Genomic DNA, 87,821 nt, shown 5'->3' with positions numbered 1-87,821 from the left:
GTCTTGCCATACGGCCGATACGGTTGGTGATGGTATTGGGTGAGACCTTCAGAAGGCGGGCAATATCCCTGATTCCCGAGGAGGTAATGAGGTGGGAGAAGATCTGCCGGTAGGGAAGCTTTTTCTTAACAAAAATATCGAGGCTGAAGGTCTGGGAGGAGAAGCCCGTGCCGCAGTGAAGGCACTGGAAGCGCTGGATTCTGCCGGAAAGGCGGGAGTGATAGCTGCCGTTTCTCACGTACCAGGCTGGAGATCTCGGGGGCAGATGGTGGTGTCTGCACTCACTATTTGGACAGAAGGGGGGATGGAACATGGTGACAACTCCTTTTTATAAATGTTTCTACCGGTAAATACCAGCAGAACAAGGAGTTTGCTTCAGATCATCCCCACGGTTCGGGACACTAAAAAAGAAATTGACATACGTCATTGGGGCCTTCAATAATATCACAGATACCATTCCGATGTATTTTAAGGATATCCGGAATGGTATTTTTATATATCATATGGAGGGTAGTGATTTTGAGTGGACCGGGATGTAGTAAAATCTTTTTGTATTCTCTATTGAGTGTTTTAGTCTCTTCTTTTTTCGTTTATGGAGAGAGTATTTCGTATTCCGGTGGAGGTTTCAGTATCGCTCCGCCGCCCCTGGGCTACACGGGATATTACGGTACCGAGAGTCCGAAACGGCACAGGGTAGATGTGGCATACCAGTACTACGATCTGGAGGTATCAGAGGTCCAGGGAGGTTCCGTTTATGCAAACTCCAGGATACTCGGCGGTTCCTGGGGCTCCTTCTCACTGCAGTACGGCGGGTTCTATCTCTTCGGAACAGACAAGGGTGCTGATAACGGAGCTGATGTGGACATGACTGTTTCGGGATTCAACATTGTTCCCAGCGCAGAACTGGTTCTCTATCGTTCTTCAAAAGAAGTGCGGAAGGGCTTTATGCTTACCTCTTTTTTCGGGATGGACGGGGGATTTCAGTTTTTTACCCAGGATTTCAGTGATGGAGAGTCATCCTACTACAGCAGATTTGCAGGCCCTCTCGGTGGAGTCCAGGCCCATATCCCCGCAGGAAGCGCCTTGATTTCCCCCTTTTTTACCATGAAAAAGCTGTGGGGTGAATCTGTCCATGATGATATAGAGTATGATTTTGATTTTACTATGCTGGGTTATGGCTTTGATATCGTCTGGAGCGGCCTTTCTCTTAGCGGCATTATACAGCCAATGGTGGAAAACGACAGTACGATATACACTATCTCTCTTGGATTTGCACTCTGAGAGCTTTTGTTGAAGTTCATGTAAGGGTATAAAAAAAGGGCTGCCGGTTTGCAGCCCCTTTTTATTACTGATGAATCAGTATGTTACGGAATCCAGTCGGCAACTACGTCCTCGTTCTCGTTCATCCATGCCCGGGCAGCCTCGAGGGTGTCCAGGTTTGATTCATTGATGTAGACCATAAGAGAACCAAGTTCGCTGTTGGTCATGGACATATTACCGAGGAACTGGGCCAGCTCAGGCTTGTCCTCGGCTATGTTCTTGCGGCCGAAAATATGGATATTTCCCACACCCCAGACCTGGTCTTTGTCCTGCTCCAGGAAGGCAAGGTCCCAGTAGCCGAACATGGAGTGGGGCTTCCACCCGGTAACGACAATCCATTCCTTGTTGGCGATTGCGTCCTTGAGGGATGCCATCATCGCAGGTCCGGAAGAGGGCAGCAGTTTGTAACCGGCGTCGGTGAGACCGTAGGCGGGCATTACCTCTTCTTCCGTGGTAATCATTACACCGGCGCCGGCATCGATACCGGTAATGGTCTTGTCCAGCTTTTCCTGTGCTTCCGGTTTCAGAAGATCAGAGATGCTGGATATTCCGGCGTCAGCCATATACTTGGGTATTACCAGACCGCTCTCGGTGCCTTCAAACACGTGTCCCAGATCAACTATCTGATTGGAGTACTTCTCGATGTAGGATTTGTGCAGAACCGGCAGCCAGGTTTCCATAAAAGCGTCTTTGTCGCCCTGGGCGATGGCCGCATAACCGGGGGCTACGTCGGCAGCGGTGATCGTTACCTCGTATCCCATCTTGTCTTCAAGAACTGCCTGGGCAAGGTGTGTGTAGGCTACGCCCTCTTCCCAGTTAACATAAACCAGGTCGGCGGTCTTCTGTGCGCCGGCAGTCTCGCCTTCACCGTTGGCAAAGGTAAAAGTCGCGGCAAGCATAAGCATCATGAGTACAGTAAAAATACGTTGCATAAAACTCCTCCTGTAGAGTTGTAATCAATAATATCCCCGGTGGTCGCGGTGGTGCCGAAACCGCCGGAGTAACATCCTGTTATTTGCTCGGGGGTCCCTGTTTTTTCTGGGTGGATTCTCCCAGGGCCTGGGTTACCCGGTCGAGAAAGATTGCCAGAATAACGATGGAAATACCGCTTTCGAATCCCAGGTCAATCTTCAGCTGGGTGATTCCCTTCAGTACCTCGTTTCCAAGTCCGCCGGCTCCGATCATACCGGAGATTACGACCATGGAGAGGGCCAGCATGATGGTCTGATTGACCCCGGCCATGATTGTGGGCAGTGCCACGGGCAGTTCGGCTTTAAAGAGCATCTGTGATGATGTGGCTCCGAAGGAACGACAGGCCTCTTTTATCTCTGTGGGAACCTGCCGGATTCCAAGGTTTGTCAACCGCACTGCCGGGGGCAGGGAGAAAATCAGTGTGGCCACGATTCCCGGAACGGGACCCAGGCGGAAAAAGAGTACCGCCGGGATCAGGTAGACAAAGGCCGGCAGGGTCTGCATGAAGTCAAGGATGGGCCGTGTTACCCGCTCTACCATATCGTTCTTGCTGGCCCAGATTCCCAGGGGGATACCGATGGCCATGGATATTATTACCGCGGTAATAACCAGCCCAAGAGTGTCCATGGTGGCGCTCCAGAGTCCCATGATATAGATCAGTAGAAACCCGATTATCGTGAATATTCCAACCCAGCGCTTGGCCATCCACCAGGCAAGAGCTCCGAAGATGGCGATCATGACCAGCGGATGCGGAAAGGTAAGAAGGGTATTCAGTCCGCTGAGTACAGTCCGGATAACCAGGGAAATTGCATCGAAGACCCCGTCCATATTTTCCGTGAGCCAGTTGATGACGGCTTCGAAGGCGCCGCCGATATTAAATATTTCTCTCAGATTGTTCATTATGCGTTCTCCCGTGTTTCAGCATCTTCTTCCTGGCCGTTCAGTTCGCTTAAACGGGTCGGGGCGGCTTCATCGTCGATGCCTATGGTAACCTCCGCCAGAATCGCGCCGCGGTCAACAACCCCGTGAAAGACGTTATTCTCATCAATTACTGCGATGGGATAAGTTGTCGTTACCGCGGTTCCGAGAAGATCGGATATGGCAGTGTCGGGATAAGTGGTATAGATATTGTCCTGAATAATCGGGGTCAGATCTTTCTGCCCCTTTTTTGCCGCTTTTGCCGCGTCGTCGATGGTTACAAGGCCCATCAGTTTCCGATCACTGTCGGTTACAAAAATCGCGTTCAGGCGGTTCTTTTCCATGATGCGTGTGGCAGTCGCCGGGCCGTCCGCGGGGTAGCTGACCGTGGCATGACTTTTCATGATGGACGAAGTGGTGATCACCTTGGTCCGGTCGACATTCTGAACAAACTCTTTTACGTAATCGTCGGCGGGGCTGGAGAGGATTTCCTCGGGAGTTCCGATCTGTCGTACCCGTCCTTCGGGACCCAGTATTACTATCCGGTCGCCGAGTTTGAGGGCTTCATCCAGGTCGTGGGTAATAAAGATGATGGTTTTGTGCATCTTTGCCTGAAGTTCCAGCAGTTCGTCCTGCATCTGGGTTCTGATCAGTGGATCAAGGGCGCTGAAGGCCTCATCCATTAAAAGGATTTCCGGATCATTCGCCAGGGCCCTGGCAAGACCGACTCGCTGCTGCATGCCTCCTGAAAGCTGCGCGGGCTTGCTGTATTCAAAACCCTTCAGGCCGACGAGTTCTATGGCCTTCATTGCCTTTTTCTGCCGTTCGTCCTTGTCCATGCCGCCGATTTCAAGGCCGAATTCAACGTTGTTGATAACGCTTCTGTGGGGCAGCAGTCCGAAATGCTGAAAGACCATGGACATTTTATAGCGCCGGGTTTCCCGGAGCTTTTCCTTGTCCATTTTCATGATGTCCTGTCCGTCCAGGATGATTTCGCCCCTGGTGGGTTCGATAAGACGATTCAGGCAGCGGATCATGGTTGATTTGCCGCTTCCGGAAAGACCCATAACGACAAAGGTTTCCCGTTTTTCGATGTCAAAGCTTGCACCGTTTATTGCGACGGTGCATCCGGTACGCTTGAGTATTTCTGGTTTGGACTTCCCCTGTTCAAGGAGGGGAAAAACCCGTTTCGGGTTTGGTCCGAAAACCTTGTAAAGGTTTCTGACGGAAATTAATGCCATGTATATTGTTCTCCTTAATTGAACACAGTATTCATATCACAAATTCTTTGCATCCTAGGCAAATAACTGCTTAGAATACTAATAAAATTCTCTGCAAAAGTCCAATAGTATTGAAGTTTGTTACTCTTGTAGCAGGAATAATTCAGCTTTAAAGCCTTTGAATTATTCAATATTATTTTGTATACTATAGATAAAGATAAATTTCAAGTCCGATACTAACTTTCAAGTGATCCTGTGTATAATCGAGTTAGTGTTCGGCTTGTCAAAAGGCAAATTATAGATATACTTCGTATAATAAAGACAGAATGAGATGGCACGCAAACGAGATATTAGTGAAGAAGTGCTGGTTACAATACGTCAGATTGTCCGCGCTATTGATCTTCACTCAAAAAAACTGGCGAAAACGTATGGTTTAACCGGACCCCAGCTGATCGTCCTTCAGGAAATTGCCGATCGCGATGTCCTGACGACGGGGGACTTGGCAAAGAACATTTCTCTGAGCCATGCGACAGTAACGAGTATTGTCGACAGGCTGGTTGCACGGGGACTGGTCCAGCGAATCCGGGGTATACAGGATAAACGCAAGATGTATCTTCGCCTGACTGAGGACGGTCTTGACCGGGTAAGGAACAAACCGTCCATGCTCCAGGATAACTTTATCAAAGCCTTCAACAGCCTGAACAGCTGGGAGCAGACACTTCTTCTCTCTTCCATGCAGAGAATTGCCGCCATGATGAACGCAGACGGCCTCAAAACCGATTCATTCCTGATCAGTCACCCCGCTTCATTTACCGAAGAGGAGTTGGAAGAGTATTACAAGAAGGAGTAGCATGAGCAGTCTCCATGGCGATCTTGAGCTCCTTTTTGAACGGACTATTCCATTCAGATTCCTTCCCCTGGCTGAACGTCAGAAACTCGCCGGCAATATGGACCGGCGTGTCTATGTTCAGGGAGAGACAGTCCTTGCCCACGGAATCAGCCTGTATCCTGAGTTCTTCTTCGTTCAAAGCGGCAGTGTAGGGGTCTATGATCCAAGGCTGCCGGATCTGCGCAACAATCTGATACCCGCGGGCAGTTATTTCGGCGAGCGGGGGGTCCTGTTCAAGGAAGCCTACCGATTTGATTTTATCGCCGAAGAGGAGACAATCTGTTATGCTGTTCCGGCTCAGGTGTTCCTGGGGATTCTGCGATCCTCCCGGGCCTTTGCCCAGGCCCTGGGGAGCATTCTCCTGGATAAGCAGGGGATTTTTGCGGAGTTCAGCAGTTTTTCCGCAGAAATCATGCGGGCTGTCAACCGGGGATTCCTTGATATCCGCGGATTACTCCGACACTATCGGGAACTCGAGCCGGCCCTTCATCCTCTGCTCCGTTCTCATGAGATTGATTTCGGAGCGCTGTTATACGCAGTCCGGCGGCTGCCTGAGAATGTAACGAGGAATCATACCTATCTGCTGACGGACGATTTGCCCACCGAGTTTTCCGAGCCCGAGCTGTTTTTTACCGCCATCGAATCAAAGGCCAGGCGGAGGGATATCTGGGAGATGCTTCCGGGTAAGAGCATGGTACTGCTTCGCTCCGGCATGTCCGATATGGTGGATATTATTACCCTGTTGTGTCTCTATGCTGTTGAGGCGGTGAAGATACGCAGCCGTCTTCATGATCCTTTTTCCATACGCCTGGTGGAAGAGGGAAAGCTGCAGCAGCATCAGAATCCTGAAAAAACTGCAGAATTAGAGAGCTCCCTGCTGGAACAGCTGGATTTCTCACCCCCTGAGATAGAGGGACTGAAATCGGTGTGGCCCCGGGCGGTTCTCCCCCGGCTCAGCGAAATCGTCCGTCACAGGGAGAGCATCAATATCGATTTCCGGCGGCATGTACCGACCTTTCACCGCCATCGGTCCCAGGCTTGGACGCATCAGGTAGCAGACGCTGCAAAAAGACTGCTGGGTTTTGAGCCGGCGGATCTGCCTGAGGATGTTCCTGTTTACATTATCAGCTCCAACGATCACTCCGTGGCCAACTGTCTGAATCCTGATCCCCGGCGTTACGGGGACCAGATTCTCCAGTGGGGCAAGGAGATCCGCCATCCCTATACAGAGAATCCCTGGGAGAACACCGAGGACCTTATCTACGCCATGGGACCTGATTTCTGGCGAGCCCACCCCGGACTGGAACGCTGCAACGAGCTGGAGTGCGGGCTTCTCCGTTTAAGCGATACCGCCTCCACGGGAATCCAGGTACAGCTGGTAAATATTGCGGCCCTGAAACTGGACGCCCTGGACAGGAGCATACCCAGACCCGGGAGTCCCGGCACCGGCCTGATAATAAACATTGACTACGCCTTCGGCGAGCAGGCGGAGGATATAATACGGAACCTGATTCTGCTTTTCGGGCGTAACCTCGCGGGAATCAACGTTCTCGGCAAGGCTGGTGCCCTTGTAGGGCGGAGGGGTGATATCCTGATTCCCGATGCCTTTATCGAGCAGGCTTCCGACAGGTTTTACCCCTTAAGCGGAGCACAGCCCGGTACGGCGGAGCGTCTGGCCAGGCTCGTCCCCGGACGGGATGTTCACTCCGGTCCGATTCTCACGGTTGCGGGAACCCTCATGCAGAACCGCCGAATGCTCTATTTTTATCGTCATATATGGGGCTGCATCGGTCTCGAGATGGAGGGAACCTTCTATTACCGGCAGCTTCTGGAGGCCGGAGAGCTTGGTGTTATTCCGAGGGAGGTACCAATCCGATTCCTCTATTATGTTTCCGATCTTCCCCTGGCTCACAGGGATTCCCTTAGCGTCCGTCTGCATCCGTCGATGGGTATTCCCCCTCTGTATGGAATAACCAGAGAAATCCTGACATCTATTCTCTCCTAGTATTTATTATTGATTTTCAACAGAAGATATGGAATAACTAAAGTACAGGCATATAACGGAGCGGAAACATGAAGAAGATCCTCATTATAGAAGAGTCGCCTCTTTTCCGGGATTATCTGGGCAGAAAGCTGGCGGAGTATGACATCGAGGTTGTTCATGGAGTTAACGGCCTCGACGGGATGCTCAAGATACGAAGCGAGATTCCCGACCTGATCATCATGGATTATTTCCTGACTCGTAAAAGTGCCCTGGAGGTTCTTCAGGAGAAGCTGCGGAACCCGAATACAAAAAATGTTCCGGTTATAATGATGGCCACGAAACTGGGAAGCAAGCATATCATGGAGCTGGCGAAATTCGGGGTAAGGAAGGTTTTTACCAAGCCCCTGAAGCTGGATGCCCTGCTCAATACCCTGTCCGGACTTCTGGGAATATCTGTAACCATCGATCCTACTCCGTCCATTATCGAGGCCCATTTCAATGAAGAGATCCTCTTTATCGAGGTGGCCCAGGGGCTGAATACGGAGAAGATCGTTCTTCTGAAATACAAAATAAAGGAACTCATGTCCCTCTATTCCGTGCCTGTGCCCAAGGTCCTGCTCATGCTTGCGGGAATCGAACTTGGCGATCATTTCCGGGAGAAGCTGGACCTTCTGTTCAGGACGGTTCTGGAGGAGGCTCAGGAGAATCCCCAGCTGATCAAGGTCCTCAGCTCGTCGGAAAAAATATCCGACTTCCTTCGAAACAGCAAAGACTATGCCTCAATAGGTGTAACCGACAGCCTGGAAAAGGCCATGGATGATCTTATCGGGCTGAAGCCGGATACCTTTGCTCATGATGAAATCGCCAGAGAGCGAATCCTGAGCAGTTCGGCTCCCACCGGTGAAGGCCAGGAGAGCATTACCATGCGCTTTGAGGGTGAGAATTCAATTACCAAAGCCATGGGTGCCCTGCGGGGGAATGCCCTGGTGGCTGCTGTGGATGACGACATGGTTATCAGGACCCTTATCAGTACGGTTTTTCAGAGTGCGGGCTGGACAATAGATCAGTACGAGGACGGGAAGGCCTTTGTCGATTCCCTGGGGGAGAAAAATTACGATCTGGTCTTCCTGGATCTGATGATGCCGAATATGAACGGTTTCCAGGTGCTGCAGGAGCTGAAAACACGGGGGCAGGAAATCCCTGTAATTATTTTCTCGGCCCTCTCAAAGAAGGAGACGGTTCTGAAGGCCCAGGAGTATGGAGTCCGGACATATCTGCGCAAGCCTCTGAAGCCCGAGACCCTGCTGCAGAAGGCGGCAGAGGTTCTGGGGGCGACCTTTTAGGTCCCCTGAACTGGAGAGATGGGGTGACTCCTTCGATCTGTCAGGCTGTATTCGATAATGTTTCCGTGGGGCTGGCTCTTCTTTCCCGGGATCTCCGGGTGCTGGAAGCGAACAGGGTTTTCCTGTCCATGCTCGGCCGTCCCGGCATTGACAATGATCTGTATCTCACGGAGATTGTTGTTCCCGAAGACAAGGAACTGTTAAAAAAGAGCTTTGAAGCCTTTCTCCAGGATTCCGGCGGGAATCGCAGTATCGATTTACGCTACGATCGTTCAGGATTCGGGGTAGGCTGGTGCAGTATTCAATGGGCGCTTATACCCCATCCGGACCGGAAGGGAAGCTTTCCCATGGCCGTAATATCCGAGGTCTCAAAGGAGAAAGAGGCTGCCCTGCGCCTCCAGCTTGAAAGCGCCGAAGCGCGAAAGGCTGCTCAGATCAAGTCTGATTTTCTTGCCAACATGAGTCACGAAATCAGGACTCCCATCCACACCATCACCGGCATGTCCGAGCTGCTGCTGGATACCTCCCTGGATGAAGAACAGCAGGAGTATGCCACGCAGGTCCAGTATTCCGCGGATGTTCTTCAGGGTCTGATCAACGATATCCTGGATTTTTCCAAGATTGAAGCGGGGCACCTTAAGCTTGAATCCATCGATTTCAATCTGCACGACCTGGTGGAAGATTCAGTCAAGCTGGTTTCCATGGAGGCCCATAAAAAGGGACTGGAGGTGGCGGTTTTCTTTGAACAGAATGTGCCCTATCTTCTTACCGGCGATCCCGTCCGCCTGCGTCAGATTATCGTCAATCTCTTCAACAACGCCGTCAAGTTTACTCATCAGGGAGAAATTATTGTCAGTGTTTCCCTTATGGAGGAGAATGACCAGGAGGCGACTCTGCTTTTTCAGGTAAAGGACACCGGGATAGGGATTCCCGAAGACAAGCGGGACAGGCTGTTCAAGGTCTTCAGTCAGGTCGATTCCTCCACTACCCGAAAATACGGGGGGACCGGTCTGGGGCTTTCCATTTCCCGAAATCTCGTTTCCATGATGGGAGGGGAGATAAGTGTGGAGAGCGAAGAGGGGCGGGGGTCGATTTTCCGTTTTACCTGTATTCTGGCAAAACAGGAGGAAGAGAGTCTCTATCGCAACCTTACGGGGGAATTTTTCGAGGGAATCCGTGCCCTGGTCTGCGACGACAGTATGAGTTCCCGGGAGATTCTCTGCAGTTACCTGAAGGGTTGGGGCTGTCTGGTGGAGGAGGTTGGCAGCGGCGAGGAAGGTCTGGCTCTGCTTCGGCAGCGCCAGGTGGAGAAACGGCCCTTTTCCATCGCCCTGGTCGACCAGATCATGCCCGGGATGGACGGCTGGCAGCTTGCCAGCGAGATAAACTCCGACAAACAGATCAATACCACCAAGCTTGTTCTTATGAGCCCCGCCGGCAAGAGCGGTGAAGAGGCCAAGATGAAGCTCCTGAAGTGGTTTGACGGCTATCTGAACAAGCCTATCAAAAAGAACCAGCTTTTTGAGCTTCTCTTCAGGATTGTGAATGAGGAAGTGGAACTGGAGTCCATCGAATCCCTGGAACTCGCGGAAGAGCTCGAGTCGGCCCTTACCGTGGAAAAAGGAAAGATCCTGGTAGCCGAGGACCATGAGGTTAATCAGATCCTTTTCCGGACGATTCTGGAGAACGATGGTTATACCGTCAGTGTCGCTTCCAACGGAAAGGAGGCGGTGGCCTTCGCGGAGCAGGATTCCTTTGACCTGATTTTCATGGATGTGCAGATGCCTGAGATGAACGGTTATGAGGCAACCAGAGAAATCCGCAAAGCCGGGATAGAAACACCCATCATCGCCGTTACCGCTTCGGCGATCAAAGGCGAGCAGGAAAAGTGTTTTGAAGCCGGTATGGATGATTTCCTGACCAAACCTTTTAAAAAGAATGATCTTATGCCTGTGCTGGACAAATGGGCCATGGGCAGCATGGTTGCCCGGAAAGACCGCAGTCCCGGGACGAGGGAAGAGCAGAAAGAGCGTATCGAGATCGATCAGGAAGTATTTTCCTTCGACGAAGCGGTTTCCACTTTTATGGGGCAGACCGAGGTTGTCATCAAGGTCCTGGAGGGTTTTCTGCCCAAGGTGGAGCGTCAGATTTCCCAGATCAAAAGCGACTTGAAGACGGAAAACTTTGAACAGATCTCGGCGGATGCCCATTCCATCAAGGGGAGTTCCTGGAATCTTATGGCAAAAAGGCTGGGGAACAGGGCCTTTGAACTTGAAAAGGCCGCGAAAGAGAATAAAAGCGATGCCTGTGCACTGAATGTCATGGGCCTCGAGGATGCCTTTGCCGAGTTCAGGGAAGCGGCGGAACAGATTCTGGTCCGTTATTCCGAATAGTCGAATTCGATGTATGAGAATCCCCGGGGTTCCGCAAGCCGCCGGATAAACTCCTCTCCCCGCTGGCGGGCCCGGCGGATGAGTTCCTTTTCATCGGTAAAAGAGTCGATCCGCAGGGTAATATATTCGGTGAGACGCTTCCAGTTTTCCGGGCTGATCTCGAGCCCCGGATAGGGATACCGTCCGGTGGCCGGGTCCTGGACAATAATCTCGGTTATCTCCGGTTCCGGCAGGCGAATCACCAGGCGGGACTCGTTCCACAGAAGGTTCTCCTCCAGGGGAAAGCCCTCAAGCTCAAAACCGGCCCTGGCAACCAGGGTAACAACCGCGAAGCCCGGATCCCGGGACAGGAGATCAATCCCGATACTTTCGCAGAAACGGTAAAATTCGAGAAGCTCCTGTTCTTTCGGATCCGGTTCCCCCACCTCGGCGGCATGGAATACCTGCCACCAGTCGGGGTCGGGGGGCATAAAGTCGTAGGGGAATACCGTTTTATGAACCAGTTCGACGGTATTCAGGCGATATACCCCTCGGACCTCCGTGAGCAGGGTTTCCCGGGCATGTACCCGTGATCTTTTGACCAGGGAAAGGTCCCAGTCGAAGGGATCAAAGCGGTAAAACAGGAAGGCCCCTCCGGCAAGGATGAGTGCCAGAAGCAGGAGGAATATCAGGCGGCGAATTCTCTTCATGCTCCTTCCTCCCCGGGATCGACGGTGATAAAGCGGATTTCCCGGTATCCGGCTCCCGAGAGAATACCCCGAATCAGGGTTCGGGCGTTTTCCTCTGCCTTGTCCAGAATCCCCCGGCTTATGGCATCGTCCCGTACAGACTCTTTGCTCAATTCGATCTCATCGTAGTATTCGGTATGGGTAATCGATCCGCCGCGTTCCAGCAGAAAGAACTGCTCGATACTCTCCTCGTCGGCGTCAATAAGAAGGATTTCCGCCGGTGGAAGGAGAATGTCGATCCTTCTCGTACCGGCGGGTCGCAGTTGAAAGCCCCTGTCCAGGCGAATTCCCGCCTGGACCCTCATGTCGACGGCGAATAGAAGCCGTTGATCCAGGGTTCTGAAACCAAGAAAGCTGTTCTCCTTTCCCAGGTATATTACCTCCCGGTAGATGTGCTCATAGGATGGTATCTCCAGAACTGACCGGATCTGCTGCCGTATGGGGGATAGTCTTTGTTCAGAATCGACACTGCATCCGGAAAAGAGAGCAGCTATGCCGATGAGAAGGCAGATACGCAGGAACTCTGTACTGGGGCGCGACATTTTTTACCTCGCGATACATGGACTTTTTCCGCCCCCCGGAGCCGGCCGGATTCTACACGGGAATTCCGGCGAAACTCCGGTCTATCTCCCGCCGCAGTTCTCCGTATTCCCGGGTAACGGGAAACTCGGGGTACTCGGCGATTATATTCTCCGGAGGCCGAAACAGCACGCCCGCGTGGGCGGAGGAGAGCATGCTGATATCGTTGTATGAGTCTCCGGATGCGATAATGCGCATGTTCAGGGAACGCAGGGCTTCGACGGCTTTGCGTTTACCGTCCTGCTGTCGCAGGCGATAACCGGTAATGCGGTGAGCATCGTCCACTTCCAGGGTGTTGCAGAAGAGGGTCGGCCAGCGGAGCTGCCGCATAAGCGGTGAGGCAAACTGGTCAAAGGTGTCGGAGAGGATTATTACCTGGTATTCGCTCCTCAACTCTTCCAGGAAGTCTCCTGCCCCGGGTAGAGGACTCATGGAGGAGATTACCTCCTGGATGTCCTTCAGGGTAAGGCTGTGCTCATCGAGAATTCCGAGACGTTTTTTCATCAGGACATCGTAATCGGGAATATCGCGGGTTGTAAGGCGGAGCTCTTCGATTCCGGTTTTCTCTGCCACGTTGATCCAAATTTCCGGTACCAGGACCCCTTCCAGGTCCAGACACACAACTCGCATACTGACTCCTCTTATATGGTCGCCGTCGGCTTGAAGCCTCCGTCTCCCGCGGTTCTCGTCGACTGTTAACGGGTACATCATTATTATCAGGAGCGGGGTGTTTTGGCAAGTAAAGGAAAAGGGCCGGCGAAGGGCTCGCACCCCCTTCGCCGGCGAATATTCTGCAAAGGCGATTGAGCCCTTCAGGAGCCAGTTTTAAAAAAGGCAGGAAAAACTGAGTTCAATAAAATCCCTTTCGTCGAAATGGCCGAAGTTGCCGCCTTCGTCGCCACCGAAAATGGAGGCAGCAAGGGAGAATTCCAGTTCGTCGTGGAAAAGTGCTTTTATGGAGGGTTTGAGAAGGTAATCCCGGTCCTCCAGACCCAGGATAAATTTCAGTTCAGGTTCAACGGTATTCCTGTTCCAGGAGTCCCTGATGCAGAGGATAAGCATGTTTTCGGTGGTCGGGCTATTGATCTGAACGTCCTGTGGGGATTCTATGGCATCGCTGTTCAGAAGCAGGGTTCCCGTTTCCTGAATGTTGATATTGATCCGTGAGACCGGCAGATTGCAGTCAAAGCCTCCAACCCAGCGGAATTCGCTGTTCCGGACCTCCGGGTCATCCCCCTGGTAATCCCCGGTGGCGTACCAGCCGGCTTCGGCCCGCAGAGTCAGTTCTCCGGCGACGGCTGTCCCGTGAATGCCCACCATGTTGACCTGGTCGTAACTCAAGCTTTCATCGGCGATATTGACCGTCGGCTGACGGTAGTAGCCCAGGTAGTAGATACCCCCCAGGTCAAAGGAACCGATGCTTTCGGTATAGCGGAATGCAAAGCTGCTGTGGGAAAAATCCGCGGTTTCTTCTTCCGACAGAGTGGAAATGCCGTAGAAGGTCATTGCTTCCTGAACTTCTGCTACATCCCGGGGGACCCATGTCCCTTCCCAGGGGATTGTGTCCGGGGTAAAGACCGGCAGGTAGACCAGCTCAAGCAGGCCATCCTTGGCGGGGATGTTCAACTTGATCATTGCTTCCGCCTCCTTGCGCTCCGCGTAGTCGGGGTTGATAAAATCGCTGTAATCCATGGGGGTAAGGATATCTACCGCATGGACCTTGTCTCCGGGGCCCCAGATTGGTTTCATGTATCCGATCTCCAGGTCAAAGTATCGGGCGTAATATCGCAGGTAGGCCTCATCGATTCGGCCCTGAGCCTGCTTTTCTCCGGGGATCTGTTCAACCCGGCCGCTGACCCGGATATCAGTCTTTTTTCCACGAAAATCCAGATCGAGACGAAGTTCAGGAACGCTGAGAAGTTCTTCTCCGTCGCCGAAACCGTCATCATTGACGGCATAACGGGTACTCAGTTCGAGTCTTCCGCCGATTTCCAGGGGTGATGAGGCTGGTACCGTCTGATCTTCCTTCTCAAAAAAGGAGCCGTCGTTAAAGCCTTCTTCTTCAGCGTGAAGCCCTGCTCCAAAGACAGCAGTAAGTATCACCAGAAGAATCCACTGTTGTTTCATGTATTGTCCTCCTATTCGGTCCTGCCTGTTTCCAGGTAGCGGGTGGTGAATCGCCGGGGATTTACCGGTTTGTCGAGTTCTATCCGCTGCTGTACGAGCCGGGTCCCCCGACCGGTTCGTGTGTTTTTCATCAGCACCGACAGGGGGGTCCAGTAGCTGTCCACGATTTCCAGCTTTTCCACGGTGAATATCTTCTCTATCTCTTCATCCTCTCCAAAGAGCTCCATCCGCAGAGTCCGCATGATTTCCCGGTCCCTGGTAATCCAGCGGAGAACCCTGCTGTACTGGCTTTCCGTCCCTGCTTTGGGGAGGGATTCAACGATCCAGCATGCATAGCCCAGGGCTTCGCCGTCCCCCAGTCGGGTATAGCTGTAGTCGTCAATCTCCCTGCTTTTCAGATCATCGTAGCTGAACTCCGTCCCCATGAAGGAGTCTCCTCCTTCGGATGCGGATATTCGCCGTACCTTCCTCAGGGCGGGAAGATAGATCCACTGGTCATCATCACGGTCCTCGTTCTCCTTGACCAGGAACCTGGTGTCCCGGACAGAGGCAGGGGTGTGAAAGACAATAACCCTGTGCTTCCTTCCGGTTGTATCCAGGGCGCTCCACTCTTCGAATACGCGCTCCTTAAGCGATCCGTCAGCTTCGATTATGTTCATTTTTACCAGGGCATGGCTGGTATCAGGCTCGTTTGCAGCGTCCAGCCATTCCATTATCTCACGCCCGGTCTGGGCGTTTGCAGCGGCAGCAGAGAGGAACAGAATACTCGCCAGAAAAAAGATTTTCCTGCTCATTACGTATCCTCCTTTTGATTGGTCAGGTGAGGTCCTGGACTCCTTGCCATGCCTGCAGGCTTGAAGGTATTGAGGAGTCCGGGAACCACGGTCAGTGAGGCAACGGCGGATGTAATCATGGTAAGGGAAATCAGAATCCCCAGGTACATGAGGGGATTGAAACGGGAGAAACCCAGTACCAGGAAGCCCGCCGCTACAGACAGGGCATTATAGATGATGGCTTTTCCGCTGGTCCGGAGAGCCGATGCGGTAACCTGGGATACATCCTCCGTTACCAGGCGGGCCTGGCGGTAGGCGGACAGAAAATGGATGGTGTAGTCAATACCGATCCCGATGGCAACGCTTCCCACCATGGAGGTCGCGATGTCCAGTTTTATACCGCTTATCCCCATCACTCCAAAGTTTATCAGCACGGTCAGTCCCAGGGGGACTGCGCCGATAAGTCCGACCGCCAGGGAACGGTGGTTCAGTGAAACGATAATGAAAACAGCTGCCAGGGATAGCAGGATACTCTGAATCGCAGCCCCGGTAACAAGATCACTCACCGCCTTCTCTGCAAGGGCGATTCCGGCATACCCGACGGAGTACCCGGGGGGGAAGTTCTTTGACACAAAGGTTTCGATTGCCTGCAGTAGTTCCTTTGTAAAGATATTTCCCGGTGTTGAGAGGCTGACGGCCATGCGGGCGGTCCGGGGTTCCAGGCCGTCGTCGGCGAAGGAGTCCAGGCTCCCGGAGTAGAGCAGCAGGTACTGGCTTATCAGATTCCTGAGATCCTCAGGGCTTTCCAGTCCGTAACGCAGCGGATCGGCGGGGATCTCGTCCCAGGCAAGGCCGTCGCGGTTGGTAAGGACTCCGGTAAGGCGGATCAGTTCGGAGGTTCCAATCTCCATGGTATCGGCCCCGGCGCAGGCCTGGAACAGAAGTTCCGCCGCCGCGGTATATGGGTCCGCTGCAGCGGTGTTGGCCTGTTTCGTTTCCTGGATCTCCGGACCGGTACTCCAGGCGGCGGCTTCCGCCCAGGGGTCATGCTCCGTGCCGCTTTTCGGATCGTTCCGTGAGAAGGCGGATTCCGACCATTCCTCGCTTTCACTCCAGCTGCTGTCTGCAGCCGGAATGTTTTCGGAGCCCAGTTTCCCCGGTTCGTCAACGTGCATGACCTGGTTCATTCGCCGAATGAAATCGGAGAAGGAGACGACCTTCGCAACCTGTGAATAGTTCTTTTCCAGCCAGGCGGCGAGTTTATCCATGGCGGCGAGTATCCGGGGCTCCGCCATGTCGCCGGGCTTTTCCCCTGAGATGATGATGTCGAAGCTTTTGGTCCCCACGAACTTTTCCCGGATAAAACGGTCGGAAATCCTTATGTGGGTGGAATCCTTGAAGTATTCCACCAGGGCGTTATCCACAATCAGCTGTGCGGCGCCCCAGGCGGCACCGAGGCTTACGAGGAGAGCAATAACGAGTACGGCGGTTTTCCCCTTCGTGGTATTAGCGAGCAGCTTCTCCAGAAGGGTTCTCATGAAGACCCCTCCGCTGCCTGTGCCCGGACGCCTCTTCTGATATGGTCGCCGCCTCAGGAGCAGGACAGACGGCAGAAAGAGCAGGGCGGTAATCAGGGCGATTACGACCCCCAGGGCGGTAAAAATGCCGAAGCTGCGCATGGGAACAATTTGACTGACTCCCAGGGAACCGAAGCCGATGATTGTGGTTATTCCTGCGAGGGCGACAGGCTGCCCCACGTGGCGCAACGTTCTGAAGACTATCTCCCTCTGCTCCTCCTTCGGATCGGCTTCGTCGAAATAGCGGCTCATCAGGTGAATTCCGTAGGCCGATCCCACAGCCAGCATCAGTACCGGGATGACCGTGCCGAGTATCGACAGGGGGATATGCAGCAGCGCCATGACACCGATAATCCAGACAGTGCTGATGCTCACGGTAATCATCGGGAGCAGAACCCCCAGGAGGCGGCGGAAGGTAAGACTCAGGACAAGCAGAAGCACAATCAGCACGAAGGGAACCAGGGTTTTCAGGTCACTGCGCATATTATTGCTGACAAGGACGGTGAGGGCTGGTGTTCCGGCAACATGGAAACGATAGGGGGTCTCGGCGTACGTATCGGTTATATTCAGGATTTCCCGATAGATGGTCTCCTGTTCCTCCGGACTGAGCTCAGTTGAATAGCGGACCCCGATCTGGGTTGCGCTGTAATCCCGGGAGATCAGGAGACCATGATAGATCTTCCAGGAGATCAGCTTCTCTTTGAGGGCCGCCGCGTCCTCCGGGGTATAGGGCCCCTCCCCGGGGATCAGGGCTTCAACGACCATTCCTCCCCGGGTTCCTCGAATGTAGTCAGTGGAGAAGAGGGACTTCACCTCCTCCACGCCGGGAATTTCTTCCATACGGCGGGTTATATCCCGCAGGATTCCAAGGGCTTCGGGCTGCAGGATGCTGTCCTCCGGGGCTTCCATAGCCACATCGATCAGCATGACTCCGCCGAAGAGCTCCTGCTGTTCCTTCACCGCGAGCCTGGCGGGGTTGTCCTCGGGCAGAAAGTTCAGTACCTCGTTATCGAATCTCAGATCCGGAAGCTGCAGGCTAAAGAACAGGGTTATTCCGAGAAACAGCAGTATGTTGATCATGGGGTAGCGATAAAGCAGTTTCATAAAGGTTTACCCTTCCAGCGGGATGACCGGTTTCAGGACTGAATCCGTGAGAAGATCCCTGCCTTTGGGGGTCAGTATTCCTTCCAGGGTTATCTTTACACTGTCCTTGAGTACCTGGACCCGGGATACAGCGCTCTCTTCCCGGTGTTTTTGCGAGGTAACTCCTTCCACAATATTCTGAAAAACCTGAGCAAGGCGCTGTCGGGGAATCGAAACGGCTATAATCCCCTCCTCTTCCGCCTGCTGGATAAGCTTGGTAATGACGTCCAGGGTGGACTCTCTGAGAAGTACGATGGGACGGGAATCAAGGCCCTCGTGGTATCGGTTCAGGTCCTTGAAGAAAGCGGAATCCTTCATGCCGATCTCATGATAAGCGTGTTCCAGAATACGGTTGAGCTTTTCCGGAAAAGGAATGGAAAGGTCGTCGGTAATCCGCTCCATCTCGGAGCTGATACGTTCTACCATGGTCTCGATCATCGAGTTGAAAAGAGTCTCTTTGCTGGCGAAATGGTTATAAATAGTTTTCTTGCTGATTCCAAGACGCTCAGAAATCTCTTCCATTCTGACCTTGGCGTAACCGAAACGGGTAAAGAGCTCGGCGGCTCCCTGGATGATCCTGTTTTTCATACCCTGGGACATAATTTACACTAATTATACAGTATAAGTGTAAAAATGCAACTAATGCCTCGGTATTTTTACCACAAAGCAGGTTCCTCCTGAGGTTTCTATCTCTATGGACCCATCCAGTCTGGATACGTGCTGCTTCAGCAGAAAGAGTCCGTAGCCTCGTTTTCCCGATTCCTCCTTGGTGGTATAGCCTTTGGTGAAGATCAGGTCATGGTACTTCTTCGGGATTCCCGGTCCGGTATCCCGAACCCCGATCAGTATAGAATCTGTCCCGTGCTTCAGGAGAACCGTGATTTTCTTCACTGAGGCTTTATCCGTTTTAAGGGCGTCTATGGCGTTTTGAATGAGGTTTCCTATGATTATTACAAAGGAATCCACATTTTCCGTATGTATCCTGGGAAAAGAGCTTTCTGGATCAATTGTGCATTCAATGTGGTTCTCCCCCGCCTCTTTTATTTTCGCCAGCAGCAGTCCGGAGATAGCCGGCGATCCGATCCTGTTCCTCAGGAAGTCGAAGAGTTCCTGCTGCTTTGTCATGGTGGCGGTAATGTAACTGGCGGCTTCCTTAAAACGGTGCAGCTGAATCAGGCCGGATATTACATGGAGCTTGTTCAGGTGTTCGTGGTGCTGGGCCCGCAGGGCGTTTATGTAACTTTTTACTTCTGTAAGTTCCTCGGCCAGTTTCCTGATTTCGCTCATATCGCGGTAGGAGGCGACAGCCCCTATTGTTTCTCCCCTGGATATCATCGGTTTACGGCTGCAGAGGACGATTCGACCGTTTATGGTCTCCTCCTGATCGATGAGGGGGATTCCGGATTTCATAATCTCCGGAAGCCGTGTCTCCGGGAACAGTTCCTGCAGCGGTTTTCCGATACAATCGCCGTCCAGGGATAACAGTCGTTTTGCGTTTTCATTCAACTCGATTATAGTGCGCTCTCTGTCAATGGCGATGATTCCCTCGTTTATGCTGGAAAGAAGAATATCCCTTTCCTCCATAAGGGCGGCAATCTCGTAGGGTTCCAGTCCGAAGATGGTTTTCTTGATATTCCTGGACAACAGGATTGCACCGATCAGTCCTATAACAAGGGTTCCGAGGGTCAGCAGGTTCAGTACCGCCGTATATTTTCGCTGCTGGTTTTTTATATCCGTCAGCAGCTTGCCCACGGAGACCACCCCAATCTGCCCGTCTTCCGAGAGGATGGGTACAAAGCTCCTGAGGGAAATCCCCAGAGTGCCCTTTGCTGTGGAGGTATACCGTTTTCCCCGGATGGCTTCCTGTTCATCACCGCCCACAAAATGCTTGCCGATTCTGTCGGGTTCCGGATGGGAATAACGGATGGACTCCATGTTCATGACGACGATAAAACTCACACCCGTCATCTCCTGCAGGTTTTTTGTTACAGGCTGGATTGTGGATGAAGGGTCCGCCTCAGAAAAAGCTTCGATAATCCTGGGGTCCCGGGAGACTGTATCCGCGATGGTGAGGGTCTGCCTCTTTCCTTCGTTGATTATATGCTGCTCAATCTGCTTGTTAAAGGTGATTATTTCGATGCCCAGGGCAAAGAGGAGCAGCACGGCGATGAACAGAAAGATTCTGGCCTGCAGGGAAAATACCTGTTTCATGCTGAAAAACCTCCACAGCCTATCACGGTTTTCTCCCGAGTGCCATGGAACGGTGACGAGACCGCGGTTTTTCTTTCTTGACTGGTCAAGTTTTCTCTCCTATCATGTCTTGCAGCGACAGAGAACGGATATCGGTAACGGAGGTATTGTATCACTGTCAGGGATGATGTGCGGGGGCGCATATGAAAAGCATCAGAACGATGATAGTAGAGGATGATTTTAAAGTTGCCGAGATCAACAAAGAATTTGCTGAAGAGGTTAGCGGCTTCAGTGTTGAGAAGATTGCCAAAGATGCCGCAGAGGCGCTGACCTATCTGGAAAACAATCCGATAGATCTGATTATTCTCGATATTTATCTTCCCGATATGCATGGGACCGAACTCCTGAAGATGGTTCGAAAACATGAATACGCCGCGGACATCATTCTTATTACTGCAGCCCATGATGCGGAAACAGTTGAATGCTCCATGCGATACGGCATCTTCGATTATATCGTAAAACCCTTTGCCTTTACCCGCTTCAGGGACGCCCTTGAACAATACCGGGACTACAAGGATTCCCTGAATGAGAACAGGCATTACAACCAGGAAAAAATCAATGAATTTGTTGCCTATAATCAGCATCCCGATTCCATGGAAAAACTGCCCAAGGGTATAACGCGATATACCCTGGACAGAATAATTGAGGCCCTTGATTCGTTACATACATCCTTTACCATCGAGGATGTAATAAGCCGGGTCTCCCTTTCGAAGATCACCGTCCGGAGGTATCTTGAATACCTCCACGAAAGAGGCCTGGTTTCCAAGGATTTCGAATACCGGAAGGTCGGCCGTCCTCTGGTGGTGTATTCAAGTCAGAGATAGCTTCACAGTTTCATTCCAGTCTTGCCAGGGCCCATTCGAAGGCCTCCTGAAGCATTTCCTGGGGCGGCTGCTGAATATATCCGCCGTCGATCATCATTCTGGTCAGCTCCCGGGCTTCCTTGATGTCCCTTTCAGCCGCCGCGTAGATCTCCTCCCGGGTCAGGCTCAGACGAGCGAGTCCTTCTTTCATTGCCTGGAGGGCGACATCCGCGGCCTCGTAGGGAAACACCCCGGTCTCGTCCATGGTGGCGATTATATTGTCCGGGCCGATTCCCCGTTTCTCGGCGAAGCTTGCCAGGGATTCGGCTGCCGCGATGGTCATGCCGTCGGAGATCTTTCCGGCCCGTACAAGGAGAGCCCCTTTCAGTATCCCCGGGAAACCGACGGAATTGTTTACCTGGTTGGGAAAATCTCCCCTGCCGGTGGCGACGATAAAGGCTCCCGCTTCTTTGGCTGCGTAGGGATAAATCTCCGGCACAGGGTTTGCACAGGCGAACACGATCGATTTCGGGGCCATGGAACTGATCCATTCGGGCTTGACCGTATCAGGACCGGGCTTTGAAAGAGCGATAAGTACATCCGCTCCCTTGATTGCTTCTTCTACTGTGGGGATTTTTTTGGGGTTGGTTTTGAGGCAGAGGTCCCATTTTCGGTAGAAACGGGAATCAGCCCGGATGTCCTCCCGTCCGGCGTGGAGGGAGCCCTTGGAATCGAAGATGATCATATTCTCCGGGTTCCCTCCGGCTTTGATTATGATGCGGGCAATGGTGGCGTTGGAGGCCCCTGCGCCCAGCATCACGATCCTGACCTCTTCCATCTTTTTTTCCGCCACCTTCAGGGCATTGATAAGTCCCGCCAGGGTGACGCAGGCTGTTCCCTGGGCGTCGTCGTGCCAGACAGGTATCTCACACTCCTCCCTGAGGGTGTCCAGCACCTTGTAGCAGTTGGGCTGGGAGATGTCTTCCAGGTTGACGGCACCGAAGGAGGGTTGCAGACGTTTTACAAACTCGATTATGGCGTCAGGATCGTGTTCACCCTGCTCGTTACGGCTGTCCATGCAGACCGCGGTGGCGTCGATTCCGCCGAGATACTTCATCAGAAAGGCCTTGCCTTCCATGACCCCCAAACCTCCCGGGGGTGTACAGTTACCGTCCCCCAGGACCCGGGTCGAGTCACTGACTACCGCCACCAGGTTGCCGCGGTTGGAGAGTTCCCAGGAGGATTGATTGTTGTCCCGGATGGTGGTTGAGATCTGCGACACCCCGGGGGTGTACCAGACGTTGAACCAGTTGAAGCCGAAGACCCCCGCCTTGGGCAGAGTCTGCATTTTCCCCCCGTAAAAGCGGTGGGAAGACTCCGCCAGTTTTTTGAGGAAGAGGGTCTTGGCAGCCGCGGTTTGCGCCTGGTCCAGGGTTTCGGAAAAAAGTTCATCAAGATTATCAAGGCTTAAAGAAATCTCTTTCATCTGTATGTCCTTTTATAAGCTGGTTAATAAATCAGGCAGGAAGGTGATGATATCAGGCACCATGGTAAGGATGATCAGGCACACAAGAAGTCCCGCCAGATAGGGAAATACTGCGCGCATGACCCGCTCCAGGGGAACCTTGGTGATGGCGCTGGCTACAAAGAGGTCCAGTCCCACGGGAGGGGTAATACAGCCGATCGCCAGGTTGACTACCATCAGAACCCCGAAGAAGAGGGGATCGATACCGAGTTGCAGTGCTACAGGCAGGAAGATAGGGGTAAGGATGATGACAGCCGCAGAGGCGTTGACCAGGGTCCCGATGACCAGCAGAAGAACGTTCATGGCCATCAGAAATATCACCGGTGATTCCGTGACGGAGACGATAAAATGGCCCAGGCGGTGGGGAATCTCCATGTTGGTGAGCAGCCAGCCGAACATCTTGGCCGCCCCCACGATGAACATGATAAGGGTGGTGCTTATCACCGCGTCGAACAGGATCCCGGGAAAATCCTTCAGCTTGAGTTCCTTGTAGATGAACATGCCGACGACAATTCCGTAAACCGCGGCAACCGCGGCGGCTTCGGTGGGAGTGAAGATTCCGCCGTAAATTCCGCCGATGATGATGACCGGCGTCATAAGGGCAAAGAAGGAGTCTTTAAAGGAAACGATCACCTGTTTCGGAGAGAATTTTCCCTCCGGCTGCAGTCCCTTCTTTTTTGCCAGGAAGAAACTGATCAGACACATGCTTATGCCCATCAGGATTCCCGGGGCAAATCCTCCGACAAAGAGATCGCCGATGGAGGTTCCCGCAATTACCCCGTATACAACCAGGGTGATGGAGGGGGGGATGACGATGCCGACGGTACCGCCTGAAGCGACGACGCCGGTTGCCCATTCGCGGTCGTAGCCCTTCTTTTCCATCTCATCCACCATGGTGGACCCGATGGCGGCGGTGGTGGCCGCGGAAGAGCCGGATATGGCGGCGAAGAACATGCCCGCCACGGCTACGACCTGTGCCAGTCCTCCGGTAAGCCATCCAACCAGGGCTGAGGCAAAGTTTACCAGCCGTTTTGTTACCCCTCCGGCGGACATGAATGCCCCGGCGAGCATGAAAAAGGGCACCGCCATAAAGGAGAAGGAGTCGATTCCCCCGTACATCTGCTGCGGAATCAGTACCAGGGGAAGGTCAAGAAAGCCGACCAGGACTATCGCCGCCGAAAGGGCCAGGGAGAAGGCGACGGGTACCCCCAGAAAGGTCAGCACGAGAAACGATCCGAGTAATAGAATTTCCATCATCAGGCCTCCTTTCCGCGGGTTTTCCTGTTTTCTGCAAACAGGACCAGGGAATCCCTTGTCAGATAGAGCAGCATCAGCACCCCGCTGACAGGAATAATTGCATAGACGATTCCCATGGGCAGGTTGAGTGCCGGTGCGGTCTGGAACATCATGGTCCTGGTCATCTTTGATCCCTGCCCGATGAGCAGAAGAATGAATACGAGACTCGCGAGTTTTATGAAGATTTGCAGATAAAAGCCGGTCCGTTTTCCGGAAAGCATGTCCGGAAGAAGCTGAACCGCCATGTGTCCCTTGTCCCCGATAATCAGGGCGGAACCGATAAAGACAACCCAGACAAAGAGAAACCTCGACAGTTCTTCAGACCAGTCAAAGGTGTAGCCGAAGATGTAGCGGGATATGACCTGGAAAAAAATGATTACCAGCATCAGGGCAATGGCGGCTATGGAGATGAAATATAAAATTTTTCTCAGGGCGAAGAATAATCTTTCCATTGTATTTCCTGTAAAGAGTCCCGGGACCCGGCAAAGGGTCCCGGGAGGAGTGGAGTGGTATGCTTATTTGATTGCCTGGACGGCATCGATATTTGCCTGTCCCACCATTTCTGCAAACTCGGCATAAACCGGATTCGTGGCTTCAACGAAGGGTTGACGGTCAACTTCGGTTACCTTCATTTTGCCGGTGGCGATAATTTTGTCCCAGAATTCGTTGTCCTGGTCGGTGGAAAGCTGGCGCTGCCAGGAAATGGCTTCTTTGGCGGATTCAAGAATGATATCCCGGGCCTGAGCAGGAAGTTTCTTCCAGGTAACCATGGAAATCAGAACGGGCTCCGGAGCATAGGCGTGGGCAGTTTTTGAGGCATACTGTTGTACCTCAAAGAAACGGCTCGTCCAGATGTGGGCGCTCGGGTTTTCCTGGCCGTCAACAACGCCCTGCTGCATGGCGGAATAGAGTTCGCCGAAGGCCATGGGAGTCGGGGACGCTCCGAGAGATTTCATCATGGCAATGTAGATCTTGTTGGTCATGACCCGGATCTTGAGTCCTTTCATATCGGCGGGGGAGGTGACCTCCCGACGGTCATTAGTCAGGTGGCGGATGCCGTTTTCCATGTATCCCAGAAGCTTGATTCCGTTTTTCTCAAGCTCCTCACCCAGTTCCATTCCGACGGTATCGAGGGATTCGTATGCATGGTCCCGGTCCCTGAAGAGGAAGGGCAGGTCAAAGAGAGAAATCTGAGGCTGGAACTGACCCAGGACGGCGGTTCCCACAAGGGCCATATCGATGGAGCCGTAGGTTATTCCTTCTATCAGCTCTTTTTGACCCCCAAGCTGTGAGGAGGGAAATACCTTGACCTGGATCATCCCTCCGGATTTCTCTGAAGCAAGTCTGGCAAACTCCTCAGCCCCCTTGGCATAGGGATGGGAAGGATCGGCGATGTGCCCCAGTTTGATTACGATTTCTTCGGTTATTTCTCCCGAAGCACTGCCGGATTCCTGATTTCCTTCCGCTGTCAATGTAAAAACGAGTCCCAACAGAAGAAGAGCAGTGATACTTAGTCGTGCAAAGATTTTCATACAAGCCTCCTTGGATTGATTGAATCAATGCTCTCACGCCGGGGAGGGGCCGTAAATAAATTGTACATATCCATGGTTTATTTCTTTTAGTTCTTTCTTTATCATGAGACAGGACGATTTCTGCATTTCAGTAGGAGAAACGGACCATGAAATATGTATTGTTTGCCTTTAACGGGGACCCGATCTGTTTTGTTCATGTAATGCTCAACGCTTTTGATATGCGTGAAAAGGGGCATGAGGTAAAAGTAGTTCTGGAAGGCAGCGCCGTCACAATCCCTAAGGCCATGGCGGAACCGGGGGCGGCCTTTGCACCCTTGTGGGAAAATCTGAAGGGTTCCGGAATGATCGATGTGGTCTGCAGGGCCTGTTCGGCCAAGCTGGGGGTAAGCGCTGAAGTGGAGGCCCAGGGACTGCCCCTGGGAGGCGACATGAAGGGGCATCCCTCCATGAGCGCCTATATTGACCAGGGGTATACGCTTATTACCTTTTAGTCCAGGTTCCTGGCTTTTATCCGCTCCAGGGCCCACAGGGTATATTTGCGCACCCGCTTGTCGGGATCATTCTCCAGGTCGGAGAGTATCTCGGCTCCTTCAGGGGTGTTCAGATACTCGAGGGCTTTGGTAACCTCAACCCGGACGTCCTCGTCGGGGTCCCGGGCGGCGAGGACGATACCTCTGAAGGCTGCTCTGGTCCCGATACGGGCCAGAAGGGCGGCCGCTTCCCGTCGTTCCTTCGGGTCCCGTTTGGCCAGTCGCCGGATTATGCTTTCCACCCAGCCGGTTTCCTCAAGGATGTTGTAAATAAGGGGCAGAAGAGAGGGAATGTCCTCATCCAGCAGGCTTACCAGGGATTCCTCCCCCCTGCTGCGCATCCGTTTAAAGGCTTCGCTCATGGCTTCCCTGATTTTAGGTTCCGCGTCCTTGAAAACCTCGATCATGCGGGTAAGACTGCGGGCGTCGTGTTTTTCCGCCAGGGCCCGAATGACCTCATCCTTCAGTTCTCCGGTCATGTCCCTCAGCTTTTCCACCAGAACATCAACGCTGCCCCGGGTCTCCGAGAAACTGAGCCCTGCGATGGCGGCTTTCTTGACGGTGGATACCTCGTTTTCGTCGAAGAGGAGTTCCTTGAGGCGGTCCAGAACAGTTTCAGTACCGTGGGAGCCGAGGGCCCTGGCGACCTGTACCCTGACCCGTTCCACCGGATCCCGGAGCATCTCCACGGTACTGTTCAGGGCTCGCTGTTCCTGGTAATCGTGGAGTGCCCAGACAGCAGCGATGCGAACCTCAGGGTCCGCATCCTTGAGGGCCTTACGGATGGGGGCTACAAACTCCTTGATGCCGGTGGCCGGCAGGGCGGCAATAAGGGAGGCCCGGACATGGGCGTCATCGCTTTCCAGGATGCCTTCAACCCGCTTGTTGAAAAGGTCTCCGCTGAAATCGGCGAGGATGGTGGTAAAATAACGTGCTTCATCAAGGGGCAGAATTGCGAGGTTTTCCAGAACGTGCTGGAGACAGTATGGTTTCTTCAGCTGGGCCAGGAGCTTAAGGGCATCGATACGCACCTGATGGGGATATTCCTCCCGTTCCGCTTTGAGAATGGCGATTATCTCCCCCTGGTAAAAGCACTCGTCAAATCGCAGCAGGGTTTCCCGTACAAGATCCCGCTCCGGTACATCGGGATCCTTCAGCATTCTGACAAGGAGCGGGGCAACAAGAAAGTCTCCGCTTTCCGGGAGGGAGGGGAGGATTCGATTCAGAAAGGCGGTCTTGTGGGACTGCCTCTCCAGTTCCTCGCATATCAGCTGAACTGCATCGCAGGTTCCCCGCAGTTTGATTGCTTTCAAGGTTTCTTCGTAAAGTCTTTTTTTATCGGAATGAGTTTTTTCCTCATCGCTGAAGGAAAACACTGCCCTGGCGAGACTGTTGATCAGTTCTCTGGATCCTGTTTTCTGAAGCAGCCGTGCGGCGATCAGCAGGGTCGCCGGGTTGCTGTTCGAAGATACAGCCTTCATGAATCCGGTAATACCGACTTCCGCTGCCTTGGTAAGAAGTTTGAAATTTCGGTCCAGCAGCTCCCGGTCTCCCAGATCAACCTGCTGGAAGAGGCGGTCCAGTGTACCCAGGCGGCTCAGAAAGAACGCTGCACTCAGGCGAAGTTCTTTGTTGTCATTGTCCAGAAAGGAGAGGGCGGTGTTTTCGTCCTGGGCGAATTCCGGATTCATCAGGTCGAGGACATGAAAGGCCTGGACTTCGCTGAGTTTTTTTACGTCCAGCACTTCCCGATCCGCAAAGTCCAGGTTGATTCTCTCCTTCGCAGCCCGGCGGACCTCGAATACCGGATCTCCGGTGAAAAGGCTTTTCAGGGCTTCGAAGAATTTATCCTCCCTGTCGGTCTTCAGCTCGGTGGCCACCGTACGCCGTACCAGGGCATGGGTATCATGCAGACAGTCCCAGACCGCCCGCTGTGAACGCTCGTCATCGTGATGCAGAAGGATCTTGACCGCGAAATAACGGGAGGCCCACTCGGGATCCCCGGTCATCTCACGGATGTGGGAGATGTATTCCCCGAAGATCTCCAGCGCCTTGCGGCCGTCGAAATCCTCACCTTTTCCGGAAAGGGCTATACGGCGCATGGCCAGCAGATCCCCGCTCTCCTTGAGCCAGTCCGTCAGATATCTGGTTTTCCGTGGTTTGTCGAGAACTGCCAGAAACACGTAAAAGAGCCCCTCTTCAGGGATAAATTTGAGCACCCGCCGGATGTCCGATACCCGCTTGCGGCGCCGAACAAGCTCTACCCAGATCCTGCTAATCCCAAGGTTTTTCAGCAGTCCGTCCCCGTACTTATCCGCTCCGGCTTCGATCATCCGGGAACGCCGGATGAGAGCCCCGGTATCGTATTTTTCCAGCACCAGGTGCCGGGCAGCCTCTTCATCAACGGCTGCCTTTTCCAGCCTTCTTTTGAAGATGGAACGACTGATAAAGCTCCAGATCAAAGCCGCAATTATTCCTGCAACAAGAAGCGCATCGACGATATAGATCCATAGCGGCAGTGAGCCAAGGAGTCCTGGTATATTCATGCATATCCCCCTAGTATAAAACGATGATCCCGACGCATCGGTCTCAACGGAAATCGGTCACATTGTATATCTGAATAGGTTTCACTTTACCCTTGACCCGGACGGGCTCCCGCTTTTCGACTTTGAATTTTCCATCGATCAGCTCAAGGGTTTCCTGGGTAATTATAATCTCGTCTGCCCCGGCGACTCCCTCCAGGCGGGCCGCCAGGTTCACCGTGTCTCCGATAACCGTGTAGTCCATTCGCTGGCTGCTGCCGAGGTTCCCCGCCACCAGAGGGCCTGTGTTCATGCCGATGGCGAGACGCAGGTCCTTTGCCTCACCGGTAAAGAACCGCCGCTTTTTGTCTTTAACCATATGCTGGAGCTCCACCGCGGTGGAAACAGCGTTAACCGCATCCTGTTCCTCTGAAAAGAGGGGAACGCCCCAGGCCGCCATAATGCAGTCGCCGATAAACTTGTCGATATAGCCCCGGTTTTTCAGAACAACCTCGACGGCCTCGGAGAAGAATCCGTTCAGCAGTTCGATAATATAAGCAGGTTCCTTGCCTTCGGAAAAGGCAGTGTAGCCCACGATGTCGGCAAAGAAAAGGGTCGCCCGCTTCTGGTCTCCCCCGGGTTTGATAAGGTCCGGGGTATCCATCAGCTGCTGCACCAGATCGTTGGACATGTAGCGGGCGAACATGTCCTTGATTACCCGCCGCTCTTCCTTGGCGACTTCCATGTTCTCCTTCAGTTCCCGTTCCCGGCTCTGGTCGGTGAACAGCAGGGTAAGCCCTTCGTGTCGTCCCCGCTTGCCCTTCAGGGGTGACAGGTTCAGGGAGAAATCTATCTCTTTCTCATTTCCCTTGAAAATACCTTCGATTCCAAGGACCTCGTTTCCGCTTTCCTGGGTTTTTTCCAGGGCATTGATGACCTTTTTCCCTATCCGTTTGTGAAAGAAATCGCTGATACGGCGTCCAATGTCTTCCCGGGAAAGATTCATACGCTCCGCCGCGGCCTGGTTGAAATAATGGATAGCTCCGGATTCATCCGTGGTAATCAGAAGGTTCGTCATGGAAGAGAAGATATTCTCCTGGTAGCGTTCCATCTCCTCGATTCGCTGCAGGTATTCCCGGGTCTCCTGAAGCAGCCGGGCGTTATGCAGCATGCCTCCGGCGAGCCGGGTAAAGGACTCTACGAAGGCAAAGCGTATCCGGCTGTAAAAGCCGGTGCTGCGGGAGTTGATAAAGAGTATCCCGATTTTTTCCCTGGCCGTCTTTATGGGAATCGCCATTCCGCTTTTCATTTCGTCATGGAGAAGGACCCCGAGGAATGGACTCGGTTTACGTTCCAGCAGAACCACCGCCTCACCGCAGTCTCCTATGAAATCGACGATCTCGTTGCCGGCATTCAGGGATTTGGGAATTTCGTAGCGGCCCCGTTTGTATCCGAGACGCAGTCTGCTTTTTGCGTTTGCGGGATTCTCGTAGACATAAAAGGCAGACAGGTCGGACTGGGTAACGTCCTGGGCCTGCTCCACCAGGCGCGATATCAGGGGGCGGAACTGGAACTCCTCGGACATCAGCATGCTGGTCCGAACGAGTTGCGTAAGAGCCTCTTCCTGAGTTGTCAGCATAGTCCTGTCTCCGTGTAATTCAGCTGATTTCAGTATATAGGAGCGCATAAGGATAATCTACTGAAAAAATATGTATAAAAATATGGGGACAGGCACCGATGCATATTCCCCGGAGGACAAAATTTGACTCTCTGCTCCTGTCTAGTACCTTTTAAAGATGAAGTCAGAAGCAAACCCGAAAAACCACGGAACGAAAAAGAATCATTCCCACACTGATCACCACAGAATGATGATACGGGATTTCCGGCGACGTTTTTACTGGACTCTTGTACTGTCGGTCCCGGTCCTCGGGCTTTCAGAGCTCATTCAGGGCTGGCTGGGATTCAGTTTCAGCTTTCCCGGTGCGGATTACCTTGTCTTTCTGCTTTCCACGGCCATATTTCTGTATGGCGGATGGCCCTTCCTGAAAGGCCTTGCAGATGAGCTCGGGAACAGGAATCCCGGCATGATGACCCTCATCGGCCTGGCCATATCGGTTGCATATCTGTACAGCGCCGCAGTGAGCTTTGGTCTGGAAGGGACACCCTTCTACTGGGAGCTTGCCACCCTGATCGCCATCATGCTGGCCGGACACTGGATCGAGATGTCATCGGTGCTGAGTGCATCTTCGGCCCTGGAGGAACTGGCCCAGCTGATGCCCTCCGAGGCTCACAGGAAAAATGGAAATAATGTTGAGGACATTCCTCTGGAAGAGGTCGAAAAGGGAGATATCCTGCTGATTAAACCGGGAGAGAAGATTCCTTCCGACGGGATCGTCTCCAGCGGAAAGAGCTATCTTGATGAATCCATGCTGACGGGTGAGTCAAAACCCGTTGATAAGGGGGAAGGCGATGAGGTTATCGGCGGTTCCGTCAACGGAGACGGTTCTCTGGAGATCAGGGTCGAGAGTTCCGGTGAAGATAACTATCTGAACCAGGTAATCGACATGGTCCGGAAAGCCCAGGCCGACAAATCCAGAACGCAGGCCCTTTCGGACAAAGCGGCCTTCTGGTTGACCCTTATCGCGATCAGTGCCGGGATTATCACCCTCAGTGCCTGGCTCATTGCGGGCCGGGATCTCCAGTTTTCCATTGCGCGGATGGCTACCGTGATGGTTATTACCTGTCCCCACGCCCTGGGCCTGGCCATACCTCTTGTAGTGGCGGTCTCCACTTCGAAGTCGGCACAGAACGGACTGCTGATCCGGAACCGGACCGCTTTTGAAAATGCCCGCAGGATTACCACTGTTGTTTTTGATAAAACCGGGACCCTGACAAAAGGAAATTTCGAGGTCAGTGAGGTGAGCACCTTTGCCGATGGGTATGACGAAGATCGTGTCGTTTCCATGGCTGCGGGCCTTGAGGGGCACTCGGAACATCCCATTGGAAAGGGGATCGTCCATGAGGCCGAAAGGCGTAAACTGAAAATACCCGAGGTTGAAGATTTTGAAGCCATCAAGGGAAAAGGGGTACGGGGAAGCCTTGAAGGGAAAAATGTGATGCTCCTCAGCCCGGGTGCCCTGTCGGAAATGGATATTGAAGTCCCGGGAGGAACTGACAAGGGGGCGGAAACCAGGGTATTTCTGCTTGTAGACAAGGTACTGACCGGTTCCATTGCCCTTGCGGATACCATCCGTCCGGAGTCCTACAAGGCTGTACAACAGCTTCAGTCCCGGGGGATCAAGTGCTGGATACTGACAGGGGACAATGAGCAGACAGCCGCCGCAGTGGCGGATGAACTGGGAGTTGACGGATACTTTGCCCAGGTTCTGCCGGACCAGAAGCAGGAGAAGATACGGGAGCTTCAGGAAGAGGGGGAGTATGTGGCCATGACCGGCGACGGTGTCAACGATTCTCCCGCCCTGGCCCAGGCCCAGATAGGGATTGCAGTCGGATCGGGTACCGATGTGGCGGCGGCCACGGCGGATATAATCCTGGTCAATTCAAATCCCCTGGATGTTTCGGCCCTGATCCTCTTTGGCAGGGCAACCCACAGAAAGATGGTTCAGAATCTCATATGGGCCACGGGGTACAATGTTGTGGCGATACCCCTTGCCGGGGGTGTCCTTTTTCCCCTGGGGATTATCATGTCTCCGGAGGTGGGGGCTATTCTGATGTCCCTGTCTACGGTAATTGTGGCGATCAACGCAAAACTGCTCAGTGTACCGAAGGAAAAACTGGTTGACGGATAAGATTCCGAACCTCGATAATAGGGAGTACAGCCTATATCTCCAGGACAGGAGCCTGATACCATGAAATTACTGACCAATTCTGCTGAAGATCTGCAAACCATACGAAAAATCTGCTCGATTCTGGACTATTCCGGGGCCCTGGTGCCGAATGCCACCGCCGGGATGGTCCGCAAAGCCTGCGAAGAAGCACAACGGATGAAGTACGCTGCGGTTCCCGTTTTCCCCGCCTACATCCCCATGGTGGCGGAGGAGCTGAAGGGAACCGGGATCGCTCCCCAGGTGGTGGTGGGCTTTCCCTCCGGTGGAGCCAGGACCAGCGTCAAGGTAAAGGAGGCTGAGCAGGGAATCGTCGACGGAGCCGGGGAGATCGACATGGTAATCAACATCGGTTTTCTGGTGGACGGCGAATACAAGAAGGCGGAAGAGGATATCCGGGCCGTTGTGGATGTAGCGAAATCCGCGGATGTAACGGTAAAGGTTATTATAGAAACAGGATTTCTCTCGGATATCGACAAGATTGAAGCGGTGGAAGTCATATGCAATGCGGGAGCCGATTTTGTAAAGACCTGTACCGGTTTTGCCGAAGGCAAAGCAACCGTCCACGATATTTCTCTGCTCCATCAGCGCGCAAAGGGCCGGATCAAGGTTAAAGCCTCGGGGGGTGTCTGGACCCTGGAGGATGCGGCGGCCTTCATCGAGGCCGGAGCTGAACGGGTTGCGGGACGCTACAGCATAACCCATCAGCTGGAAATGCTGGGGATCGACAGGCTCTAGATCTATATCCGGGGTCCGCCCCTTGACGCGGGAGTTCTTTTCCGGGTATAAACGCTTTCAATTATGGAAGCACGGAAGAAACATCTACATAAGTTTCCGGACTTTTGGGCCGAGGGTCCTCGGAGATAGCTTTCCTGTCGTTTGTCACGAACGGCGGGAAAGCTTTTTTTTTGCCCACACCTCAAGAAGTGTTTCCATGAATCGGTCCAGAAAAAACCATTATTCCAAGGAGTCGTCATGTCCAAACCTGTTTACGATGTTGAACAGCGTCCGCCCTTAAGCCGCTGGATTCCCCTGAGTTTCCAGCACGTCTTTGCCATGTTCAGTGCAACGGTGCTGGTACCCCTGCTTACCGGATTGAATCCGGCTGTGGCCCTGTTCACCTCGGGTATCGGAACCCTGCTGTACATTGTAATAACCCGCGGCAAGGTCCCAACGTATCTGGGGTCTTCTTTCGCCTATATCGCGCCCCTGATTGCCGTCAGCGCTTCCTACGGGGTCGAGTATGCCCTGGGCGCTGGATTCTGCGTCGGACTCTTCTACCTGCTGGTGGCCTTCATCATCCGTCAGGCGGGGACTGGCTGGCTGGACAGGATGCTTCCTCCCGTGGTTATCGGCAGTGTCATCATCGTAATCGGACTCAAGCTGGCACCCACCGCCATGAACATGGCCATGTACCCCTTTGCAGACCCCTCCCAGGGATACAACGGCGGCTTCGCGCTTATCGCGGCTGTGACCCTGGGTATAGCGATTGTCTCCATGATCGTGCTCAAAGGGTTTTTCACGGTAATCCCGATCCTGATCGGAATCGCCGGGGGCTATCTGTTTACGCTGATCATGGGGAGTTTTCTGCCGGCCTTCAGTCTGATAGATTTTACCCCCGTGGCAGAAGCCTCCTGGTTCGGTTTTGCGAAACTCGTTCTTCCAAAGTTCAGCATTGTTCCCATCGTGACCTTCCTGCTGGTCTCCATGGCCACCATAGCCGAACACCTGGGAGATACCATGGTGCTGAGCAAGGTTGTGGGCAGGGATTTCTACAAGAATCCGGGGATCCACCGGACGCTGGCCGGCGACGGAGCGGCAACTGCCCTGGCATCCCTTTTCGGGGGACCGCCGAATACAACCTACGGTGAGAATATCGGCGCCATGGCAATCAGCCGGGTTTATTCGGTATGGGTCATCGGCGGTGCTGCGGTGATCGCGGTTCTGCTTTCCTTTATTCAGAAGGTGGGTGCCCTTATTCAGACTATTCCGACCCCCGTTATGGGAGGAATCAGTATGATGCTTTTCGGGATTATCGCCTCTGCAGGTATCCGCACCGTCGTTGAGAGCGGCGTTGACTATACCTGCAAACGGAACCTGACCATTACCTCGGTAATCCTGGTAATCGGCATCGGCGGCGGAAAGATCTTCTTCCCCATCACCGAAGGACTCAATTTTGAACTCGCCGATGTTGCTCTGGCTACCTTTGTGGGAATTGTTCTGAACCTGATCCTGCCCCCTTCACTGAACCAGGTTGATGAAGAACAGCACGTGGTGGACGAAGCCGAAAGCCTGCCGGAAGTGTAGCACAGACAAAACAGAAACAAAGATGGGGAGGATGGACAGGATAGGGAAGGCAACCGAGGCACCGGGGATGCAGAGGAATTATAGAATAATCTCTGTGTTCTCTGAGTCTCCGTAGTTCCATTCCTTTCCTAAGATCCTATCCTTCCCGTCCTGTCTATCTGTGTTCCAAAAAATCTCCGTGCCTCCGTGGCGAATCTTGCCGATCATCCCTTGCTATCTGCCTCAATCATAGGCCAGTCGAAGGGGCTCGTCCGCAAGTACGTGCTTGATACGTTCCTTCCATGCATTGCCTTTCCAGGTCCCCAGTTTTTCATGGGTGGTAAAATAGTTCTGAGGAATCGGATGTGTACCGATTACCACCTCTAATCCGTATTTCGCAGGGATGAAATTGCAAAACGATTCGATACGCGGACAGGGGGGATACCCCACTACGAGTCCGGTGGCCAGATGGATGACTTCAGCACCATTCTTTTTCATCTCAGCCGGAGCATATTCAACGTTACCCCCGGGACACCCTCCGCAGGTTGTGATTCCCACAAGTTCAATTTCATCATTCTTGTAAAGAGAGAAGCCGCCTTCCCGGTTGCGCATGGCCCGGAGGCATTTTCCCCCTGCACAGGTATGGTATCTATGACAAATTATGATTCCTATCTTTTTCATTTTTCTATCTCCTTTATCGCATAGTATTTCACCCGGAATTAATGTCGTCCAGTGTCAGATACAAGTCGACATGGAGTACCGGATGGGAATCTGAAACAAAGATGGGGAGGATGGACAGGATAGGGAAGGCCACTGATGAACATTGAGGGACTGTGAAACAAAAATGAGAAGGATGAGCAGGAAGTATATTCCAGCAGATACGAATCGACGACTGCCAGAGATTATGGTACACTAATTAATATAATTCTAATTTGTACTGTGAGATAGAATAGAGTTAAGGGAGTACCTGCAAAAGTGCCCAAATCAAATTCGACCCGTCCCTGGGGACCAGACAATCCGCACCCGCTCTCGACGATGAAGACCGAGCTGGTCTGGGAAGGCAAGTACGACGAGTTCGGCAACCGCCGGGAGGTTGACGTTGCCGGCAGCTCCATGCCGATGCAGAAGATCGAGACGATCGACCAGCCCCGGAGTGAAGCGGCTTCTAAGGGCGGCGAGTTTCTCCTGGACTTCGAGAAGACCACAAGCCGTAATGACGACTTTCGGAGCCGGCTGATTTGGGGTGACAACAAGCTCGTCATGGCGAGTCTGCTGAAGGAGTTTCGGGGACGCATTGACCTAATCTACATCGATCCGCCGTTTGATGTAGGGGCGGACTTCACGATGAACGTGCCGATCGGAGACGGGAAAGAAACATTGGGCAAGGACCAATCGACCTTGGAGATGGTTGCGTATCGAGACACTTGGGGAAAGGGAACGGATAGCTACGTTCAGATGATGTATGAGCGGCTCACTCTTGCACGTGAACTCCTCTGTGATAGCGGTAGCATCTACGTCCACCTTGGATGGCAGGCAGTTGGGTATATCAGGCCTATTCTCGAAGAGGTCTTCGGAAGGGCTTCGTTTAGGAACGAGATTATCTGGAAGAGAAAGACGGGCCGCGGCCAGACAAACAAGGTACCCACCGAGTTTGGAACTCAGACCGATTCCATACTCTTTTTCACGAAATCGAGCACCAACACATTCATAACTCCGCTGAAACCATTGAAACAGTCCTACGTTGACAAGTTCTATCGATTCACGGATGAGAATGGGCGACGTTATCGGATAGCAGATTTGTCGAGTCCGAGCTATCGGCCAAACCTCAAGTATGAATACAAAGGGTACCAACCGCCGGAGAAGGGCTGGGCGATTTCGCGAACAAAGATGGAGGAGTGGGATAAGGAAGGTCGTCTTCAATTCCCTGCAAACAAGAGTGGCAGAATCCAGCGCAGACGTTTCCTGGACGAGAACGAAGGAGAAGCGGTTCAGAATCTTTGGGATGACATCGGCATCGTGCCTCCTCAGTCAGATGAGCGATTGGGATTCGCTACGCAAAAACCAGAGCAACTACTTGAGAGAATAGTGACTGCAAGTAGCAATGAAGGAGCCCTCGTCGCTGATTTCTTCTGCGGGAGCGGTACCACCGGAGCCGTTGCAGAGAAGCTCGGTCGCCGCTGGATAATGGCCGACTTGGGACGGTATGCCATCCATACCTCCCGCAAGCGCATGATCGACGTGCAACGGGAGCTTGCAGATCAGCAGAAGCCGTACCGAGCTTTCGATGTCTACAACCTCGGACGTTATGAACGACAGTGGTGGCAGGCGGAGTATCTGGAGGGAGCCGACGAAGAGCACCGGAAGATCGTGCTGGAATTCTTCCGGGCCGAGATCCTTGGCTCTAGGAACCGGCCGTCACCGCTGATCCATGGACGGAAAGGTACTGCCCTATGCCACGTGGATCAAATCGACTCGATCTTCACTCGCGACGAAGCCGAACAGGTTGCCGTCGCTACCGCACAAGCTGGGGCTTCCGAGTGTTACTGCCTCTCCTGGGAGTTTGAGATGGATCTCAGACTCACGGTCAATGCCCTGGAGAAGAAGCATGGAGTCCGGCTAAAACTCATCCAAATCCCAAGGGAGATCATGGAACGGAATCGTACTGCCCCGCCGCCGTGGTTGGAGGTCGCCGTCCTGGAGGCAGAGCCCGTGGTGAAGCAGAGTGCTTCCGGAACTACGGTGGACGTGAAACTTACCAACTTCATGCCGTCCCTGGCTGAGGTTCCGACCAAGGAGCTTGAGGCCATCAGGGAGCGCGCGGTGAAAAGCGGGTTCGACTTCATCGACTTCTGGGCTGTCGACTTCGACTGGGATCCGAGCCGTCCCTTCAACCATCACTGGCAGGACTACCGGACCCGGAAGGACAGGTCGCTGAGTACGGTCAGTAAGGCAGAGCATCAATACGAGAAGCCGGGAACGTACACGATCTGCGTGAAGGTTGTGGACACCTTTGGATGTGATACCAGTATCACTGTCGACGTTGCGGTATGAGGGTGTGAGAAGTGGCTGAATCAACGAATGCCGGGATCAATCTTGGAGCCATCGAACCACTCTATGAGCCGTGGGAAGAGCCCAACTCTCATCGTGTAGCGGCAAGGAAGCAGGCTGGGCAATCTGAAATCAAGACAGGTCGTCGCAGGTCTTCGATCTCCATCGTTCAGAGTCTACGACGTGAGGTGAGCGAATGGCGGGAGAACTACTACCCTGGAGCCAGTGATACGACCCGCCAGCTCTTCGGGTACTGGTTTCAGCGCGCCCACCGGCAGACCACGCCTGCTGGGGAAGAGTATGATTTCCGCTACTACTTCTGCCAGCGGGAAGCCATCGAGACCCTCGTCTATTTGGCCGAGATCCACAACAGCCCGACATTGAGCGGACTTTATGAGAAGTTTGGAACAGATCAGCAGAAGGAAGCCGCTTACGGTATTGCCCCTGACGAGGATCTGTGGCCACGGTACGCGGAGAAGATCGCTACCGGTGCCGGAAAGACCAAGATTATGAGCCTGGCGGTTGTGTGGAGCTATTTTCACAACCTCCGAGAATCCTACTCGAACGCCGCGAAGCATTTCGTGATCATCGCTCCAAACCTCACCGTGTACGAGCGTCTGCGGGAAGATTTCGGTGACGGCAAGATCTTCGAGACCGACCCTCTCATTCCCCCGGAATGGAAGGGCGACTGGAACATGAGCGTTGTGCTCCAGGACGAAGCTGCTCCGGACAGTATCGGCGGGACGATCTACCTGACGAATATTCATCGCCTCTACGACAACAGCAAGAAGAAGGGCAAGAAGCAGGCAGAGTTCCACTCCTTCATGGGTCCTACGGTTCAGAAGGCGAAGGTATTTAACTCCGGTGCAGAGCTCCGGGAGCGTATTGCTGGTAAGCGTACGATTATGGTCCTCAACGACGAGGCTCACCACGTCTGGGACCCCGGTTCGGCCTGGAGCGAGGCAATCGCCTACCTTCACACTTCCATCGAGCAATCCGGTGGCACCGGTATCTTTGCACAGATCGATCTGAGCGCCACGCCCAAAGACAACAAGGGCCAGCTCTTCAAGCACATCATCTGTGACACGCCCCTGGGAGAAGCCGTTGATTCCGGTATCGTCAAGACGCCGATCATTGGACGGACCAGCCAGGCACTCAATGAAGGCGCATCAGACAATGCAGCCTACCGATACGACACTCATCTACGCCTCGGCTACGGTCGATGGCAGAAGAGCAAAGAAGAATGGGAGCAAAGCGGTAAGAAGCCATTGCTCTTCGTGATGTGTTCCGATACGACGGAAGCCGACCAGATCGCGCAACGGCTCAACACCGACCCCACCTTTGAAGAGCTCAACGGTCGTACGATCAACCTTCACACAAACCTCAAGGGCAAGCTGAAGAAGAAGGGGCGTGGAGACAGCGCCTACTACGTCTTTGAGGAATCCGAGAAGGACATCAGTGACGACGATCTCAATGAGCTTCGCAAACTCAGCCGAGAGCTCGATCAGAACTCAAGCCCCTATCGCTGCATCGTGTCTGTCCTGATGCTTCGTGAAGGATGGGACGTCAGAAACGTTACCACGATCGTTCCGTTGAGGCCGTACAGTTCCAAGGCCAACATCCTTCCTGAACAGACAATGGGGCGCGGTCTGCGTCGAATGACGCCTCCGGGAAGCTCCGGCGCACACGAGATGCTGACGATCGTCGATCATCCCAAGTTCACCTCCCTCTATCGGCAGGAGCTTCAGCAGGAAGGGCTGTTCATCGACGAGGTCGACGCCGAGAAGGTTCCTCGCACCACCGTTTCGATCTTTCCGGATGTCGATAACCCGGATAAGGACCTGGATGAGTTGGAACTCGAGGTTCCAAGCCTGGCACCCGGCTATCGGACCGTTGCCGACGTCTCCGGTCTGTCCAAGAAGGATATCGAGCAGGAGTGGTTGAAGTCGAAGTACACGAAGCTACCCCTTGGAAGTGTTACGTCAACGGAGTTGGAGTACGAGGGACGACAACTCCTTACCAATGAAGTCGTCGAACGGATGAAGCTTCACCTCCCGCTCCTAAGCAATGGTGCCGGAGCAATTTCCTACTACACCCGTGAGCTCGAAGAAGTCTGCCGGGTCCGGGGCTTGCACAAGCAACTGGCACCCCTGCTTCAGCACTTTTTCGAATCAGTGCTGTTCGACAATCCGACAAGCATCTTTGATCAGGAGCTCGCCAACCGGATCGGCGATTCCGACGTTGCCGAGCATGTCAGGGCTGTGTTCGTACCTCTTATCCGATCCCGGATCACGAAGCGGCAGGAACGGTCGCATCTGCCGGATGCCATGAAGCTCTCGGAGTGGAAGCCCTATCAGGTCACTCACAGTGAGAAGCATCCGACAATCCAGGCGGACCGCACGCCATTCAACCTCGTTCCCTGCAACCGCAGCCTCGAGCTCGGCTTTGCTCAGTTTACGGATACCCAGGCAACGGATGTCGCCGCTTTCGCCAAGAATGCCGGTCCCCAGTGCCTCCGGATCGACTACATTGCGGGATCCGGGATGCTGGCCTTCTACACTCCGGACTTCATCGTCCGCACCAAGGTTGGAACGTACTTTCTCGTTGAGACCAAAGGCAGGGAAGACCGGGATGTACCCCGCAAAGCCCGAGCTGCGGTAGCCTGGTGCGAGTCCGCTTCTCAGATTGGTACCAAATGGCAGTACCTCTACATACAGGAGGGGGTCTACAAACGCTCAACGGCTACAGAGATATCAGCCCTTGCACGTGCGTGCGAACCGAGCCTCCAGTCCCTCCTGGACGAAGAACGGATGCCCGACTTGCCGCTTTTCGCACAGGCGCAACCCTACGACGAGGAAGAGGAGGAAACCCTGAAGTGGGTCGCCGAAGAAACCCTCCAGTATCTTCCTGACCGGTACAAGGATGCCGTCGTCCAGGCAGGACAACTGGCCGAGTTCCTCGCCAACAAGAAATCGAAGAGCTACGCTCCGGCGTTCACCGCTCTTCTTGGCCCCATAGACGACGTATGCACCCGAGTGGTACAGAAACAGCTGGAGCCTCTCCTGCCACGATCCGTGGAGGATCAAAAGCGGTGGTTTACTCCGAAGCTACCTCCGGACCTTGAACACGGAGAACAGAAACGGATCGAACAGCTTGGATACAACCTCAAACGGACTATTGTCTTCGGGAACGGCCTCTCCCCGACGGGATTACTTCGGAACTGTCTGCAGTTTGCCTTGGAAGATACGTTGGAGATCGGAGGAGTCTTTTCGGCTGTGAGAAAGGTGTTCGACTTCAACGGTGCTAAGCATATGCTCCAGGCAGTGAGCCGGGTTAATGATTTTAGGAACCATTATATTGCTCACCAGGACGAAGAGCTGTCGGACTTGGAAAAAGCAGTCGCCGAACTCCAACATTGGATGGACACTATTCTATTACTGAGCAAAGCTTTGAAATCCTGATTCCCAGGATTAAGTTAATCGTTATCGGGGTCGGAATCAAAAAGATTTGTCTTCATTACGATGCGCATAGCTTCAAGCCTGCTATGAGTACCAATTTTTGAATAAATTACACTCACAAGGTTCTTAACACTTTGCTCCGCTAAAAACAGACGGTCAGCAATTTCTTTATTGTTCAAACCTTTTGATAAGAGAACAAGTACTTCCCTTTCTCTGTGGCTGAGGTCTTTTAGTTCATCGGGTAATTTTTCGCTATTCTTTTCATGTTCTTCTTTAATATGACTAGAAGAAATTATCCGAATGATTTTAGATGCTACTGAAGCAGAAATTAAGACCGACCCTTCTTTAACTGCTCGAATTGATGCAATTACCTCACTTGGCGGAATATCTTTCAAAAGATAGCCGACTGCCCCACAGGAAAGAGCTTCGCAAACATATTCATCATCATCGAAAGTTGTTAACATCATTACCTGGATATCCGGAAATCTTTCATGTATAATCCTGGTTGCTTTTACCCCGTCCAACGAAGGCATACGCACATCCATGAGAATAACATCAGGTCGAAAATGCTCGGCCATGGTTATTGCTTCATTTCCGTCACTAGCTATTCCAACTATGGATATATCATCTGCTCTCGTTTCAATTACTGCCTTCAGACTCTCAACAAAAAGTAACTGATCGTCGACCATCAATACCCGAATAGAATCCATCACGATATTGCACCCCTAATAGTTTGATTAACAATTTAATTAAAGCGGAATTTCTGCAAATAACTGGAAACCATCGAATACGTACCGCGCTTCTACCTTACCGTGTAATTTCTCTGCTCGTTCCTTCATTCCTGCAATGCCAATTCCTTCAATTATCTCCCCTGTGTCTCCTATTCCATTATCGCGGACATGGATATATAAAATCTTTTGTTCGGTCATCCAAAAATAAATTGAGATTCTGGTTGCCTTACCATGCTTAAATGCATTTGTTAGCCCTTCCTGAATCATTCTATACAAAAAACTATTTACCTCGTCTGGTAGTACTAATGGTATATTTCCATATTCGATTGAAACCTCAACACCTGTTACTTTCTCAAAGATTGTAATAAGTTTATTAATCGCCTTTTGTCCAGAAATTTGTTCTTGCTCATTTATTCGAAGCTCACGAAGAGCACGCCGAGTTTCCTGCAGACTCATCTGAGCCTGGGTTCTTGTGATTTCTATAAGAGATGAGAGCTTTTCAGAATCTTGTGGAGTAATATCTGAAGCTGCTTCCATCATCATTATTATATTTGTAAGGGAATATCCAATTGTATCATGGATTTCCCGTGAGATTCTTTTTCGTTCATTTTCAATGGATTGAAAACCGATTGCCGCTGCATAATCTTGAAAATCGATATTTACATTTGTCAATTTATGGATGTTATTTTCCAGTTGTTTAATCGTCTGCATTTCTCGCACTGCTATCGATTGATACATGTGGAGAAGAGTTGTTAAAGAGGAGGTAAAAAGACTAAAGAAACAAAAGGCAATCAAATCCGTTGCTGATGGCGTAAAAAAGTTTGATGACCAGATAGGTTCGGAAGGTCGGCTTATTACGAATACTCCTATAAAGATTACAGAAAGAAAGAATCCTGAAAAGCCTTTTAGTTTGAAATTTGACTCACTAATAAGAACGAACATTAACACAGTCGCAATCTGTAGGTCGTCACTTTCAGGGTAACTAATGAGCAAAAGTATTGCGTATTCCAATAAGAGTATACAGATTATGCCGACTGAGTTTTTTGTCCGGTATAGAATCATAGACAAACCGCAATCGATGATGAGTAATACTAGTACCTGTTGAACCCAGTATTTTGGTAATAGTATTATTCGTGGACTGAATAGAAAAAGTAAAGCAGCTACGGAATAGCCTAATAACGCGGTTAGACAAATGACTTTTTCCGCTGAAAAAGCACTCTTCACATCAATATTTATAACACGGAACAACATAAAAGTAACTTATTTTCTTGCGTAGGTACTTAAGTACTCTATGGATTAGTACCAATTGCGTACTTTGGTACAATTGTGAATCCAGAATTTTGGGTTTATTCTTCTAACAGTGCAGTTCTTAACTATGAGAATTGTAAAAAAAATTGTTCGGGAGGCATACATGAGGAAAAAACTCAGAACTGTGGCTGTAATAATAATTATTACGATTGCCATTGGGAACGTCTGGGCTGGCGGGGGACAGGAAGCTACTGCGGATGGAAAGACAGAGATCAGATGGATGCAGTGGAAAACAACAGAAGTTGGTCAAGAGGTTATGGATGAGCTTAAAGCAGAATTTGAGAAAGCCAATCCAGACTTCACTCTGACCCTTGTCGATCATCCTTTTAATGGTTTTCATGACAAGGTTGTTACATTAGCGCAGGCGCAACAGTTACCGGAAGTTATCCTTGTTCAGGTAGACTGGGTTGGAGAATTTGCACAGTCCAAGATCATAACTACTCTAGACCCTCTTGTCGCTGAAGAACCGGCCAATTTTCTTGATCAGTATTATGATGCGTTTAAGATGCAGGTTGAGGGTAAACGATATTCTCTACCTCTGCATGCAGGTTGTGTAGCCCTATACTATAATACGGATATTTTTGCACGGGAGGGGATCAGTCAGCCCCCGAAAAGTTGGGCTGAACTGACGGAAATAGCTAAAAAGGTTACAAAACCAGAAAAGAACCAGTATGCGTTCACCGGAACTCTTGCAACAGAACCTCCTACGAATATGACGTATGATATCTACCCTCTCATGTTTCAAGCTGGGGCAAAGATCGTCGATGAAAACAATAAGCCAGTATTTAATAGTGACGCTGGTGTAAAAGCTCTTGAGTTTTATAAGGAACTGATGGTTGAGAGCGAAACTTCTGTTCCGGGTATTCTTCAGAATGGTGAAAAGGAAAAACGTGGGAATTTTGCCGCTGGGAATATAGCTATGATGTTTGAAGGCCCTTGGGGAGTAGCAATACAAAAAAACCTGAATCCTGATAAGGATTTCGGAATTACTACTCTTCCTTGGGGAGAGACAAACGGAACCATAGTACGAGGATCATTGTTTGCCATACCCTCGAGTACGGCAAAGGATGAAAAGAAATTAGAGGGAGCCTGGGAACTTGTTAAGTTTATCTCCGGTCCGATAGGCGGAGAAATCTGGTGTCGAGCAACAGGTGATTTGCCAGGAAACAAGATTGTAGCCGATAAACCTTTTGTAAAAGAAAATAAATATATGAAAGTTTTTATCGAACAGATGGGACTTCCGAATGCTATGGCAATTCCTCATCTTCCATACCAGGTTGAACTTAATCGAATCATGACTATAGAAGTGCAGAACTTTGTTGATGGAAAAAAGAGCGCAAAACAAGCACTTGATGATGCAGCTATAAAATGGGAAGAACTAATTTCTAAGTAAATTGATCGCCAATATGCGGGGCTGTAAGACTATGGTCCCGCATATTGTAAATTAGAAGGTAGATTTATGGTCGAAACAGGCATTTTGCGTAGCAATAAATTTTTTACTCTTAAGAAAATGCAGGCATATTTTTTTGTTCTACCCGGCATTATTATTTTACTTGTACTTTTAGTGTATCCACTAATTCAAGTAATGGTTCTGAGTTTTTTTCAAGGGAATCTTCTGGAAAGAGAGTTTATCGGATTATCAAATTATATTCAACTTTTTTCTGATCCTGTTTTCTGGAAAGCTTTATTACAGACAAGTTACTTTACCATAAACAGTGTGATATTTCATTTCCTTATCGGACTGAGCCTGGCTTTGATCCTAAATCAACATATCAATTCTAATATTCGTAGTTTGTTCAGAGGTTTTTTGATAATCCCTTGGCTTTTGGCACCCACAGTTGCCGCAATGATCTGGATACTCATATATAACCCTTTCGGAATGTTGAATGGTTTACTGACGTCATTTAATCTCCTAAGTGGACGCGGCCAGAGCATCAACTGGATTGGGAATCCAAATCTTTCGTTATTATCCGTTACAGTAGTAAATATCTGGAGAGGTTATCCTTTTACGATGGTAATGTTACTGGCTGCATTACAAGGGATCCCTGATGAGCTGTATGAAGCTGCCAGAATTGATGGGGCATCTCCAATTAAAAGTTTCTTTTACATCACAATCCCTGCACTGAAAGGGACAATGTTTACTGTAGGATTATTGGATATAATTTGGACTTTTAGACATTTTGATATCATATTTGCCATGACAGGCGGCGGTCCTATGAATAGTTCAGAGGTCATGACTACTCATATATATAACCTTGCTTTCCGATCTCTCAAATGGGGATATGCTGCCGCTGAGGCCGTTATAATGTTCCTGGTAATGTTGATATTTAGTACTTTCTATATACGTAATTTAAAAAAAGGAGAGACTGGGAATGATTAAGTCATCTTACAGGGTTCAACGGAAAATCTCCCGTCTTACTCTTTATGCTGTACTCCTCTCTTTTGGTATAGTCCTTCTACTTCCAGTTGCATGGATGGTCACTGTTTCCTTCCGACCGAATGTTGAAGTATTGAAGATTCCACCGACATGGATTCCCGAAAAATTCACATTTGATTCATATAAAAAAGTTTTAACTAACTTGAGATATTTACGATGCTTTTGGAACAGTTATTTTGTCTCTTTAACTGTTACCTTACTTGCTCTTTTTTTTGGAAGTTTATCGGGATATGGTCTTGCACGATTTAATTTCCGCGGGAAAAGAGCTTTAATCCTTTTTCTCCTTGCTACTCAGACCTTCCCGTTAGTATTGCTGTCATTGCCATATTTCCAGGTCGTTGTAAAACTGGGTCTTTATGACAATCTCCTATCTCTTATTCTAGTGTATCTTAGTTTTTGCCTGCCTTTTTCCATTTTAATGCTCAGGAATTATTTTCAGGAACTGCCCATCGAGCTTGAGGAAGCGGCAATGGTTGACGGATGTACACGACTTGGGGCGTTATGGCGCGTAACGATTCGAATTAGTTTCCCTGCAATGGTCGGTACAGGTTTATATACATTCCTTTTGGCTTGGAATGAATTCCTTTTTGCGATGATTGTTGTTGAATCATGGAGCAACAGGGTTTTAACTATTGCTATTTACAGTTTACTTTCTGAATTTGTTACAGATTGGACCACAATGATGTCTTTTTCAGCCCTTGCTAGTCTCCCGATTATCATCGCGTTCATTTTCCTGCAAAAATATGTAATACGAGGGATGACGATGGGAGCTATAAAATAAAAAGAAAGCGTTTCTTTACAGTGATGAGAATCTTATAAAAATAGGAGTTGTTGAGGTGACTGCCACTGAGATCGGCGAATCTGTAAGATTTGCTACAGAAATACGGAAGTTGGCTTTACAGGGAATAGGAAATCTTGGGGTAGGGCATGTCGGAGGTACCATGTCCATTATTGATGCTCTTGCAGTCTTGTATGGACGTTGGATAAATTGCGACCCACAAAATCCATCAAAAATAGATCGTGACCGGCTGGTACTTTCGAAGGGACACGCTGGACCGGCTCTTTATGCAACGCTTTCTCTGGTTGGTTTTTTCCCGCAGGAGTGGTTGCTAACTCTTAATTGTGGGGGAACTCGGCTGCCCAGCCATTGCGATCGGAATTTAACCCCTGGAATAGATATGACTACAGGTTCACTTGGTCAAGGGTTGTCAGCAGCTTGTGGGATGGCTCTTGGATATAAAATAGATGGGATAAATGGATGGATATACTGCATTATTGGAGATGGTGAGACTGACGAAGGACAAATTTGGGAAGCTGCTATGTTTGCTTCACAATACAGGCTCAAACGACTTATCGCATTTACAGATTACAATAAAATGCAGATTGATGGACCTACTCAAGAGGTTATGGATCTAGGTGATATTGAAGGAAAATGGCAAAGCTTTGGGTGGAATGTTCTAAGGGCTGATGGACATGATCATGAACTCATTGATTCGGCTATATGCTCTGCACGAAATAGCAAGGAAAAGCCTACTATGATAATCCTTGATACAATTAAAGGAAAAGGATGCTCATTTGCTGAGGGTGATCTTAATAGTCATAATATGTCAGTAAGTCCAGCTCAGTTAAAAGACGCCTTAGAAGCATTAGATAGAGAACTAAGATAGGCGAGGAATAGGAGTGTAGAAGCTATGGATATGCGAACTGTTTTCATGGATGAACTTCTTAAAACAGCTGAGAAAGATAAACGCATTGTTTTCTTAGATGCTGATCTCGGAAAAGCAGGAGCAACCGCGTCTTTTGCTGATAGTTATCCAGATAGAAAAATAAATGCCGGAGTTGCTGAATCAAACATGATAGGTATTGCTGCAGGCCTTGCTTCTGTAGGCAAAATACCTTTTGCGCATACCTTTGGCTGCTTTGCATCAAGACGTGTATTTGATCAATTCTTTATATCGGCAGCCTACGCGAAACTTGGAGTTAAGCTTGTTGGCACAGATCCTGGTGTGGCTGCGGCCTTTAATGGCGGAACCCATATGCCCTTCGAGGATTTGGGATTAATGAGAATAATTCCAGGGCTCCCTGTTATTGAACCTTCAGATCCTGTTTCATGCATTGGGTTATTGAGATCTGTGATAGATTATCCAGGGCCTGTCTATTTTCGTCTATACAGGAAGGAATTACCTGTTCTGTATAAAGAAGATGAAACCTTTGAAATTGGTAAAGCAAAAATAGTAAAGAATGGTGGAGAAGGAGGAGTCCTTTTATTGGCTTTGGGTGGTATTATGCTGAACGAGGCTCTTTTGGCTGCCAATGAACTCGAAGAACGAGGGGTTCACGTTTCTGTGATCGACGTTCTTTCATTAAAACCTCTTGATGAGGATTTGTTACTTAAAGAGATTAAAGAATCTAAAATTGTACTAACCTGCGAGAATCATCAGAAAAAAAATGGACTAGGTAGTGCAGTTGCAGAGTTGATAGCAGAAAATGGACTATCTGTACCATTAGTCAGAATTGGAGTTGATGATTTATTTGGGCAGGTTGGAACAGAAGAATGGTTGAAGATGAATTATGGCTTGAGTCATGAATCAATTATACAGGCGGTACTACATAGGAGTGCTATGTGAAAAAGGAAAATACAATCGCTATTGCGTCAGATTTATCCGGCTTTCCTCTTAAGAATGCAGTTGTGGATTATCTGAAAGAAAAAGATGACCTTAATATTATTGATTTTGGAATAGAGGATGAAGAACACCCTCAGCCATATTTCATCCAAGCCCCAAAGGTAGCAGAATGTATCCAAGAGGGAAAGGCGGATAAAGGTATTCTGATATGCGGTACTGGTCAGGGAATGGCAATTGTAGCCAACAAGCATAAAGGGATTTATGCCTGTGTTGTGGATGGGGTCTTTGCTGCAGAGCGATCTAAGATTATTAATAATGCTAATATTATCACTATGGGAGGGTGGATAACAGCCCCTTTTCTTGCAACACAGATAGTAGAAGCATGGCTTTCGGTATCCTTCACTCAGAAAATGGAGTTCAAGAAAGATTTCCTTACTAATGCTTTTAATCAAGTTGTTGAACTTGAGACCAGGACTATGAGATAGGGTTCTTTAATGATCGAATTCCTGGCAAGTCAAGTACAAATTGTCGAAACAAAGACTTTTTCTTTGGATGTTATTAATCGGGTTTTATTATATTTGGACGCTAATGATGGACCGATCTTAATTATCAAAGATCCGAGAAGCGACCCTGTTATAGAAACAGTATTGGATAAACTTTCAATAGAAAAGGAGATAACTGTTTTAGATAGAATTGTACCTAATCCTGAATGCCGAGATATAGACATAATGGTTGAGTCTGCAAAGAAATTAAAACCAAATCTGATTATTGGCATCGGTGGCGGTTCGACTCTTGACTCAGCAAAGGCTGTCGCCATGCTTCTAATCAATCAAGGAAAACTTGATGAGTATCTTGGAAGGGATGCGATACGAAAAGTATTAAAAAATGGGATTCCTCTTGTACTTGTTCCCACAACCACAGGAACAGGGTCAGAGGTTACAAGGTTCGGTGTATACACATCAGGATGTGGTAGAAAACATACGTTAGCTTCTGATCTCCTGCGTCCAAATGCAGCCATATTGTGCGAAGAGCTTGTTTCTTCTTTGCCAGCTTTCTTGGTAGCGATCACTGGTTTTGATGCTTTAACCCATGCTTTAGAGGCTCTGTGGAATAAGAATGCTTCAGCAGTTTCTGATAGTATCGCAGAACAAGCGTTTATAAGGATATATAACAGTATCCGAAAAGCTTGGAAAGAAGCCGCTGATAGTGAAAAAGAACGATATCCTGGAGCAAACGAGCGATATTCGCTATTGTGTGGAGCAAACTTAGCTGGGATAGCATTTGATAAGACTGGAACAGCTGCTATTCATGCACTTTCATTTGTTCTATCTGAAATGTGGCATGTACCCCATGGTTATGCATGTGCTTTCTTTACTGACGCTGTGTATGATATTAACTCGAAAAATGAGTATGTTGCTAATAAACTCTTTCGTATTGCAAGGGAGCTGAGCATTGCGGATGGCAGTAATATAAATAACGCAGTAAAAAAGCTAGGAGTTGCGATTAAAAGGCTTCGTTCGGATTTGGGTTTGGGTTCTGATTTTGACAGTCTTGAAAACGCAATGGTAAGCCAGTTCCATCCGAATGGTAGAGGAGATTCTTTTGCCGCGTTTGATGCTTGTCTCGATGATCCCAAAATGAATAATAATATTATTCCAATAGATCTTGAGCTTATACGTTCAATTATCAAGAGAAAGGTAATATGACTGTTATTCAGATCTTGGCTTCTGGTTCTATTGTGTTAATTACACATCTGGTTCAAACTGTTACAGGATTTGGTTCGACAGTTCTGGCTTTACCTTTTCTATCTCAGATCATTAGTCTGAAAGCGGCAATACCGACGTTAGCGATTTTATCTTGGATTCTCTCTCTTTATATTGTATGTCTACATTGGAGAAGGATTGTTTTCCGGCAATATTTAATTATTCTTGCCTTCGTTTCCATTGGATTGCCATTTGGGATAATTATATTCAGGATATTCCAGGCTTCTTTCCTCCAGAAAGCACTTGCGATTTTTATTATAATAATCTCTATCAAAAATCTAATTGAAGTCAAAATAATAAAATTTAAAAATTCCCATAGAACCAAGATTCTAATCAATAATTTCAGTGTAGTTAAAAGATGGAGTTTGTATGCCTTGCTAATACTTGGTGGAGTAATACACGGAGCTTTTGCCTCAGGAGGACCTCTGATTGTTTTATACACTGCCTCAGCTATAAAGGATTTTGGTTCCTTTCGATCTACTCTTAGCTTATTATGGATAACCTTCAATACCATTCTAATACTCAACTACTTTATATCAAGCTCTTTTACTGTGCAAAATTTTCGAGATACAGCAATTTTGATACCATTTCTTTTTCTTGGCATATGGATTGGCGATGCGGCTCACAATTATTTTAGTAAGTTTAATGTCAAACCTATAATATCGGCTGTCCTCGGTATGACCGGAATAATAATGCTTGTGTCGTGATTTTCCTTGGGGAAGATGAATTTATGTCAATAATGATGATTATAATTGCGATATGTATAAATTATCAGACAATAATAAAAGTAACAGAAAAATCCAAAAAAGAACTACAGTTGCTCAGGCCATGGAAACCTTAGAGGGTATAATTGCCTCTGGATTATATAAAAACAACGACACATAATAATTTGTACCAGAAATTGCCTTATAAGCAGTTTATAGGGCTATAAAATAAAGAGAGGTAATTATGAAAGATGCTAAATTGTATGGACCGCTCCATGAAATGGCAGAGACAACATGTACGGATTTTTGGAACGACTCATGCTCGGTTAATGAAATGAGCTATGCCATTGAAAATGGAGCAGTAGGTGGAACTAGCAATCCTGTTATCGTTGGGAATGTGCTTAAAGCGGAGTTTGAAGAATGGAAACCCAGGTTAAAAGCATTGATTGATGAATCATCTGATTCCGATGAGGAAACATTAGCGTGGCGAATCATAGAAGAAATGACTATGAAGGCAGCAATCCTGCTGCATCCTATTTTTGAAAAGAGTAATGGAAAAAAAGGGAGATTATCAATTCAAACCAACCCAAGATTTTTTCGAAACTCAGAGGTTATGGTCGACCAAGCAATTCATTTTGCTTCTCTCTATCCAAATAATAACATAAAGATTCCGGTTACAAAGGCCGGTATCGAGACTATAGAAGAACTTACGTATAAAGGTGTAAGCATAAACGCTACGGTGTGTTTTACCGTACCCCAGAGTATTGCGGTTGCAGAAGCTGTGGAAAGAGGAATCTCACGCAGAGCAAAGGAAGGGATAGATAGCTCGACAATGAGTCCTATTTGCACAATCATGGTAGGACGCCTTGATGATTGGTTAAAAATCGTTGCTGATCGCAAAGGGATTATTACCGATCCTGGTTATTTTGAATGGGCAGGGGTGGCAACTCTAAAAAAGGCTTATAAAATTTTTAAAGAACGTGGTTATTCTTCCCGTTTATTGGCGGCAGCTTATCGAAACCATATGCATTGGTCACAATTTATCGGTGGAGAATTATCCATGACTATTCCATATGGATGGCAGAAAAAATTTAATTCTTCTGATATAACGGTTAAGGACAGAATAGATGATCCTGTTGATGATAGAATCATCGATGAACTGTACAGAAAATTCCCGGATTTCCAAAAAGCTTATGATGAAGAGGGATTAACTCTAGAGGAATTTGAATCTTTTGGAGCGACTAGAAGAACTTTGAGATCTTTTATTGAAGGTTATGATAAACTGTTGCAGATGATACGGGATCTTATGTTGTCTGATCCAGATATTCAAGGAGAGTAGGAGAAAATAATGGCAGTCCGTAAACTCAAGAACTATGTAAACGGCGCGTGGGTGGATCCCGCCGGCGCGTCCTACCTGGATGTTGAAAACCCGAGCACCGGAGAGGTGATCTCCCAGGTCCCCCTGACCCCGCGGCAGGAGACCGACAGGGCGATTGAAGCAGCCTACGAGGCCTATCTTTCCTGGAAGGATGTTCCCGTCTCCAGGCGGGTGAGCTACCTCTTCAAGCTGCGGGATTTACTGGAGGAGAACGAGGAGAAGATCAGCCGCATTCTGGTGGAGGAGATGGGCAAGTCTTTGCCTGACGCCAGGGCGGAGATGAAGCGGGTTTTCGAAAACGTCGAGGTGGCCTGCGGCATGCCGGTGATGCAGCAGGGCGACAAGCTGATCGGGGCCTCCTTCGAGATCGACGGAGAGGTGATCCGTCTTCCCATGGGGGTTTTTGGTATGATTGCTCCCTTTAACTTTCCCGCCATGGTCCCCTTCTGGTTTCTGCCCTATGCGATAGCCACGGGAAACAGCTTCGTCGTCAAGGCTTCTAAACAGGTGCCGAACACGATGAACTTCATTACCGAGCTGATCCATCAGACGGGACTTCCGGCGGGAGTCTATACCCTCATCAACGGTGACCGGACTGTGGCGGATGCCTTCATGGAACATCCCCTGGTGCAGGGAGTCTCCCTGGTGGGGTCCACTCCCACCTGCAGGCTGATGGCCAGAAAGTGCGCTGAGAACGGCAAACGCTTCCAGGCCATGGGGGGCGCCAAGAATCACCTGGTGGTCATGCCGGACGCCCGTCTCAACGAGGTTATCCGGAACATGATCACCTCCTGTTTCGGTTGTGCAGGACAGCGCTGCATGGCTGCCTCCGCCATTGTCTGCGTCGGGGACGATACCTACGCCAGGGTGACCGAAGAGTTCGTCAGGGCAGCCAGGGATGTAATCACCACCAATCCCCTCGATCCGGCGGTGGCCGACGAGAGCATGGTAATGGGACCGGTAATCTCCGCCAAAGCGAAGGAGTTTATCCTGGGGATGATCGACACGGGGGTCAAGGAGGGGGCCGAACTGCTCCTGGACGGCCGGGATATCAAGGTCGCGGGATACGAGAAGGGCTACTATATCGGTCCCACGGTTTTCGGCGGGGTCAAACCGGGAATGCAGATCCACCAGACCGAGATCTTCGGACCCGTGGTGGTCATTCTGAAGGCCGACAGCCTGGACGAGGCAATCGGCATCATCAACGATCACCAGTACGGCAACGGCGCCTCCATCTACACCCAGAACGGCTGGTTCGCCCGGAAGTTCAAGATCGAGGTCAAGGCCGGCATGATCGGCGTGAACGTCGGGATTCCCGCTCCGGTGGCCTACCTTCCCTTCGGCGGTATGAAGAACTCCCAGTTCGCCGACATCAAGGCCCAGGGCAAGGCGATTGTCAATTTTTATACCGAGGACAAGATCATTACCGAACGCTTCTGGTCAGAAGAGGGCTGACATTGCCCGAACTGAATCACCGCCGTCCGGAGATCTTCTTCGGACGGCTTTTTTCTTCCCTGAAAATGGAGTATTTTTATCCCGATTTATGAAGGAACGCGGCGACGATGAACGGCTGATCGATCTCAAGGAACAGGTTGCGGAGTTCCCCCACAGCCCGGGGGTCTACATAATGAAGGATTCCTCCTCCCGGGTCATCTACGTGGGCAAGGCGGTGGACCTGCGCAAGCGGGCGGGTTCCTATTTTATCGGGGAAAAGGACATCAAGACCCGCTTCCTGGTTCAGCGTATCGCCTCCATCGAATACATCGTAACTGCCAACGAGTACGAGGCCCTGGTCCTTGAAAACAACCTGATCAAGCAGTGGACACCCCGCTACAATGTGAACCTCAAGGACGGGAAGAGCTACCCGGTAATACGGATTACCGCGGATGAGTTTCCCCGGGTTTTCCGTACCCGCCGGATTGTGCGGGACGGTTCGGAATACTTCGGTCCCTATCCGGATGCCCGCAGTGTCGACCGCTATCTCGAACTCATCGAGCGGCTCTTTCCCTTGAGAAAGTGCAAAGGAAAGCTGAAAAAACGGGATACTCCCTGCCTCTACTATCACATCGGCCGCTGCAGGGCCCCCTGCGTCGGAAAAATCAGCCGGGAGGATTACGCCAGAGAGGTGGACCGGGTGAGGAAACTCCTCTCCGGGGCAACGGAGGAGCTGATCTCCGATCTGAAGGCGGAGATGGAAGAGGCTGCTGCGGACCTCAAGTTCGAAAAGGCCGCCTCCCTGCGGGATTCCATCGCCGCGGTGGTGAGCGTCGAGGAGGGACAGCAGGTCCAGGATTTCCAGGAGGAATCCCGGGACTACCTTGCGGTGGCAACGGCGGGACGCTTTGCATCCTTCGCGGTAATGCAGATGCGGGGAGGCAAGCTGGTGGGCCGTGAGCTCTACGGCAATGTGAGTCCCCAGGACGAGGAAGAGCTCCTCTTCGATTTTCTCCTGCAGTATTATACCCCGGACCACCGGCCACCGGAGATCATCTATCTCTCCCACCGGGTCAACAAGGCTCTTCTGGGGGAATTTTTCAGCTCCCAGGGATGGACTGAATGCTCCGTGGAGGTCCCGGAGGAAGGGCGGCATCGATCCATCGTGCACATGGCCTTGGAGAACGCCTCCATGGATGTCCAGAAGAGACAGAAGGCCTCGGCCAATCTGCCTGCCCTGGAGGAACTTCGTATAGTACTGGGACTCGGGAGTCTGCCCCGGCGTATCGAGGGCTTTGATATCGCCCACCTGGCGGGAAAGCATACCGTGGCTTCTCTGGTCTCCTTCTACAACGGGAACCCTGACAAGAAGAACTACCGCTCCTTCAATATACGCAGTTTAAAAGGTGAAATCGACGATTTTCAGGCCATGCGGGAGGCCATGGCCCGGCGTTATACCCGGGTGCTGAATGAAGGTCTTCCCCGTCCGGACCTGGTAGTCATCGACGGCGGTAAGGGTCAGCTCAATGCGGCACTGGAAATCATCCGGGGGCTGGGTCTTGAGGAGGTCGCGGTAATCGGTCTTGCGAAAAAGAATGAGGAGATCTTTCTTCCCGGCCGGAGTGATCCGGTGAGTCTGCCGGAGACCGCGGAGGCCCTGAAGGTCCTGCAGGCGGTGCGGGACGAGTCCCACCGTTTCGCCACCTCCCTGAGCCGCCGTCAGAGGAGCTCTGATCTGCATCTGGGCCGCTTGACGGGTATTCCCGGAATCGGAGAGCGCCGGGCTGCCGCGCTGATTCAGGAGTTCGGAGGTATCGACGGGCTGTCCGCGGCCAGTTACGAGGATCTGCGGAACCGTGGACGGCTTCCGGAAGCGGTGGCGGAACGGGTGGTGGCGGAATTCTCGGCGAAGAAACCGGATTCCGGAAATTAAGGCAGAACCGGCTCTTCTTCCAGACCCTTGCGGGCGACGGCGTAGTAGAAAAACATGCTCAATACATGGGAATGGGCTTCGGCGGGAGTGCTTCGCAGGAGCCCGTCGTAGCGGGCCTGGAGGGCGAGAATACGGCCCAGATCCTCGGAGCTGTAGTTGGCTGCTCCCTGCAGGCTGATCTGCCCGTTCCGTTTGCCCCGGATGTTGACCCGGTTGAGGGCTTCCTGTTCGCTGAAGTTGCTGTCCAAAAGCAGACGCAGGGCGTGGAGCCTGCGGAACTGCCAGATTATCCCTCCCAGGATCTGCACCGCCTGACCTGCTCCGGATTCCAGAATCTTGATGCAGATATCCAGGCTGCCGGCCAGATCCCCCTCGGCAATCTTGGCAAAGAGGCTGAAGACGTTCTCTTCCTTGCTGTGGAGTATCTGGCTTTCCACATCCTCCACACTCAGCTGGCGTCCTTCTCCATAGTAAAGGGCAAGGCGTCCGCAGGCCTCCTTCAGGTCCAGGGTGTTGTTGTCCACCAGGTCCAGAAGAAGTTCCAGGGCCTCCTGATGGATCCCCATCTTTTTTTCCCGGAAGTAGGAGAGAATCCAGCCCTGTTTCTGGTTCTCAAAGAGCTCCCAGAAGATCTTAACATTCTCCTTTGGAAGAGGCTTTTTCAGTTTTCCCGGAGGGCTTTTCGGGTCACTCCCGATTTCATCTGAAAGGAGAAGCAGGGTCACTCCCGGGGCAGGGGAGGCGATATATTCGATCAGGGAATCTACTCCCTCTTTTTTCAGATCCTCGATGCGGCTGATTTTTACCAGTTTGCTGGAAGCGAAGAGTGAGCCGTTTCGCATATCCGAAACAACATCCGCCATGGAGGTGTCGTAGGGATAGAAGCTCGATGTTTCCAGGGACCCTCCGGCCTTCTTTTCCAGATCACTGCGGAGACGGGCGATAAAACGTTCCTTTTCCCCGTTTTCGGGGCCCAGGAGAAGAAAGATGGATTTACTCATAACAGCGGATCAGATACTGAAGTTTTCCAAGAACGCGGACATTCTGGGTGTAGATAGGCGGGTAGACGGGATTCTCGGATTTCAGTTTGACCCGGTTTTTTTCCCGGTAGAAACGTTTCAGGGTAACCGCTTCGTCGTTTATGCGGGCAACGATGATGTCCCCGTTATAGGCGCTCTCGGTTTTCAGGAAGACGGCTGTGTCTCCATCCAGTATTCCTGCGTTCTGCATGCTGTCTCCCTTTACCTTCAGGGCAAAATGTTCACCCCGGGAAAGCTGGGAAGCGGGAACCCTGACCTGTCCGTCGAAGTTTTCCTCCGCAAAGAGCGGAATACCCGCTGCTACGTTTCCAAGGACCGGGATATCCAGTATTTCGTCACCGGAGGAGCCATCCTGGGAGATGATCTCGAGGGCGCGGCTTTTACTGGAGCCCGAACGCAGGTGTCCCTTCTTTTCCAGGGCCTTAACGTGGTCGTAGGCTCCTTTAACCGAGATGGAGAAATTGGAAGCAATCTCACGGATCGTTGGAGGATACCGGTGGTCTGATAGATACTCTTTAATAAAACTGAGGACTTCGTTCTGTCGACTGGTCAGTTTCTTCATTTCTTGATCTCGATACTGTATTTCTTAATCTTACTGTGCAGGTTACTGGGATAGATACCCAGATTCCCCGCGGTCTGCGATATGTTGTATCCGCATTCCTGCAACTTGGTTTCAAGAAACCGTTTCTCAAAGAGCTCTTTTGCTTCGTTCAGTCTCAAATCGAGGTAGTCCCGAAGATCGGTATGCGCAGGGCTGACCTGCTGTTCACCAAGATAATATAACGCGGTCTCGGCTGAAATACTCTCTTCGTCGCTCATTATATTAATCCGTTCTATGAAATTTTTCAATTCCCTTATGTTTCCGGGCCATAAATAATTCTGTAAAACCTGCATTGCTTCATTGGAGAAATGCCTGACTGTCCCCGCGGGGTCATCGGAGGCGTATCTCCGCATAAAATACTCCACCAGCAGGGGCAGGTCCTCCAGCCGATCCCGCAGAGAGGGAACATGAACAGGTACCACGTTGAGCCGGAAAAACAGGTCCTCCCGAAAGCGGCCGGCCCGGATCTCCGCCTGAATGTCCTTGTTCGTTGCCGCCAGCAGGCGTACATTCACGCTGATCTGTACCTCACCGCCGACACGCTGAAAGAGCTGCTCCTGAATCACCCGCAGAACCTTGGCCTGGGCGTTCAGGGACATATCGGCTATCTCGTCAAGAAAGAGGGTACCGCCGTCGGCGGACTCAAATTTGCCCTTTCTCCGGGAAACTGCCCCGGTAAAAGCCCCTTTTTCGTGGCCGAAGAGTTCGCTTTCGATCAGGGTATCGGGAATGGCGGCGCAGTTTACCTCCACAAAAGGCCCGGCGGCCCTGCCGCTCTGGCGGTGGATCTCCCGGGCAACCAGCTCTTTTCCCGTACCGTTATCCCCCAGGATCAGGACCTTGGCGTCGGAGGCGGCGCTCTGACGGATCCGTTCCCTGACCTTATTGATCCCCGGACTCTCTCCGATAATCTCATCCTCGATGAAGAGGGACCTTTTCAGGTTGGTGTTTTCCCTGCGCAGTTCTTCCAGCTGAAAGGCGTTACGGCAGATGGTGAGAAGTCTGTCCAGGGAGAGGGGTTTTTCAATGAAGTCGAAGGCTCCCAGTTTTACCGCCTTAACAGCCATGTCGATGTTCGCGTGTCCTGAAATCACGATGACCTCAAGATCGGGATACTCCTCCTTGATCTGCTTCAGCACATCGATTCCCCCCATGTTGGGGAGCCATACATCGAGGATTACCAGATCGACGGGATTCTCCCTGAGCAGGGCGAGACCTTCGATACCGTCTTCGGCGCTGATGACCGAGTAACCTTCATCGGTGAGAATATCATGGAGAACGCTGCGAATGCCGGGTTCATCGTCGATAACCAGTACCAAACTCATGCTTAAAGCTCCAGGGGTAGATCGATAAAAAAGGTCGTGCCGACCCCGATGGCGGATTCAAACCAGATCTGACCGTGATGATCAAATACAATACGTTCAACAATGGGGAGTCCGAGACCGGTGCCGTGGGATTTGGTGGTAAAATAGGGATGAAAAACTTCTCCCTGGTTTTCCGTCGCAATTCCGCTACCGGAATCTTCAACCTGCACTCTACAATAGCGGGTATTTCCCTTTCGGACAAGGTCGGTCCTGACTATTATTCTTCCTTCGCTGCCCATGGCTTCCACGGCGTTCTTGAAAAGATTGGTGAATACCCGGCTGATCTGTTCCCTGTCCAGGGGCAGCTCGATATCCCGGTCCACGGCGGAGAAATCGAAGGATATATCGGGGTATCCCGAACGGTACTGGGAACCTATCTCGTCAAGGAGATTCGCCAGTTTGATGGGATACCTTGAAGGACGGGGCAGTCTGGCGAAATCCCGAAACTCCTGAAGCAGCAGATCCAGGTTTTCCACCTCCCGTATAATGGAACTTACTGCTCCTTCCAGGATTTCTCCGATCCTTCCCGGGTCCTTTTCGTAGCGTCTGAGTATTCGCTGGGCCGAGAGCTTGATGGGAGTCAGGGGGTTCCGGATTTCGTGGGCCAGGCGTTGGGCTATCTCCTGCCAGGCGGTCACCTTTTCGGTCTGCAGGGTGGTGCGGCGGCTGTTTTCCAGTTCCGACATCATCCGGTTGAAGGAGGCGGTCAGGATGGAAAGCTCGTCCCGAGAGCGTCCGAGAATCCGGTAGGAGAAGTCCCCCTCCGAGGCCCTGCGGGTTGCCTCCTCCAGGGAGACTATGGGCCGGATCAGTTCGTCGCTGAGAAGAAAACTGACCAGGATGGCGAGCAGAAATACCGGTAAGGAAAAATAGGAGAAAAAGATCAGCAGGATGATCCTGAATATGTTCTTGTACTCCTGAATCTGGCGGTAGGACTGACGGCTCTGGGTCAGTTTCTCCGCAGAAGCTCCGAAATCATCGGGGAAACGGCTGCTGAATACAATATTTACTATATCGCCGTCCCCTACGCGGAACTCCCTGGCTACCCGCTGGACCGTAACGGGACCCAGGTACTCCTTCGGGACAATACCATTCTCGGCGATTGTCTCCGGCGGTTCATCGAGCATCAATACCGGATCTCCGGAGAAATGGACCGACTCGAAACCTCTGAAAATCTGCAGGCTGTCAACGGCACTGTTCGCTTCCTGCAGGGATTCCCACAGGGAACTGTAATCCGACTCATTCAGCAGACGGTAAAAGAGGGAGCTCTCGGCAAGATTGACCAGATTGTCCACCCGCTCGCTGTTATAGGCCAGGGCAATCTCTACTCCGCCGTCCAGGGCTTCGCCCAGATCCGTGGAATACCAGGAGTGGAGGGCCGTATCGATGAAGGCCAGAGAAAGTATCGCCTGCGGGAGGGATGCGAGGAGGCTGATGGCGAAAAAAAAGACCATCAGTTTGGTCTTGAACCGTGTTCCCGGCCGGTTTTCCCTGCGATCCCGTATCAGTTTGATTATCTGTAATCCCACGGTTCCGAAAAGAAAGACCGGCAGCACGATTCCCAGGGGAATAATATAAATATTGTCCAGCTGCTCGCCGGCGGAAATATCGATAAGGATCTGCCGGGCGAGAACAAGGACCAGGATAATCAGAATGATGTAGAGCAGGGTGACGGTGAGGATGCTGCTGATAGGTCCCAGGGGCTGGTGTTTTCCTCTTCTCATTCTGCGTTTATCCCCGCCGAACTTTTTTGTCTGTACAGGTCTATCATCTTCCATTCCCCCGCGGAACGCAGCTTTGTCAGGAAGGGACTGAGAATATTCAGGGGAGGAAGCAGCATCTTCCACTGTATTTCTCCCCTCAGGCGGAAGCTGTGTTTGCCGGAGGGCACCTGTATCGGCAGTTCCCGGAAGGACAGCACCGCATCAAGCAGGGCATCCTTGTGGGAAAAAAAGCGGCGTTCACCCTCGGGGTCCTCGATCACGTAGAGTCGTTCCACGGAGTCCCAGCTTACCCTGCGCTGATATTCATAGTACCCGGCCCGGGGATTGAACATGGAGCTTTCCGATGAGCCCTCCCGCAGGCGGATGCCTATCATGACGGTGTTTCCCTCATTCAGGGATGAGAGCAGCCGCCGGGTATCCTCGAGAAGAATCCGGCAGTCCAGAAGAAAGATCTCCCCGTGTCTGCGTACCGAATCGACGCTGACCTCCTGGGAATAAAGGAAGATTCCAGCAGTCAATGCAAGGAGAACCAGAACCGATCGCTTACTCTTCTTCAAAACGACTTTCGAACAGATGGACAATGGCTTCCACCGCTGCCTCTTCATCATCACCTTCGGCAACGACCCGCAGCTTTGTGTTGAAGGAGGCCCCCAGGGTTATTATGCCCATTATGGATTTACTGTTTATCCGGGTACTGTCCTTTTCCAGATAAACCTGAGAGTCAAATTCATTAGCCGTCTTTACAATCATCGCCGCCGGACGGGCGTGAATCCCCGCCCGGTTCTTGATTACAACCTCTTTGGAAACCATGCCTACTTCCTAAAAGATATCTTTTTTCTGAAAATAGAGGGCCCGGGCGTTCTCACTTTCCAGCCACTTGAGGATGTTCTGGTTGAACTCCCTGGCGGAATAGTAGCCCATTTTTTTCAACCGCTCATTCATGGCGGCGGTTTCTATGATAATCGGTACGTTGCGTCCCGGTTTAACCGGGAGGGTGACCGTCGGAATACCGACACCCAGGATTTCGGTAATGTTGTCCCCGGTTCCCAGGCGGTCATACACCTTGCTTGAGTCCCACTCCTCAAGATCGACGATGAGCTGCACCTGCTTCTGATCCCTGATGGCCCCGACCCCGAAGAGGTGGGAAATATTAATTATCCCCAGACCCCGTATTTCCATGTGATGCCCTGTTACGGCGTTGGCGGCGGAGCCGATGATAATGCTGCCGCTCACACACTTCATCTCCACTGAATCATCGGTTATCAGCCGGTGACCCCGCTCGATCAGTTCCAGGGCGGTTTCGCTCTTGCCCACACCGGAGTTGCCGGTAATCAGCACGCCGATTCCGAAAACCTCCACCAGAACTCCGTGAATGATTCTGGTGGGGGCAAAGATATTCCCCAGGGCCCGGTTAAGCCTGGTGGCGAATTCTGAGGAGTTGAGGTCGGTCTGCAGGACGGGACATTCCGCTTCTTCGGCGAGCTCCATGAAACGCGGATGGGGCTGGAGGGAATGGGAGAAGATACAGCAGGGAATCGAATAGGTGAAGAACTCCCGGATTGTATCGTAGTTGTTTTCGCCTTCCAGTTTCTGCAGGTAGGCGTACTCTCCCCGGCCAAGAAGCTGGACCCGCTGTCCTCCGAAATTGTCGAAAAAACCGCTCAGGGCGAGACCCGGCCTGTTGATGTCCGGGACGACAATTTCCCGTTCAAGGCCGGGCCGTCCGCCGATGCAGCTGAGGCGGAGATCGTTCTGTTCCTTTAATTCCAGATCAAGCAGATCCAGTACAGTAAACTTGTCCATTGGCGTGATTATGGAATCCCGTACCTAGTGGTGCGAGTTAATCTTCTCCTTCTCTTTTTTTATCTTGACAATAAGCTTATCGAACAGCACATCAATGGCAGGCCAGAGTTCATGACCGTCCACCCGGATATGGGAGGGTGCTCCCCAGCTGAAGTGAAAATTCACCTCTACTTTGAACAGGTTCTTCTCTTTGGTGATGGTAATATGGAGCGTTTCCAGATTCTCCTTTACCGATTCCAGGCGAAGCATCTTCTTCTCAATGTAATCAGTGGTGTTTTCGCTTACATGATAGTGGACGCCTTTAAGTTCAAAGTGCATGAAGTCCCCCTCAAAAGTGTTTTATCGATCGTAGGAAGAGAGGATATCAAGCTCCTGACGATACTTGGCAACCGTCCTCCTGGCGATCTTGATTCCCCGCTCTGCGAGGATATCAGCGATTTTCTGGTCCGAGAGCCGTTTGCTGCTGCTGTGCTCTTCGATAATCTCACGTATTCGGTGTTTTACCCCCTCTTTCGAAAATTGCGACCCCGTTGAACCGGCGCCGGATATGGAATTTGTAAAGAAGTACTTCAGTTCGAATATACCCCATTCAGTCTGAATATACTTAGAATTTGCGATACGGGAAACAGTTGTTTCGTGAACATCCACCGCCTGGGCAATATCCTTCAGTGTAAGGGGCTTCAGGTATTTTGGCCCCCGGCGAAAAAAGTCCCGCTGAAATTCGACAACCGCCTTGGATATGCGCAGAAGGGTCTGGTTGCGCTGTGTAACGGAACGGATAAACCACTGAGCGTCCTTTACATGGTCCCGGACAAAGCTGCGGACCTCTTTCTGGTCCCGGGCTTTGTTCTCCCTGAGGAGCTGGGTGTAAAAATCGTTGATGCCCAGGACCGGAACCTCTTCATCATTCAGGATCGGCTGGTATTCACCGTCGAGCATCACCACCATCACGTCGGGAACGACAAAGCAGACTTCATCGGAGGAGTACAGGCGTCCGGGAAAGGGGTTCAGGGTCCGTAAAAACTCGAGAATCTCGTCCACATCCTCAAGGTCTATATGCATTTTCCGGGCCACATCCTGATAACGCCCTCGTTCCAGGAGTTCCATGTGCTTTTCGATGACCTCCTCGATTCTGTCCGGGGCGGCCGGAGAGAGCCTGGCCTGCACGATGAGGCTCTCTTTGAAGTTGGCTGTACAGGTGCCGGCCGGTTCAAGCTGCCGGATACGTTCCGCCGCCTCCTGGAAGCGTTCCATCTGGCGGGGAGAAAGAAACGTGGAGGGTTCCTCGATATGGAATCCGTTATGGTCCAGGTTCTGAATCAACAGCTCCCCGGTTTCGTAGAGATCCCGGTCGACGGGCTGCAGCTGCCACTGCCATAGCAGGTGGTCATGGAGGGATTCGCTCCGGGACAGGGCTCCCTCCAGGAATTTCTGCTTCCGGTCCCCCGCTTCCCGGTCTCGGCTCTGGTTGTATCCGGGATCCGAGGAGTTCTCGAAGGCATCGAAGTCCTCGGTGTTCGGCCTGTTCTCGTCGATGGAAAGGGCCTGCTTTTCCGAGACAATCTCCAGGGCGGGATTCCGTTCCAGTTCCTCCCGGATCTTCTGACGCAGTTCCTGGATGGGCAGGGCCATCATCTGGATGGACTGGTAAAGCTGGGGACTCATCTTGAGTTTCTGCTGCTGAACAAGTACTGGTCTCTGATACTGCACTATACCCTCCGGGGGAGTTCTCTGAATTCTAGAGTTGCATTTGTGATTTGTCAATTGAAGCTTTTTGTTATCCCGCCGGCTTACATCCGGAATTCCGCTCCCAGATAGATCTCCCTGGCGGTTTCGCTTTCAAGAATTTCCGTTCTGCCGCCGCTTACCAGGATCTCTCCCATGTTGATGATATAGGAGCGGTCGGTAATCTCCAGGGTATCCCGCACATTGTGGTCGGTAATCAGAATACCGATTCCCTTGGATGCCAGGGAGCGGATTATCCGCTTGATTTCATGCACCGCTATGGGATCGATTCCTGCAAAGGGTTCATCCAGCAGAAGAAAGCGGGGCTCCGCCGCCAGGGATCTGGCGATCTCCGTGCGTCGTCGTTCCCCCCCGGAGAGGGTGTAGCCCTTCTGCCGGCGTACGTGGGCTATCCCCAGTTCTTCCAGGAGTTCCTCCAGCCTCGCCGATCGGGCCTGGTTATCCAGGTCCCGGCGGGTTTCCAGAATGGCCCGGATGTTGTCTTCCGCGCTCATTTTCCTGAATACCGAGGGCTCCTGGGGCAGATAGGATATGCCCAGCCGGGCCCGCTTGAACATGGGAAGATGGGTGATCTCTTCTTCATCCAGAAGAATCGTTCCTCCCCCGGATTTTATGAATCCCACGATCATGTAAAAGACGGTGGTTTTTCCCGCGCCGTTGGGACCAAGGAGACCGACAATCTCTCCGTTCTGCATGGCGAAGCTGACGTCCTTTACGGCAAGCTTCCTGCCGAAGGATTTCGCGAGCCCCTCCACAATCAGTTTGCTCATGGCGCCGCCTCCGCCGGGAGATTCTCTTCTTCTTTGACCTGTGTTTCCACGGTACCGGTAACCTGTCCTTCAAGCCTGATTTCGTCCGTCTCCAGGTCGACCAGGATACGGGAGGCCTGGTAGACATCTCCCTTCCAGTCAACCCGGGGTAGACCCGACAGCTCCAGGACCTTCTCTTCCCGGAAATAGCGGGCGAACTCGGACCTGCAGATCATCACCTCGCCGTCGGAAATCTTGATGATTCTGACGCCCATCTGGATGAGGGTTACTCCCTCGTCGTCTCCCCGGTCCTCAAAGAACCCGCCCCGGATCAGAAGACCGTTGGCCCCGTCCTCCATTTCCGCGTAGCCTTCTATGCGGGAGATCTCCCGCTCCCGGTCTACAAAAATAACGGAGGAGCGGATCAGGAAATCCTGCTTTCTGTTCTCCAGCTTTATATCGCCGCTGCAGCGAAGGTAGCGGAAATTCTCTCCGAACAGCTCGATCCGGTCTGCCTGTATCAGCAGGTCTTCTGTTTCCACCAGGGCGTTGCCGGAAAGTTCCGTCTGTTCCCTGCCTTCGGCGAAGCGGGCGACGGTGGAATCCGCAGAAAAGTAGAGACTCTCTTCAGCCGCCAGGGGCAATGAGGTGATCAGCAGGAGAACAAGACAGCTGACATGGCAGGGGGATCTCACGGTTCGCTGCCCTCTCCGCCGTCATCGGAATCAAAGACGTAGCGGCCGGAGACTCCGCGGCTGAAGCGGAAAATCCGGGACGGGAAGTCCGCGCTGAAGCCGAAGCCCCTGATGCCGGTGCCGTTCTTTCGTTCCAGGTATACCTCGCCCTCGGGGCGCCCGGCGAGGCGCCGTTCCCCGTCGATCCACTCCAGGTAATCAGCCGACACTGTGGCGCTGTCCTTCTCTGAGGTAAAACTGATATTGCCCTCGAGAAGGGCATTATCGGTGCGGGTGTCGAACTCAACCAGATCGGCCCTGCCCCGGGTACTGACTTCGCCTTCCCGGTCATACTCGATGAATTCGGCCCCCCGAAGGATCCGACGGAAGGTGTTCTCGTAATCCTCCAGGGAATCTGCCTGCACGCGGAACTTTTCCTGTCCCTCCTCCACGGTGACCACTGTGACGCTGCTCATTCGCAGGGCAGGGGTCTCGTCGTCCAGGCTCTCCGCCAGTTCCTGATACTCCAGGCTGCACCCTGTTCCAAGGGCCGCGGCGGCGGCGGCGATATGGAGGAGGCGGCGCAGGGTCATCCTCTGCCCCGGACCTCGTCGGCGGCGGCAATAAAACTGGTAAAGAGGGGGTGAGCTTTGATCGGTTTTGACTGGAATTCCGGGTGGTACTGAACCCCGATTCCCCAGGGATGGTCCGGCCACTGGATGGATTCCACCAGGGCTTCGTCCGGGGTTACCCCGCTTATGATTAATCCCTTTTCCTCGAGGAGGGGACGGAAACGGTTCGATACCTCGTAACGGTGCCGGTGGCGTTCGAAGATGGTCTCCTCCCCGTAAATGTCGCGGATCATGGTTCCGGCCTTCAGCCTGGTTTCGCTGCGTCCCAGGCGCATGGTTCCGCCGTAGTGGGTCACGTCCACCTGTTCCTCCAGGAGGCTGACCACGGAGTTCTTGCCGTCCGGGGAAAACTCCGATGAATCGGCGTCCTCTATCTCCAGAACGTTCCGTGAGTACTCGATGACCATTACCTGCAGTCCCAGGCATATTCCGAAGCAGGGCAGGGCGTTCTGCCGGGCGTACCGGGCGGCCTTTACCATGCCGGTTATTCCCCGCTGACCGAATCCGCCGGGGATGAGGATGCCGTGGATGCCTTCCATCAGGGAGTCCAGGTCCTCGGTCTTTTCCAGCTCTTCCGCATCGATCTTGATGATATCCACCTTGACCGTGTTGGCGATTCCACCGTGGTAGAGGGCCTCGTGGACCGATTTATAGGTGTCGTGAAGGTCGATATACTTGCCCACCAGGGCGATCCGCTCAGTATGCCGGGCCCCGATAATCGTGTTCACCACCTTTTCCCATTCCGAAAGATCAATGGGCCGGGTCTCGATTCCCAGCTTCGCCACGGCGATGTCGTCCAGGCCTTCGGCGTGGTAGTTCAGGGGAACCTCGTAGATGGTGGAACCCGCGTCGTGGGCGGAGATAACCGCTTCGTCGTCCACGTTGGTAAAGAGGGCGATCTTGGAGCGCATGCTCTCTTCAAGAGGCTTGGTGGAGCGGCAGAGCAGGATGTCCGGCACGATTCCGATTTCAAGGAGCTGCTTGACCGAATGCTGGGTGGGTTTGGTCTTCATTTCCCCTCCGGTTACCTCGGGTACCAGGGTGAGGTGGATAAAAACCACGTTCTTTTTGCCCACGTCGTGGCTGAACTGCCGGGCGGCCTCCAGAAAGGGGATGCTCTCGATGTCGCCGACGGTTCCGCCCACCTCGATGAGGGTTACGTCCGCATCCTGGGCCTCCCCGATGCGGAAAATACGCTGCTTGATTTCGTCGGTTATGTGGGGAATGACCTGGACGGTGCGGCCAAGGTAGCGGCCCTCCCGCTCCTTGGTAATTACCGACTGATAGACCTGGCCGGTAGTTATGGAGTGTTCCCTGCTCAAGGGGGAGTTGGTGAACCGGGCGTAGTTTCCCAGGTCCAGGTCTGTTTCAGCGCCGTCATCTGTAACGTAGACCTCGCCGTGCTGATAGGGGCTCATGGTCCCTGCATCGACGTTGATGTAGGGATCTATCTTGATCATTCGAATGCGCAGACCGCGACACTCCAGAAGGCTTCCCAGAGAAGACGCGGCGATACCCTTTCCGAGGCTTGAACAGACCCCGCCGGTAACGAATATGTATTTCTTCATGTACTCCGATTATCCCGGAATCGGGGGGGCGTGGTCAACCTTAAACGGCGTGGTCTCTATAGTCAGGTTCCAGGAGCAGGATGTCGTCGCCGTGTAAATGACGGAAGACATCCAGGGAGTGTTCCGCCTCAGCCAGGAGCAGGGGGTTTATATGGATGGGCGCTTCCATGCGCAGGGCGAGGGCTATGGCGTCGCTGGGACGTACCTCCATACTGTGTTTCCGGAAATGCCGGCGATAATGAATAAAGGCGGTGTAGGTATCCTCGATACGGTCGCGGATTTCGCTGTACAGCAGGGAAAAATTGTGGCGATGAAAAAGTTCCGCAATCAGGTCGTGGGTCAGGGGCCGGGGAGGGTGAACCTTCTCAACCTCCACAATAATTGCGCTGGCCTCGGAGGGTCCCACGGGGATGGGAATAATCCGGCCGGGATGGCTGGTTTTAAGCAGGACGATTGGCAACTGGGATTCCCGGTCAAGAGCAATTCCCTGCACTTCCGCGACTGTAATGGTATGCTTCATTTCAATTCCAGAGTATATCACTTTACTCAGCATTTTCCTGTTTTTTTGTTACCCACGTTGACACCCCCGCGGCCAGTCCATACACTTGATAGTGATTACTATGGGAACAAGCTTTTTAAACGATCAGGAGTTCGATCAGTACCGGGAACTGATATATAATGAGAGCGGGATCCACTTTTCCGCCTCCAATCGCTCTATTCTGGAGAGCCGGCTCAAGGAACGTCTCCGCCTTACCAAGGTCGAGACCCCGGCCCTCTATCTGAAACGGATACGGGAGAATGGTGACGAGATGAAGGTGCTGCTTGACTCGGTGACCACCAATCTGACCCGTTTTTTCAGAAATACTGCTCATTTTCAGACTCTGGAATACTACGTAATTCCCGATCTGATCCGCCACAAGCAGGACAGCGGGAATAAAACCCTGCGCATCTGGAGCGCCGGGTGTTCCACCGGGGAGGAACCCTATTCCCTGGCCATGGTCTGCAAGGACCTGCTCCCGGCAGGGTTCACCGTCGAAATCGTTGCCTCGGACCTGAGTCTCAAATCCCTGATGACCGCGAAGGAGGGCCTGTACCCCGAACCGCGGCTGAACGGGGTTCCGGACAAGTATGTAAAACGCTTTTTCAGTCCCGAGGGCGACGGTTTTCGCGTCAACGAGGAGATAAAGAGACTCATCAAATTTGATTATCACAACCTGAAGTTCGATTCGGGGCAGCGGAATCTCGATCTTGTTTTCTGCCGCAATGTGATTATCTATTTCGACGAGCCCGCCCAGGAGGCGGTCATACAGAAGTTCTGGCAGGCCATGAACGGCCATTCCTATCTGTTCATCGGCCATTCCGAATCCCTTTTCGGCATGAAGACGGGTTTTGAGTTTCTCAAGACCGACTGGGCCTGCATTTATCGTAAATTCACCTGATCAGGGAGGTAAGGGTGACGGAGAATCTTCCCCTTGGGGTTCTGGTTTGTGACGACTCTGCGCTGATGCGCAATCTGATTTCCCGTATTGTCGATGGAGCAGAAGGGCTGACGGTGGTGGGCAAGGCGATGAACGGAAAGTTCGCCCTCCAGAAGATACCCCTTCTGAAGCCCGACCTGATTCTGCTGGATATCGAGATGCCCGAGATGAACGGCATCGAGTTTCTCAAGGAGCGCCGCAGGCAGGGAATAAAGGTCCCGGTGGTAATCCTCTCGTCCCTGGCCCGCCGGGGAGCCCAGATTACCATGGAAGCCCTGAACCTGGGGGCTTCGGATTTTATCATGAAACCTTCGGGATCCATTTCCGAGGACATCCACGTGGTGGGCGATCAGATCGTGGAGACCGTGCGGGCCTACGGATCTCAGTATCGCCGGCAGACCGGGAACGTACCCCTGGTGCCGGACAGTCCCGTTTCCGCGTCGGTTATGCCCCGGCCTGCCGCACCTGCGCCGACTCTGCTGCGGGAGATCCGGGAAAAGCGGATAGACGATTTTCCGGCGCCCCGGCCGCGGCATGAACGGCAGCTTCCCGCGGGGATCGACCTTCTGGCCATCGGCATATCCACCGGCGGTCCCAACGCCCTGCGCAAGGTTTTCGCCGCCATGGACCGGGAGCTTCCGGTTCCGGTTGTCGTTGTACAGCACATGCCCGCGGGTTTTACCCAGGAGTTCGCCCGCAGTCTGGACAGGATCTCCGGCCTCGAGGTCAAGGAGGCGGAGGAGGGAGACCTTCTGAGTCCGGGACGCGTGCTGATTACCCCGGGCAACAAACATATCCGGGTGGAAAAACGCCGACTTTCCGGCATTGTCCACCTGAGCGACGACGAGCCGGTCAACGGACACCGGCCTTCCGCGGATGTTCTGTTCAAATCCGTGGCCGCCGAATACGGCAACCGCGCCCTGGCGGTTATCATGACCGGCATGGGACGGGACGGTGCCCGGGAGATCGGGACCATTCATCGTATGGGTGGAGTGACCCTGGCCCAGGATGAGGAGTCATGCATTGTCTACGGGATGCCCAAGGTTGCGGTCGATCACGGATATATCGATCACATCGTAAAACTGCAGGATATGGCGGATACCATCGGACGACTTGTGCGAAGCCCCTCCTACGGGGGCTGATCTAATCCGTCTTTCCCAGGACCCGGACCACTTCGGGCAGGTTGCGGCTGTTGGTGGCCTTTGAATAGAGCCAGCTTGCCCCAAAGCCGGAAACAAGTCCAAGAACCCCCGCAAGGACGCGCAGGCCCTCACCGGATTCCGGAAGGGCCAGTCCTGCCAGGAAGAAAAAGACTCCGAAGAGGATCAGGGGCAGTATCATTACCATGAAGCCCGCGAAGATGGTCTTTCCCGGGGGAAGATGTATCTCCACGGTATCCCCGACCTCCACCGGGACATTCCCGGGCTTCAGAGCCTCTATCTCCCGTATTTTTATATTGCAGAAGCTGTTGCCGCTGCAGGATTTGCAGGCCGATGTCGTGCAGCTGCATATAAGCCTGTCGCCGGCAATCGACTTAACTTTCACTCTTTCGTTCATCGGGAACCTCCCTGCAGGGAATCCTGACCCGCTCAACCGCGGTGGTTCGTCCCTCGGCGTTGATTTCGAAGATCACTCCCTGCATCTCAAGTCCGTCCCAGGCCTCCTTCGAGCGTTCCGGGATCTGGGTTATAAATTGCCCAATTTCCGTCTCGATATCCAGTCCGCCCACGGAATCAATGCTTCCGGTACGCCCGGTATCGCAGATCATGCCGGTCCCCCTGGGCAGAATGCACTCATCGGCACTGAGCGCCTTGTTGTGGGTTCCGGCGATGGCGGATACCTGACCGTCGGCGTGATGAAACATGGTATATTTTTCCGCCGTGGTGGCGGCATGGAAATCCAGCAGAATGATCGGCGTTTCCCTGCGGATCTTGTCCACGATGGCGGGAAGAAAACTGAAGGGGTTGCTCAAATGCACCCGTCGGAATCCCGACTGACCCAGCAGGGATATAACACCCACCTTGTATTCTCCCACCTGGTATACCCACCAGCCCCGGCCCGGATTTCCCGGGGGATAATTGGCCGGCCGCAGTATGTAGGGAGCCTGGCGGATGTGGGAAACCATGTCCCGCTTGTAATAGATACATTCGCCGCCGGTAATCACATCGATTCCCAGCTTGTGAAGGTAGATGGAGTGATTCTTTCCGAGACCGAAACCCCCGGTGGTTCCTTCGCCGTTAGCGACCACGAGATCGATCTTCTTCTCTTTCCGGAAATCCTTTAACAGTGATTTTACACAAAAAACGCCGGCCTTGCCGACGATCTCTCCCATGCAGAAAATTCGTACAGACAAAATGTTTCCTTTCGTTCCCCGAATATTGGGTATCCCCGGACGGGAGCTAAGAATACACGATATTCCTCTTTCGGGTGAAGGGGTCTTTTGCTCAGGTCCGTTTTTGGCTATATTATAATCAGGCCGTGCACTGCAGGCCCGCCTTTTGCCCGGACTACGGGAAAGGGTGTACAGACTCCTCGCCCTGCGAGAAGATAAAGAGGTGGAGTATGAAAGACAAGATTATTATCGATCTTGGACAGATCATGGATGATCTGTTCGATGCGACCCAGAATTTCGGAGGTGCCTTCAAGGAAGGATTTCGCTCCCATCCGGGCAGCCCGGTTTTTAAATGGGACGACAGCGTGGATTACTATCCCGCCTATTCCTATCCGCCGGCGAACATCTATTTTACGGCCGACAAGAGCCTGGTATTCGAGTTCGCCCTGGCGGGTTTCAATGAAAAAGAGATCTCCCTTGAGTTCAAGGGCGATTACATGGTTCTCAATGCCGGACTGCCGGAAGAGCGCAGGGGAGACGATGAAATCAAGTTTCTGAAACGCAGGCTGAAATTCAAGGAGATTGCGGATCAGAAGTATTACGCGCCGGAGGATAAATTCGACAGGAATGCGGTCAAAGCGATCTACCGCAACGGAATTCTGACAGTAAGCCTTCCCGCCCGGGAGCAGGCTGAGAGTCACAAAGAGATCAAAATCGAAATAGTGAAAGAGGAAGACTGACATGCTGTTCTGGCTGATCATTGGTGTCGCTCTGGGTTACATTTTCAAGCCCCAGCTCGAGATATTCGTCGGCAGGATCCTTCATTCTCTGCAGAACAGGCAGAATGGGGATGATCCGGAAAAATAGGGCCATATAAGGCGGCCGGCGTCCGGATTTCCAGTCCGGGATGCCGGTTTTCTCCAATTTAAACCGTGTTCTTCGGCTAATCTGTCGGATAACGACCTTTTCGCCTCTTGAAATTCGCCTTCTGGACGGACTATTATCATGCCCGAACGGATGGATCTTTGTCTTGGATCCGCTATCACTTTCAGAACAGGAGTATGTCGTGATTGCGCAAGGGTTAGTATTAACAGTTGTCGGCATGACGGTGGTGTTTCTGTTTTTAACACTCCTCGTCATTCTCATGAACGTTCTCTCGGCGGTTGTCATCCGCTACTTCCCCGAACCGGTGGTGGAAGTAGCTGAGTCTTCAGGTTCGAAGGACGCAGAGATTGCTGCGGTTATTGCCGCGGTAAAAGCTTATATCTCATAAGAAAGGAATTATTCGTCATGAAAAAGCGCGTAGATTTCATGGTTACAGCCTTCCGGGACGGATTTCAGTCCGCCTACGGAGCCCGTGTTTTTACCAAGGACTTTCTGCCCGCCGTTGAAGCGGCGGTTGAAGCAGGAATCAACCACTTTGAAGCAGGCGGCGGCGCCCGTTTCCAGTCCCTTTTCTTTTACTGCAACGAGAATGCCTTCGATATGATGGATTCTTTCCGCCAGGCCGCCGGTCCGGACGTGAACCTGCAGACCCTTGCCAGGGGTGTAAACGTCGTAGGGCTCGACTCCCAGTCCAGTGATGTTATCGATCTCCATGCCAGGATGTTCAAGAAGCACGGCATAACCACGATCCGTAACTTCGATGCCCTGAACGATGTGAACAACCTGATCTATTCCGGTCAGTGCATCGTTGACGCCGGACTGAAGCACGAGGTCGTCGTGACCATGATGGAGCTTCCTCCCGGATGCGAAGGCTCCCACACCCCCGAATTCTATATCCAGTCCCTGAAGGACATTCTGGACGCGGGAATCCCCTTCGATTCAGTCTGTTTCAAGGACGCCTCCGGAACCTCGGTTCCCAGCAAGGTGTTTGAGACCATCAAGCAGGCAAGGAAGATGCTCGGCGATGATGTACAGCTGGTGTTCCACAGTCACGAGACCGCCGGTATCGGTGTAGCCCAGTACATGGCCGCCCTGGAAGGCGGAGCCAACCAGATCGACCTTTCCCTGGCGCCCTGTTCGGGCGGTACCTGTCAGACCGACGTCATGACCATGTGGCATGCCCTGCGGGGAACCGATTTTGACCTTGGAGTTGACATCAAGAAGATTGAAAAGGCCGAAGAGGTTTTCAAGGATTGCATGAAGGACTACTTCATGCCCCCCGAGGCTACCACCGTCGAGCCTCTGATCCCCTTCAGCCCCATGCCCGGCGGGGCCCTGACCGCAAATACCCAGATGCTGCGGGACAACAACCTGATGGACAAGTACGTCGAGATCTCCGCCAACATGGGCGAGGTCGTCCGTCGCGGCGGTTTCGGAACCTCCGTTACCCCCGTGAGCCAGTTCTACTTCCAGCAGGCCTTCAACAACACCCTGATCGGCCCCTGGGAAAAGATCGCCGAGGGCTACGGCAAGATGGTCCTGGGATACTTCGGCAAGACCCCGGTCCCCGCGGATCCTGAAATCGTTAAGCTTGCTTCCGAGCAGCTCGGTCTGGAACCCACGGAGAAGAAGGTCCTGGAAATCAACGATGCGGACCCCAAAAAGGGTATTCCCGCTGCCAGGAAGATGCTCCAGGAAGCCGGTATCGAAGAGACGGAAGAGAACCTATTCATCGCCGCCACCTGTAAGGAGAAGGGCATTACCTACCTGAAGGGAGAGGCCAAGTCCGGCGTTCGCAAGATCGACAGAAGCAAACCCGCCGAGGGCGGCGAAGCTGCTGCCGGCGGTTACACCGTCAAGCTTGAAGGCAAGACCTTCAAGGTCAAACTGGAAGGCGACAAGGCTGTCGTCAACGGCAAGAGCTACTCTGTGAACGTGACCCCCGGGATCGATGAGGGTGGCGCTGCAGCTGCCTCCGGCGGCACCGGAGAAGGCGTCAAGGTTTCCGCACCTCTTCCCGGTCTCATCCTGCGCCTCAGCAAGGGCGAGGGCGACAGCGTCAGCGAGGGCGAGGTAATCATGGTGATGGAATCCATGAAAATGGAGAACGAGATCCATTCTCCCGCCTCCGGAGTAATCGCGAACATTCCTGTAAAGCAGGGAGATCAGGTAGCAGCCGGCGACACTCTGGTAGAAATCCAGTAAGGGGGGCCGGATATGAACTTTGGAAGCGCATTTTACGATTTATGGACCACAACAGGTCTTTACGGCTTTATGCAGGAGGGCGGATGGCAGAGCGTTCTCATGATTCTTGTCGGCTTCCTGCTTCTTTACCTGGCCATCAAGAAAGGCTTTGAGCCCCTGCTGCTGGTACCCATCGGGCTTGGGGCGATTCTGTCGAATATCCCCTTCGCGGAAATCGCCGCCCACACGGTAATAACCGGAAATATCAGCGAGACCGCCCTGGCGGTCAGGGAGATTTCCGGCGGATTTATCGGGCTCTTTTACGACTTCGGTATCGGTTCGGGCCTCTTTCCGCTGCTGATCTTCATGGGCGTAGGTGCCATGACCGACTTCGGACCCTTGCTGGCGGACCCCAAGACCTTCCTGCTCGGTGCCGCAGCACAGTTTGGTATCTTTGTGGCGGTTCTCGGCGCTCTGTTCCTGGGAAAATATGTTCCGGGAATCAACTTCGACCTCTTTGCCGCCGGTTCCATCGGAATCATTGGCGGGGCGGACGGACCGACGGCGATCTATGTCGCCTCCCGGCTCAAGCCGGAGCTCCTGGGCGCAATAGCCGTCGCGGCCTACTCCTACATGGCCCTGGTGCCGATTATTCAGCCTCCCATCATGCGTCTGCTCACCACCAAAGAGGAGCGGCAGATAAAGATGGAGCAGCTGCGCCATGTAAGCAAACGGGAGAAGATTCTTTTTCCCCTGGTTGTACTTATCACCTGTATAATCCTGCTGCCCTCAGCTACCCCTCTGATCGGTGCGCTGATGTTCGGTAACCTTGCCCGGGAGTGCGGTGTTGTGGAAAGACTCTCCGACACCATGCAGAACGCCCTGATGAACATTGTTACCATCATGCTGGGTCTGGCCGTAGGCTCCAAGATGCAGGCCGAATCCTTCCTGAACATGAATACCCTGGGAATCCTGCTGCTGGGTCTGATCGCTTTTGCCATCGGTACTGCCACCGGTCTGCTTCTGGCCAAGGGCATGAACCTGGTTTCCAAGAAACCCATCAATCCCCTGATCGGTGCGGCGGGTGTTTCCGCGGTGCCCATGGCGGCCCGGGTAGTGAACAAAGTCGGTAAAGAGGCCAACTCTCAGAACTTCCTTCTGATGCATGCCATGGGACCCAATGTGGCCGGCGTTATCGGATCGGCCGTCGCTGCCGGTGTGCTGCTGGGTGTTATTCCCAAGCTTGCAGGCGGCTGATACAGCCTTTTCTCACGACACTCTCTCAAAGCCCTCCGGTACAGCCGGGGGGCTTTTAGTGTTTAGAGATGCCCCGGTACTATTGCCATTGCTTCCCTCTTTTTTTAGGATGATTGAATCCTGTGAACCGGAGAAACCATGGCGACAGATATGCACTACAGCTTTTCCCATACCATTATCTACAGCGAGATAGACACCAGGGGGCGCCTGGCGCTTCCCTCTTTTTCCGCCATCTTTCAGGAGGCGGCCCTGCTCCAGGCGGAGAAACTCGGTTTTGGCGAGTCCTACTGCGCGGCGGAGGGGCGGATGTGGGTCCTGTCCCGGCTGCGGGTGGAGTTTGACAGGTCCCCGGTCCATCGTGAAACAATACGGGTGGAGACCTGGCCGAAGGAACCCCAGGGCCCCCTGGCGCGGCGCGATTTCCGCATCTTCGGTGCCGACGGAGAACTCTGTGCCCGGGCCACCAGCGGCTGGATGCTCCTGGATACGGCCGGCATGCGTCCGGTGCGACCGCAGCAGGTATTCAAGGATTTTGATTTCTCCGGCGTGGGGGAGGCTGTCCAGGGATCCGCTCCCAAGGTCCCGGGCTGCGACGGGGAGGGGAGTCAGGTCAGGGTTACCGCCAGGTACTCGGACCTCGACCAGAACGATCATGTCAACAACACCCGCTATGTTCGCTGGTTCCTGGACTGTTTTTCTCCCCAGGAATTCGACCGTCTCGATCTGACCGGTTTTGATATCAACTACTCCCGGGCCGCCGGCTGGAATGACACCGTGACATTGAAACGCTGTGATGGACCCGGCTCGACCATTGTACGGGGCTATCTGGATGACGGCAGCGAGAGCTTTGCCGCCATGCTGCTCTATCGTGAGGTATCGTAAGGGACAGTTGACGATACCTGTAAAAAGGATTAAAAAGAAGCATGCTCATTTTACAGGAGGTAGTGTTGATGAGTGTTGGATTGTGCGGAAGCCTCCGCGAGCGGGTCGCTTGATTCCTGATACGCTGTTTTGACCTGTAGGCCATCTAAAAACGTATCTCTTCAGGAACCCGTCTTTTAATAATTTTTCACAGCGGAAGAGTTTCCGGTTCATTCTTCTCAAAGACTTCGGATCTGCACATCATTGCTGCAGGAACGTGTGATCCCCGTGTGTTCATTTCACAGGGGAACGGAGACTTTTATGTCCAGAAACAAAATACATCATACCCGGGAAAACACCGCCTTTATCTGCCGTCACTGCGGCCGGATAGTCCCCCCTTCTCTGTCCGGTACGCAGCACAGAAACCACTGCTGCCACTGCCTGTGGAGTCTGCACGTGGATGTACGCACCGGAGACCGGCGCTCAGGCTGCCGGAACAAAATGGAACCCGTCGGTATCTGGGTTATGCCCGACGGAGAGTGGTCATTGATTCACCGCTGCACAAAATGCGGTATGCTGAAGCATAACAGGATTGCCGGGAACGACAACGAAGGCGCGCTGCTTAGCCTGGCCCTGAGGCCTGTGTCCCTGCTCCCCTTTCCTGTATCCGCTATTGCGGACAGGATGGCGGAATTTCATACTACAGAGGGTGTGCTCCATGGCTGAAGATAGAAAAACCGAATGCGAAAAAGCCTTCCCGGGCTGTACTCCCGGCCGGGTCGTGGGGGAAGGACAGCATCTCTACAAGGTTCTCAGCGATGAGGACGAGCTTCTGTGCCGGGTAAGCGGCGGTTTTCGCCATGCCGCCGGAGAAAAAGGGGATTATCCCGTTACCGGGGACTGGGTCGCCCTGCGCAGAGAAGGATCTCTGATTGAAGGAGTCCTTCGGCGGGAGGCCTGTATAGCCCGCGCCAGTGCCGGAGGGACCACGGAGCGGCAGATCCTGGCCGCCAATGTGGACCTGGTTTTTATCGTCGCCGGCCTGGACGGCGGCCGTAATCTTACCCGACGGGGAATCGAGCGCTATCTGGTAATGGTTCGTGAGAGCGGGGCCGAAGCGGTCCTGGTTTTGAACAAGCTGGATCTGTGTTCCGACATTGTCAGCGCCCTTCAGGCCGCGGAGGAGGCAGCTCCCGGGGTCCGGCAGATCCTGACCAGTGCCCGTACCGGTGACGGTATGAAGGAACTGGCCGGTGTTTTGAGCCCCGGATTGACCGGGGTTGTCCTGGGCCCCTCGGGGGTTGGAAAATCCTCCCTCATAAATGCCCTGCTGGGGGAAGACCGGCTTTCCAGGGGAGAGACCAGGGAAAGCGACCACCGGGGCAGACATACCTCGACCAGTCGCAATCTGGTTTTTATTCCAGGAGGTGGTGCCCTGATAGATACCCCGGGCTTACGGGAACTCCGGCTCTGGGCCGGAGAAGCCTCCCTGGATGAGGTCTTTCATGACCTGGACCACCATGCCCGGAACTGCCGCTTTCGCGACTGCACCCACCAGGGGGAACCGGGCTGTGCAGTGCAGCAGGCCCTTGTGGACGGGGAGCTTTCCCACGAACGCTATGAGAGCTATCTGGAACTGCGGAAGGAGTTGAATTATCTGCACCGCAGAAGCGATGAACAGGCCCGGGCCGAGGAGGAGCGTCGCTGGAAACAGATTTCCAAATCTGTTAAGCAGTTTTATAAGGGCAAGAAGGGATATTAGACCCTGCTGCCGGAGTACAACGGGGCCTTCGGATTCTTTTCATGGATGAAGGCCCCGGTTTTGTCGAAGTACTAATACGTGAGCAGTTCCCGGAGCTTGTAGGGGCGCCTGTCCCGTACGGATTTCCAGACAGCCTCTCCGGTGGCCACCGCAAGGGCTCCGTCAAGGGAGCTCGAGGCGATCTCGTAGTCCCGTGAAGGATCCGGTCCCAGAAAGACATCCTCCAGCAGAACAGGATCTGCGCCGTGATGGCCGCCGGGACGCTCGACCACGTGGATGATCTCCTTGGAGCCGAAGAGGGGATAGTATTCGATTGTCTGGTGCTCCTCGAAGGGGAAGGGAATACGCTGGGGCATATGGTATTCCGTGGATTCTATACGCCCCTCCGTTCCGTTGATGGCCACCCGGTAACCCTCCCAGGGGGTGGAAAAGTTGACCGAATAGGAGAGCATCGCCCCCTTGTCATAGCGGATGGTCGCCGTATAGGTATCCTCGATCTGTATGTCCGAATCAAAGATACAGGCGTCGGTACGGTAGCCGGTAAAATTGGCTTTCCTGGCCTCGTCCAGGTCCAGGTGGTCGTCCTTTACCTCCGCGTCGCCGGTGCGGTGATTCCAGCGGCGGTAGTAGATGCACTGGTCCTTTTCGTCACAGGTCTGACAGAAACGGCCGTCCTTTATTGAAGGATTCTTTGGTCCCTCGGGACCGTAGTAGTTCAGTGCTCCGAAGGCGAAGACCTCCTCGGGGCGCTGTCCGGTCCACCAGTTTACCAGGTCGAAGTGGTGCGAAGCCTTGTGGATGGAAAGACCCCCGGAGATTTCCCGGTAACGGTTCCAGCGCCGGAAGTAACTTGATCCGTGGTAGGTGTCGATGTACCAGTTAAGGTCGATGGAGGTAATACGTCCAACCTTGCCCTGGAGGATCATCTCCTTGATGCGCCGGTGTATGGCGGTATAGCGGTAATTGAAGGTGACCTGGACCCGGCCTTTGCTCTTCTTTTCCGCGTCGATGATCTTCTGGCAGTCCTCGGCACCGGCGGCCATCGGTTTTTCCACCAGGGAATCGATATCGTGTTCCAGGGCCGCAAGCACGTACCGGGCGTGAGTATTGTCCCTGCCGGCAATAAGCAGCACGTCGGGTCTGCACTCCCGTATCATTTTTTCCAGCTCCTCGGGCTTGTAGCAGGGGAGTTCCTTCAATGACGGGTATTGTTCTCCGGCTACTTCAAAGCGGCGGGGGTCCGGGTCCAGGAGTCCAACCACCTCCGTATGTTCCTGAAAGAGTGAAAGCATCGGCTTCACAAACATTTTCAGGGCCCTGTTGCTTACGCCGCACACGGCATAGCGCTTCCTCATCATGTCCTCCAATATCCTATTAATTTAAAATTCAAAACTCATTATTCGGAATCAGACCGGCGTCGTCAAGCCGGAAATCAGGGTTCCTCCTTGACCCCCGCTACAAAAATCTCTATTATACATCCCGGAGAACCTGTACGTAGATCCGGTATGGGACACCGGTTTTTTCTACTATAAAATTCCTATCAAGAACGGAAGGAGCTTATCATGTTAGAAATGAAGAAAGGGGTAGATATCCTTTCAGACGTCGGCGGCCTGAAAACCATCGATGAAGCACGTAAGGTCTTTGAAGCGAATCTGGATTCCGCCAATCTCGCCAAAATTTCAAAGATCAAGAACGAAGAGGCTCTGCTCAAGATCGCCAACGCGATCTCCATGTGCGAGCCCGATAATGTCTTTATTATCAGCGATACCCGGGAAGACGCAGCCTATGTCAAGCAGCGCAGCATCGAGACCGGTGAAGAGAAAAAACTGGCAATCAAGGACCACACCATCCACTTTGACCTTCCTGAAGATCAGGGACGTCTGGTCAGCCAGACCTTCTACATTATAAACGAGGATGAGGACATCAGTGCTCTGGCAAAGAAGCAGCTGCGTTCCGAAGCCCACCAGTACGTCAAGGACAACATGAAGGGTATCATGAAGGGACTTACCATGTACGTCTCCTTCCTGAACCGGGGACCCGTAGGTGCCAAAGCCTCCATTCCCGCCCTGATGATTACCTCCTCCACCTATGTTCAGACCAGCGGCGACCTGCTGTACCGGAACGTATACTCCAGCTTCGACAGTGAAGTTGAGCGCTGCGGGACCTTCTTTACCAACGTTCACAGCCAGGGCCCCAACCGCTCCGAAGACGTACCCAACGCCCGCATCTACATGGACAGAAGCTGGCAGACCTGTTACTCAACCTACTGTACCTATGCCGGTAATACCCTGCTCCTCAAGAAGGGTAACCACCGCTTTGCCGTAGACCGTGCAACCTACCAGAAGGTCGAGGAAGAGCTTTCCGAGCACATGTTCATTACCGGAATGACCGGCCCCGGCGGACGGAAAACCTACTTTGCCGGTGCCGCACCTTCGGGATGCGGAAAGACAACCACCGCCATGGTTGGTACCGACTTTATCGGCGACGACCTGGCCCAGATCTGGATCGACGAGTCCAACGGAACCGTTCGGGCGATCAACCCGGAAAAAGGTATCTTCGGTATCGTTGAAGACGTTAACTGGGAAGGCGACCCCCACCTGATGAAGTGTCTGCGGGAAGAGAAAACCACGGTTATCTATTCCAATGTTCTTGTCGACGAGAACCTGAAACCCCGCTGGGTCGGCGACGGTGAAGAGATCCCTCAGAAGGGAACCAACTTCCAGGGCGAATGGTGGCCCGGAAAGACCGATGCCAACGGCAAGCCGGTCCCCATGTCTCACCCCAACTCCCGCTGTACCCTGCTCAACTCCTCCATCGACAACTATAACGAAGAGGCCGCGGAAGATCCCAAGGGAGTACACGTAAAGGTCGTAACCTACTCCGGACGTGACGCCGACACCATGGTTCCCGTATGGGTTGCCAGGACTCCTGATGAGGGTGTTGCAATCGGTGCGTCCGTAGTTTCCAAGGCTACCGCCACCGAGGTCGGTGCTACCGGTGTAAACCGTCAGCCCTGGGCCAATGCACCCTTCGTACCCGGTGCCCTCGCCGACTACATGGATGCCCAGTTCAAGTTCTACAACTCCGGCAAGATCAAGGATAAGCCCCTTCTTGCGGGACTCAACTACTTCCTTACCCACGAGAACCGCGGCGGTTCCGGCAAGGGTCTCCTGGGTGAAAAGAAGGACGTAAAGGTCTGGCTCGGCTGGCTTGAGCTCTATGCCAACGGTGACGTTGAAGCCATCGAGACCCCCATCGGATTCATTCCGAAGTACGAAGACCTGAAGAAGCTCTTTGACGGAATCGGCAAAGAGTATCCCAAGAGCCTCTACGACATGCAGTTCGCGCTGTACGTTGACAACATCATCAAGAGAATCGACCTGCAGACCGAAGCCTACAGCAAGGAGAAGAATCTTCCCTCACAGCTGTTCAAGGTTTACGAGAAGCAGAAAGCTGAACTCCTCGCCCTCAAGGAGAAGTTTGGAGCTGTCGTTTCCGTTGAGCAGGTTGCCGGCAAATAGTCAGCACCACAAACACAGAATTATGGGGCCCGATTGCCGTACGGCGGTCGGGCCCTTTTATTATGGCGAGCCGATCATTTTCATGGTATAAACGGGGGAGGAGGAGCACATGGTACAGGAAGGAATTTTTTACGGATACAGGGGAAGGGAACTCTTTTACCGCTATGCTCTTCCGGCGGAACCGAAAGCAGCGGTGCTGTTCCTCCACGGCTACGGGGAACATTCCGGCCGGTATTCTCATGTCATCGAGAATTTTGCAGCCCGGGGGTATGCGGTATTCGTTCCTGACCTTCGGGGCCACGGCAGAAATGCACGCTGCCTGGGGGATCTGGAGGGACGGGACAAAATCCGGGAAGACGCACACATCCTGACTCAGACAATTAATCAGAAGTGCCCGGGACTTCCGGTGGTTCTTGTGGGCCACAGTATGGGAGGGATGCTGGCCCTGTATCAGCTGCTGAAATACCAGGACCAGTATGCAGCCGCGGTATTAAGCGGACCCGCCATACTTCTGCCGGAGGGGATCAGTCCCCTGATAAAGGCCATGGCCGGGCTTATCGCGCGCCTGGCACCGAAGCTTCCCGTCCAGGAACTCGACTTGAGCGAGGCAACCAGGAACATGGAGATGCGGGCGGAGGACGACAGGGACCCCCTTCAGTATAAAGGAAAGGCCAGGGCCAGGACGGGGAATGAAACGATCCGCGCCCAGCAGGAGGTACAGGACCGGCTCGGTGAGATTCGTCTGCCGCTTCTTGTAATGCACGGATCCGATGACAAGGTAATCGACCCGGCGGCAACGGAGATTGTTTACTCCCGGGCTTCCAGTCAGGATAAAACAAAGAAATTCTGGCCCGGGCTTTATCATGAGCTCATGAACGAACCGGAGAGGGACGAGGTTTTCGCCTATGTCTTCGACTGGCTTGATTCCCGGCTGAAGGGCTAGATCATTCGAACAAGAAACATCTGCAGCGGAATAACCAGGGCAAGGAGCAGGGTAGTTACAAGCCACGCTGCGTTGGCCAGATCAACATCGAGTTTATAGATGGACGGTGGCACCATGGCGATAAAGCCCACCGGCATGGAGGACATTATGAGTACCACCTTTAGGGGCAGTCCGCCGTAGATGGAACCGTAGCCGAGAAGGGCCGCACTTCCCGCAACCGCAACAGGAATTATCAGGTATTTTATCCCCGCCACGACAAAGGCCTCGCGCAGGTAGCTCCCGATTTTACCGAAACGCATGGCCATACCGATGGACATAAGCAGGAAGAGGCTCGCCAGCGGTACCAGGACGGAATTCAGGGGGCCGTAAAAAGAGGGCCGTTCTACCCCGGCCAGATTGAGGATGAGTCCGGTGCCCAGGCTCAAGAGGGTTACCAGGACAAAAGGGTCGGCAAAGAGGGTAAGAATGCGGCCGCGGCCGGCTGCCGAAGCCCTCTGGGGAGAAAAACTCCTGGCGATGGGGAAACAGATTCCGTAATAGCTGAAGAGTTCAAAAAGACGATAGAAAGGGACCATCGCGTAACCCGCTTCGCCGAGGGTAATGAATACCACCAGGGTGCCGACGGAGCCCAGGTTCGACATGGTTCCCGTGGAAAAGAGGGCCCCCCTCCGCTCCGGATCGTAGTTCAGGAACCTGCCGATCCCCAGGGAGGCCGCCGCACCGGCGACAATGGCCAGAAACCCCAGCAGGGGAAGGAACAGCAGCCGCAGGGTATCGATCTGGAAGATCCAGATTGCCCCCATATTCGCCAGGGGTAAAAACAGGAGCAGGGAGATCCGCTGCAGGTATTTTCGTGCCCTTCCAAGGGACGGATCGGCTTTGATGATTCCCGCCCGCACAAGACGCTGAAGGGCGTATCCGATGGACATTCCCGCAATAATGATTCCGAGAGAAAAAAGCATCTGCCGCATAATAGAGAACACCATATCAGCTGGAGCAGTCCGCTTCAAGCTTGAACAAAGCAGTATGAAAGGATTACCCTTGGCCGGATGAAACACGTTCGTGTAACGGCCGCGGTCCTCCGCCGGGGTGAATATATCCTCCTTGCGAGGCGTTCTGAACAGCAATCCCGTCCGCTTTTATGGGAATTCCCCGGAGGGAAGGTGGAGGACGGAGAGGACGACCGGAGCTGTCTGTCCCGGGAGCTTCAGGAGGAGCTGGGGATCGAGGCCCGGATTGGGGAGAAGCTGGGGCTTTTCCCGTTCTCCTATCCGGATATCTCCATCGAACTCGCCGTCTATGAAGCCGAAATTATCAGGGGAGAGCCCCATCCGAGGGAGCATCATGAGCTTGCCTGGGTTACGGTGGATGATCTTCTCAGCTTCCGGCTGGCGGAGGCGGATATTCCTGCGGCTGAATCAGTAGCCCGGGGAGTCCCTGAACAGACCGGAAATGAAGGGGAGGAAAGATAGTCGAAGGTTCAGTTTGTAGATTACCACGATATGATATATACTGTGCCTATGTCCGGATTCGGCCGTGTGCTGCTTACTGTACTACTTGTTCTGGCTCCAGGTCCCGCCTGGACATCCCTGAACGCCCAGACAGGGAATGAAGCCCCGCCTGTAAAAATAAGCGCCGCAATTACCGGAGACACAGATACAGGCGGTGAGGATCTGAGCAGTCTTTTTCTGGAGAGTCTTGAACTCGAACTCGGACTTGCGGGATTCACGCTTGAGGATTCAAGCCTTCCAGACCCGGATATCCTGATCCGCGGCGATTATGATATTATCGGCGATTCAATCAATTTCAAACTGGAAGCCGGAGTACCGGGGAAGAATATAAACCTGTTCTCCGTCGAGGCCAGGGAGGAGCTCCGTTTTGCCCTTGATTCGGTTCTTCTGGGCTATGCCCGGGAACTGACCGAATCGATCAGCGCTTTTCTGGACGAGAATCCGGACTTTTTCGCGGCGACGGTTTCCCCTGAAAACCTCGAAGAAGCTGTTCCGGCGGAAGGCGGACCTGTGGAAGCAGAAAGGGAAACTGAGGATACAGCAGCTGCGAAGGAGCAGGGAACGACTCCGCCGGAGGCTGAAAAGGCCGCCGTGGATGTTTCAGAACAGGCGGCGAAGACAAAAGACTTTCTTTTTTCCGCCGATATGGGACTTTTTCTTGCCGCGGGAGAGGCCGGCCGCTACATGAAGACCGGCTTTGCTCCCTCTTTCTTCGGAGGCTATCGTTTTAAACCGGGACTCTTTTGCGGACTGAACCTGGGGGCCATGTTTTTCCAGGCCGAAGGCTTCGCCACCGAGGCGCAGGGTTTCATTGTTACATCGGGTCCTGAACTGCGACTGAAGTTTGATGCAGGCGGCCCTGCCGTACCGGGCCTCAGGGCAGCCGCGGGGGGAGCGTTGTTTGTGGTGACGCCGGAAGGCGGAGACAGCGAGACCAAGCTGGTACCCTCTGCTGAAGCAGGAATGACCATGGATTTTGCCCTGGGGAAGCTGGTGCTGACCGCCGCCGCGGATATTGCACTTTTTTACGAAAACGGAGCGCTTCTGTACGGATTTATGCCGAGGATCGGGATAAATTTCTAGCTGCTCACGCAGCAGGGGAGTAAGTATATGTGGCCGCAAGCCTACGGCTTACCGGCACGGATAGTGCAGGTCCTTCTGTTATGTCTCATCGTATTATCCTGTCAGGAGCCTTTTTTCCTGGAGACTGTGGTTGACGGAAACCTTGAAGGGGATGAGATAACTGCGGAAGAGGCCTTTTTTGACTATTACGTCATGTCTCCGGTTGTGACGTCCGATCCAAATATAGCTGGCGGTGAGATTACGGGAACCTTCAACCTGGGAAAAAACGGTTTAAGCGAAGGTTCCTTCGATATACAGTGGGCCGTTTATACTTCGAAGAACAATCTGAATAACCCGGTTCTTTTAACTCAAGGAGAGGCTCTGCTGACGGATGTTCCTGCTACGGTTAGTTTTTCCGGTAACTGGCCGGTGTCTGCAGCCGGCTATTACGTGATTGTAGAGATAAACTATAGCGATTATGACACCTCGAACAATAAAAACAACAGTGGCCCGTATTCTGTAGGAAATTAGAATCAGGACATCTCTTGAAATATTAATAATGGTAATCGATACTTGATAAGAAGGTTTTTGGAGTGCCGGTATGTTGTTTTTTCGTACGAGGATCGTCTATAACATCACTCTATTACTGTCTTTAACACTCCTGTTGATCTCCTGCCAGGAACCCTTTAGCCTGGAAGAGCTGGTGGACGGTCCCGACGGGAAGGCCCTGAGCATTTCTCCCACCTCGGCGGTGCTGCAGATCGGGGACAGCCTTCCTGTGGATACCTCCGGAGGAATCCCTCCCTACAGCTACGGACTGGTATCCGGAGACGGCGGATTTACCGGCAATGTCTTCTCGGCCCCCGCGAGTCCGGGCTTGACGGTAATCAGGGTCAGGGATCAGGCCGGCACCAGCGTGTACGGGGAGTTTACCATTAACAATCCCGGCCTGGCGCTGGGAATCAGCCCTGCAAGTCAGACCGTCTATACCGGCGACGGAATAAATTTCTCTCCCGTCGGGGGAACCGGACCATTCAGTTTCGAAGTCACCAGCAACGGATCCTTTTCTCCCAGTGCCCCGGCCAGCGGAGTATCGTCATATTCTTACGCCGCAGGGCCATCCGACGGGTCAAATATGGTGACCGACATAATCACGGTTACCGACAGTCTGGGGGATTCCGCCACGGCGACGATCTCTGTTCAGGCCAAACCCCTCTCCATAAGCCCGGAGATTATTACGGTCTATGTGAACCAGTCGATTACATTCAATGCCGTCGGCGGGGACGGGGCCTTCAGCTTTGCATTCATGGTACCCGCACATAATCAGAGCGGCGGATCCCTTGCGGGTAACGTCTATACCGCGGGCCCGACTCCGGGCACCGATACGGTAACCCTGACCGACGGCTACGACGGCAGGACCCGGCCAGCGACGGTAACGGTGGTTGATTCCGCGACGAGTGTTGATTACGAGGCAGGGGAAATTCTTAACATCGTTTCCGTGGATATACTCACCGGCAGCTCTTTCGACGCGGAGTTCACGATAATAAACCATGGGACCGCTGATGGTTCCAGGGACATCAACTGGACGGTCTACGCCAGTACGGACACTTCCATTGGGGGTGCCGACGACCGGATCGTCGCCTCCGGATCGATCTCCGGAGGGCTGCCCACCGGCCCCGGGAGCACGGTCCGGTTATCCGACGGCACCGGCGGCACATGGCCTTCGGAACCGGGAGATTATTACCTGCTGGTAGAGGTATATGCCGCCGACGACCTGGAGACCGGGGACAACCGGAACCGGTCGGCAGGGAGTACGGAAATAGTTGCTCCCCTGTCGATCAGCCCGGCGGTGGCATCGGTGTATGTGGGGCAGAGTGTCGATTTTGAAATAAGCGGCGGCAGGGGCGGAGGGACCTATTCCTACTCCTTCAGCCAGTCGGATTCGGGCTCGCCTTCCATGACGGGGGACAGCTATACCGCCGGAAACTCCGCCGGAACGGATGTGCTGGAGGTAACTGACAATGCCTACGGCTGGAGTGACCAGGCGACGATTATCGTCAGCGAGTTTCCTCCTCCCCCGGCGGGGGACATAGAATATATTGTGGACAGTTTTACCGCCGTCGACCCGACACCGGATGCGGGTTCAGCCATGGGCGAAAGCTTTACCCTGCTGAACGACGGCCTTGACGACGGCGGGACCAGCGTAAACTGGGCCGCCTGGGTATCCCAGGACAACAGTCCCGGTTTGAGCGGCGGAGATCGTATAATCGATTCCGACAGCGAGTCAGCACTTGCCGGAGGGGACAGCGCTGTTGTTTCCCTGGCGGGCTTCTGGCCTGCGACGGCCGGAACCTGGTACCTGAAGGTCCGGGAGTGGTCGGATGATGAAGTTACGCCGAACGAGTGGTTTGTCAGCGCTGCTTTCAGCGTGCAGCCGGTCAGTGCCGGATCCGATGTGGATTATTATGTGTCCCTGGCGCCGTCCGGGGGCAGTGCCCAGGTGGGAGATACGGTGTCGGCCAGTTTCACCGCCAGAAATCAGGGGACCGACGCCGGCAGCTCTCCGGTGGAATGGTCCGCCTATATCTCCGCTGACCAGGTGTACAATGCCGGGGACATCCTGGTGGACAGCGGCAGTTTTTCCGCCCTGGGATCCGAAGCAAGCTCCGCTTCCATTCCGATTAACGAGGGATCCTGGCCGGCTGCGGGTAACTGGTATATCCTGGTGCGCCTGCAGGCGGCGGACGAGGT

General features: G+C 52.6%; 78 protein-coding genes (1 of these 78 only partly in view). 39 read left to right on the top strand and 39 right to left on the bottom strand.

Annotated elements, in window-relative coordinates:
• On the bottom strand, positions 1-313 hold a 313-nt coding region (locus B4O97_RS08010; protein WP_143305606.1), incomplete at its 3' end, for a hypothetical protein.
• Positions 314-561: 248 nt separating this feature from the next.
• Between B4O97_RS08010 and B4O97_RS08005 the strand changes: the two genes are divergently transcribed.
• Entirely contained in the window at positions 562-1,281 is a 720-nt protein-coding gene (locus B4O97_RS08005) for a hypothetical protein (protein ID WP_143305604.1), read from the top strand.
• 83 nt (positions 1,282-1,364) lie between these two features.
• Here B4O97_RS08005 and B4O97_RS08000 read toward each other — a convergent pair whose 3' ends face one another.
• The 3 genes from B4O97_RS08000 to B4O97_RS07990 form a co-directional block, all read right to left on the bottom strand.
• Positions 1,365-2,252: a glycine betaine ABC transporter substrate-binding protein gene (locus B4O97_RS08000; protein WP_083049831.1), complete on the bottom strand. Its 888-nt coding sequence runs from the start codon at positions 2,250-2,252 to the stop codon at positions 1,365-1,367.
• Positions 2,253-2,331: 79 nt separating this feature from the next.
• A complete protein-coding gene (locus B4O97_RS07995; RefSeq protein WP_083049830.1) occupies positions 2,332-3,192 on the bottom strand; it encodes an ABC transporter permease in 861 nt (286 codons plus the stop codon).
• The gene (locus B4O97_RS07990; RefSeq protein WP_083049829.1) at positions 3,192-4,451 is read right to left on the bottom strand and encodes a quaternary amine ABC transporter ATP-binding protein; all 1,260 of its coding nucleotides are present in this window, start codon (positions 4,449-4,451) and stop codon (positions 3,192-3,194) included. Before B4O97_RS07990 ends, B4O97_RS07995 begins: the two co-directional genes overlap by 1 nt.
• A gap of 310 nt (positions 4,452-4,761) precedes the next feature.
• On the opposite strand from B4O97_RS07990, the gene B4O97_RS07985 reads away from it, so the two are divergent.
• The 4 genes from B4O97_RS07985 (at position 4,762) to B4O97_RS07970 (ending at position 11,039) form a co-directional block, all read left to right on the top strand.
• Entirely contained in the window at positions 4,762-5,280 is a 519-nt protein-coding gene (locus tag B4O97_RS07985; RefSeq protein ID WP_083049828.1) for a MarR family winged helix-turn-helix transcriptional regulator, read from the top strand.
• A gap of 1 nt (position 5,281) precedes the next feature.
• Entirely contained in the window at positions 5,282-7,324 is a 2,043-nt protein-coding gene (locus tag B4O97_RS07980) for a cyclic nucleotide-binding domain-containing protein (RefSeq protein WP_083049827.1), read from the top strand.
• Positions 7,325-7,392: 68 nt separating this feature from the next.
• Positions 7,393-8,646 (top strand): response regulator, encoded by a 1,254-nt coding sequence (locus B4O97_RS07975; RefSeq protein ID WP_083049826.1) that lies wholly within the window; start codon positions 7,393-7,395, stop codon positions 8,644-8,646.
• A gap of 23 nt (positions 8,647-8,669) precedes the next feature.
• Positions 8,670-11,039 (top strand): response regulator, encoded by a 2,370-nt coding sequence (locus tag B4O97_RS07970; protein ID WP_233142985.1) that lies wholly within the window; start codon positions 8,670-8,672, stop codon positions 11,037-11,039.
• Here the strand turns inward: B4O97_RS07970 and B4O97_RS07965 are convergent.
• The 8 genes from B4O97_RS07965 to B4O97_RS07930 form a co-directional block, all read right to left on the bottom strand.
• Complete coding sequence (locus B4O97_RS07965) at positions 11,027-11,728, bottom strand: DUF4230 domain-containing protein (RefSeq protein WP_083049825.1); 702 nt, start codon at positions 11,726-11,728, stop codon at positions 11,027-11,029. The two genes, B4O97_RS07970 and B4O97_RS07965, sit on opposite strands and share 13 nt — an antisense overlap.
• Positions 11,725-12,309, bottom strand: coding sequence for a DUF4230 domain-containing protein (locus B4O97_RS07960; protein WP_083049823.1), 585 nt, complete (start codon positions 12,307-12,309; stop codon positions 11,725-11,727). Before B4O97_RS07960 ends, B4O97_RS07965 begins: the two co-directional genes overlap by 4 nt.
• A 52-nt stretch (positions 12,310-12,361) precedes the next feature.
• Positions 12,362-12,976 carry a bifunctional phosphoserine phosphatase/homoserine phosphotransferase ThrH gene (gene thrH, locus B4O97_RS07955; protein ID WP_083049822.1) on the bottom strand — a complete coding sequence of 205 codons (615 nt, stop codon included), beginning with the start codon at positions 12,974-12,976 and terminating at the stop codon, positions 12,362-12,364.
• 195 nt (positions 12,977-13,171) lie between these two features.
• Positions 13,172-14,473, bottom strand: coding sequence for a hypothetical protein (locus B4O97_RS07950; protein ID WP_083049820.1), 1,302 nt, complete (start codon positions 14,471-14,473; stop codon positions 13,172-13,174).
• Between the two features lie 11 nt (positions 14,474-14,484).
• Positions 14,485-15,267 carry an outer membrane lipoprotein-sorting protein gene (locus tag B4O97_RS07945; protein ID WP_083049818.1) on the bottom strand — a complete coding sequence of 261 codons (783 nt, stop codon included), beginning with the start codon at positions 15,265-15,267 and terminating at the stop codon, positions 14,485-14,487.
• Positions 15,267-17,927, bottom strand: a complete 2,661-nt coding sequence (locus B4O97_RS07940; RefSeq protein ID WP_083049816.1) for an efflux RND transporter permease subunit — start codon at positions 17,925-17,927, stop codon at positions 15,267-15,269. Before B4O97_RS07940 ends, B4O97_RS07945 begins: the two co-directional genes overlap by 1 nt.
• Positions 17,928-17,933: 6 nt before the next feature.
• Entirely contained in the window at positions 17,934-18,554 is a 621-nt protein-coding gene (locus B4O97_RS07935; protein WP_158084208.1) for a TetR/AcrR family transcriptional regulator, read from the bottom strand.
• 51 nt (positions 18,555-18,605) lie between these two features.
• Positions 18,606-20,177 (bottom strand): ATP-binding protein, encoded by a 1,572-nt coding sequence (locus tag B4O97_RS07930; protein ID WP_083049813.1) that lies wholly within the window; start codon positions 20,175-20,177, stop codon positions 18,606-18,608.
• A 182-nt stretch (positions 20,178-20,359) separates the two neighbouring features.
• On the opposite strand from B4O97_RS07930, the gene B4O97_RS07925 reads away from it, so the two are divergent.
• Positions 20,360-21,040, top strand: coding sequence for a response regulator (locus tag B4O97_RS07925; protein WP_083049812.1), 681 nt, complete (start codon positions 20,360-20,362; stop codon positions 21,038-21,040).
• A gap of 10 nt (positions 21,041-21,050) precedes the next feature.
• Here B4O97_RS07925 and B4O97_RS07920 read toward each other — a convergent pair whose 3' ends face one another.
• From B4O97_RS07920 to B4O97_RS07905, 4 genes are all read right to left on the bottom strand, one after another.
• Positions 21,051-22,505: an NAD(P)-dependent malic enzyme gene (locus tag B4O97_RS07920; protein WP_083049811.1), complete on the bottom strand. Its 1,455-nt coding sequence runs from the start codon at positions 22,503-22,505 to the stop codon at positions 21,051-21,053.
• Between the two features lie 12 nt (positions 22,506-22,517).
• Complete coding sequence (locus B4O97_RS07915) at positions 22,518-23,798, bottom strand: TRAP transporter large permease (protein WP_198947035.1); 1,281 nt, start codon at positions 23,796-23,798, stop codon at positions 22,518-22,520.
• 2 nt (positions 23,799-23,800) lie between these two features.
• Positions 23,801-24,292 carry a TRAP transporter small permease gene (locus tag B4O97_RS07910; protein ID WP_083049809.1) on the bottom strand — a complete coding sequence of 164 codons (492 nt, stop codon included), beginning with the start codon at positions 24,290-24,292 and terminating at the stop codon, positions 23,801-23,803.
• Between the two features lie 63 nt (positions 24,293-24,355).
• On the bottom strand, positions 24,356-25,372 hold the full coding sequence (locus B4O97_RS07905; protein WP_096348856.1) for a TRAP transporter substrate-binding protein: 1,017 nt from the start codon (positions 25,370-25,372) through the stop codon (positions 24,356-24,358).
• Positions 25,373-25,518: 146 nt separating this feature from the next.
• Here B4O97_RS07905 and B4O97_RS07900 point away from each other — a divergent pair, with 146 nt between their 5' ends.
• Complete coding sequence (locus B4O97_RS07900) at positions 25,519-25,863, top strand: DsrE family protein (RefSeq protein ID WP_083049808.1); 345 nt, start codon at positions 25,519-25,521, stop codon at positions 25,861-25,863.
• On the opposite strand, the gene B4O97_RS07895 is transcribed toward B4O97_RS07900, so the two are convergent.
• Together B4O97_RS07895 and B4O97_RS07890 are read right to left on the bottom strand one after the other, a co-directional pair.
• Entirely contained in the window at positions 25,860-28,448 is a 2,589-nt protein-coding gene (locus B4O97_RS07895; RefSeq protein WP_083049807.1) for a HEAT repeat domain-containing protein, read from the bottom strand. The two genes, B4O97_RS07900 and B4O97_RS07895, sit on opposite strands and share 4 nt — an antisense overlap.
• A gap of 43 nt (positions 28,449-28,491) precedes the next feature.
• Complete coding sequence (locus B4O97_RS07890) at positions 28,492-30,063, bottom strand: adenylate/guanylate cyclase domain-containing protein (RefSeq protein WP_083049806.1); 1,572 nt, start codon at positions 30,061-30,063, stop codon at positions 28,492-28,494.
• A 157-nt stretch (positions 30,064-30,220) separates the two neighbouring features.
• Here B4O97_RS07890 and B4O97_RS07885 point away from each other — a divergent pair, with 157 nt between their 5' ends.
• From B4O97_RS07885 to B4O97_RS07875, 3 genes are all read left to right on the top strand, one after another.
• Entirely contained in the window at positions 30,221-32,233 is a 2,013-nt protein-coding gene (locus B4O97_RS07885; RefSeq protein WP_083049805.1) for a copper-translocating P-type ATPase, read from the top strand.
• 60 nt (positions 32,234-32,293) lie between these two features.
• A complete protein-coding gene (gene deoC / locus B4O97_RS07880; protein WP_083049804.1) occupies positions 32,294-33,007 on the top strand; it encodes a deoxyribose-phosphate aldolase in 714 nt (237 codons plus the stop codon).
• A gap of 237 nt (positions 33,008-33,244) precedes the next feature.
• Positions 33,245-34,576: a solute carrier family 23 protein gene (locus B4O97_RS07875; RefSeq protein WP_083049803.1), complete on the top strand. Its 1,332-nt coding sequence runs from the start codon at positions 33,245-33,247 to the stop codon at positions 34,574-34,576.
• A 222-nt stretch (positions 34,577-34,798) separates the two neighbouring features.
• On the opposite strand, the gene B4O97_RS07870 is transcribed toward B4O97_RS07875, so the two are convergent.
• A complete protein-coding gene (locus tag B4O97_RS07870) occupies positions 34,799-35,236 on the bottom strand; it encodes a CGGC domain-containing protein (protein ID WP_083049802.1) in 438 nt (145 codons plus the stop codon).
• 354 nt (positions 35,237-35,590) lie between these two features.
• On the opposite strand from B4O97_RS07870, the gene B4O97_RS07865 reads away from it, so the two are divergent.
• Entirely contained in the window at positions 35,591-37,606 is a 2,016-nt protein-coding gene (locus tag B4O97_RS07865; protein ID WP_083049801.1) for a DNA methyltransferase, read from the top strand.
• Positions 37,607-37,617: 11 nt separating this feature from the next.
• Positions 37,618-41,064 (top strand): DEAD/DEAH box helicase, encoded by a 3,447-nt coding sequence (locus B4O97_RS07860; protein ID WP_083049800.1) that lies wholly within the window; start codon positions 37,618-37,620, stop codon positions 41,062-41,064.
• Between the two features lie 14 nt (positions 41,065-41,078).
• Here B4O97_RS07860 and B4O97_RS07855 read toward each other — a convergent pair whose 3' ends face one another.
• Positions 41,079-41,771, bottom strand: coding sequence for a response regulator transcription factor (locus tag B4O97_RS07855; RefSeq protein ID WP_083049799.1), 693 nt, complete (start codon positions 41,769-41,771; stop codon positions 41,079-41,081).
• Between the two features lie 39 nt (positions 41,772-41,810).
• The gene (locus B4O97_RS07850) at positions 41,811-42,803 is read right to left on the bottom strand and encodes a sensor histidine kinase (protein ID WP_158084207.1); all 993 of its coding nucleotides are present in this window, start codon (positions 42,801-42,803) and stop codon (positions 41,811-41,813) included.
• A gap of 400 nt (positions 42,804-43,203) precedes the next feature.
• Here B4O97_RS07850 and B4O97_RS07845 point away from each other — a divergent pair, with 400 nt between their 5' ends.
• From B4O97_RS07845 to uvrC, 11 genes are all read left to right on the top strand, one after another.
• Complete coding sequence (locus B4O97_RS07845) at positions 43,204-44,493, top strand: ABC transporter substrate-binding protein (RefSeq protein WP_158084206.1); 1,290 nt, start codon at positions 43,204-43,206, stop codon at positions 44,491-44,493.
• Between the two features lie 66 nt (positions 44,494-44,559).
• Positions 44,560-45,480 (top strand): carbohydrate ABC transporter permease, encoded by a 921-nt coding sequence (locus B4O97_RS07840; RefSeq protein ID WP_083049794.1) that lies wholly within the window; start codon positions 44,560-44,562, stop codon positions 45,478-45,480.
• Positions 45,473-46,318: a carbohydrate ABC transporter permease gene (locus tag B4O97_RS07835; RefSeq protein ID WP_083049793.1), complete on the top strand. Its 846-nt coding sequence runs from the start codon at positions 45,473-45,475 to the stop codon at positions 46,316-46,318. The genes B4O97_RS07840 and B4O97_RS07835 overlap by 8 nt, the downstream gene beginning before the upstream one ends.
• Positions 46,319-46,373: 55 nt before the next feature.
• A complete protein-coding gene (locus B4O97_RS07830; RefSeq protein ID WP_083049791.1) occupies positions 46,374-47,204 on the top strand; it encodes a transketolase in 831 nt (276 codons plus the stop codon).
• A gap of 24 nt (positions 47,205-47,228) precedes the next feature.
• Positions 47,229-48,164 (top strand): transketolase family protein, encoded by a 936-nt coding sequence (locus tag B4O97_RS07825; RefSeq protein WP_083049790.1) that lies wholly within the window; start codon positions 47,229-47,231, stop codon positions 48,162-48,164.
• Complete coding sequence (locus tag B4O97_RS07820) at positions 48,161-48,646, top strand: RpiB/LacA/LacB family sugar-phosphate isomerase (RefSeq protein WP_083049788.1); 486 nt, start codon at positions 48,161-48,163, stop codon at positions 48,644-48,646. The genes B4O97_RS07825 and B4O97_RS07820 overlap by 4 nt, the downstream gene beginning before the upstream one ends.
• 9 nt (positions 48,647-48,655) lie before the next feature.
• Positions 48,656-49,867 (top strand): iron-containing alcohol dehydrogenase, encoded by a 1,212-nt coding sequence (locus B4O97_RS07815; RefSeq protein ID WP_083049787.1) that lies wholly within the window; start codon positions 48,656-48,658, stop codon positions 49,865-49,867.
• Positions 49,864-50,631, top strand: coding sequence for a sulfite exporter TauE/SafE family protein (locus B4O97_RS07810; RefSeq protein ID WP_083049785.1), 768 nt, complete (start codon positions 49,864-49,866; stop codon positions 50,629-50,631). Before B4O97_RS07815 ends, B4O97_RS07810 begins: the two co-directional genes overlap by 4 nt.
• A 241-nt stretch (positions 50,632-50,872) precedes the next feature.
• Positions 50,873-51,967 (top strand): transaldolase family protein, encoded by a 1,095-nt coding sequence (locus B4O97_RS07805; protein ID WP_083049784.1) that lies wholly within the window; start codon positions 50,873-50,875, stop codon positions 51,965-51,967.
• A gap of 9 nt (positions 51,968-51,976) precedes the next feature.
• Complete coding sequence (locus B4O97_RS07800) at positions 51,977-53,461, top strand: CoA-acylating methylmalonate-semialdehyde dehydrogenase (RefSeq protein WP_083049782.1); 1,485 nt, start codon at positions 51,977-51,979, stop codon at positions 53,459-53,461.
• Positions 53,462-53,549: 88 nt separating this feature from the next.
• A complete protein-coding gene (gene uvrC, locus B4O97_RS07795; RefSeq protein WP_083049781.1) occupies positions 53,550-55,373 on the top strand; it encodes an excinuclease ABC subunit UvrC in 1,824 nt (607 codons plus the stop codon).
• Here the strand turns inward: uvrC and holA are convergent.
• The 14 genes from holA to B4O97_RS07725 all read right to left on the bottom strand — a co-directional run bounded on the left by holA (position 55,370) and on the right by B4O97_RS07725 (position 67,794).
• Positions 55,370-56,374: a DNA polymerase III subunit delta gene (gene holA, locus B4O97_RS07790; protein ID WP_083049779.1), complete on the bottom strand. Its 1,005-nt coding sequence runs from the start codon at positions 56,372-56,374 to the stop codon at positions 55,370-55,372. The two genes, uvrC and holA, sit on opposite strands and share 4 nt — an antisense overlap.
• Positions 56,367-56,975, bottom strand: a complete 609-nt coding sequence (gene lexA / locus B4O97_RS07785) for a transcriptional repressor LexA (protein WP_083049778.1) — start codon at positions 56,973-56,975, stop codon at positions 56,367-56,369. Before lexA ends, holA begins: the two co-directional genes overlap by 8 nt.
• Positions 56,972-58,339, bottom strand: a complete 1,368-nt coding sequence (locus B4O97_RS07780) for a sigma-54-dependent transcriptional regulator (protein ID WP_083049776.1) — start codon at positions 58,337-58,339, stop codon at positions 56,972-56,974. The genes lexA and B4O97_RS07780 overlap by 4 nt, the downstream gene beginning before the upstream one ends.
• Before the next feature lie 2 nt (positions 58,340-58,341).
• On the bottom strand, positions 58,342-60,102 hold the full coding sequence (locus tag B4O97_RS07775) for a sensor histidine kinase (RefSeq protein ID WP_158084205.1): 1,761 nt from the start codon (positions 60,100-60,102) through the stop codon (positions 58,342-58,344).
• Positions 60,099-60,659 (bottom strand): hypothetical protein, encoded by a 561-nt coding sequence (locus tag B4O97_RS07770; protein WP_083049773.1) that lies wholly within the window; start codon positions 60,657-60,659, stop codon positions 60,099-60,101. The genes B4O97_RS07775 and B4O97_RS07770 overlap by 4 nt, the downstream gene beginning before the upstream one ends.
• The gene (locus B4O97_RS07765; protein ID WP_083049772.1) at positions 60,646-60,912 is read right to left on the bottom strand and encodes an HPr family phosphocarrier protein; all 267 of its coding nucleotides are present in this window, start codon (positions 60,910-60,912) and stop codon (positions 60,646-60,648) included. Before B4O97_RS07765 ends, B4O97_RS07770 begins: the two co-directional genes overlap by 14 nt.
• A 9-nt stretch (positions 60,913-60,921) precedes the next feature.
• On the bottom strand, positions 60,922-61,905 hold the full coding sequence (gene hprK / locus B4O97_RS07760; RefSeq protein ID WP_083049770.1) for an HPr(Ser) kinase/phosphatase: 984 nt from the start codon (positions 61,903-61,905) through the stop codon (positions 60,922-60,924).
• A gap of 24 nt (positions 61,906-61,929) precedes the next feature.
• Complete coding sequence (gene hpf, locus B4O97_RS07755; RefSeq protein WP_083049768.1) at positions 61,930-62,223, bottom strand: ribosome hibernation-promoting factor, HPF/YfiA family; 294 nt, start codon at positions 62,221-62,223, stop codon at positions 61,930-61,932.
• A 21-nt stretch (positions 62,224-62,244) separates the two neighbouring features.
• Entirely contained in the window at positions 62,245-63,615 is a 1,371-nt protein-coding gene (gene rpoN / locus B4O97_RS07750) for an RNA polymerase factor sigma-54 (RefSeq protein WP_083049767.1), read from the bottom strand.
• An 80-nt stretch (positions 63,616-63,695) separates the two neighbouring features.
• The gene (gene lptB, locus B4O97_RS07745; RefSeq protein ID WP_083049765.1) at positions 63,696-64,421 is read right to left on the bottom strand and encodes an LPS export ABC transporter ATP-binding protein; all 726 of its coding nucleotides are present in this window, start codon (positions 64,419-64,421) and stop codon (positions 63,696-63,698) included.
• On the bottom strand, positions 64,418-65,095 hold the full coding sequence (locus B4O97_RS07740) for a hypothetical protein (RefSeq protein ID WP_083049764.1): 678 nt from the start codon (positions 65,093-65,095) through the stop codon (positions 64,418-64,420). The genes lptB and B4O97_RS07740 overlap by 4 nt, the downstream gene beginning before the upstream one ends.
• Positions 65,092-65,667 (bottom strand): LPS export ABC transporter periplasmic protein LptC, encoded by a 576-nt coding sequence (gene lptC, locus B4O97_RS07735; protein WP_083049762.1) that lies wholly within the window; start codon positions 65,665-65,667, stop codon positions 65,092-65,094. Before lptC ends, B4O97_RS07740 begins: the two co-directional genes overlap by 4 nt.
• The gene (locus tag B4O97_RS07730) at positions 65,664-67,274 is read right to left on the bottom strand and encodes a CTP synthase (protein WP_083049761.1); all 1,611 of its coding nucleotides are present in this window, start codon (positions 67,272-67,274) and stop codon (positions 65,664-65,666) included. Before B4O97_RS07730 ends, lptC begins: the two co-directional genes overlap by 4 nt.
• A 40-nt stretch (positions 67,275-67,314) precedes the next feature.
• Positions 67,315-67,794 carry a bifunctional nuclease family protein gene (locus B4O97_RS07725; protein WP_158084204.1) on the bottom strand — a complete coding sequence of 160 codons (480 nt, stop codon included), beginning with the start codon at positions 67,792-67,794 and terminating at the stop codon, positions 67,315-67,317.
• A 100-nt stretch (positions 67,795-67,894) separates the two neighbouring features.
• On the opposite strand from B4O97_RS07725, the gene B4O97_RS07720 reads away from it, so the two are divergent.
• Positions 67,895-68,713, top strand: a complete 819-nt coding sequence (locus tag B4O97_RS07720; protein ID WP_083049758.1) for a CheR family methyltransferase — start codon at positions 67,895-67,897, stop codon at positions 68,711-68,713.
• Positions 68,714-68,778: 65 nt separating this feature from the next.
• A complete protein-coding gene (locus B4O97_RS07715; protein ID WP_408606633.1) occupies positions 68,779-69,894 on the top strand; it encodes a protein-glutamate methylesterase/protein-glutamine glutaminase in 1,116 nt (371 codons plus the stop codon).
• 1 nt (position 69,895) lies between these two features.
• On the opposite strand, the gene B4O97_RS07710 is transcribed toward B4O97_RS07715, so the two are convergent.
• On the bottom strand, positions 69,896-70,309 hold the full coding sequence (locus B4O97_RS07710; protein ID WP_083049755.1) for a SoxR reducing system RseC family protein: 414 nt from the start codon (positions 70,307-70,309) through the stop codon (positions 69,896-69,898).
• On the bottom strand, positions 70,287-71,105 hold the full coding sequence (locus B4O97_RS07705) for a TIGR00282 family metallophosphoesterase (protein ID WP_083049753.1): 819 nt from the start codon (positions 71,103-71,105) through the stop codon (positions 70,287-70,289). Before B4O97_RS07705 ends, B4O97_RS07710 begins: the two co-directional genes overlap by 23 nt.
• A gap of 209 nt (positions 71,106-71,314) precedes the next feature.
• Here B4O97_RS07705 and B4O97_RS07700 point away from each other — a divergent pair, with 209 nt between their 5' ends.
• From B4O97_RS07700 to rsgA, 8 genes are all read left to right on the top strand, one after another.
• Positions 71,315-71,824 carry an Hsp20/alpha crystallin family protein gene (locus tag B4O97_RS07700; RefSeq protein ID WP_083049752.1) on the top strand — a complete coding sequence of 170 codons (510 nt, stop codon included), beginning with the start codon at positions 71,315-71,317 and terminating at the stop codon, positions 71,822-71,824.
• Position 71,825: 1 nt separating this feature from the next.
• The gene (locus B4O97_RS19745) at positions 71,826-71,951 is read left to right on the top strand and encodes a hypothetical protein (protein ID WP_269844551.1); all 126 of its coding nucleotides are present in this window, start codon (positions 71,826-71,828) and stop codon (positions 71,949-71,951) included.
• 199 nt (positions 71,952-72,150) lie between these two features.
• Positions 72,151-72,357, top strand: coding sequence for an OadG family protein (locus B4O97_RS19685; protein WP_233142983.1), 207 nt, complete (start codon positions 72,151-72,153; stop codon positions 72,355-72,357).
• Positions 72,358-72,374: 17 nt separating this feature from the next.
• The gene (locus B4O97_RS19220; protein WP_096348855.1) at positions 72,375-74,174 is read left to right on the top strand and encodes a biotin/lipoyl-containing protein; all 1,800 of its coding nucleotides are present in this window, start codon (positions 72,375-72,377) and stop codon (positions 74,172-74,174) included.
• Positions 74,175-74,186: 12 nt separating this feature from the next.
• Positions 74,187-75,410 (top strand): sodium ion-translocating decarboxylase subunit beta, encoded by a 1,224-nt coding sequence (locus tag B4O97_RS19215; protein WP_096348854.1) that lies wholly within the window; start codon positions 74,187-74,189, stop codon positions 75,408-75,410.
• A gap of 138 nt (positions 75,411-75,548) precedes the next feature.
• On the top strand, positions 75,549-76,292 hold the full coding sequence (locus B4O97_RS07685) for an acyl-[acyl-carrier-protein] thioesterase (protein ID WP_083049749.1): 744 nt from the start codon (positions 75,549-75,551) through the stop codon (positions 76,290-76,292).
• Positions 76,293-76,592: 300 nt separating this feature from the next.
• Positions 76,593-76,997: an RNHCP domain-containing protein gene (locus B4O97_RS07680; RefSeq protein ID WP_083049748.1), complete on the top strand. Its 405-nt coding sequence runs from the start codon at positions 76,593-76,595 to the stop codon at positions 76,995-76,997.
• Positions 76,990-78,033: a ribosome small subunit-dependent GTPase A gene (gene rsgA / locus B4O97_RS07675; RefSeq protein WP_083049746.1), complete on the top strand. Its 1,044-nt coding sequence runs from the start codon at positions 76,990-76,992 to the stop codon at positions 78,031-78,033. The genes B4O97_RS07680 and rsgA overlap by 8 nt, the downstream gene beginning before the upstream one ends.
• Positions 78,034-78,104: 71 nt before the next feature.
• Here rsgA and B4O97_RS07670 read toward each other — a convergent pair whose 3' ends face one another.
• Positions 78,105-79,388 carry a Gfo/Idh/MocA family protein gene (locus B4O97_RS07670; RefSeq protein WP_198947034.1) on the bottom strand — a complete coding sequence of 428 codons (1,284 nt, stop codon included), beginning with the start codon at positions 79,386-79,388 and terminating at the stop codon, positions 78,105-78,107.
• A gap of 207 nt (positions 79,389-79,595) precedes the next feature.
• On the opposite strand from B4O97_RS07670, the gene B4O97_RS07665 reads away from it, so the two are divergent.
• Positions 79,596-81,554, top strand: coding sequence for a phosphoenolpyruvate carboxykinase (GTP) (locus B4O97_RS07665; RefSeq protein WP_083049743.1), 1,959 nt, complete (start codon positions 79,596-79,598; stop codon positions 81,552-81,554).
• A 109-nt stretch (positions 81,555-81,663) separates the two neighbouring features.
• On the top strand, positions 81,664-82,497 hold the full coding sequence (locus B4O97_RS07660) for an alpha/beta hydrolase (RefSeq protein WP_083049742.1): 834 nt from the start codon (positions 81,664-81,666) through the stop codon (positions 82,495-82,497).
• Here the strand turns inward: B4O97_RS07660 and B4O97_RS07655 are convergent.
• A complete protein-coding gene (locus B4O97_RS07655; protein WP_083049740.1) occupies positions 82,494-83,468 on the bottom strand; it encodes an AEC family transporter in 975 nt (324 codons plus the stop codon). The genes B4O97_RS07660 and B4O97_RS07655 overlap by 4 nt on opposite strands.
• A 78-nt stretch (positions 83,469-83,546) precedes the next feature.
• Between B4O97_RS07655 and B4O97_RS07650 the strand changes: the two genes are divergently transcribed.
• The 4 genes from B4O97_RS07650 to B4O97_RS07635 all read left to right on the top strand — a co-directional run.
• Positions 83,547-83,969, top strand: coding sequence for a (deoxy)nucleoside triphosphate pyrophosphohydrolase (locus B4O97_RS07650; RefSeq protein ID WP_083049738.1), 423 nt, complete (start codon positions 83,547-83,549; stop codon positions 83,967-83,969).
• Between the two features lie 66 nt (positions 83,970-84,035).
• Positions 84,036-85,091, top strand: coding sequence for a hypothetical protein (locus B4O97_RS07645; RefSeq protein WP_083049737.1), 1,056 nt, complete (start codon positions 84,036-84,038; stop codon positions 85,089-85,091).
• Between the two features lie 126 nt (positions 85,092-85,217).
• Positions 85,218-85,601, top strand: coding sequence for a hypothetical protein (locus B4O97_RS07640; RefSeq protein ID WP_143305602.1), 384 nt, complete (start codon positions 85,218-85,220; stop codon positions 85,599-85,601).
• Positions 85,602-85,671: 70 nt separating this feature from the next.
• On the top strand, positions 85,672-87,821 hold the 5' portion of the coding sequence (locus tag B4O97_RS07635; RefSeq protein WP_143305600.1) for a hypothetical protein. Its footprint extends 1,225 nt past the window's final position; the window shows 2,150 of its 3,375 coding nt (coding positions 1-2,150); the start codon lies at positions 85,672-85,674; its stop codon lies beyond the right edge, outside the window.

The sequence above is a fragment of the Marispirochaeta aestuarii genome, assembly GCF_002087085.1.
Taxonomy (GTDB): Bacteria; Spirochaetota; Spirochaetia; order JC444; family Marispirochaetaceae; genus Marispirochaeta; species Marispirochaeta aestuarii.
This window is presented reverse-complemented; position numbering and strand designations above follow the sequence as displayed.

Bases quoted from the DNA above. Each gene is read 5' to 3' on its own strand.
- B4O97_RS08000 (WP_083049831.1), bottom strand. From the start codon at position 2,252: ATGCAACGTATTTTTACTGTACTCATGATGCTTATGCTTGCCGCGACT.
- B4O97_RS07995 (WP_083049830.1), bottom strand. From the start codon at position 3,192: ATGAACAATCTGAGAGAAATATTTAATATCGGCGGCGCCTTCGAAGCC.
- B4O97_RS07990 (WP_083049829.1), bottom strand. From the start codon at position 4,451: ATGGCATTAATTTCCGTCAGAAACCTTTACAAGGTTTTCGGACCAAAC.
- B4O97_RS07985 (WP_083049828.1), top strand. From the start codon at position 4,762: ATGGCACGCAAACGAGATATTAGTGAAGAAGTGCTGGTTACAATACGT.
- B4O97_RS07980 (WP_083049827.1), top strand. From the start codon at position 5,282: ATGAGCAGTCTCCATGGCGATCTTGAGCTCCTTTTTGAACGGACTATT.
- B4O97_RS07975 (WP_083049826.1), top strand. From the start codon at position 7,393: ATGAAGAAGATCCTCATTATAGAAGAGTCGCCTCTTTTCCGGGATTAT.
- B4O97_RS07965 (WP_083049825.1), bottom strand. From the start codon at position 11,728: ATGAAGAGAATTCGCCGCCTGATATTCCTCCTGCTTCTGGCACTCATC.
- B4O97_RS07960 (WP_083049823.1), bottom strand. From the start codon at position 12,309: ATGTCGCGCCCCAGTACAGAGTTCCTGCGTATCTGCCTTCTCATCGGC.
- thrH (WP_083049822.1), bottom strand. From the start codon at position 12,976: ATGCGAGTTGTGTGTCTGGACCTGGAAGGGGTCCTGGTACCGGAAATT.
- B4O97_RS07950 (WP_083049820.1), bottom strand. From the start codon at position 14,473: ATGAAACAACAGTGGATTCTTCTGGTGATACTTACTGCTGTCTTTGGA.
- B4O97_RS07945 (WP_083049818.1), bottom strand. From the start codon at position 15,267: ATGAGCAGGAAAATCTTTTTTCTGGCGAGTATTCTGTTCCTCTCTGCT.
- B4O97_RS07940 (WP_083049816.1), bottom strand. From the start codon at position 17,927: ATGAAACTGCTTTATCGCTACCCCATGATCAACATACTGCTGTTTCTC.
- B4O97_RS07935 (WP_158084208.1), bottom strand. From the start codon at position 18,554: ATGAAAAACAGGATCATCCAGGGAGCCGCCGAGCTCTTTACCCGTTTC.
- B4O97_RS07930 (WP_083049813.1), bottom strand. From the start codon at position 20,177: ATGAAACAGGTATTTTCCCTGCAGGCCAGAATCTTTCTGTTCATCGCC.
- B4O97_RS07925 (WP_083049812.1), top strand. From the start codon at position 20,360: ATGAAAAGCATCAGAACGATGATAGTAGAGGATGATTTTAAAGTTGCC.
- B4O97_RS07920 (WP_083049811.1), bottom strand. From the start codon at position 22,505: ATGAAAGAGATTTCTTTAAGCCTTGATAATCTTGATGAACTTTTTTCC.
- B4O97_RS07915 (WP_198947035.1), bottom strand. From the start codon at position 23,798: ATGGAAATTCTATTACTCGGATCGTTTCTCGTGCTGACCTTTCTGGGG.
- B4O97_RS07910 (WP_083049809.1), bottom strand. From the start codon at position 24,292: ATGGAAAGATTATTCTTCGCCCTGAGAAAAATTTTATATTTCATCTCC.
- B4O97_RS07905 (WP_096348856.1), bottom strand. From the start codon at position 25,372: ATGAAAATCTTTGCACGACTAAGTATCACTGCTCTTCTTCTGTTGGGA.
- B4O97_RS07900 (WP_083049808.1), top strand. From the start codon at position 25,519: ATGAAATATGTATTGTTTGCCTTTAACGGGGACCCGATCTGTTTTGTT.
- B4O97_RS07895 (WP_083049807.1), bottom strand. From the start codon at position 28,448: ATGAATATACCAGGACTCCTTGGCTCACTGCCGCTATGGATCTATATC.
- B4O97_RS07890 (WP_083049806.1), bottom strand. From the start codon at position 30,063: ATGCTGACAACTCAGGAAGAGGCTCTTACGCAACTCGTTCGGACCAGC.
- B4O97_RS07885 (WP_083049805.1), top strand. From the start codon at position 30,221: ATGAAGTCAGAAGCAAACCCGAAAAACCACGGAACGAAAAAGAATCAT.
- deoC (WP_083049804.1), top strand. From the start codon at position 32,294: ATGAAATTACTGACCAATTCTGCTGAAGATCTGCAAACCATACGAAAA.
- B4O97_RS07875 (WP_083049803.1), top strand. From the start codon at position 33,245: ATGTCCAAACCTGTTTACGATGTTGAACAGCGTCCGCCCTTAAGCCGC.
- B4O97_RS07870 (WP_083049802.1), bottom strand. From the start codon at position 35,236: ATGAAAAAGATAGGAATCATAATTTGTCATAGATACCATACCTGTGCA.
- B4O97_RS07865 (WP_083049801.1), top strand. From the start codon at position 35,591: ATGAAGACCGAGCTGGTCTGGGAAGGCAAGTACGACGAGTTCGGCAAC.
- B4O97_RS07855 (WP_083049799.1), bottom strand. From the start codon at position 41,771: ATGGATTCTATTCGGGTATTGATGGTCGACGATCAGTTACTTTTTGTT.
- B4O97_RS07845 (WP_158084206.1), top strand. From the start codon at position 43,204: ATGAGGAAAAAACTCAGAACTGTGGCTGTAATAATAATTATTACGATT.
- B4O97_RS07840 (WP_083049794.1), top strand. From the start codon at position 44,560: ATGGTCGAAACAGGCATTTTGCGTAGCAATAAATTTTTTACTCTTAAG.
- B4O97_RS07835 (WP_083049793.1), top strand. From the start codon at position 45,473: ATGATTAAGTCATCTTACAGGGTTCAACGGAAAATCTCCCGTCTTACT.
- B4O97_RS07825 (WP_083049790.1), top strand. From the start codon at position 47,229: ATGGATATGCGAACTGTTTTCATGGATGAACTTCTTAAAACAGCTGAG.
- B4O97_RS07815 (WP_083049787.1), top strand. From the start codon at position 48,656: ATGATCGAATTCCTGGCAAGTCAAGTACAAATTGTCGAAACAAAGACT.
- B4O97_RS07810 (WP_083049785.1), top strand. From the start codon at position 49,864: ATGACTGTTATTCAGATCTTGGCTTCTGGTTCTATTGTGTTAATTACA.
- B4O97_RS07805 (WP_083049784.1), top strand. From the start codon at position 50,873: ATGAAAGATGCTAAATTGTATGGACCGCTCCATGAAATGGCAGAGACA.
- B4O97_RS07800 (WP_083049782.1), top strand. From the start codon at position 51,977: ATGGCAGTCCGTAAACTCAAGAACTATGTAAACGGCGCGTGGGTGGAT.
- uvrC (WP_083049781.1), top strand. From the start codon at position 53,550: ATGAAGGAACGCGGCGACGATGAACGGCTGATCGATCTCAAGGAACAG.
- holA (WP_083049779.1), bottom strand. From the start codon at position 56,374: ATGAGTAAATCCATCTTTCTTCTCCTGGGCCCCGAAAACGGGGAAAAG.
- lexA (WP_083049778.1), bottom strand. From the start codon at position 56,975: ATGAAGAAACTGACCAGTCGACAGAACGAAGTCCTCAGTTTTATTAAA.
- B4O97_RS07780 (WP_083049776.1), bottom strand. From the start codon at position 58,339: ATGAGTTTGGTACTGGTTATCGACGATGAACCCGGCATTCGCAGCGTT.
- B4O97_RS07775 (WP_158084205.1), bottom strand. From the start codon at position 60,102: ATGAGAAGAGGAAAACACCAGCCCCTGGGACCTATCAGCAGCATCCTC.
- B4O97_RS07765 (WP_083049772.1), bottom strand. From the start codon at position 60,912: ATGGTTTCCAAAGAGGTTGTAATCAAGAACCGGGCGGGGATTCACGCC.
- hprK (WP_083049770.1), bottom strand. From the start codon at position 61,905: ATGGACAAGTTTACTGTACTGGATCTGCTTGATCTGGAATTAAAGGAA.
- hpf (WP_083049768.1), bottom strand. From the start codon at position 62,223: ATGCACTTTGAACTTAAAGGCGTCCACTATCATGTAAGCGAAAACACC.
- lptB (WP_083049765.1), bottom strand. From the start codon at position 64,421: ATGAGCAAACTGATTGTGGAGGGGCTCGCGAAATCCTTCGGCAGGAAG.
- lptC (WP_083049762.1), bottom strand. From the start codon at position 65,667: ATGACCCTGCGCCGCCTCCTCCATATCGCCGCCGCCGCCGCGGCCCTT.
- B4O97_RS07730 (WP_083049761.1), bottom strand. From the start codon at position 67,274: ATGAAGAAATACATATTCGTTACCGGCGGGGTCTGTTCAAGCCTCGGA.
- B4O97_RS07725 (WP_158084204.1), bottom strand. From the start codon at position 67,794: ATGAAGCATACCATTACAGTCGCGGAAGTGCAGGGAATTGCTCTTGAC.
- B4O97_RS07720 (WP_083049758.1), top strand. From the start codon at position 67,895: ATGGGAACAAGCTTTTTAAACGATCAGGAGTTCGATCAGTACCGGGAA.
- B4O97_RS07715 (WP_408606633.1), top strand. From the start codon at position 68,779: ATGCGCAATCTGATTTCCCGTATTGTCGATGGAGCAGAAGGGCTGACG.
- B4O97_RS07710 (WP_083049755.1), bottom strand. From the start codon at position 70,309: ATGAACGAAAGAGTGAAAGTTAAGTCGATTGCCGGCGACAGGCTTATA.
- B4O97_RS07700 (WP_083049752.1), top strand. From the start codon at position 71,315: ATGAAAGACAAGATTATTATCGATCTTGGACAGATCATGGATGATCTG.
- B4O97_RS19745 (WP_269844551.1), top strand. From the start codon at position 71,826: ATGCTGTTCTGGCTGATCATTGGTGTCGCTCTGGGTTACATTTTCAAG.
- B4O97_RS19220 (WP_096348855.1), top strand. From the start codon at position 72,375: ATGAAAAAGCGCGTAGATTTCATGGTTACAGCCTTCCGGGACGGATTT.
- B4O97_RS19215 (WP_096348854.1), top strand. From the start codon at position 74,187: ATGAACTTTGGAAGCGCATTTTACGATTTATGGACCACAACAGGTCTT.
- B4O97_RS07685 (WP_083049749.1), top strand. From the start codon at position 75,549: ATGGCGACAGATATGCACTACAGCTTTTCCCATACCATTATCTACAGC.
- B4O97_RS07680 (WP_083049748.1), top strand. From the start codon at position 76,593: ATGTCCAGAAACAAAATACATCATACCCGGGAAAACACCGCCTTTATC.
- rsgA (WP_083049746.1), top strand. From the start codon at position 76,990: ATGGCTGAAGATAGAAAAACCGAATGCGAAAAAGCCTTCCCGGGCTGT.
- B4O97_RS07670 (WP_198947034.1), bottom strand. From the start codon at position 79,388: ATGAGGAAGCGCTATGCCGTGTGCGGCGTAAGCAACAGGGCCCTGAAA.
- B4O97_RS07665 (WP_083049743.1), top strand. From the start codon at position 79,596: ATGTTAGAAATGAAGAAAGGGGTAGATATCCTTTCAGACGTCGGCGGC.
- B4O97_RS07660 (WP_083049742.1), top strand. From the start codon at position 81,664: ATGGTACAGGAAGGAATTTTTTACGGATACAGGGGAAGGGAACTCTTT.
- B4O97_RS07655 (WP_083049740.1), bottom strand. From the start codon at position 83,468: ATGCGGCAGATGCTTTTTTCTCTCGGAATCATTATTGCGGGAATGTCC.
- B4O97_RS07650 (WP_083049738.1), top strand. From the start codon at position 83,547: ATGAAACACGTTCGTGTAACGGCCGCGGTCCTCCGCCGGGGTGAATAT.